The following is a 115,343-nucleotide window of genomic DNA, read 5'->3' as shown; positions in this document are numbered from 1 at the left end:
ACCGCTGGCCGGCCGACGCCCTCGCCGCGCTGGCCCGCACCGCGGGCTTCACGGAGACCGGCCGCATGCTGCGCGAGCCGAAGGAGGGCGAGCGGTTCCGCAGGGGGCACCTGCTGATGCGGCTGCCGTCCTGACGCGGGACGCGCGCGGGCGCCGGGCGGCTCAGGCCCGCAGGCCGCGCAGGGCCAGGTCGAGCACGGCCTCGAAGGCGTCCTCGATGCCGGGGCGCGACCAGTGCGCGGCGTAGGACGGGTCGTGGAAGCGGGAGGTGGCGTCGAAGACGGCGCGGGCGGACGTCGCCGGGTCGGCGGAGGCGAAGTCGCCGCTCGCCACGCCCTGCCGCACGATCGCGGCCAGCTGGCCGGTGAGATCGGCGATGTGGTCGTCCACCACGTCGCTGTTCTCGCCGGTCAACACCGTGTAGGTGGCGAACAGTTCGGGATCGTCGCCCGCCTTGTGCTGCTTGGCGTCGAAGAGGCCCGCGAGCCACTGCCGCAGCTTGGCCGGGGGCGGTTCGGTGCCGGTGACGATCCCGGCGAGCGCCACGGACGTACGGTCGAGCCACCGCTTGGTGACCGCGCCGCGCAGCTCCGCCTTCGTGCGGAAGTGGCGGTAGACGGTGCCGTGGCTCACCCCGAGGGCGCGGGCCACGTCGACGACCGTGGCCTTGGCCGCGCCGTGCCTGCGCAGCACCTCCTCGGTCGCTTCGAGGATGCGCTCGGGGGTCAGGGGAGCCGCGGTTGCCATGGCATAGACCGTACCCGCGGGCGGCTCAGTGCTCGCTGTCGAGGTGTGCCATCTGCGCCTGGGGGTAGCGCGCCCCGGCCGCCGCGCCCGCGGGCACGGCCGCCTCGATCGCCGCGAGGTCCGCGTCGTCGAGCGTCATGTCCAGGGCGCCGAGCGCTTCGTCGAGCCGGTCCCTGCGGCGCGCGCCGACCAGCGGCACGATCGCCGCGCCGTGCCGGGGGCCCTGGGCGAGCACCCAGGCGATGGCGGTCTGGGCGACGCTGACGCCCTTCTGCTCGGCGACCTTGCGCAGCGCGTCGACCAGGTCGAGGTTGCGGTCCAGGTTCTCGCCCTGGAAGCGGGGGCTCATCGCGCGGAAGTCGTTCGCCGCCAGCTTGCGGTCGCGGGTGAAGTGGCCGGAGATCAGGCCGCGCGAGAGCACCCCGTACGCGGTGACGCCGATGCCGAGCTCGGCGACCGTCGGCAGGATCTCCGCCTCGATGCCGCGGGAGAGGAGGGAGTACTCGATCTGCAGGTCGGAGACGGGGGCCGTGGCCGCCGCCCGGCGGATCGTGTCCGCGCCGACCTCGGAGAGGCCGATGTGCCGGACGTACCCCTTCTCGACCAGCTCGGCGATGGCGCCGACGGTCTCCTCGACCGGGACGTCCGGGTCGATGCGGGCGATGCGGTAGACGTCGATGTGGTCGACGCCCAGGCGCTGCAGCGAGTACGCCGCGAAGTTCCTGACGGCGGCGGGGCGCCCGTCGTAACCGGACCAGCCGCCGTCCGGGTCGCGCAGGGCGCCGAACTTGACGCTGGTCAGCGCCTGATCGCGGCGGGCGGCGGGGGCGCCGCGCAGCGCCTCGCCGATCAGCATTTCGTTGTGCCCCATGGCGTAGAAGTCGCCGGTGTCCAGGAGCGTGACGCCCGCTTCGAGGGCGGCGTGGATCGTGGCGATCGACTCCGCGCGGTCCGCGTCCCCGTAGAGCGCGGACATGCCCATGCAGCCGAGGCCGAGGGCGGAGGTGCGGGGGCCGTTGTTTCCGAGGGTGAGAGTACGCATGCCTCCACCATGACATGACAGATGACAGATTTCAATATCTGTCATCTGTCACTCACACCGTCTCCTCCGTCAGCCGCGCCGCGGCCCTGCGCGCCGACTCCTGGGCCCACCGCCCGCTCGTCAGGGCCCCGAGCGCCAGCACCGCGAGACCGCAGCCCGCGATGATCCACCAGGCCGGGCGGGCGGCCGCGACGAAGCCGTCCGCGTACGAGGACGAGGCGACGCCCGAGGCCAGCACCGCGCCGATCACCGCCACGCCGAGGGTCGTGCCGATCTGGCGGCTGGTGGAGGCCACCGCGGCGGCGACGCCCGCCTGGGCGCGGGGCATCCCGGAGACCGCGGTGTTGGTGATCGGCGCGTTCACGAAGCCGAAGCCCAGGCCGAAGAGGAGATAGCCCACCAGGCGCGGCCCGTCGGAGGAGGCCGCGTCGAAGGCGGCGAAGAGCACGCCCGACGCCGTCATCGTGGCGCCCGCGAGCAGCAGCGGGATGCGCGGCCCCCGGCTGCCCACGAGCCGCCCCGACAGCGGCCCGCAGACCAGCGCCATCGCCGCGATGGGCAGCATCCACAGCCCGGCGTGCAGCGCGTCGAGACCGCGCACGTCCTGGAGGAAGAGCGTCGACAGGAACAGGAAGCCGCTGAGCGCGGCGAAGGCGCTGACGGCGATCACCGTCGCCCCGCTGAACGGCGCCGACCGGAAGAAGCGCAGGTCGATCAGAGGCTCCGCGCGCCGCGGCTCGTAGCGAAGGAGCCCGAGGAGGCCGAGCAGCGCGGCGCCCGCGAAGGCGAGGATGAGTGGGGAGGTCCAGCCCGCGCGGGGCGCCTCGATGATCGCGAAGGTCAGCGCGCCGAGCAGCACGATCACGAGCAGCTGCCCGACGGGGTCGACGCGGCGCGGCCTCGGGGCGCGGGACTCGGGGACGTAGCGCAGCGTGAGCAGCAGCGCGGCGAGGCCCACCGGCAGGTTGACCAGGAAGATCGAGCGCCAGCCGACCGTGTCCACGAGGGCGCCGCCGACCAGCGGGCCCGCCGCGAGCGAGATGCCGGCGACGCCGCCCCAGACCCCGATGGCGCGGGCGCGCCCGGCGGGGTCGGTGAACGTATTGGTGATGATCGACATCGCCACCGGGTTGAGCATCGAGCCGCCCACCGCCTGCACCATCCGGAAGGCCACGAGGGACTCCAGATTGGGCGCCAGCGAGCAGAGCGCCGAGCCGAGCGTGAAGATCACCAGGCCGGCCACGAAGATCCGGCGGCGGCCGATCCGGTCGGCGGTCGAGCCCGCCAGCATCAGGAGCGAGGCGAGGACCAGCGTGTACGCGTCGACCGCCCACTGCATGCCCGAGACGCTCGCGTCGAACTCCTTCTGCAGGGTCGGCAGCGCGACGTTCAGGACCGTGTTGTCGAGGGTGACGATCAGCAGGCTCATGCAGCAGATCGCGAGGACGAGCAGCCGTCTGCGGTGGGTGAGTTCATCGGCCATCTTTCGACCGTAGTCCGCCGCCGCCCGCGGACCCCGGAGCGGGGCCCTCCGGGCCGGTCGGGGCGGCCGGGTCCGGGCCGCCCGCGCGTGAGGGACAATGAAGGGTCCCGTCGTCCGTCCCGGAGATCATCGATGCCGTCCCAGCCGCAGCCCCTGTCGATCGGCCCGCACACCGTGCAGCCGCCCGTCGTGCTCGCCCCCATGGCGGGCATCACGAACGCGCCGTTCCGGACCCTGTGCCGGGAGTTCAGCGGCGGCAAGGGCCTCTTCGTCAGCGAAATGATCACCACCCGCGCCCTGGTGGAGCGCAACGAGAAGACGATGCAGCTGATCCACTTCGACGAGACGGAGAAACCCCGCTCGATCCAGCTGTACGGCGTCGACCCGGCGACCGTCGGCAAGGCCGTCCGCATGATCGCGGAAGAGGACCTGGCCGACCACATCGACCTGAACTTCGGCTGCCCCGTCCCCAAGGTCACCCGCAAGGGCGGCGGCTCCGCACTCCCGTACAAGCGCCCCCTGCTGCGCGCGATCCTCAAGGAAGCCGTCAGCGGCGCGGGCGACCTGCCCGTGACCATGAAGATGCGCAAGGGCATCGACGACGACCACATCACCTTCCTGGACGCGGGCCGCATCGCCGTCGAGGAGGGCGTGACGGCCATCGCGCTGCACGGCCGCACCGCCGCCCAGCACTACGGCGGCACCGCCGACTGGGACGCCATCGCGCGCCTCAAGGAGCACGTCCCCGAGATCCCGGTGCTCGGCAACGGCGACATCTGGTCGGCCGCCGACGCGGTCCGCATGATGGCCGAGACCGGCTGCGACGGCGTCGTCGTGGGCCGCGGCTGCCTGGGCCGCCCCTGGCTCTTCGGCGACCTGGTGGCCGCCTTCGAGGGCACGGGCGCCCCGCAGGCCCCCGGCCTGCGCGAGGTCGCGAAGGTCATGCTGCGCCACGCGACGCTGCTCGGCGAGTGGATCGGCGACGAGGCGCGCGGCGTCATCGACTTCCGCAAGCACGTGGCCTGGTACCTCAAGGGCTTCTCGGTCGGCTCCGAGATGCGCAAGCGCCTCGCGATCACCTCCTCGCTCGCCGAGCTGGCGGACGGCCTGGCCGAGCTGGACCTCGACCAGCCGTGGCCGGACGGCGCCGACGGCCCGCGCGGCCGCACCTCCGGCAACAACCGCGTGGTGCTCCCGGACGGCTGGCTGAAGGACCCCTACGACTGCGCGGGCATCAGCGAGGAAGCGGAACTGGACACCTCCGGCGGCTGACCGGCGTCTGCGCGGGCCGCTCAGGCGAGCGTCACCGTCACGGGCAGCTCCTTGATCCCGTTGACGAAGTTGGACCGCACCCGCCGCACCTCGCCGGTGACCCTGATGTCGGCGAGGCGCGGCAGCAGCTCCTCGAACATGATCCGCATCTCCAGGCGGGCGAGGGAGTTGCCGAGGCAGAAGTGCGGGCTGCCCTTGCCGAAGGTGACGTGGTCGTTGTTCTCCCGGGTGACGTCGAAGCGGTACGGGTCGGGGAAGACGTCCTCGTCGCGGTTGCCGGAGGCGAACCACAGCACGACCTTGTCGCCCGCCCTGACGGACTTCCCGCCGAGCTCGACGTCGCGGGTCGCCGTGCGCCGGAAGTGGTAGACCGGCGAGGCCCACCGCAGGCACTCCTCGACGGCCCCCGGTATGAGCGAGGGGTCGCGCACGAGCCGGGCCCGCTGCTCGGGGTGCTCGACGAGGGCGAGCATGGAGTGCGAGATGGCGTGCCGGGTCGTCTCGTTCCCGGCGACGACGAGCAGCAGGAAGTAGTTGTCGAAGTCGGTGGGGGAGAGCGGGACCCCGTCCCGGGGCGAGCTGTTGACCAGCGCGGTGACGAGGTCGTCCCCGCGCCCGCCGCGCCGCCGGGCGGCCAGCTCGCGCCCGTACGCGAAGACTTCCAGCGCGGCGGGGGAGCGGAAGGGGAGATCGCGGTACCGCGCGCTCTCCGCGCTGTCCAGGAGCACGTCGGCGTAGTCGGGGTCTGTGTTGCCGATGATGCGGTTGCCCCAGTCGATGAGCTGCCGGGTGTCCTCGTCGGGGACGTCGAGCATGCGCGCGAGCACGTTGATGGGGAAGTCGGCGGAGATCTCCCGCACGAAGTCGAAGGACCCCTTGGGCAGGGCGGCGTCCAGCGTGCGGGCGGTCAGCCCCCGCAGGAACGTCTCGTACGTCGCCACGGCACGCGGCGTGAACCGCTTCTGCAGGATGAGCCGCAGCGCCCGGTGCCGCAGCCCGTCGGTCTCCAGCAGCGAGCGCCGCTGGGCGATGCAGTCCTCGTCCACCTCCTCCAGATTGGTGAACCGCTCCGAGGTGAAGGTCTCGGGGTCGCGGTCGACCCGCACGATGTCGGCGTGCCGGGTGACCGCCCAGAAACCGGAGTTGGGCGCGGGCTCGGGCTGCCAGTGGACGGGATCCTCGCGCCGCAGCACGTCGAACATCCGCCAGGGCAGCGCCCGGTCGGTGAACCGGTCGTTGTCGGCGAGGTCGACGTCGGCGAGGGAGAGAGGCGGACCGGCCATACGCATGCGACGCACTCCTTGCTTCGTTCACCGGGGCGGTCAGATGAGAAAGGCGTACTCATCGAACTCCCAGTCCGTGACGGCGTGTTGATACCGGTCGATCTCGTCGCGCTTGTACGTCAGGAACGCCCGGACGAACTCCGCGCCGAGCAGCCCGGTCAGCGCCTCGTCGGCCGCCAGGGCGTCCAGGGCCTCGGGCAGGGTGCCGGGCAGCCGGGGCGCGGCGGTCTCGTCGTAGCCGTAGCCCGCCAGCGGGTCGGGCGGTTCGGGCCGGTCGCGCAGCCCGAGCAGCACGGCGGCGAGGGTCCCGGCGATCAGCAGATAGGGGTTGGCGGAGGCGTCGCCGAGGCGCAGCTCCAGGCGGGTGCCCGGGCCGCGCTCGGGCGGTACGCGGACCATGGCGCTGCGGTTGTCCAGGCCCCAGTCGATCAGCCACGGGGCGAGGGTGTCGGGTCCGAAGCGCTTGTAGGAGTTGACGGTCGGGTTGAGCAGCGCGGCGAGCGCGGGCGCGTGCCGGAGCACGCCGCCGATGGCGTGCCGTGCGGTGCCGGAGAGCCCGCCGGTGCCGTCCGGGTCGTCGAACACGTTGCGCCCGGCGGCGTCGACCAGCGACAGGTGCACGTGGAACCCGGACCCGCCGAGTCCGTTGAAGGGCTTGGCCATGAAGGTGGCGAGGCGCCCCTCGTGGCGGGCGGTCTCCTTGACGGCCGCCTTGAAGAGGAAGGCGCGGTCGGCGGCGTCCAGGGCGCCGGAGTGCCCGAGGTTGATCTCGAACTGCCCCCCGTCGAACTCGTGGTTCCCGGCGATGACGCCGATCCCGAGACGGTCCAACTGCCGCAGCGTACGCAGCAGATGACCGTCCGGGTCGCCGCGCCGACCGGCGCTGTACACGTTCCCCGTGGCGCGGCCGTAGGGGGTCCACCCCGAGGGGGTGCCGGGGGCCGCGTCGCAGAGGAAGTACTCCAGCTCGGGCCCGACGACGGCGGAGAGCGCGTCGTCCGTGTACGCGCCGGCCCGGTCGATCACCCGCCGCAGCAGGGCGCGCGGCGACTCCGGGGCGGGCTCGCCGGTGAGCGGGTCGACGCTGTCGCCCAGGCACCAGGCGACGCCCGGCTCCCACGGCAGCGGCTTCAGGGTGTCCAGGTCCGGCTGTACGCAGATGTCCGGCAGCCCCGCGTCGAGCCCGCCCGCGACGGGGACGACGCCGCCCCGGGGCGTGGTGTGGTAGACCGCGCGGCAGAACGACAGCCCGTGCGCGCAGGCCTCCGGCAGGTGTCCGACCAGGACGTCACGGCCCCGGTCCACCCCGATGAGGTCGGGGTAGACGACACGGACGACGTCCGTACCGGTGCTCCGCAGATTCTCGACGGTCTCCGCGACGGCGCCCCCGCGCCGCGGCCCTGAGCTCGCTCCACTCACCCGGGTCCCCCTTCCTGGGGGTACGACACGCCAACTTGTTTGACCTCAAACGGTATTCAGGACACCCCCTCCCCACAACCCCTCACGCGAGGTTCGAAGGCCAAGATCTTCTGGGGTCCACCCCCACCGCCCCGCACCCACAAGCGAGACACGAGGGGACGCACGGGCCCCCGCCGGCCCGCACCCGAGACGGACGCCCCCACCGGGCCGCACCTGCACGCGAGACGCGAGGGGACGTGGGGGTATGTGCGCACGGAGCACCGAGCGCACCATGGCGTCTTTGTTCGTGCAGCGGGGCGCAGGGATAGCGAGTACGCACATACCCCCGCGGCCCCGCCCCACGAACCGAGCCGAGGCGCAGACCCAAGCCGAACCCCACGCCCGACGAGAGGCCGAACCACCCCATGGGCCCAGGGGCCAGAATCCCGTATCGTACGGCCTCAAACGAACCCCGAAAGGCCCAGCCCATGACCGGAGTTCAGGGATTCCTCCCGCCCAGGACCGCCACCGGCAGGTCCGCCATCGTCCCCCCACCCCCCTGGCACTACTCGGGCGACCTCCTCACCATCGAGTACCGCACCGACCCCGCCCACGTCCGCGCCCTCCTCCCCGCCCCCCTGGCCCCCGCCCCCGACGACCCCGGCGCCGTCGCCCTCATCTGGGCCGACTGGCAGTCCTGCGGCGCCGACCGGGCCGAACTCCTCGACCCCGTCCGCGCCCAGTACAAGGAGTGCTTCGCGGTCGTCCGCTGCGCCTACCGCGGCCGCACGTACTCCCGCTGCGCGTACATCTGGGTCGACAAGGACTTCGCCATCGCCCGCGGCAACCACCAGGGCTACTCGAAGAAGCTCGGCTCCATCCACCTCACCCGCCCCCACCCCTACGGCCCCGCCCCCCGCATCGAGCCCGGCGCCGTCTTCGGCGCCACCCTCGCCGCCGCCGACCGCAGGCTCGCCCAGGCCGTCGTGACGCTGCGCGCCCCGTCCGCGACCAACGGGTTCGTCAACGCCCACCCCATGGCCCACCACCGGCAACTCCCGTCCATCGACGGCAAGGGCCTGGCCCTGGACGAGCTGATCGAGTCGGGCGCGGCGGCCTTCGAGGGCGGCCCGGCGTGGTCGGGCGACGCCGACCTGGACCTCTTCGAGGCGCCCACGGAGGAGTTGGCGGCGCTGCGGATCGAGGAGCCGATCGGCGCGTACTACCGCCAGGTGGGCGTCACATGGAACGGCGGCACGCTCCTGGAGCGCGAGCTCTGAGAAAGGCCGCGGGACGGGGGCGCCGGAGCGGTCGACGCCCCCGGCACCTGCCGACCCGTCCGCGGCCTACCCACCCGCGGTCGACCCGGCCGACCCACCCGCGGCCGACCCGGCCGACCCAACCGCGGCCGACCCGCCCGACCCGATGCCCGCGTACGTCGCGGGCCGCGCCCCGCGCAGCCACAGCCCCCACGCCACCCCTGCAGCCCCGGCGGCGAGGATGAGGCCCGGCAGGACCCACCGCAGTGGATTGCCCGCCGAAACCCCCAGCTGCACGCTGAAGTTGGTGAGCGCGAGCCAGAAGACGACGGCGAGCGCGGCGCCGGACAGGAGCGGCGCGACGAGCCGGTGCCACCGGGGCTCGGCGAGCTCGGGCCTGCGCGCGAAATAGGCGACGACGGACGCGGACGTGGCGAACAGGAGCAGGATCACGCCGAGCGCCCCGAGGTTGGTCAGCCAGGTGAAGACGTCCGCGACGGGATCCCGCCCCGCCAGGGCGAAGACGCCGATGACGACGGCGGTGACCCCGGTCTGCAGCAGCGAGCCGCGGTGCGGCGAGGAGTGCCGGGGGTGCAGCGCCCCGAGCCCGCGCGGCAGCACCCCCTCGCGGCCGAGCGAACGCACGTACCGCGCGACGGCGTTGTGGAAGGAGAGCAGCGCCGCCAGCAGGCTGGTGATCAGGAAGAGCTGCGCGACGTCGGAGAAGACCGTGCCGAGTCCGGCGTCGCCGAGGACGAACATCATCCGGGGCCCCTGCTCGGCGGCGACCCGCGTCGCCCGCCCGGTCCCGGCGCCACTGATCATGGCCCACGCCGTGACGGAGTAGAAGACACCGATGAGCCCGACGGCGATGTAGGTGGCCCGCGCCACGGTCCGGCGCGGATCCCGGCACTCCTCGCTGTACAGCGCGGCCGACTCGAAGCCCATGTACGCGGCGAAGACGCAGCACAGCGCGACGCCGAGCGAGCCGTCCGTGGCGGCGCCCCAGGTGAGCGGCGTGGCCGAGATGCCGTCGGGGGCGTGGGCGAACTGGCCGATGTCGAAGACGAGTACGGTGCCGAATTCGAGGACGAGCAGTACGGCGAGCACCCGGACGCCCACGTCGACCCGCCGGTAGCCGAGCGCGCCGACGACGGCGGTGCACGCGAGCACGAGCACCCACCAGGGGATGTCCAGGCCCGTGCGGGCCCCGACGAACTCCGCGGTGGTGGCGCCGAAGAGACCGGCGATGCCGATCTGCATGGCGTTGTACGCGAGGAGCGCGACGAAGGCCGCGCCGACGCCGGGGGTGCGGCCGAGCCCCTGTGCGGTGTACGCGTAGAACGCGCCGGCGCCGGTGATGTGCCGGCTCATCGCCGCGTACCCGGCGCTGAACAGCGCGAGCACGACGGCGATCAGGAGGTAGAGCAGGGGTATCCCCAGCACGCCCGTCACGCCGAGGGACTGCGGGATGCCGCCCGCGGCGACGGTGAGGGGCGCCGACGCGGCGACGACGACGAAGACGATGCCCGCGACACCGATGCGGCGCTCCGGGGAGGCGGGGGCGGGGGCTGCGGAGAGGGAGGGCGCGGGCGGGGCTGACTCGGGGTGCTCGATGGCCATGCCGGGACTCCGGGGAGGAGGAGGGGAGGTCGTTTCCGGCGGAAACGCGTTATCGTTTGAGCCCGTACGATTTTCGAGTGGCGCCGATGGTACGGACGCGGCTGTGCCCCGGCAAGAGGCCTTGGGAGACTGGGGGCGGCCGACCGGAACCACGCGAAGCGCAGGGACCGCCAGGACCACCGGGACCACCGGGACCACCGGGACCACCGGAATCACCGGAACCGTCGGAACGAGGAGACACGCACGTGACGGGCTACCGCTCCATCCGCGAGACCGAGAAGGCGGTCCGGGCCAAGCTCGGCGGCACGCCCGTCAAGTACGAGCAGATGGCCGCCGTGTCGAACATCTACCGCGCGGGGGCGGCGGTGCGCCAGCACTTCGAGAACTCCGTGCTGCGGGGCGCCGAACTGACGTGGACGTCGTTCGTCGTGCTCTATGTCGTCTGGATCTGGGGCGAGATGGAGACGCGGTACGTCGCGGAGGAGGCCGGCATCTCCAAGGGCACGCTCACGGGGGTGGCCCGCACGCTCGCGGGCCGGGGCCTGATCGAGCGCCGCGGTCACCCCGACGACGGCAGGCTGGCGCTGCTCTGCCTCACGGAGGAGGGCGAGGGCCTGATGGGCGAGGTCTTCCCGGCCTTCAACGCGGAGGAGGCCTTCGTCACGGAGGGCCTCACGGACGAGGAGTGCCGGACCCTGGCGGATCTGCTCCGCAAGATCGTCGTCCGCACGGAGGACCGGGGCGAGGAGCGCCGCGCCCACCTCCTGAACGGCGCACCCCCCACCCCTCGCAGAAGCGGCCGCAAACCAAAGCCCCCCACAGCCAAGCCCTGACCCCCACACACCCGCACCCGAATCCCCCCGCCACTCGCCGCCGGGCGATACGCCCACGGCCACGGACCCCAAGGGGCGCGGGGAACTGCGCGACCGGCCCCGACACACCCGCACCCGAATCCCTCACGACTCGCCGCCCAGCGGGAAGCCAACCGCCACGAGTCTCAAGGGGCGCGGGGAACTGCGCGACCGGCCCCCACGCACCCGCACCCGAATCCCCCACCACTCGCCGCCCAACGAGAAGCCAACCGCCACGGGTCCCAAGGGGCGCGGGGAACTGCGCGACCGGCCCCCACGCACCCGCACCCGAATCCCCCGCCACTCGCCGCCCAACGAGAAGCCAACCGCCACGAGTCTCAAGGGGCGCGGGGAACTGCGCAGCCGGCCCCCACACCCCCGCACTCGGCCCCGCAGCCGACCCCACCCCCCGCCTCCCGAACCAGCCCCTCAAACAGCCCCCGCTGCCCCGCGTCGACCCCCGCCGTGTCCTCCGGATGCCACTGCACGGCCACGAACCACCCCTCCCCACCGGGGAGTTCCAGCGCCTCGACCGTCCCGTCCGCCGCCCACGCGGTGGGGACCAGCCCGCGACCCGGCCGCGCCACGCACTGGTGGTGGTAGCAGGACGCCCGCGTCCTCTCCGCCCCCAGCGCCCCCGCCACCGCGGACCCCGCGGCCACCCGCACCGGGTGCACCAGATGCCGGTGCACACCCCCGCCCCCGCCCATGTCCTGCCGCAACGTCCCCCCGAGCGCCACGTTCACCACCTGCATCCCCCGGCACACCGCCAGCGTCGGCAGCCCGCGACCCAGCGCGCACCGGGCGAGAGCGAGGTCGAAGGCGTCCTGCGCGTCGTCGACGTCGTACACCGCGTCGTGGACCTCGCCCCCGCCCCCGTACCGCCACGGCGCGACGTCCCCACCCCCGGGGAGCAGCAACCCGGCGCAGCGCGCGAGCCGTTCGGCGGCCTCGTCCGGCGGGCCGGGGTGCATCATGAACGGCTCCCCGCCCGCGCGGAACACCGCGTCGGCGAGGGCGCGCGCGGTGACGACGGCCGCGTACCGCAGCGCGGAGGTCGAAGCGGCGTACCGCTGCGGGAGCGCGATCAGCGGCCGCGCACCCGCCCCGCGCTCACCAGGAGCCCCGCACACTCCGCCCTCACCGGGCGCCCCGCCCCGCCCACGCGCCTCGGCGGGGGACGAAATGTCGTCGGGCATGGGGGCCTCCCCGAGTGTCCAGGCGTCCAGTTGTCCAGAAGTTCAAGCGTCCCGCCGCACCGGACACGCACCTCGTTTGACTCCAAACGGTAGCCCAACACCCGCCCCCCGGTCAGGGGTTGACCCCACAGCCGTACCGCTCCTATGTTGTTTGGGGTCAAACGAACTGGAGGTCGCGATGGTTCCTCCCGAGTTCCCGCACACGTTCCCGCACACGGCGACCGTCGCGGGCGTGCGCGTCGACACCCGCCACTGGATCGGCGGCACCCGCCTCACGGCAGCCACCGCCCCCGGCCCCACCACCGCCTCCCCGCCCGCCGCCCCCCACCCCGCAGGCCCCGCCGCAGCGACCGCCACCTTCACCGACTTCTCCCCCCTCGACGGCACCCCCCTCGCCGAGATCGCCCGCGGCGGCGCCGCCGAGGCCGGGGCCGCCGTCGCCGCGGCCCGCGCCGCCTTCCCGGGCTGGGCCGCCACCCCGCCCGCCGAGCGCGCCCGGCTGCTGCACGCCGTCGCCGACCGCGTCGAGGCCCGCGCCGAGGAGCTCGCCCGCGTCGAGACCGCCGACAACGGCGCCCTGCTCCGCTCCCACCGCCGCGGCGTCCTGCCCCGCGTCGCCCACAACCTCCGCTACTTCGCCGACCGCCTGCTCGCCCTCGCCCACGACGACTTCACGACCCGCGGCCACACCAACCGCGTCAGCCGGGACCCGGCGGGCCCCACCGTCCTGATCACGCCGTGGAACGCCCCGCTGATGCTCGCCACCTGGAAGATCGCCCCGGCGCTCGCGGCCGGGAACACCGTCGTGCTCAAGCCCGCCGAGTGGACCCCGCTGACCGCGTCCCTGTTCGCCGACCTCACCCACGAGGCCGGCCTGCCGCCGGGCGTCCTCAACGTCGTGCAGGGGTACGGGGACGAGGCCGGCGCCCCGCTCACCGCCCACCCCGACGTGCGCCGCATCAGCTTCACCGGCTCCGTGCCCACCGCCCGCCGCATCGCCGCCTCCGCCGCCGCCCACCTGGTGCCGTGCAGCTTCGAGCTCGGCGGCAAGTCGCCGCTGCTCGTCCTCGCCGACGCCGACTTGGACCTGGCCGCCGACCTCGCCGTGGAGCAGTACGACAACGCGGGGCAGGTCTGCCTCGCGGCCACCCGCATCCTCGTCGAGGAGTCCGTGCGCGACGCCTTCCTCGACCGCTTCCTCGACCGGGTGGCCGAGCTGCGGCTCGGCGATCCGCGCGACGGGGCCACCGACATGGGGCCGAACATCCACCCCCGGCACGTGGACCGCGTCGACGCCTTCGTGCGCCGCGCCCTGGCCGAGGGCGCGCGGGCGGTGACCGGCGGCGGCCGCAACCGGGCGCTCGGCGGCAACCACTACCTGCCCACCCTGCTCACCGACGTCGCGCAGGACTCCGAGATCGTCCAGGAGGAGGTCTTCGGCCCCGTCCTCACCCTGCAGACCTTCCCCGACGGCGACGACGACACCGCCGTACGCCTCGCCAACGGCACCCGCTTCGGCCTCGCCGCCACCCTCGCCACCGGCGACCGCGAGCGCGCGGACCGGATCGCCGCCCGGCTCGTCGCGGGCACGGTCTGGGTCAACTGCTTCTTCGTGCGCGACCTCTCCGCGCCGTTCGGCGGCTCGCGCGACTCCGGCGTCGGACGCGAGGGCGGCGACTGGTCCTTCGACTTCTACTGCGACCTCAAGAACACCGTGACCGCGCCGAAGGGGTGGGCCCACCGTGGGTGAGATCGTCGGGGCGGGCCTGCTCGCCCACGTGCCGACCATCGTGCTCCCCGAGCGCGAGCGCAAGGAGCTCAACGAGGGCCGCGAGATCAGCCTCGTCCCCGGCCTGCGCACGCTGCGCGCCGACGTCTTCGAGCGGCTCGACCACGACACCGTCGTCGTCCTCGACTCGCACTGGGCGACCACCGTCGAGTTCGTCGTCTCCGCACACGCCCGCCGCGCCGGCCTCTTCACCTCCGAGGAGCTGCCGCGCGGCATGTGCCGCATGCCGTACGACTATCCGGGCGACCCCGAACTCGCCCATGCCGTGGCCCGGTCCGCGGACCGGCACGGCACCTGGATCACCCCGGTCGACGACCCCTTCCTGCCCGTCCACTACGCCACCGTCAACCTGTGGAAGTTTCTGGGCGAAGGCCTTCCCGCCAAGAAGTGGGTCTCGATCGGGGTCTGCCAGACCGGCGACACCGAGGACCATCTGCGGCTCGGCCGCGCGCTCGCTGACGGCATCGCCGCGCTGCCCGGCCGCCGGGTCCTGCTCGTCGCGTCCGGCGCCCTCTCGCACACCTTCTGGCCGCTGCGCGAACTGCGCGCCCACGAGTCCAGCGATCCCGCCCACATCCGCACCCCCGGGGCGCGGGCCGCCGACGAGCGGCGCATCGCGTGGCTGGAGCGCGGCGACCACGCCCAAGTCCTGCGCACCATGCCGGAGTTCCTCACCCACAGGCCCGAGGCGCGGTTCGGCCACTACCTGATGATGATCGGCGCCCTCGGCGAGGAGCGCTGCACCGCCGCGGGCCGCGCCTACAGCGCGTACGAGAACTCCGTGGGCACCGGACAGATGCACCTCTGGTTCGACCGGCCGCCGCACGGCTGGACCGCCCCCACGACCGCCACCCCCGGGGCCACCGCCCCCACGACCGCCACCACCGAGGCCACCGTCCCCGTAACTGCCACCCCCGGGGCCACCGCCCCCGTCCCCGCGACCACCGGCCCGGACGCCACCGACCCGAGCGAGGCAGCCGTATGAGGGCCACCACCACCGAGTACCGGCGCGTCCTGCTCGACGGCGCCGCCGTCCAGGTCCGGCGCGAGGGCGACGAGCTGGCCGCCGCCGACGGGCGCCGCGTCAAGGCCGCCGACGCGCACCACCTGCCTCCCGTACGCCCCTCCAAGGTGATCGCCGTCCACCTCAACCACCGCAGCAGGGTGGCGGAGTTCGGGGTCGCGCTGCCGCCCGCGCCCACCTACTTCCACAAGCCCGTCTCCGCCCTCAACAGCCACGGCGGCGCGGTCGTGCGCCCCGAGGGCTGCAAGTACCTCAACTACGAGGGCGAGATCGGCATCGTCATCGGCCGGACCTGCCGCAACATCGCCCCGGCGGAGGCGGGTTCGTACATCGCGGGCTACACCGTCGCCAACGACTACGGCCTGCACGACTTCCGCGACACCGACGCCGGGTCGATGCTCCGCGTCAAGGGCTCCGACACGCTCTGCCCGCTCGGCCCCGGCCTGGTCACCGGGTGGGACTTCCGCGGCAAGCGGCTGCGGACGTACGTCAACGGCGAGCGGGTGCAGGACGGTTCGACGGACGAGATGCGGTGGGACATGCACTACCTCGTCGCCGACATCGCCCGCACGATCACCCTGGAGCCGGGCGACGTGCTGCTCTCCGGCACCCCCGCGGGCTCCCGGCCGGTCCGCCCCGGCGACGTCGTCGAGGTCGAGGCCGAGGGGCTGGGACGCCTCACCAACCACATCGTCACCGGCCCCACCGCGATCCGCACCGACGTCGGCGCCCAGCCCACCGAGTCCGAGGAGGTCCGCTCCACGGCCCTCGGCGGGGACTGGGAACTGCGCGGCGTACGCCCGCCGCGCCGCTAGGGCCCCTACCCGCCTCGTACCCCCCAAGGCCCCCAGGGAGTTCAGATGGCCAACGCCAACGCCAACGCCCACGCCCACGTGACCGCCACCGTCACCGTCACCGTCACCGTCGACATGGATCTCTGCCAGAACCACGGGCAGTGCGTCTTCGCCGCGCCGGACGTCTTCCGGCTCGACGACGACGGCCGCCTCGCGTACGTCGCCGCCCCCGACGCCGCCCTGCGCGACGAGGTCGAGGACGCCGCCGACGTCTGCCCGCTGCAGGCCATCCGGGTCGGGGGCTGAGGCGTGACGGGGGCGGGCATCGCCGTCGTCGGGGCCTCGCTGGGCGGGCTGCGGGCGGCCGAACAGCTGCGGGCCGCGGGCTGGGAGGGCCCCCTCACCCTCTTCGGCGACGAGTCCCATCTCCCGTACAACCGGCCGCCGTTGTCCAAGGAGGTGCTCGCGGGGCGCGCGCCCGCGTCCAGCACCCGGCTGCGCCGCCGCGCCGGTGTCGAGGACGCCGTGTGGCGACTGGGCACCGCCGTCGCGTCCGCCGACCTCGCGGCGCGCACGCTCACGCTGACCGACGGTTCCGTCCATGGGTACGTGGGTCTGGTGGCCGCGACGGGGGTGCGGCCACGCAGGCTCCCGCTGCCCGGGGGCCCGCCCCGGCACGTCCTGCGCACGGTGGAGGACTCGGCGGCGCTGGCCGCCGTGCTGGTGGCGGGCGCCCGGGTCCTGGTGATCGGCGCCGGGTTCATCGGCTGCGAGGTGGCGGCCACCGCGCGCGGCGCGGGCTGCGCGGTCACGGTCGTCGCCCCGGAGGCCGAGCCGATGCTCCTCGCGGTCGGCGAGGACCTCGCCCGGGCGCTCCGGGGCCGCCACGAGGCGCGGGGCGTGCGGTTCCTGACGGGCCGCCTCGTCACCGGACTCACCCCGTGCGGTGCCGTCCTGGACGACGGCACCGAGTTGCGGGCCGATGTGCTCGTGGAGGCCGTCGGCTCGCTGCCCAACACCGAGTGGCTGGCCGCGACGGCCGGTCTCGACCTCACCGACGGCGTGCTCTGCGACGCCCACCTGCGCATCGGCGGCCTCCCGCACGCGGTGGCCGTCGGCGACGTCGCCCGCTTCCCGAACCCGCGCTACGGCCCGGACGCGCACCGCGTCGAACACTGGTCGGTCCCCGGCGACACGGCCCGGCACGCGGCCCGCGCCCTGATCGCGGGCCTGACCGGCGCCGCCCTGCCCGCGGCCCCCTGCGCGCCCCTGCCGTCCTTCTGGAGCGACCAGTTCAGCCTGCGCCTCCAGTCGTTCGGCAGGACCGCGCCCGCCGAGCGGACCCGACTCCTCGAAGGGGACCCGGACGCGACGGACGGCGATCTGCTCTACGGCTACTACCAGGGCGACCGTCTCATCGGGGTGGCCGCGCTCGGCGGCCCGGCGGCTGCCGCCGCGGCGGCCCGCCACCGGCCGGACCTCATGGCGCCGCCCGGACCGGTGCCGCCCGAGCACGCCGGCGCTCACCGCTGAGCGGCCAGCACGGCCGCGAGGCCCTCCCGCAGGTCCGCGACGAAGTACTCCGGGACCTCCAGCGACGGGAAGTGCCCGCCGGCGTCGGGCTCCCGCCACCGGACGATCCGCCGGTACCGCTCCTGCGCCCAGGGGCGGGGGCACTTCTCGATGTCGCGGGGATACATGGTGACGGCCGCCGGGACGTCGACGCGCAGTCCGGGGTCGAGCGAGTCGTGGCTCTCGTGGTAGATGCGGGCCGCCGACGCGCCGGTCCGCGTCAGCCAGTACAGGGTGACGTCGTCGAGGATCCGGTCCCGGGAGATCGTCTCGAACGGGCTGTCGTCGGTGTCCGACCACTCGGCGAACTTGTCGAGGATCCACGCGAGCAGGCCGACCGGTGAGTCGACCAGCGCGTAGCCGATGGTCTGCGGCCGGGTCGCCTGCTGCTTGGCGTAGGCCGCCCGGTGCCGCCAGAAGAGCCGGGTCTCCTCGGTCCACCGGCGCTCGTCCGCCGTCAGCCCGTCCGTCGGCAGGCCGGGCGGCGCCTCCGCGAACAGGGTGTGGATGCCGAGGACGTGCTCGGGGAACCGGCCGCCGAGCACCGTGGTGATGTTGCCTCCCCAGTCGCCGCCGTGGGCCAGGAACCTGGCGTAGCCGAGCCGTCCCATGAGCTCCACCCACGCGGCGGCGATCTTCTCGGTGCCCCATCCGGCGGCGGCAGGGCGGTCGCTGTGGCCGAAGCCGGGCAGCGAGGGCGCCACGACGTGGAAGGCCGGCGCGGCCGGGTCGGCGGGGTCCGCCAGCTCGCCGATCACATCGACGAACTCGGCGACGCTGCCCGGCCATCCGTGCGTCAGGAGCAGGGGAGTGGCGTCCGCGCGCGGGGACCGGCGGTGCAGGAAGTGGATGCCCAGCCCGTCGACGGTCGTCCGGAACTGCCCGATCCGGTCGAGCCGCGCCTCGAAGGCCCGCCAGTCGTACGTGGTGCGCCAGTACTCCACGACGTCGGCGAGGTCGGCGAGCGGGACGCCCTGGTCCCACCGACGGCGCCCGGCCGCGCCGGGCCGGACCGTCTCGGCCTCCGGCAGGCGCGCGGCGGCCAGGCGGGCGCGCAGGTCGTCGAGTTCGGCGTCGGACACGCGGTGGTCGAATGCTCGGACGGCGCTGCCGGGGCCTGCTGGGACGGCGCTGCTGGGACGGGACATGGGACCTCCTGGCCATCGCGGAACGGACTGCGGCTCGCCCCGGGGCGCCCCGGGCGGTCGGGCAGCCGTCGGGCAGCTGTCGGGCCCCGGTCGGTCGCGAACCGTCTATGCCGGTTCTAACAGTTCTCGCGACGGTCCCGCAACCGGCTAAGGTGGTTCCATGAGCGCCGCCTTCCCTGAATTCCGCCTCGGCGCGGTCCTGGCGACCAGCTTCACGGGGACCCTGTCGGAGCGGCAGGGCGAGCCCGTGGAGCGCATCCCCGTGCCGCGGCGCCTCGCCGACTGGCTGGCGGTGAACGGCCTGGCCGTGGCCTCCTGCACCGAGGCCGAGCTCGACCGCGCCCGGGAGCTGCGGGAGGCAATCCATGCCGCGGCGACGGCCGCCGCGCTCCAGGAGGACCTGCCCGCGCCCGCCGTCCGGGTCATCAACGACCACAGCGCCCGGGGCCGGGCGGTGGCGGTCCTGACGTCGGAGGGCGAGCGGGAGTGGCGGCTCGGCCGGGCGTCCGGCGTGGCGGACGCCCTCGGCGTGATCGCCGCCGACGCGATCGCCGTCGTCGCGGGCGAGCGCGACGGCCGGCTGGCCCTGTGCGCGTCCCCGACCTGCCGCGCCGCCTTCTTCGACACGAGCCGCAGCCGCACCCGCAGATGGTGCGAGATGAACACGTGCGGAAACCGCGAGAAGAAGGCCCGCTTCCAGGCGAACCGGCGCAGGAGGACCGATCCGGCGGGCTAGGCCCGGTTCGCGGAGCGGTCGCCTCGGCGCCCGCTCCGGTGTGCTCGCCGGTGCTCAGCGAGGCGCGGTGCCGCCCGGGGCCTCCGTCCCCAGGAGCGCGAGCAGCCCGGGGAACCTCTTCTCGATGTCCGCGCGTCGCAGGCGGACGCCCTTGCGGTTGCCGTAGTCGATCTCGTCGACGAGACCCGCCTCGCGCAGCACGCGGAAGTGGTGGGTCTGGGTCTGCTTCGAGATCGGGAGGTCGAACGAGTTGCAGCCCCGCTCGCCGTCGCCGGCGTCGGCGGCCAACTGCGTCATCACCGAACGGCGGTGCTCGTCGGCGAGGGCCCGGAACACCGCGCCCAGGTCGAGCGCACCGGTCTCCGGGCCGACCAGCTTCTTCCCCGTCACGCGACACCTCCATCAGGTACGACTTGAATCGTACCTGAACGGTGTGCTCCACTGAGGTACGAAATTTTTCGTACCTGGGCCCGGCCGTGCCACCCGTGCCGCCGCGCCCCGAGACCCGGCCTCCAGCACCCGCCGAGGACCTGGTCATCGACACTGCGAGAGGTCATCGTCATGAAGAAGCCCGAGGTGCTGATAGTCGGAGCCGGAATCGCGGGGCCCGCCCTCGCGTACTGGCTCTCCCGGAACGGCTACAGGCCGACGGTCGTCGAACACGCCCGGCAACTGCGCTCCGGCGGCAGCGCGATCGTCGTGAAGGGGCCCGCCGTCCCGGTCGCCCGGCACATGGGCATCCTCCCCGAGCTCCGCGACCTCGCCACCCGCAATCGGTCGCTGACCCTGCTCGACCCCGACGGCAGGCGCGTCCTGAACCTTCCGCTCACCTCGTCCGGGGCGTCGACGGTCGAGGTGACCCGGGCCGACCTGTCCGACGTGCTCCATCGGGCGGCGCAGGCCGAGGCCGAGTTCCTGTTCGACGACACGGTCACCGCGCTCGACCAGGACGCCGGTGGGGTCGACGTCACCTTCCGGCGTGCCGCGCCGCGGCGCTTCGACCTGGTGGTCGGTGCGGACGGGCTGCATTCCACCGTGCGGCGCCTGGTGTTCGGCCCCGAGCGGCAGTTCACGAGCGATCTGGGCCTGTACGGCGCGACGGTCCCGCTGGAACCCGACGCCCTGGAGGACCCCAGCGAGATGACGATGCTGACCGTGCCCGACCGGATGCTGGTCCTCCACCCGTCGCGGACCACTCCGCTCGCGATCTTCACGTTCCGGGCCGCACGGGCGGCGCCCCACGACCGCAAGAACATCGCGCTTCACCAGCAGACCGTGGCCGACGCCTACGCCGACGTGCGGTGGCGGGCACCGGAGTTCGTGGCGGCGTTCCTCGACCACCCGGCCCCGTTCTTCGACCCCCTGACCACCGTCCGGGTGCCCTCGTGGTCCCGCGGCCGGGTCGTCCTGCTCGGGGACGCGGCGGCGGCGACAGCCCTGCTGGGCGACGGATCCAGCCTGGCGATGGCGGGCGCGTACGCCCTCGCGGAGGAACTCGCCGCCCACCCCGGCGACCACACCCGCGCCTACGCCGCCTACGAGTCGCGGCTCCGCCGGGAGGTGGGCCCGCGGCAGCGGCGCACGGGCCTGCTCTCCCGCCTCCTGCTGCCCCGCACCCGACCGGGCCTCGCGACGCGCAACGCGATGGTCCGCACGATCGCCCGCACGAGCCACTTCACACCCCGCGAAACGGCGAACCGCTAGACCCGGTGGTCGGCCGGGGCACGTGACACGCCTCCCCGGACCACGCCGGAAGGGGCAGCACCCCCGCACAGGGTGCTGCCCCTTCATCGTGGGCCGGGACCGTCGCCGCATCGGTACTGAGGGTCGGGGACACGGCGGCGGTCCCGGGGTCCGGTTACCGGTGGTCGCTGCCCGTCGAGTGGGAGGCGGCGCGGCCGGCCTCCAGGCGGGCCACCGGGATGCGGAACGGCGAGCAGGAGACGTAGTCCAGGCCCACCTCGTGGAAGAAGTGCACCGACTCGGGGTCGCCGCCGTGCTCGCCGCAGACGCCGAGCTTCAGGTCGGGGCGCGTGGCGCGGCCCGCGGTGACCGCGTCCTTGACCAGCTTGCCGACGCCGTCCTTGTCGATGGTCTCGAAGGGCGAGACCCCGAAGATGCCCTTCTCCAGGTACGCCGTGAAGAAGCTCGCCTCGACGTCGTCGCGGGAGAAGCCCCAGACGGTCTGCGTGAGGTCGTTCGTGCCGAAGGAGAAGAACTCCGCGGCCTCCGCGATCTGGTCCGCGGTGAGCGCGGCACGCGGCAGCTCGATCATCGTGCCGAGCGCCAGCTTCAGGTCGACGCCGGTGGACTCGACGACCTCCGCGATGACCTGCTCGGCCTCCTCACGGACGATCTCCAGCTCCTGGACGGTGCCGACGAGCGGGATCATGATCTCCGCGCGCGGGTCGCCCTTGGCGGTCTTGCGCTCGGCCGCGGCCTCCGCGATGGCCCGTACCTGCATGGTGAACAGGCCGGGGATGACCAGGCCGAGGCGGACGCCGCGCAGACCCAGCATCGGGTTCTGCTCGTGCAGCCGGTGCACGGCCTGGAGCAGGCGCAGGTCGTTCTCGTTGGCGTCCTTGCGGGACTCGGCGAGCGCCACCCGGACGGAGAGCTCGGTGATGTCGGGCAGGAACTCGTGCAGCGGCGGGTCCAGCAGGCGCACGGTGACGGGCAGGCCGTCCATCGCCTCGAAGAGCTCCACGAAGTCGCGCTTCTGCAGCGGCAGGAGCTCCTTGAGGGCCTCCTCGCGCTCGCCGTCCGCGTCGGCCAGGATCAGCCGCTCGACCATCTCGCGGCGCTCGCCGAGGAACATGTGCTCGGTGCGGCACAGGCCGATGCCCTGCGCGCCGAAGCGGCGGGCGCGCAGCGCGTCCTCCGCGTTGTCCGCGTTGGCGCGCACCCGCAGGCGCCGCACCCGGTCCGCGTACGCCATGATCCGGTGCACGGCGGCGACCAGCTCGTCGGCGTCGTCGGCGCCCGCGTGCATCCGGCCCTCGAAGTACTCGACGACGGGGGAGGGCACGACGGGCACCTCACCGAGGTAGACCTTGCCGGTGGAGCCGTCGATGGAGACGACGTCGCCCTCCTCGACGACGACGTCGCCCACGGTCAGCCGGCGCCGCTTGGTGTCGACCTCCAGGTCCTCGGCGCCGCACACACAGGTCTTGCCCATGCCGCGCGCCACGACGGCGGCGTGCGAGGTCTTGCCGCCGCGCGAGGTCAGGATGCCCTCGGCGGCGATCATGCCGTCCAGGTCGTCGGGGTTGGTCTCGCGGCGGATCAGGATGACCTTCTCGCCGGAGCGCGACCACTTGATCGCGGTGTACGAGTCGAAGACCGCCTTGCCGACCGCGGCACCGGGTGACGCGGCGATGCCACGGCCGAGCTGCTCGACCTTGGCGCCCTCGTCGAAGCGGGGGAACATCAGCTGCGCGAGCTGGGCGCCGTTGACGCGCTGCAGCGCCTCGGCCTCGTCGATCAGGCCCTGGTCCACGAGCTGCGTCGCGATGCGGAAGGCGGCACCGGCGGTGCGCTTGCCGACGCGGGTCTGCAGCATCCACAGCTGGCCGCGCTCGATGGTGAACTCGATGTCGCACAGGTCCTTGTAGTGCGTCTCGAGGGTCTCCATGATCTGCATGAGCTGGTCGTACGACTTCTTGTCGATCTGCTCCAGATCGGCGAGCGGCACGGTGTTGCGGATGCCCGCCACGACGTCCTCGCCCTGCGCGTTCTGCAGGTAGTCGCCGTACACGCCCTGGTGGCCGCTGGCCGGGTCGCGGGTGAACGCGACGCCCGTGCCGGAGTCCGGGCCGAGGTTGCCGAAGACCATCGAGCAGACGTTGACGGCCGTGCCGAGGTCGCCGGGGATGCGCTCCTGGCGGCGGTAGAGCTTGGCGCGGTCGGTGTTCCACGACTCGAAGACCGAGCGGATCGCGAGGTCCATCTGCTCGCGCGGGTCCTGCGGGAAGTCCCGCCCGGCCTCCGTCTTGACGATCTTCTTGAAGCGGGTGACCAGCTTCTTCAGGTCGGCGGCCTCCAGGTCGGTGTCGACCGAGACCTTCTTGGCGTCCTTGGCCTTCTCCAGGGCGTCCTCGAAGAGTTCGCCGTCGACGCCGAGGACGGTCTTGCCGAACATCTGGATGAGCCGGCGGTAGGAGTCCCACGCGAAGCGGTCGTCGCCGGACTGCTTGGCGAGGCCCGTCACGGACTTGTCGGAGAGCCCGATGTTCAGGACCGTGTCCATCATGCCGGGCATCGAGAACTTGGCGCCCGAGCGGACCGAGACGAGCAGCGGGTCGTCGGCCTGGCCGAGCTTCTTGCCCATGTTCTTCTCGAGCGCGTCGAGGTGCGCGCTCACCTCGTCCCGCAGCTCGACGGGCTCCTCGCCGCTGTCGAGGTACGTCTTGCAGGCCTCGGTGGTGATGGTGAAGCCCGGGGGGACGGGCAGCCCGAGGTTCGTCATCTCGGCGAGGTTCGCGCCCTTCCCGCCGAGAAGGTCCTTGAGGTCCTTGTTGCCCTCGGTGAAGTCGTAGACGAACTTCACGCCCTCACTCGTGTGAGCTACGTGGGGATCTTTGTTTTCCGACACGGGTCTCGACTCCTCGAGGACTCGGTGGCTGCCCTGACGGCGAGGAACATACCCAGATCGAAGGCGCCTGGGTACGTCCACTTGTGCGTCATGCGGCCGTAACCACCCGTCCGCCGCTAGATCGAAAGTGACTGAGCGGTAGCCGAGGGCGGCGTCTTGTCTTCAAGTCTTGAAGTCGCTACCCCCGTAGACCCCGTAAAACGCTCAGATGAGCGGAGTGAACTCAGATGTGAGTTCAGCTCATGAATGATCGAGCAGTGGCACTGAGTGCCACCCCTTGGAGAAGTGCAGTCGCCCGGAATGCGCTCATCTGAGCGCGAGGGGTATCAGGGGTGGCGAGAATCACGCCGTTTGAAGGCGCCGGATGTCAGCATCCGGACCCCCTTCGGACACCCGCGACCACCTCGGGGACCGTTCGGCCGATCGCACTACACCCCCAGCGCGGCGAGCCGCTCCTCCACCCGCTCGGGGGCGTACAGGTGCTCCACCACCAGCGTTCCCGCCCCGACGAGCGCGGCACGCGCGCCGAGGCGCGAGGTGACGACCTCCAGGCGGGCCGTGGAGCGGGGCAGCGCCCGCTGGTAGAGCAGCTCCCGGACGCCGGTGAGGAACGGGGTTCCGGCCAGATCTCCGGCGATCATCAGAACGCCCGGGTTCAGCAGCGTCACCACGGTCGCGAGGACCTCCCCGACGTGCCGCCCCGCCTCACGCGCGAACCGCACCGCCTCGGGGTTGCCCGCCTCCAGGAGCGCCCGAACGTCCGACCCCGAGGCCGCGGGGACGCCCGCCTCCGCCAGCCGCCGCGCCACGGCCCGGCCGCTGGCCACGGCGGCCAGGCAGCCGTACGACCCGCACTTGCACAGCGCGTCGGCGCCCTCGGGCACCCGTATGTGCCCGATGTCCCCGGCGCCGCCGTCGATGCCCCGGTAGACGGAGCCGCCCACGACGACACCGGAGCCGATGCCGGTGGACACCTTGACCAGGGCGAAGGCCGCGCAGTCCGGATAGTGGGTGCGCTGTTCGCCGTACGCCATCAGGTTGGCGTCGTTGTCGACGAGAACGGGGAGAGCGGGGGGAGCGGGGAGGGCGGGCGTCCCGGGCGTACGGTCCGCTCCCGTCTGTTCCATGAACGCGCGGCGCAACCGGGACCGTATGTCGTACCCGTCCCAGCCCGGCATGATCGGCGGCTGCACGACACGGCCCGTCGCGCTGTCGACCGGCCCCGGCACGGCGAGTCCGATGCCGCACACCGACGCGGCGGAGCGCCCGCTCTCGCGCAGCAGCTGCCCGAAGCGGACGCCGAGCTCGCCGAGGGTCACGTCCGGGCCGTCCTCGACGGACAGCGGCGCCGCCCGCTCGGCGACGACCTCCCCGCCGAGCGTCAGCAGCGCCGTGCGGGCGTGCCGGGTCTCCAGGTCGGCGGCGAGCACGACGGCATGGGCGTCGTCGAACTCCAGGCGGATCGCGGGCCGCCCGCCGAGCGGTGACTCCACCGGGCCCCCGGCCCCCTCGCGCAGCCACCCCGCCCGGAACAGCCGGTCGAGCCGCTGCCCCACCGTGGCCCGGGACAGCCCCGTGACCTGCTGCAGCGCCCCCCGGGTGGTGGCCCGCCCGCTGCGTACGAGGTGCAGCAGGTCACCGGGTCCGGTGCCCGCCGACACCCCGGCCCCCGCCGCGGCCGGCCGCCGTGTGGTGCCGTCGGCACGCGTCACCCCTCGCCCCTCCCGTTCGATTCCGCCCCCGTGCCGCTCACCGTACGACCGGACCGGGTGCCGGGCGTACCCCGGTCTTCCTTGTGGTTCCCGTCATCGTTTCCCCTTGTGTTCATCAAGTCCGCGTTTCATATTGAGTTTTGCGCGTTGGTTGGGCGTAACTCAAGAGCCGAAGAGACCTAACTGACGGGCCGTCGAGGCCCGCGAGGAGCGGAGACACGCGTGGACCGCAGTACCGCAGCCGTCCGGCCGCACGCCCGCCGAGCCTGCCGGGGGCGGCAGGAGCTGCGGGAGCGGGCCGCCGAGGTGCTGTGGGCGAACTGGACGGGGACGTCCACCGTGCCGTCCCGTGCGCTGTATCCCCACCAGTGGTCCTGGGACTCCGCCTTCATCGCGATCGGGCTGCGCCATCTCTCGCCGCTGCGGGCCCAGTTGGAGCTGGAGACGCTTCTCGCGGCGCAGTGGGGCGACGGGCGCGTCCCGCACATCGTCTTCAACGACGCCGTCCCCCTCGACGCGTACTTCCCCAGCCCCGACTTCTGGCGCTCCACCACGGCGGGCCGCCGCGCCGGGGCGCCCGGCGGCGTGCAGACCTCCGGCATCGTGCAGCCGCCCGTGCACGCGCTGGCCGCCTGGCTGGTGCACCGCGCGGACCCCGGCCTGTCCCGCGCCCGCTCCTTCCTCGCCCGCCTCCACCCGCGGCTCGCCGCCTGGCACCGCTATCTGCTGCACGCCAGGGACGCGGGCGGCGCCGGACTCGCCGCCGTCGTGCACCCCTGGGAGCAGGGCATGGACAACAGCCCCTGCTGGGACGGGCCGTTGAGCCGCGTCGAGCCCGCCCCGCCCGGCACCTTCCGCCGCGCCGACCTCGACCACGGCGCCCGCGACGACCGCCCGACGGACCGGGACTACGGCCGGTACGTGCGGCTCGCGGCGGACTACCGCGACCGGCGGTACGCGGACGGGGCGCCCCCCGCCGGGGACGGCGGCGCGTTCCGCGTCGAGGACCCCGCCTTCAACGCGCTCCTGATCGCCTCGGAGTACGCGCTCGCCCGCATCGAGGACGCGATCGAGGCCGACACCGAAAGCGGCGTCACCGACGGCGGGGCGGTGGCCGGGCCCGCCGCCCGCCGCGCCCGCGCCGACGCGCTGACCCGGACGCTCGTGGACCGGCTGTGGGACCCGGGGCGGCGCCTCTTCCTCTGCCGCGACCTGTCCGCGGGACGGCTCGTCCCCGAGCGCGCCGTCACGGGCCTGATCCCGCTGCTGCTGCCCGCGCTGCCGCCGGACGTCGCCGCGGCCCTGGTCCGCACGGCCCGCGGCCCGCACTTCGGACTCGGCGGCCCGGCGCGCCTCGTGCCGAGCTACGACCTGACGGGCCCCGCCTTCGAGCGGCACCGCTACTGGCGCGGGCCCGCCTGGTTCAACACCAACTGGCTGCTGGCGCACGGCCTCCGGCTGCACGGCGAGCGGGTGCGGGCCGCCCGGTTGCGGGAAGAACTGCTGGACGTGGCGGCCACGTCCGGCTTCGCCGAGTACGTGGATCCGTACACCGGCCGGGGCCGCGGCGCGCGCGGCTTCGGCTGGACGGCCGCGCTCACGCTGGACCTGCTGCTCGACGGGCGGGCCTGGGCGCGGGACGCGGCGGGCGCGCACGGTGAGCGGGGCGGGCTCTCGGAAGGAGAGGTGTGGGCATGAGTGATCGGCATCGACTGCTGGTGCGGGGCCGGACGTTCGCGGCCGTCGGCACGGGCGGCGACATCACCGGGGTCGGCGCGGTGCGCGGCGCCGGGGCGGGCCCCGACGGCCTGTTCGTACGGGACGCGCGGCACCTGAGCCGCTGGCAGCTGACGGTCGACGGGGCCGTCCCCGAGATCCTCCGGCCCGTGGACACCTCCGCCGCCGCGAGCGGCGCGGCACGCTGCGTGCTGGTGCCGCGCGGCGGCCGGCAGGAGCCGCCCGCGTACACGCTCTTCCGCGAACAGGCCGTCGCCGACGGTGCGTTCGTGGAGTCGCTGCGGGTCCTGAGCAACCGCTCGGTGCCGACGCGGGTGCACATCGCGCTGACCGTCGACGCCGACTTCACCGACCAGTTCGAGCTGCGCGCCGACCACCGCACGTATGCGAAGCCCGGCGCGGTCCGGTCCCGGCGGCCGCTCGACGGGGGCGGGCGCGAGGCGGCGGACCGGCGCGAGGCCGCGGACGGGCGGCGGCGCGCGGACGACGGCGACGGCGGTGTCACGGGCATCGAGTTCGCCTACCGGCGCGGTGACTGGTGTTCGCGTACGACGGTCACCGCCGACCCCGCGCCGGACGCCGTCGAGGAGACCGGCGGCGGCGCGCGCCGGCTCGTCTGGGTCCTGGAGCTCGCCGCCCACGGTTCCGCCCAGATGGCACTGCGTGCCGCCGCGCAGCCGCACGGGGAGGCCCTGGCGGACGTGCCCGAGTCGCCCGCCGTGGCCGCGCGCCAACTGGCCGCCATGGAGGAGGACTTCGCGTCCTCCGTGGAGCTGCCCGCCCGGTGGCCCGGTCTCGCGGACGCCTGTCTGCGCGGGCTCACGGACCTCGCCGTCCTCCAGGTGCCCGCGTCGGGCCCCGACGGCGAGGAGCTGAGCGTGCCGGGGGCCGGCGTGCCCTGGTTCCTCACGGTGCTCGGCCGCGACGCCCTGCTGACCTCGCTGTTCGCGCTGCCCTATCTGCCGCGCCTGGCCGCGGCGACGCTGCCCGCGCTGGCCGCCTCGCAGGCCACGGACGCGGTGGCCGGAGCGGTCGCCCAGCCCGGCAAGATCGCCCACGAGGTGCGGGAGGGCGAGCTCGCGCACTTCGGGCAGGTGCCGTTCGGGCGGTACTACGGCTCGGTGGACGCGACACCGCTCTTCCTCGTGCTGCTCGGCGCGTACACGGAACAGACCGGCGACACCGCGACCGCCCGCCGTCTGGAGGCGCACGCGCGGGCCGCCGTCGGCTGGATGCTCGACCACGGCGGGCTCACCTCGCGCGGCTATCTGGTCTACCGCGCGGACGAGGGCGGCCTCGCCAACCAGAACTGGAAGGACTCGCCCGGCGCGATCTGTTCCGCCGACGGCAGCGGGGCGAGCGGGCCCGTCATGGCGGCGGGCGCGCAGGGGTACGCGTACGACGCGCTGACGCGGACCGCCTGGCTGGCGCGGAGCGTCTGGGGCGATGAGGTGTACGCGGATCTGCTCACGCAGACGGCGGGCGACCTGCGGGACCGCTTCCAGCGGGACTTCTGGATGGCGGACCGGGGCTTTCCCGCGCTCGCCCTGGACGGCGGGGGGCGCCAGGTCGACGCGCTCGCCTCGGACGCGGGCCACCTGCTGTGGTCCGGGCTGCTCGACAAGGAGTACGGCGAGACGGTGGGCCGCCGTCTGCTGGAGCCCGACTTCTTCTCCGGCTGGGGCGTGCGGACGGTCGCGGCCGGGCAGCCCGCGTTCCACCCGCTCTCCTACCACCGGGGCTCGGTGTGGCCGCACGACAACGCGCTCATCGCGCTCGGCCTCGCCCGCTACGGCCTGCACGACGAGGCCCGCGCGGTGGCCCGCGGCCTGGTCTCCGCCGCCGCGACGGCGGGCGGCCGCCTCCCCGAGGTGCTGGCCGGCTACGCCAAGGACGCGTATCCGGTGCCGGTCCCGTACCCGCACTCGTGCGAACTGGAATCCCGCTCGGCGGCGGCACCGCTGGCGTTGCTGACGGCGGTGGGCGGGGCGTGACCCTCGTATAACCGCGGAATGCTGGCGGGTCAACAGGAATCAATGGGGAACTTTTGTACGGGAGCCGGGGAAGCGCCCGTTGGTTTTCCTAACCGGCTCGCGCGGGCGTCCGTAGCGGCTCGCGCAGCCATCAATATCGGCTGGCGCGGGCGTCGGTTCGAGCACCGGCCTGTCGTAAGGGCCCTGACTCTGCGCTCGAAATCATGTGCCCGTCATATTTTCATTGCCGGGGATTTCGCCGCCCTGTCAGCCTTTTGGTGTTTCCCGACGTCGCACGAAGGGCCACCCACCATGTCTTCTCCCCGTGAGCCGGGCGTGCCCGGTGGCGAGCCCGCCGTGGCGCCGCCGTTCCCGATGCCGGTCTCCGCCGAACGCCAGACGGCCTGGGTGCAGGCGGTCCTCGCGACCGAAGGGGTCAACGTGCCGCGCGGCGCCCTGGAGAACATCGCGCCGTTCGTCGTCGACCCCGAGGCCATGATGGGCGAGCCGGACGCCGACGGCGTACGGACGCTGAAGGCGGGGTCCGTGCGGCGCGTCCGCACCGACGCGGGGGACATGTATGTCGCCGTGGTCCGCATGCACGGCGTCGGCGGCGTGCAGTGGGGGCACAACGAACGGATCAGCTCGATCTGGCGGTCCGTCGCGGACCCGACGGTCGGCCGCGCCACCGACCGGACGCTCGCCTCGATCCGGCCGTGGAAGGGCGTGGACCGCAACGGCGACGAGACGTACTACGCCGCCCTGGAGAGTTCCGTCGCGAACCGGCGGGCGTTGACGATGAACGCCGAGGACGCGGCGGACGCGCTGAAGCGGCGGGACCGGGTCCGCCCGTACGACCTCGAAGAGGATCTCGTCCTCAACGGACAGCAGGATCCCGGGATGTACGTACCGCAGCAGGTGCGTCTCGACGAGAATCCGGAACGGGACTCCGCCGGGAATCCGCTCTACCCGGACGCCTATTGGGGCTGGATGGCCGTTCGAGGGAACAATCGAACACAGAAAAGGCAGTCGATTTTCCGTTTGACCTCCGGCGAGGTGCTCGCCGGGGTTCCGCTGGAAAAGCTGGAACGGGACGGCGACGGCGTCATCTGCGACCCCCGCGACTGGCTCCCCGAATTCTCCGCCGTGCTCAACAGGGAGTACGCGGAGACGCCCGGCGACCCGCTCGACCCCACCGCCGGGTCGCGGGCGCGCCGGGCCGCCGCCATCGCCGTGGTGGACGCCCACCTGGTGGTGGGCTCCCCGACCCCGCAGCGCCTCTACCGCATCGTGCAGATGAACAACCGCCGCGACCACGTGCACCCGCCCCTGGAGTTCGACGCCCTGGACCGCTCGCGGGCGCTCGGGCGCAGCGTCCTCGGCATGTACGTGGCCCAGCAGGTCATGGACGAGAAGACGGCGGAAGTCCTCGCCGGGCTCGCGCCGATCCGTGAACTGCCGGAGGCCACCCCGGACATGGCCGTCTCCGAGCTCCGCGACCTGCGGTCGATGAGGCTGCTGTCCGAACTCTTCCCGGTCGACCGGGACAAGCGGCTGCTGCTGCGGCGGGCGCTGAGCGAGAACCAGCCGTCCCAGCTCAAGGCCGCCGAGATCAACCAGCGGGCCCGCACCTGGTCCGCGCTGACCTCCGAGAGCTACCCCGAGCCCTGGAACCCCCGGGTGGGGCAGATCTTCTCCACCAGGGTCCGCGACGGCATCGCGCCGTCCGGCCGCAGGCTGCCGGAGCTCCTCGCCGCGGCGGACACCGACGACCTCGCCTTCGAGGAACTGGTCGCCTACCGGGCGGCGCACTGGCTGGCCTCCTCCGGCATCATCGAGGCCGACCGCGGCTCGCTGGACGGCCAGGAGGCGGTCGACGACGCCGGGGCGCCGATCAGGCGCTCGCGCAGGACCGTCACGAACTGCCTCCAGGCCCTGCGGCACGAGAAGAACCGCCCGGCGGCGGTCGGCCTGCTCAGGTCGCTGGCCGCCGCGATGGACGACGGGGACCGCAGGCCCTGGCGGGTCAGCGGTTCGGGGCAGGAGATGCCGGGCCGGGAGATGACGCCGGTGTGGTTCGACGGGGAGTTCCCCAAGGACACCGGGGGGAAGCCGCGCGCCGCCGCCGTCCGGCCGCCGTCGCCGAAGGCGGCCCTTTCCGTACCCGGATCGCTGCCCGCGTCCGCACCCGCGCTGCCGTCCGTCCCGCGGCCGGCCGCCGCGCCCCTCCCGGGCGCGCTGGGAGCGCTCGCGCGGACCGTGGCGGCGGTCGCCCCCGCGGTGAGCGCGGCGATCGGGACCCCGGCCCCCGCGGTCCCGGCTCCCGCGCCCGCCGCCGACGACGAAGGTTCCGTGCCGGACCCCGGGGGGCCTGCGGACCCGCCGTCCGAGCCCGCCGACCTGGTCGCCCGCGTCGAGGAGCGGATCCGCGCGCTGCACACCGCCTCCACCGAGGTCGGCGAGCTCCTCGACGAGCTGGCACGGCGCAGCGGCGCGGGCGGGGGCGCCCGGCCCCTGGCCCGCGACCGGGCCGACGCGGCCGTCCGCACGGTCACGCAGACCCTCGTCCGGCTGCGCAAGCTCCCCGAGGCGATGGAGGACCTCGCCGAACCTGCGTAGACCCGGCCCCGCTCAGTCGTCGATCCCGGACCGCTCCACCCCCGCAACGATCCACCGCTGGAAGAACAGGAACACCACCAGGAGCGGCACGATCGAGACCGCTGCCGCCACGAACAGCTCGTGCAGGCGGATGACCTGGGACGTGGTGAACGTGGCGAGCGCGACCTGGACCGTCCACGCGTCGCGGTCCTGGCCGATCACCAGCGGCCACAGGAAGGAGTTCCAGGCGCCGATGAACACGATCGTGCCGACGGCCGCGAAGACGGGCCGGGAGTTGGGCACGACCACCCGCCAGTACGTGCGCCAGTACCCGAGCCCGTCCACCCGCGCCGCGTCCTCCAGCTCCCGCGGGAAGCCCAGGAAGTACTGCCGGAAGATGAAGCACGCGAAGGCGGAGAAGAGCGTCGGCACGATCAGCCCGCGCAGGGTGGAGACCCAGCCGAGCGAGGAGACCAGGACGAAGCTCGGCACGAAGGTGACGGCGGCCGGGACCATCATCGTGCCGAGGATCGCGTAGAAGACCTGGTTCGCGTACCGGTAGGGGATGCGGGCCAGGCCGTACCCGGCGAGGGAGGCGAGGACGAGCGTGCCGAGGGTCGTCGCGACCGCGATCAGCGTCGAGTTGAGCAGCGCGCGGGCCATCGGCACGGTCGGGTCGTCGAAGAGCTCGGAGAGGTTCGACCAGTGCAGGGTGGACGGGAAGAACGTCCAGTCGGGGGAGGTGATGTCGTCCTCGGACGCGAGGCCGTTGCGCACGAGGAGGTAGAAGGGGACGAGGAAGAGCAGCGCGAGGGCGATGAGCAGGACGACCCGCAGCGCGCGGCCCACCCGGACCAGGGCGTCATCCATGTCAGTCCTCCTTCCTGCCGAGGCCGAACCAGCGCGCCTGGCCGACCGTGACCACCGCGATGATCAGCGCGAGGATCACCGCGCCCGCGCTGCCGAGCCCGAGGTTCTGGCCCTGGCCGAGGGCCGTGTAGTACAGGTAGACGAGCGGTGGCCGGGCGTAGGGCGGGTAACCGCGGGAGTCCGAGAGCAGGTTGTAGAACTCGTCGAAGGCCTGGAAGGCGTTGATGACGAGCAGCAGGGTCACGGCGACCGAGGTCGCCCGCAGCTGCGGCAGCGTGATGTGGCGCAGGACCTGCCAGCCCGGCCGGGCGCCGTCCACCGCCGCCGCCTCGTAGAGGGTCGGCGAGATCCGCTGCAGGCCCGCGAGGAAGAGGATCATGTAGAAGCCGGCCTGGAGCCAGAGCCGCACGGTGACGATGACCAGCCAGTACCAGGGCGGTTCGGTGGTCGAGAGCCACGCGGTCTGGTCGGCGCCGAACCAGCCGAGGACGGTGTTGGCGAGCCCGAACCGCACCCCGTTGAAGATCGACAGCTTCCAGATCAGCGCCGCCACGACGTAACTGCACGCCGCCGGAAGGAAGAAGACCGACCGGAAGAACGCCTGGGCGCGGCGCAGCCGGTTCACCATCAGGGCGAGCGCGAGCGACAGGACGAACGTCGTCGGCACGATGAAGGCGGAGAACACCGCGAAGGTGACGAGGCTGTCGGTGAAGGCGTCGTTGCGCAGCATCGACGTGTAGTTGTCGAGGCCGACGAAGTCGGTGGGCGAGACGGTGTTGTGGGCGTCGAAGAAGCTGAGGTAGACGCTCCACGCGAGCGGCACGTACGTGAAGAGGATCAGGCCGAGCGCGAAGGGCCCGACGAAGACCCAGAACCACAGCGTGCGGTTCTGGCTGCCGAGCAGCCGGGAGCGGACCGTGCCGACCGGCGTCAACTCCCGGCTCACGACTTCTTCTTGACCCGGTCCAGCTCCGCCCGGACCTTCCGTACGACGGATTTCAGCTCGTTCTCCGGGTCGGCGCCGGACTTGATGACGCGGCTCAGCGCGTCCTGGTAGGCGGTGCGGCTCGCGGGCGTCCACAGGAGCGGCTCCGCGTAGCCGTACGCGGTGGAGTAGCGCACGGCGTCGGCGGCCGGGCCCTCCTGCAGCGCGGCGGCCTTCTTCGCCAGCGACAGCCGGGCGGGGATGTGGAAGCCGTAGGAGAGCGCGAAGTCCTTCTGGTACTCCGTCCGGTCGATCCACAGCCACTTCAGGAAGTCCTTCGCCTCCTTGCGGTGGTCGCTGCGCGCGCTCACCGCGGCGCCGTAGGCGCCCACCGGCAGCGCCGGCCTGCCGTCCGGCCCGTCGGCGGGCAGCGCGAGGACGCCGAAGTCGTCGCCCAGCTCCTTCTTGACGGCGGGCAGCGCCCACAGGCCGCACCACTGCATGGCGGTCAGCTCCTGCACGAACGCCGACGGGTCCGACCAGTCGGCGGGCGCGCCGAGCAGCAGCGACTTGTCGGCGTAGAGGCGGCGCAGCTTGCCCAGGGCGCGGGCGGCCGCCGGGTCGTCGAAGCCGACCTCGCCGTCCTCGGTGACCGAGGAGAGGCCCGCCGCGTACAGCGGGGTGATGCCGAGGGCGCCCGCCCCGCCGTCGTTGCCGAGGAAGAGGCCCTTGACCTTCTTCGTGGTGAGCGCCTTCGCCGCGTCCACCAGCTCGTCCAGGCTCTTCGGCGGCCGCACGCCCGCGTCGGCGAGCAGGCTCTTGCGGTAGTAGAGCAGGTGCATGTCGACGACCTGCGGGACCGCCCAGATCTTCCCGTCGTACGTCTTGGGGGCGAGCACCGCCGGGTTGAAGTCGTCCTTGACGCCCTCGAACAGGTCGGTGAGGTCGACGACCTGGCCGCCCCTGATCTGGTCCAGGGAGGGGCCGTTGACCTCGAAGACGTCGGGCCCGGAGTCGGTGAGCAGGGCGGCGGCGGTCTGCTCGTCGTAGTTGCCGGGCCGCCACTGGACGCTCACGGCGGCCTTCTCGTACGCGGCGGCGTACCGCTTCACGGCCTGCTCGGTGCCCGCCTCGCCGTACTGGTGGTACCACTGGGCGAGCTTGGGCCCCTTGCCGTCCGTACCGCCGTCGTCGCGTCCGGTGTTGGACCCGCACGCGGTGAGCAGCCCGAGTGCCGCGCCCGTCCCGAGCAGTGTCCTGCGGCTGATGGTCATGCTGGTCGTCCCCCTGCGTCGTGTCGGACCTGCGCCGCCGGCGGGCGGCGGCGCCGTACGCGTCGGTGTGTGCCCGGCCCAACGATCAACCATGCAGAGGGATTACGACAGGTGTGTTGCGTCCGGGTGTCGCCCTGCCCGGGACGGCCGCCCGCCGGGCCGCGGGAGGCCCCGCGTCAGCGGCCCGTCAAGGTGTGCCCGACGGGTGTCAGCACCACGTCAACGGAGGTGCCGCGGGCCTCCCGGCGTCCTACGGTTCCGCTCATGGGACATCACAGGACGGGACGGCGCGCGGCGCGCCGGGACACGGCGCGGGACGAGGGCCTGACCGGCGACGTGCGGGTCACGGGGGCGCCGGAGCGGAGCACGTCCGACCGCACCTGGGCGGCCGACGTGCGCGCGGCCGTCTTCTGCGCGCTCGGGCTCTTCGCTCTCGTCCTCCTCGTGGACGGGGCCAACGCCACCCTGAGCCCGCCGCGCGCCTGCCTGTGGGCCGCGCTCTCCGGCCTGCTCTACCTGGTGCTGCACCCGGTGCGGGTGACCGCGGGGCCCGGCTGGCTCGCCGTGCGGGGCCTCGGACGGCGGCGGCACGTCTGCACCGGCCTGCTGACCGCCGTCCGGCACAGCGGGGGCGTCGCCGCGCGCCTGGTCCTGTGCGACTCGCTGGGCAACCGGATCGAGCTCGACCCGCAGATCCTCGTCGACAACCCGCTGCTCCTCCACCGCCTCGACACCGGCGCCCGGGCCGCCCGGGAGGCCGGGCTGCTCAGGACGGGCTGCGCCGAGCTGCGGCGGCTGACCGAACGGGCCGACCGGGCGACGGCACGGGCCGTCTTCGAGGCCTCCGACCTGCACTGAGGGGGACCTTCGGCCCTGGGAGCGGCCCGGGCGCGGGCGGACCGTTGAGCCATGGACGCCCCGCACCTTCAGCCCGTTCCGCCCGCCGCACCCGCCCCGCAGACCCCGCCCGCCCCGATCGCCCCGCCCGTCCCGGACCCCGCGCGGCCGGACATCACCTCCCGCGCCGACCTCGACGCCCTGCTGCGCCGCTTCTACACGGCTGCCTTCGCCGACCCGCTGATCGGCCCGTTCTTCACGGAGATCGCCGGAACCGACCTGGAGGTCCACCTGCCGCGCATCACCGACTTCTGGGAGCGCGCGCTGTTCCGCACGGCCGAGTACCGCCGCAACGCCTTCGCCCCGCACGCGGTGCTGCACGAGGCGCGCCCGCTGACCGCCGAGCACTTCGGCCGCTGGGTGCAGTTGTGGCACGCCACCGTCGACGGACCGCACCGGGGCCCGAACGCGGACCGCGCGAAGGCGCAGGGGGAGCGGATCGCGCTCGCCATGCTGCGGCGCCTGGGCGGCAGGGACGCACCGACCGGCGGCACGGGCCCCGGCTTCGTGCCGCTGGCGGCGGTGGAGCTGCGCGCGGCGGCGTGAGGGCGGGACCCGCGCTCCCGGCGGGACGGGGCGGGGGCGCGGAGCCGGGCGGGGGCGCGGAGTCGCGTAGGGGCGCTGCGGGGCCGTCTCAGCCGGCCGGGGACGTGAGCGCGTCGTACCGTACGCCCGTCAGGTCCTGCGAGGCCGCCCACAGGCGTTCGCCCGCCACGTCGTCGCGCGTCCACTTGGCGCGCCAGGACGGTCCCGGCGCGCCGCGGAGCCCGAGGCCGCCGGGGCCCGTGAACCAGTCGGGCCGCACGCCGGGCGCCGTCGCCGCGTACAGCGTGGGCAGCGCGCCCGACTCCGCGGACTGCGCGATGATCCGGTTGCCGAGTTCCATGAGGCGCTCGACGGCCTTGCGGCCCTCCATCCGCGCGCCCGCGCCGTGCAGGTTCGTCGAGGCGTACCCGGGGTGGGCGGCGGCCGCGACGAGGCCGGAGCCGGAGGCGGCCAGGCGGCGCGCCAGCTCGTGGACGAAGAGCAGGTTGGCCGTCTTGGACCGGGCGTAGGCCACCCAGCGCCGGTAGCGGCGCTCGCTGTTGAGGTCGCCGAGGTCGATGTCGGCGAGCGCGTGCAGGCCGGACGACACGGTCACGACACGCGCCCCCGGCGTCCGCAGGAGGCACGGCAGCAGCAGTCCGGTGAGCGCGAAGTGCCCGAGGTGGTTCACGCCGAACTGCGTCTCGAAGCCGTCCGCGGTGCGCCGGTGGGGCAGCGCCATGACGCCCGCGTTGTTGATGAGCAGGTCCAGGCGCGTGCCCTCGTACGCCGTGCCGAACTTCCGTACGGACGCCAGGTCGCCGAGGTCGAGGCGGCCGAACTCGGCGTGCGCGTCCGGCACCTCGGTGCGCAGCCGGGCCACGGCGGCGCTGCCGCGCTCCTCGCTGCGGCAGGCCAGGACCACGCGGGCGCCGCGGCGGGCCAGTTCGCGCGCCGTGACGTAGCCGAGCCCGCTGTTCGCCCCGGTCACCACCGCCGTGCGGCCGCTCTGGTCGGGGATGTCGCTCGCGGTCCAGGCGGGCATGGCGGGGCTCCCTCTCCGTCGACCGCTTGCCGAAGGGCAAGTCGGGAGAGGGAGCCTACGGCAGGGGCCCGGCGCGGGCCGGTCAGGCCGCGGCGCCGCCGTCGATCACCAGGTCGGCGCCGACCACCGAGCCGGACTCGTCGGACGCCAGGTACAGCACGGCCGCGGCGACCTCCTCGGTGCTGGACACCCGGCCCAGCGGCGTGTCCTCCTTCATGCGGGCCGCCCGGTCGGCCTCGGTCTCGCCGGGGCGGAACGACATGGTGGTGTCGGAGGAGCCGGGGCTGACGGTGTTGATGCGCACGCCGTCCCTGATGTGCTCGGCGGCGGCGGCGCGGCCGAGCGCGGACACGGCGGCCTTGGTGGCGCCGTAGGCGGCGGTGCCCGGCACACTGGTGTGCGCCCCCAGGGTCGAGCCTATGTTCACGATGGCGCCGCCCCCGGCCTGCGTGCGCATCTGCCGGACCTCGGCCTGCAGGGCGAGCAGGACGCCGGTGACGTTGATGTCGAGCATGGTGCGCCAGTCCGCCTCGGGCAGTTCGGCGACCGGCTGTCCTGCGCGCAGGATGCCGGCGTTGTTCACGGCCACGTCCAGCGAACCGAAGCGCTCGACGGTGGCGGCCACGAGCGCGCCGAGGTCGGCCGAGCGGGAGACGTCCGCGGTGACGGCGAGGGCGGTGCCGCCCGCCTGCTCGATGAGGTCGACGGTCTCCTTCAGCGGGGCCTCGGTGCGCCCGGCGACGACGACGTTCGCGCCTTCGGCGGCGAGGGCGAGCGCGGTGGCACGGCCGAGTCCGGAGCCGCCGCCGGTGACGAGGGCGGTGCGTCCGGCGAAGCGGGAGCGGGGGGCGGGAGCAGTCATGACAGGGACTCTTTTCTTGACCGATCGGTTCAGTATGAGGGCAGGGTGAGGCCGTGTGCGACGGGCGGCGCGTGGGGCGTACGGGGGTGGGGAGCGGCCGGAGGCGCAGGGGAAGGGGTGGTGCGGGGGAGGCGAACAGGGGTCCGGAGGGCTGACGGGTCAGTCGAGCAGGGTGAGCGCCTGTTCGACCGCGTCCCGTACCCGGGCCGGATCCCTGGAGGCCTTGCCGACCACCCGCAGGCCCTGCATCACCACGAGCAGCATGCGGGCGAGCGTGAGCGGATCGCGGTCCGCGGGCAGCTCGCCCTGGGCCCGGGCCCGGACGAGCGCGGAGTGCAGCAGGGTCTCGATGTGGTCCCAGCTCCGCTCGACGCAGCGCGCCGCCGCCGCGTCGTGCGGCGCCAGCTCGGTCGCCGTATTGGTGATGAAACACCCGGTCAGGCGGCCTTCCTCGGCCGTCGACTCGGCGCCGAAGCGGCGCACCACCGCGCGCACCGCGGGCAGGGCGGGGCCCGGCGCCGCCAGCTCCGCGAGCAGCAGCGGCTTCTGCAGCTCGCCGTACCGCTCCAGCGCCTTCAGGTACAGGTCGTGCTTGTTCCCGAAGGTCGCGTAGATGCTGGCGCGCCCGATGCCGAGCGCCTCGACGAGGTCCGCCATCGACGTCGCCTCGTAGCCGCGGCGCCAGAACAGCTCCAGGGCCGTCTGCAGCGCGGCGTCCGGATCGAATTCCTTGGTCCTGGCCACGAGAGGAACACTACGTCTTTCTGGAACGACTGGTCAAGAGTTTTTTGGAACGATCGGTCAAGAGAGCGGGAGAGTGCCGGTCAGGCGATCCGCACCGGATGCACCGCGACCGACACCTCCTCGTCGTCCAGGCACCGCCCGGTCGCCAGGTCGAACCGCTGCTTCAGGAGCGGCGAGGCGACGAACGGCCGCCCCCGTTCCGTGCCCAGCAGGCCCCGCGAGAGGACCGAGGCGCCGGTGAACGGGTCGCGGTTGTCGATCGCGTACGGGCGGCCCTCCCGGTCGACGAAGAGCGCCGCCTGCCGGCCGTCGGGCAGCAGGGCCGCAAGGCCCCGGCCCGGCAGCAGCTGCGTGCGGTCGCAGACCGCGAACCAGGTGTCGTCCAGGCGCAGGTGGACCCGGGCGGCGGTCGAGTCGCTCATCGTGCGGCTCCTTCCAGGGGGCGGGGGCCGATCGAGAGGAGGGGGAGGTCCGGCTTGATCTGGTCGCGCTCGGGCACGAAGCCGACGGTGGGGTCCGGCACGCCCGGCGCGTTCACGAAGGACACGAAGCGCGCGAGCCGCTCCGGATCGTCCAGCGTCTGCGCCCACTCGTCGCGGTAGTGCGTGACGTGCGCGGCCATCAGCGACTCCAGCTCGGCGCAGATGCCCAGCGAGTCGTGGACGACGACGTCGCGCACGTGGTCGAGGCCGCCGTCGATCCGGTCCAGCCAGGCCGCGGTGCGCTCCAGGCGGTCGGCGGTGCGGATGTAGAACATCAGGAACCGGTCGACGAGGCGCACCAGGCCCGCGTCGTCCAGGTCCTGGGCGAGGAGGTCCGCGTGGCGCGGGGTGGCACCGCCGTTGCCGCCCACGTACAGGTTCCAGCCGCTCGCCGTGGCGATCACGCCGAAGTCCTTGGACTGCGCCTCGGCGCACTCCCGCGCGCAGCCGGACACCGCCGACTTCAGCTTGTGCGGCGCCCGCAGGCCCCGGTAGCGCAGCTCCAGGTCGATGGCCATGCGCACCGAGTCCTGCACGCCGTACCGGCACCAGGTGCGCCCCACGCAGGACTTCACGGTGCGCAGCGCCTTGCCGTACGCGTGCCCCGACTCGAAGCCCGCGTCCACGAGCCGCGTCCAGATCATCGGCAGCTGCTCGACCCGGGCGCCGAACAGGTCGATGCGCTGACCGCCGGTGATCTTCGTGTAGAGCCCGAAGTCCCGGGCCACCTCGCCGATCACGATCAGCTTCTCCGGGGTGATCTCGCCGCCGGGAATGCGCGGCACCACCGAATAGGAGCCGTTCTTCTGGAGGTTGGCGAGGAAGTGGTCGTTGGTGTCCTGCAGCGCGGCCTGTTCGCCGTCCAGGACATAGCCCCCGGCGCCGATCGTCGGCGCGAGCGACGCGATGATCGAGCCGACCGCGGGCTTGCACGCGTCGCAGCCCTCGCCGCCGCGGGCCTCCTCGCGGCCGTGCGCGTCGAGGAGCTCCCGGAAGGAGGTGACCCGCAGCGCGCGGACGATCTCGTACAGCTCCTGGCGGGTCTGCGCGAAGCAGCCGCACAGGCCGCTGTCGCCGCTCTGCGGGAGCAGTTGCCCGATCACTTTGAGGCAACTGCCGCAGCCCGTGCCCGCCTTGGTGCACTTCTTCACCTCGGGCAGCGTCGAGCAGGCGCAGATGGCGTCCTTGGTGACGTTGTGGCAGTTGCAGATCACCGCGGAGCCGGGCAGCGCCTCCGGGCCGAGCGCGACGGGCGCGCCCGCGCCCGCGGGCAGCACCAGCTGCTCGGCGGGCACCGGCGGCACCGACCCGGTGAGCGGCCGCAGCAGCCCGTAGGCCTCCGCGTCGCCGACGAGGATCCCGCCCAGCAGTTCGCCGCCCGGCGCCATCACCAGCTTCTTGTACGTCCCCGAACGCGAGTCGGTGTAGACGACGTCGAGGGACCCCTCCGCCGCGCCGTGCGCGTCGCCGAACGACGCCACGTCGACGCCGAGCAGCTTCAGCTTGGTCGACAGGTCGGCGCCGGTGAAGCTCGCCTCCCGGGCGGCGATGGCGGCGGCGGCCGTCTGCGCCATCTCGTAGCCCGGTGCGACCAGGCCGTACACGCGGCCGTCCGCCGCCAGCGCGCACTCGCCGATGGCGTAGACGTGCGGGTCGCTGGTGCGGCACCGCTCGTCGACGGTGATGCCGCCGCGCTCGCCGACCGCGAGGCCGTGCGCGCGCGCCAGCCGGTCGCGCGGGCGCACCCCCGCCGAGAACACCACCAGATCCGTGCCGAGTTCGCTCCCGTCGGACAGCTTCATGCCGGTCACGGCGCCGTCCCCGCCCGTCACGATCTCCTGCGTGCCGGTGCCGGTGTGCACGGTCAGGCCCATGCCGGTGATGGTCCGAAGGAGTGCCGCGCCACCGCCCTCGTCGACCTGCACGGGCATCAGCCGGGGCGCGAACTCCACGATGTGCGTGGCCAGTCCGAGCCCCTGCAGCGCGCCCGCCGCCTCCAGGCCGAGCAGTCCGCCGCCGACGACCGCGCCCGTCGTGGCGCGCCGCTTCGCGTACTCCTCGATGGCGAGCAGGTCCTCGATGGTGCGGTAGACGAAACAGCCCGTCGCGTCCTTGCCCGGCACCGGCGGGACGAACGGGTAGGAGCCGGTGGCGAGCACGAGCGTGTCGTACGTGAACACGGCACCCGAGCGCGCGGTGACGGTCCGCGCGGCGCGGTCGAGGCGCTCCGCCGCGTCGCCGACGTACAGCTCGATGCCGTGCTCGTCGAGGAAGTCCCGGTCGGTGAGCGAGAGTTCGTCGGGCGTGCTGCCCGTGAAGTACGAGGTGAGCCGCACCCGGTCGTAGGCGGGGCGCGGCTCCTCGCACAGCACCACGACCCGGTGGCTCGCGGTCAGGCCCTGCGCGGCGGCGGCCTCCAGGAACCGCTGGCCGACCATGCCGTGGCCGACGAGCACGAGGGTGGGGCGGGGGAGCGGGGTCGGTGCGGGCGTTGGCATGTCAGCGGCCTCCGATGGGGGTCTCCCCGGGGCGGGCGGAGCCGGGGGCCCGGGGATGGGTGAGCAGGTGCAGCAGCGGGCTGTCGTCGTCGGGCAGCGGGTCGTCGGCCTCCCAGGCGCGGGCCAGCACGCCGACGGCCGCCAGCTCGCCGAGCAGCACCCCGCCGACCAGCCGGCCGTCACGGACGACGACCTTGCGGTAGGTGCCGCGGGTGGCGTCGGCGAGCTGGACGACGTCGTCGTCGGGCCGCGCCCGCACGTCGCCGAAGGCCGCGAGGTCCAGCGGTCCCGGTCCCGGCAGGGTCAGCCGGGTGAGGGTGCGGGAACCGGTGTACGGGCGCGCGGCGGTGCGGGCTCCCGCACCTTTCGCACCGGCGCCGGGTGCGAGGGCGTCCGCGAGGGCGTCGGCCTGCTCGACGGCGGGCGTCGCGAGGCCGTAGACCAGGCCCGCGTGCTCCGCGCAGTCGCCCACGGCCCGGATGTGCGGGTCCGACGTGCGCAGCAGGTCGTCCACGACGACGCCCCGGCGCACCGCGAGCCCGGCCGCCCGCGCAAGACCGGTGCGGGGCCGCACGCCGCAGGCCAGGACGGTCAGCTCGGTGTCCAGGCGGTAGCCGTCGGCGAGCTCGACGCGGCGCACCGCCCCGCCGCGCACGCCGACCCCGCGCACCCGGCACTCGGTGTGCACCTCGACGCCGAGCCCGGCCAGGTGGCGGCGCACCAAGTCCGATGCTGCCGGGTCGAGTTGGCGTTCCATGAGCCGCTCGGCCTGCTGGGTCAGGACGACCTGGGCGCCGCGCCGGGCCAGCGCGCGGGCCGCCGACACGCCGAGCAGCCCGCCACCGATGACGACGGCCCGCGTCCCGGGCGTCACCGCCGCGGACAGGGCGAGGCAGTCGTCCAGGGTCCGGAAGGCGTGCACCCCGCCGGGGAGTTCCCGGGCGCCGGGGGCGAACAGGCCGCGCAGCGGCGGCAGCACGGGGTTCGAGCCGGTCGCGAGGACGAGCGTGCGGTACGGGACGACGGTGCCGTCCGCGCAGTGCACCCGCCGCTCGCCGGGGTCGACGCGGACCACGCGGGTGCGCAGCACCGGACCCGGCGGGCGCGGCAGGGCGATCACGTCGGGTCCGTACCGGCCCGCGAGGACCTCGGCGAGCAGCACCCGGTTGTACGGGGCGTGTTCCTCCTCGCCGATCAGCACGGTCCCGGCGCCGAGCCGCTGCGCGACGCGGGCGCCGGCCAGACCCGTGCCGATCACCACCACACCGTCGGCCGGTGCGGCGCCGGTGGCGGTCGGCTGCGCTGAGGAGGTCATGTCCCGCAGCGTGCGGGGCCGGTGTTACCCGGCAGGATCGCCGCTGTTTCCCGCGCGGAACGCTGCCCTCAGCGGGGGCGCGGCCCGGCTGTGAGGGCCCGTTGCTTAACCCTCGTTGAGCCGATCCTCAAGAGCGCCTTAAAGAACGGCCCGACGCCGCTGACCAGCGACTTCCAGCCCCTCACGGCGCCTAGTGTGCGGCCGTGACCACCGAGGCAGCCGACCCCCGACTCGACGCGTACCCCGCCCTGTCCGCGTACCTGCGGCAGACGGATCCCGCGGCGAGAGCGCCCACCGGGCCGACCGCGCGGACACCGGACGCACCGGTCCCGCCGGTGCCCGCCGAGCCGCCGCGGATACCGGCGCCGCCCGACGGCCATCCCCGGCGCGGGACGGGCGTCCGCCGCCCGGCCCGCACGGCACGGGCGGCCCGCGGCGCCACCCCCGTCCCCCCGGTCCGCGTCTCCCCGCGGGCCCTGCACGGGGGAGTGCTCGGCGGCGGCCTCGCCGTCGGCGCGCTGTGGGCCGTCCAGGCCGAGCCGTCCGCCCGGCTCGACGTGCTGTTCGCCACCGGGGCGCACCTCACGGGGCTGCTCGCCGGGTACGGCATCCTCGTCATGCTGTTCCTGATGGCCCGCGTCCCCGCCGTCGAACACGGCGTCGGCGCCGACCTGCTCGCCCGGCGGCACGCGCTCGGCGGGCGGTACGTCCTGACGCTGTGCGCCGCCCACGCCCTGCTCGCCCTGTGCGGATACGCCGCCCACGCCGACACCGACCTGCTGCACGCCGGGCTCGACCTGCTCGGCTACCCCGGCCTCGCCGCCGCGACCGCGGGCACCGCCCTGCTCGCCGCCGTCGGCGTCACCTCCGCGCGCACCCTGCGCCGCCGCGTCCCGCACGAGACCTGGCGGGCCGTGCACCTGCTCACCTACCTCGGCGCCGCCCTCGCCTTCGTCCACCAGCTCGCGGGCCCGGACGTCGCGGGCGGCCTGCCGAGCCTGTGGCTCTGGTCGCTGCTGCACGCCACCGTCGCCGTCCTGCTGGTCTGGTACCGCCTCGTCGTCCCCGTACGGCAGGCGCTGCGGCACAGCCTGCGCGTGACCGACGTGCGCGACGAGGGGCCCGGTGTGGTCTCCGTGGTGGTGCAGGGCATCGGCGTGGCCGACCTGCGCGCCGAACCCGGGCAGTTCTTCCGGTGGCGGTTCCTGCAGCGCAGGCTCTGGCACACCGCGCTGCCGTTCTCGCTGTCCGCGCCCGTGCGCGACGACACCCTGCGCATCACCGTCAAGGCGGCCGGGGACCACACCCGGCGGATGCGGCGGCTGCGCCCCGGCACGCGCGTCCTGGCCACCGGCCCGTTCGGCGCCCTCACCGCGCACCGGCGCACCCGGCGCAAGGTGCTGCTCCTCGCGGGCGGCGTCGGCATCACCCCGATGCGGGCGCTGTTCGAGACGCTGCCGGGCGGTCCCGGCGACGTCACCCTGCTCTACCGCGCGGGCAGCGCCGACCAGCTCGTCCTGCGGGAGGAACTGGAGGCCATCGCGGAGCGCCGGCAGGCCGGGCTGCACTACCTGCTGGGCCGCTCGGACGCGGCGTTCGACCCGCTCGCCCCGCAGGCCCTGCGCAATCTGATCCCCGACCTCGCCGAGCACGACGTCTACCTGTGCGGCCCGCCCGGCATGTCCGCGGCCGCGGAGGCGGCGCTCGTCCGCGCGGGCGTCCCTGCGGAGCGCATCCACGCGGAGTGCTTCACGTTCTGACACCGCACCCTCCGCCCCCCTCCGCCTCCTTCCGCCCCCCTCCGCACCCCCCTTCGAGTCCGAGAAAGCTGGTCAGCAGGTCCATGGGACGCCACCGCAAACCCGTCGCCCCCGCCCCGGGCCCCACCCTCCAGGCCCGCCGCAGGCTCGCCGCGGGCCTGGCCGGGGCGAGCGCGCTCGTCGCCACGGCCCTCGCCCTGGCCGTCGACCCGGCGGCACCCCCGGCCCCCGACCGCGTACCGGCGGGCGTCCCCGCCCCCCAGGCCGCCCCCTGAACCACCGCCGACCTGCCCCGACCTCAGAAGACGCTCAACTCTCCGGGATTCCGTGGACGCCATGATCACCCGGTCCCTAAGGTCGCGATCATGCCTGACATATCCCTCACCGCGGTCGTCGTCCTGTGCCTCGCCGCCCTCGCGGCCGGCTGGATCGACGCCGTGGTCGGCGGCGGCGGACTGCTGCTGCTTCCCGCCCTGCTGCTCGGCCTGCCCGGCTCCACCCCGGCCGCGCACGCCCTCGGCACGAACAAGGCCGTGGCGATCGTGGGGACGACGGGCGCCGCCGTGACGTACGTCAGGAAGACCCCCGTCGACGTGCCGACCGCCGTACGGATCGGCCTGGCCGCGCTCGCCGGGTCGATGGGCGGCGCCTTCTTCGCCGCCGGGATGAGCACCGAGGTGCTCAAGCCCGTGATCATGGTGGTGCTGCTCGCCGTGGCCGCCTTCGTGATCCTGCGGCCCGCCTTCGGCACCGTGCCCCCGGCTGCCCCCGCCTCCCCGAAGCGCATCCTGGCGGCGATCGCCCTCGCGGGCCTCGGCATCGGCTTCTACGACGGGCTCATCGGACCCGGCACCGGCACCTTCCTCGTCCTCGCCCTGACCGCCGTGCTCCACCTCGACCTGGTCTCCGCCTCCGCCACCGCGAAGATCGTCAACTGCTGCACCAACGCGGGCGCCCTCGCGATGTTCGCCTGGCAGGGCGCGGTCCTGTGGCAGCTGGCCGCGCTCATGGCCGTCTTCAACCTCGCGGGCGGCATGTTCGGCGCCCGCACCGCCCTGAAGAAGGGCAGCGGCTTCGTCCGGGTCGTGCTCCTGACCACCGTCCTCGCCCTCGTGGTGAAGATGGCCTACGAGCAGTGGCTGGCGTGAGGGTCGCTCCCTGGAGAGGGCGCCCCTGAGAGGGTGCCCCTGCGATCTCCCTAGCGCACCGCCGTGAGGTGGGCGAAGACCACCACGTTGCCCTGGTAGCCCGTCTGACGGGAGTACCTGCCGCCGCAGGTGATCACCCGCAGCTCCGGCCGGGGCGCGGCGCCGTAGACCTTCTCGTCGGGGAAGCCCTTGGCGTCGTACACCTCGTTCGCGTCGACGGTGAAGACGGCCACGCTGCCGTCCCTGCGCTCGACCTCGATCGTGCGGCCCTTCTGCAGCGCGCCCAGCTCGTAGAAGACGGCCGGGCCCTCCTTGTTGTCGACGTGGCCCGCCACGATGGCCGTGCCGCGCTCACCGGGCGTGGTGCCCGCCTCGTACCAGCCCGCCAGGTTCTTCCGCTCCGGGGGCGGCACGTCGAGGCTGCCCTGCGCGGTCAGGCCGAGGCCCATCAGGGGCGTGTCGACGCCGATGGACGGGATGCGCACGCGGTCGGGCGGGGAGGGCGGGAGCGGCGCGGTGCCGGTGCCCGGCGGGTGGTGGGCGCCGGCCGGCGCGGGGGCGCGGGGGGCGGCCGAGGCGGCCTGCGCGGCCGAGGGCTGCGGCGGCGGGTGCGGCGCGGTGCCGCCGGCCAGCAGCCACGCCCCGGTGCAGAGCGCGCCCGCGGTGACGGCCGCTATGACGGTGTTGCCGGTCTTCCTGCGTGCGCGGGGTGCACGGCGCATACGGCGTCCCCCTCGGGGTCGGGCGGGCAGGAGCCTCGTCCCCCTCCCCGCCCGCGAGGGGACACGGGCCGGGAGGGGGCAGGGGTGGCGGTACCGGTGGACAGCGGAGGGTGTCCGTCAGATCCTGTCGCCTCTCGCCCGGCGGTGCAGGAGCCAGGTACCGCCCGCGGCGGCGACGGCAAGCGCCGCCACTCCCGCCGCGGTCTGCACGGGGTCGGGACCGAGCGCGCCGCCGACCCCCGTCTTCACATGTCCCCTCGGATGCTGCGGCTGCCGGTCGCCGGCCGCCGCGGTGGACGTGATGGTGACCATGAGATCGCCCGCGAGCTGCTTGTCCTTCGCTCCCGAGCCGCCGGACCCGGAGCACTTGGCGACGATCTCGTAGGTCCCGGGCTGCGCGGACGGCGGCACCTCGAACCGGCCGGTCGCGGCCTCGCCGGTCTCCTGCTGGGTGCCGGGCGCCAGCGCGAAGGTGCCCGCGCCCACCGCGCTCGCGTCGCCCGCCGCGGTCCCGCCGGGGCCGCAGGCGGTCGTGTAGACGGTGACGGCCGAACCGGGGGTGACGGTCGCGGGCCGGATCTCCAGGTGCCCGGCGGGCGCGCCGGGGGCGACGGAGGCGGCGGCCGCGGGGACGGCCGCCAGGGCGCCCGCCGCCACGGCGAGGGCGGTAGCGGTCAGCAGGCGGGCGTTGCGCATGTGGTCGTTCCTCCGAGGGCCTTCGCACGGGTACGGCCCGCGGCACCCCCAAGTGCCGCTGCGTCGGTCGAACCCCGCTCCTCCGAGGTAAGTGGCACTCGGCGGCCCACGCCTGCTGATGAACCATCAGAAAGGCCGTGCGCGGCGCTCGCCGACCCGGCGGGAGGCGCGTTCCAGCAGGTCACCGGCGTATCGGCGGAAAGTCTCCGAAGGCTCGGCGCGGCGCCTGTGAATGGGTGACCCCGGGCGCCGCGCGCCCCCCGCGCGGACGCGTGCCGCGGCTCAGACCGTGTCCCAGGGCACCTCGTCGTAGGCCGCGGAGACCCGCTCCATCAGCTCCTCGTCGATCCCGTACGCGAGGTCGTCGATGCGCCGCACGGGCCGCACCCCCCACGCGTTGGTGACGAAGGCCGCCGAGTAGGAGGGCAGGTCGGCGAGGGTGACCGGGGCGTGCCGGGTGGGCAGGCCCGCGGCGGGCAGGCGCGGCTCGACCAGCTGCATCGTGATGCCGCTCAGGTGGGGCGCGTCCGGCCACACGACGTCCGTGCCGTCGAAGAAGGCGATGTTCGTGATCGCGCCCTCGCTGATCGCCCCGTCCGGGCCGGTGAGCAGCGCCTCGTCGTAGCCCGCCCGCCGCACGAGCTCGATGTGGTGGGCCTGCGCGAACCCGCCCAGGTGCTTGATGTGCGGGAAGGGCCGCTGGTAGGGCACCGACTTCAGGGACTGCGCGCGCTCCGCGGGCGCGGCGGGCAGCTCCGTCGGCGGCCGGACGGTGAGCATCAGGGACGGCTCCCCGTCGGGGGCGTGCACATAGACGCGTACGGTCGCCGCGGGGAAGTCGTCGCGGAGGATCTGCCGGATGAGCGCACGCACCCGCTCGCCGTCCAGGCCCTGCCCGAAGAGCTCGCGGGTGGCCGCGTCCAGTCGCGCCAGATGACGGTCCAGGCCGCGCACCCTGCCGCCCCTGACCTGCATGGCGGTGAAGTGGCCGGTCTGCACGAGGGCCGGCCACAGCAGGCTCGCCGCGGTGGCGGGCTGTCCGTCGATCTCAATGCGCTGAACGAGTCCGGTGCTTGTCATGCCGACACGCTACGAGACGCTCCGCGCGGGGACGGCGCCGAGGCACCCCGGACCCTCGGCGCCCGCTCCCCGGCACAGGTCGCCGGCGCCCTCGTCCCCCTGCCCGTCCGCCGCCTCCGCCGCAGCCGCAGCCTCCGCCGGGTCCGTGCCGTCCGTCCCGCCGGGGCCCTCCGTGCTCGGGATGCGGCGCTCCACCAGGCGGCGCGGGCCGGGGCCGCGCGTGCCCAGCGCGTCCCAGGTGTTGGAGAGCGCGCAGCGGGAGAGGGAGAGGCAGCCGCAGCCGATGCAGTCGGTGAGGTTGTCGCGCAGCCGCTGGAGGGTGCGTATCCGGGTGTCGAGGTCCTCGCGCCAGCACTCCGAGATCCTGGCCCAGTCCGCGCGGTTGGGCGTGCGGTCCTCGGGGAGCAGGGCGAGCACCTCGCGGATCGTGGCCAGCGGCATGCCGAGCTGCTGCGAGGTGCGGATGAACGCGACCCGGCGCAGCGTGTCGCGGCTGTACCGGCGCTGGTTCCCCGAGGTGCGGCGGGACGTGATGAGCCCTTCGCTCTCGTAGAACCGCAGAGCGGAGGGGGCCACTCCGCTGCGCTCGGCGAGTTCGCCGATGGTGGCTTCCTTGGCTTGCGGTGCGAGGCGCTGGGTCATACGGCCAGCGTAGCCACCCAAGTCACCCCGGCCGTAGTGGGTTTGACCAGGTCAGGCCCGCGGCAGCCGCACCACCGCCAGCGCCCCGCCGTCCGCCGCGTTGGCCAGCTCCACCTCGGCGCCGATCACCTGGGCCTGGCCGAGCGCGATGGTCAGGCCGAGACCGGTGCCCTGGCCGCGTTCGCGCGCACCGGTCTGGAAGCGCTGCGGACCGTCCTCCAGCAGGTGCGCGGGGTAGCCCGGCCCGTGGTCGCGGACCGTGATCTCGACGCCGTCGACCCGCACCTCGACCGGGCCGCCGCCGTGCTTGTGGGCGTTGGTCACGAGGTTGGTGAGGATCCGCTCCAGGCGCCGCGCGTCGGTCCGCACGAACGTCTCGTACGCCTCCCGCGCGCCCCGCGCCGTGAAACCGGCCGCCGACCCGCGCGCGTGCTCGGCGATCCCCTCGACGAGCTGCCCCAGCGGATGCACGTCGAGATCCGGCTTCTCCACCTCCGCGTCCAGCCGCGCCACTTCGAGCAGGTCCTCGGTGAGGGTGCGCAGCGCGCCGACCCGGTCGCGCACGAGCTCGGTGGGGCGGCTCGGCGGCAGCAGCTCGGCCGCCGTGTGCAGCCCGGTCAGCGGGGTGCGCAGCTCGTGGGCGACGTCCGCGGTGAAGCGCTGCTCGGCCTCCAGGCGCTGCTGCAGGGAGGCGGCCATCGTGTCGACGGCGGTGGCCAGCTCGGCGACCTCGTCCCTGCCGTGCCGCAGCCCGGGCGGGCGCGGGTGGTCGATGCGGGCGTCGAGGTCGCCCTGGCTGATCCGGCGCGCGATGGCGGCGGCGGTGCGCAGCTCGCGGCTGAGCCTGCTGGACAGGCCCGCGCCGCCGAGCGCGGCGAGGCCGACGACGACGGCACCGGAGACCAGCAGCTGCCGGTCGAAGTCGGCCATCTCGTCGGCCTGTCCGCGCAGCGACTCGCGGATGGACAGCACGTGGTGCGGGTTGTCGCCGACCGGCCGGGCCGCCCAGACGCACGGGTCGCCCGACGCCATGTCCAGGTAGGTGGTGCGCTGCCCGGCCAGCGCCGCCCTGCGCAGCGCCGCGGGCAGCCCGGGCGCGTCGATGGCGGCGTCCGTGTCGGCCTGGTCGACCTGCCCCGTCAGCTCGTACAGCTGACGCACCCGGACGAGCTGCGCGGTCGCCCCCGACCTGGCGTTCTCGGCGACCTGGTCGAGCCGGGCGTGGTGGACCAGGAAGCCGATGGCGACGGCCACCACCGCACAGCCCACGGCGAGCAGCGCGGCGATCTTCCAGCGCAGCCCGAGGCTGTTGAGCGCGGCGCGGAGCCCGCCGACGGCTCCGGAGCGGCGCGCGGCTCCGGTCCGGGCCGCGGACCGACGCGGCATCAAGGGCTCCCCGGGGAGGGGGACGCGGGGGAGGAGGGCCTGGCCCGCGCGTTCCCGGGCGGATTCGCCGCGCCGGAGGGCTGGGGCGTGCGCCGGTAGCTCTTGATGTCGCTGACCGTGGACATCCGCGCGCCGTCCCAGTGGAAGCGCACGGCCTGCTCGCCGCCCTCCGAGCACGGGGTGCGCACCAGCAGGTCGGGGCCGATGGTCTCCACGCTCAGGCTCCGGCCGGAGGTGAAGAGGATCGGATACACCTTGCCGTCGCGCTCGGTGTAGACGGTCAGCACGGACCGGCCGCTCTCGGTGTCGGCGGCCACCAGCATCTCGGGCTTCTTGTCGCCGGTCAGGTCGAGGAACATCGGCGGGCGCAGCCCGGCCTGCCCCGGCCGGTCGATCGAGCTCCGGTCGGCGAGCGGCCGGGTGCGCGGATCGGCCCGCAGGATCGTGTGGGGGTCCATCGCGGCAAGTCCTCCCTTGCCGACCTTCACGCCCTTCAGCGGCTCCGGCGGCGGCTGGCGCGTGGAGGCCTCCGCGCCCGGGGACCACGACGTCTTGCCCGCCCACGCGGGCCAGACCGCCTCGGGGCGGGGCTGCATGGAGACGGACGGCGCGGCGTCGCCCTGGCCGAGGCCGTTCGGGCCGGAGCAACCGGAGGCCGCGAGCGCCGCCAGCAGGGCGACGAGGGGGACGACGCCCAGCAGGAGCAGGCGGCGGAGGTTCGGATTCATGGCTGCTGACCGTCGAGGGGGAGGCAGGACAGGACTGGGGGCCTTCGCGGGCGGGGAACGGGGGCGGTGAACTGGTGGTGGCCGGCCCAGGGGCTGCACCGGGGATTCGGCAGAGGACCGGCCACCGCTGTCGACCGTAGGAACCGACCATCACGGAAAACCGGAGGTTGTGTAACAGCTGCGACCAATCGGGGCGAAAGCGCGAGGTTCGGGACCTTCGGCAGGGGCGGTCGCCTCTTGCCGCCGCCGCGCGCGACCGCCCTGTGCACAATCGGCGTATGCGGCACACGGACGACGACGGACCGAAGGCGCGGGTGCTGACCGTGCTGACCACGACGGACACCGAGGACAAGGCGCGGGACCTCGCGCGGGGAGCGGTACGGGCACGGGTGGCGGCCTGCGCGCAGATCGCCGGCCCCGTGACGTCCGTCTACCGGTGGGAGGGGGCGCTGGAGTCCGCCCGCGAGTGGCAGGTGCTGTTCAAGACGGCCACCGACCGCTACCCCGCCCTGGAGGCGTGGCTGACCGGGGCGCACGACTACGACACCCCGGAGATCATCGCGACCCCGGTCGTGCGGGGGAGCGCCACTTACGTGGAGTGGGTGGAGAGGGAGACCGCGGCGGACGGGGACATGGACCTGGATTCGGACGGGGGCAGGGACGGGGGCGGGGGCGCGGACGAGGGCGAGGGCGCAGACCTGGGTGAGGGCGAGGGCGAGGGCGCGGATCAGGGTGAGGGCGGGGGCGCCGACAGGGGCGTGAAGGCGCGCGCGGACGGGGAGGGCGGCGCGTGAGCGGACGCGGCACGGCCCGGCTGTCGTTGCCGTTCTTCGTCTACGGCACGCTGCGCCCCGGAGAGCACCACCACGGCCGCTGTCTCCACGGCCGCACCTCCGCGGAGGAGCCCGCCCTGCTGCCGGACGCCGTCCTCCACGACGGGCCCGGCTACCCGTACGTCGTCGAGGAGCCCGGGGGAGGCCCGGTGCACGGCGAACTGATCACCGCGCTGCCCGACGCCTACGACCGGCTCCTGGTCGCCCTGGACCTCCTGGAGGAGTACGTCCCGGGCGACCCCCGCAACCTCTACGAGCGCATCGCCCGCCGCGTCGTCCGCCCGGACCGCACGGAGGCCACCGCCTGGGTCTACGTCGCGGCACCCCGCGTCGCCGCTCGACTGCGCGCCTCCGGAAAGGTCATCGAGAGCGGCGACTGGTGCTCGCGCCGGCTCGGGACGGGATCCGGCACCGGAAACAGCGCCGGAAACAGCGCCGGAGACGGCACCGGAGACAGCGCCGGAGACAGCGCCGGAGCCGATACGGAAGGTAACTCCCGCCCCGCTGGTCGCTGACCGCCCCAGGCGTTCGTTCGCGCAGCTCAAACGCCCACGCCCTCGATCCGGTGATCTCAACCACTCGTGCGAGCGACTTCACGTGACTACGGATAGTGAGCGACTGGATGCTCTCCGTGTGCACCTGCAGGTGTGCAAGACGGTGCGCGAGCACCCCGTCCAGAAGGAGTCGCTTATGCGAGTTCGCCGTTCCCTGCCGGCCCTCATCGGCGCACTGACCATCGGCCTCGGCATGACGCTGGCGTCCTCGGCCTCCGCCGAGCCGTCGGTGCAAAACCCCTGCGGGTTCTACGAGACCGCGAGCGACGCGTACTACAACCACTGCACGAGCGACGGCTCGCACATCGTCATCGAGATCGACGACTGGGGCCCCAACTCCACGATGTGTGTGGGCCCGGGGGTCACCTGGATCGGCGAGGCCGGAGACATCGACGGCGCCTGGTACGTCGGGCGCACCTGCTGACCCCCGCGGTCACCGGCCGGACGCCGGCCCCCTGATCGGCGGGCCCGGGGCCTGACCCCCCGGGCCCGCTCCCTCCCCCCGTGGGGAGCCTCATGACCGTTCCACCGGCCGGACTTCCTCCACCGGTTCCAGCCGCACCGCGCACACCTTGAACTCCGGCATCCGGGACACGGGATCCAGCGCCGGATGCGTCAGGGTGTTCGCCCGCCCCTCACCCGGCCAGTGGAACGGCATGAAGACCGTGTCGGCGCGGATCGCCGACGTGACCCGCGCCGGAGCCACCGCGCGGCCGCGCCGCGAGACGACGGCGACCGGATCGTCCTCACCGACCCCCAGACGCGCGGCGAGCCGCGGATGCAGCTCCACGAAGGGCCCGGGAGCCGCCGAGTTGAGCTCGTCGACGCGCCGCGTCTGGGCCCCGGACTGGTACTGCGCGAGCACCCGCCCGGTGGTGAGCAGCACGGGATACTCCGCGTCGGGCTCCTCCGCGGCGGCCCGGTGCACCACCGGCACGAACCGCGCCCGCCCGTCCTCGGTGGCGAATCGGTCGAGGAACAGCCGCGGCGTGCCCCGCGGCGCCCCCTCCGCCGCCCCCTCGCGCCGGCCCCCGTCCCCGACGGCGCCCCCCGCACCCGCCCCCTCGCGCCGGCCCCCGTCCTCCACGGCGCCCCCCGCACCCGCCCCCTCCGCCGGGCACGGCCAGAACAGCCCCGCCCCGTCGTCCTCCCGCAGCCGCCCGTAGCTGATCCCCGAGTAGTCCGCGGGCCCGCCCGCGCTCGCCCGGCGCAACTCCTCGAAGACCTCCTCCGGATCCGTCGGGAACCCCTTCCCGTGGCCGAGCCGCGCCGCGAGCCCGTGCAGCACGTCCAGGTCGCTGCGCACCCCGGGCGGGGCGGACACGGCCCGGCGCCGCAGCAGCACCCTCCCCTCCAGGTTCGTCACCGTCCCGGTCTCCTCCGCCCACTGCGTCACCGGCAGCACCACATCGGCCAGCCGGGCCGTCTCGGACAGCACCACGTCCGCCACCGCCAGGAAGTCGAGCGAGCGCAGCCGCTCCTCCACGTGCCCGGCCCGTGGCGCCGAGACGACCGGGTTGGAGCCCATCAGGAGCAGCGTCCGGACGTCCCCGCCCAGCGCGTCGAGCAGCTCGTACGCCGACCTGCCCGGACCCGGCAGCGACCCGGGGTCCACCCCCCAGACCGCCGCCACGTGCGCCCGCGCCGCCGGGTCGGTCAGCTTGCGGTACCCGGGCAACTGGTCCGCCTTCTGGCCGTGTTCGCGCCCGCCCTGGCCGTTGCCCTGGCCCGTCAGGCAGCCGTACCCGGACAGCGGCCGCCCGGCCCGCCCCGTGGCGAGGCACAGGTTGATCCACGCCCCGACCGTGTCCGTGCCCTTGGCCTGCTGCTCGGGCCCGCGCGCGGTGAGCACCATCGCGGCGTCGGCGTCGCAGAACATCCCTGCGGCCTCGCGCAGTTCCGGCACGGACACGCCGGTGATCCGCTCCACATGCTCGGGCCAGTGCGCCATCGCCGCCGCCCGTGCCTCCTCCCATCCGCTGGTCCGCTCCTCGATGTACCTCTCGTCCGTGCGGCCGTCCGCCACGACCAGGTGCAGCAGGCCCAGCGCCAGGGCGAGGTCGGTGCCGGGCCGCGGCGCCAGGTGCAGGTCCGCCTGCTCGGCGGTGCGGGTCCGCCGGGGGTCCACGACGATCAACGTGCCGCCGTTCTCCCGCAGTTCCGTCAGGTAGCGCAGCGCGGGCGGCATCGTCTCGGCGAGGTTCGACCCGACGAGGATCACGCAGCCGGTGCGCGGGATGTCCGCCAGCGGGAACGGCAGCCCCCGGTCGAGGCCGAACGCCCGCTGTCCGGCCGCCGCCGCCGACGACATGCAGAACCGTCCGTTGTAGTCGATCTGCGACGTGCCGAGCGCCACCCGGGCGAACTTGCCCAGCGCGTACGCCTTCTCGTTGGTCAGGCCGCCCCCGCCGAACACCCCGCACGCGTCCGCGCCGTGCTCCGCCCGAGCCCGCGACAGGGCGTCCCCGACCAGGTCGAGGGCCTCCTCCCAGGGCGCGGGCGTGAGCCGTCCCGTGGCGGGCGACCGGACGAGCGGTTCCGTCAGGCGCACCCGGGAGGAGAGCACGGCGGGGGCCGTGCGTCCCTTGCCGCACAGGGCTCCTCGGTTGACGGGGAACCCCGGCCGCTCCACGACCTCCACGCCGTGCGGGCCTCCCTCGGCGAGGTTCATCCCGCATTGCAGGGCGCAGTACGGGCAGTGGGTCGGCGTCGCGGTGGAGTGCATGCGGGCAGCGTGCGCCGGGCTTGTTACGGGGTGCCGCGCTCGGCGTTACCGCCGCGGTACGCGGGCCTCAGCGCGGGGTCCGCGGGGCCGTGAGGCTGCTCTTCGGCTCTCCCTTCGCGGGATGGTCGCTGTTCCCGGGATGGTCGCTGTTCCCGGGCGGGGCTCGTCCGCGGCGCGGGCCCACGTGTCCTCGTGGGTCCGGTCGTCGTCGCGGGTCCCGCTCGTCCTCGTAGGCCCGCTCGTCCTCGTGGGCCCGCACCGGGGCGGTCAGCGGGGTGCCGTCAGGGCCCGGTCCACGCCCCGCTCCCGTTCGCCCAGGAAGTGCGGGTCCGGGTGGAACGTCGCGTCCAGGGCCGCCTTGCCCGCCGCGAAGATCTCGCGGGCGCCGCCGTAGTACCAGGTCGCGTCGTGCACGGCGTCCACCCCGACCCCGTACGACGACACGCCCGCCGCGTCGCAGAGGGCCACCGCCCTGCGTATGTGGAAGCCCTGACTGATCAGCACCGCACGGTGCACGCCGAAGATCTTCTTGGCGCGCACGCAGGAGTCCCATGTGTCGAACCCGGCGTAGTCGCTCACGATGTGCCGCCCCGGCACGCCGTGCTTCTTCAGGTAGGCGCGCATGGCGTCCGGCTCGTCGTAGTCCTCGCGGCTGTTGTCGCCCGTGACGAGCACGACCTCTATCCGGCCCGTGCGGTACAACTCGGCCGCCGCGTCCAGGCGGTGGGCCAGATAGGGCGACGGCTCGCCCTTCCACAGCCCGGCGCCGAACACCATCGCCACCCGGGTGCGTGGCGCGTCCGCGACCGTGCCCACCTTGTCGTCCGTCGACACGAACAGCCAGGTCGCGGGCAGCAGCGCGAGCACGCACAGCCCCATCACCGCCTGCACCGCCCGCCGCCGTCCCGTCCGCGTGCGCGGCACGCGCAGCCAGGCGGGCCGCCGCAAGCGCCCCGAGCGCCACGCCCGAGCGGGCATCCGCAACCACCCGGCCCACCCCGTGCGTTCCGCACGCTCCGCGCGATCCGTGTGTTCCGCGCCGTCCGTACGCTCCGCGCCGTCCGTACGCTCCGCGCCGTCCGTACGCTGCGTACGCTCCGCGCCGTCCGTATGCTCCGTGCGTTCCCCGTGTCGTTCCATCCGCGATCCGCCCCCGTACTCCCCGGATCTCCCCAGACCCGACCCGATCACTGCCACAACCGTAAACGGCCGCGCCCGCGACCGCGGCGACCCGTGCCCCCGAAACACCCCGGACACCACCCCCGACCCGGCCCGGAGCACCCACCCCGACGACACCCTGACACCGCGCCGAGAACCGCCGTGAGCCCGGCGAAAAGAGCCGTCACGGCCGCGCAACGCCCCCGCAACGTGTCCCGGCCATCCTCGGTCCATGACGCCGTCGAACCCACTCCGTGACGACTCCGGCATCACCCACCTCGACAGTACGGCGCACCTCATGGACCGCATCACCAGCCAGCTCGGCACCCAGCTCCGGCTCGTCTCGCCCGACGGCAGACGCCGTCCCGACCCGCGCCCCACCCTCGTCCTGGTCGCCCACGGCAGCCGCGACCCGCGCGCCCTCGCCACCGTCACGGCGCTCGCGGAGCGGATCCGCGCACAGCGCCCCGGCCTCGCCGTGCGGCTCGGCCACATCGAGCTGAACCCCCCGCTGCTGACCGCCACCCTCGACGACCTCGCCGCCCACGCCGCCGCCCACGCCGCCCACGACGCCCACGCCGCCCACGCCGTCCTCGTGCCCTTGCTCCTGAGCCGGGGTCAGCACGTCAAACGCGACATCCCCGCGGCCCTCGACGCCACACCCGGCCTCGACGCCCGCATCGCCGCCCCGCTCGGCCCGCACCCGCTGCTCGCCGAGGCGCTGCAGGACCGGCTCGTGCGGGCGGGCTGGCCCGACCGGCTCCTGGACGCGCGGGCACGGCGGCGGCACGCGGTGGTCCTCGCCGCGGCGGGCTCCCGCGACCCGGAGTCGGCCACCGGCACCGAGACCGCGGCCCGGCTGCTCGCCGACCGGCTCGGCGTGCCCGTCCTCCCCGCCTACGCAGCGCCCACCGCGGCCTGCCCGCGCACCGTCCCGCAGGCCCTGGCCACCCTGGCCGCGCAGGGGCGCACGCACACCGCCGTCGCCGCCTACTTCACCGCGCCCGGCCGCTTCGCCGCGCGGAGCACCGCCGCCGCCCCCTGGATCTCCACGCCCCCGCTCGGCGCCCACCCGGCGCTCGTCCGGCTCGTCCTGCACCGCTACGACCAGGCGTGCGAAACCCCGGCACCGGCCCGCCCGCGTCGCCTGACCAGCGTCTGACAGCGGCCGAATCCCAGGGGCCAGATCCCTGTTTGTCACTGCTTGCGTCTACTGTCGGTGCATGGAAGGCACAGCACCGCACGCGCGACCCGAGGCCTGCACCGCCCACTCCGCCTATGACGAGGCGGCCGGCGAGCGGTGGGCCGCCGAGCCGGACAAGAGGCCGGGACGCACGGCCTTCCAGCGCGACCGCGCGCGCGTGCTGCACTCCGCGGCGCTGCGCCGCCTCGCGGGCAAGACCCAAGTCGTCACGCCCGGCACCAGGAGCCATGCGTGGGACGCCAGCGCCCGCACCCGGCTGACGCACTCCCTGGAGTGCGCCCAGGTGGGCCGCGAGCTCGGCGCCGCCCTGGGCTGCGACCCCGACCTGGTCGAGACGGCCTGCCTCTCGCACGACCTCGGCCACCCCCCGTTCGGGCACAACGGCGAACAGGCGCTGAACGAAGTGGCGGCCGACTGCGGCGGCTTCGAGGGCAACGCCCAGTCGCTCAGACTCCTCACCCGCATCGAACCGAAGCGCTTCGTCCGCTCCACCGACACCGACGAGCTCGTCAGCGTCGGCCTCAACCTCACCCGGGCCGCCCTCGACGCCGCCACCAAGTACCCCTGGCCGCGCGGCGCCCACCCCGCCGACCCGGCATCCCCCAAGTTCGGTGTCTACGAGGACGACCGGCCGGTCTTCGACTGGATCCGCAAGGAGGCCCCGGGACAGCGCACCTGCTTCGAGGCACAGGTCATGGACTGGTCCGACGACGTGGCGTACTCGGTCCACGACGTCGAGGACGGCCTGCACGCCGGACACATCGATCCGAACGCGCTGCAGGCCGAGCCCGAGCGGCAGGACATCTACGCCGTGGCGATCGGACGCTACGTCCCCGAGGACACCGACCCCGAAGAGCTCGCCCAGGCGCTCGACCGCCTCCTCGACCAGGAGTGGTGGCCGCACGGGTACGACGGATCGGCCGTCGCCCAGGCCCGGTTGAAGGACGCCACCAGCCAGCTCATCGGCCGCTTCTGTCTGGCCGCGGAGACCGCCACGCGCGCGCGGTACGGGCAGGGGCCCCTCACGCGGTACGCGGCCGAGCTCGTCGTGCCGCGCGCGGCACGCCACGAGTGCGCGGTGCTCAAGGCGGTCGCCGACCGGTACGTGATGCAGCGCCCCGCGCAGGAGCGGCTCCGCGCGGACCAGCGCATCATCGTCGCCGAGCTCGCCGAGGCGCTCACCGCCCGCGCCCCCGAAGGCCTCGACCCGCAGTTCCGCGCGCTGTACGACGCGGCGCTGGACGACCGCGCCGCCCGGCGTGTCGTGATCGACCAGATCGCGTCCCTGACCGACGCGGCGGCCCGCGCGCTGCACACCCGGCTGACGGCGAGGCCCCGGTGACGCGACGGTAGGTGACCATGGAGTGACCACAGGGCGTGACGAGATGTGGCCGGTCGGGGCCCTGCCCCCTTCCCCCATCACGCTGCGTGCGGGACGCTCCCTGTGGCGGCAGGACCCAGTGGCAAGTCTGTGTTGTTCCGGGGGACATCCCCGGTCCCCCCCGGCAAGGAGGCATCAAGTGGTCGACGCGGATCAGACGTTCGTCATCGTCGGAGGAGGTCTGGCCGGCGCCAAGGCGGCCGAGACGCTCCGCTCCGAAGGATTCACCGGCCGGGTGATCCTCATCGGCGACGAGCGTGACCACCCCTATGAGCGCCCGCCCCTGTCCAAGGGCTACCTCCTGGGCAAGGAGGACCGCGACAGCGTGTTCGTCCACGAACCGGGCTGGTACGCGCAGGCCGACGTCGAACTGCACCTGGGCCAGACCGTCGTCGCCGTCGACCGCGACGCGAAGTCCGTGCGCCTGGGCGACGGCACGGTCATCCGCTACGACAAGCTGCTGCTCGTCACCGGCGCCGAGCCCCGCCGCCTGGAGGTGCCGGGCACCGACCTCGCGGGCGTCCACCACCTGCGCCGCCTCGCGCACGCGGACCGGCTGCGGCACGTCCTGGCCTCCCTGGGCAGGGACAACGGCCACCTGGTGATCGCGGGCGCCGGCTGGATCGGCCTGGAGATCGCGGCGGCCGCCCGGGAGTACGGCGCGGAGGTCACCGTCGTCGAGCCCGAGCAGACCCCGCTGCACGCCGTCCTCGGCCCCGAGATCGGCCAGATGTTCGCCGACCTGCACGCCGAGCACGGCGTCCGCTTCCACTTCGGCGCGCGCCTCACCGAGATCGCCGGCCAGGACGGCATGGTCCTCGCCGCCCGCACCGACGACGGCGAGGAGCACCCGGCGCACGACGTCCTCGCGGCGATCGGCGCGGCCCCCCGCACGGCCCTCGCCGAGTCCGCGGGCCTGGACCTCGCCGACCGCTCGGCGGGCGGCGGCATCGCCGTCGACGCGTCCCTGCGCACCTCCGACCCCGACATCTACGCCGCGGGCGACGTGGCGGCCGTCCGCCACCCGCTCTTCGACACGAGCCTGCGCGTGGAGCACTGGGCGAACGCGCTGAACGGCGGCCCGGCCGCGGCCCGCGCGATGCTCGGCCAGGACGTCACCTACGACCGCGTGCCCTACTTCTTCTCCGACCAGTACGACGTCGGCCTGGAGTACTCGGGCTGGGCGCCCCCGGGGGCGTACGACCAGGTGGTGGTCCGCGGCGACGCGGGCAAGCGCGAGTTCATCGCCTTCTGGCTGCGCGACGGCCAGGTCCTCGCGGGGATGAACGTGAATGTGTGGGACGTCACGGAGCCGATCCAGCAGCTGATCCGGCGGGGCACCCGCCCCGACCCGGACGCCCTCGCGGACCCGTCGACCCCCCTGACGTCGCTCCTGACGTGACCACCCGGGCAGGAGTGTCACAGGCGAGCCGTAGTATTCCTACGTGGCAGGCAGGATCAATGACGAAGACGTGAAGGCGGTTCGGGACGCGGTCCCGATCGACGCCGTGGTCTCCGACTACCTCCAGCTGCGGAACGCGGGGGGTGGAAACCTCAAGGGCCTGTGCCCCTTCCACGACGAGAAGTCCCCGTCCTTCCAGGTCAGCCCGAGCAAGGGTCTCTTCCACTGCTTCGGCTGCCAGGAAGGCGGCGACACGATCGCCTTCGTGATGAAGATCGACCACCTCACCTTCTCGGAGACGGTCGAGCGCCTCGCCGCCCAGGCGGGCATCACGCTGCGCTACGAGGAGGGCGGGTACAACCCCGCGCACCAGCGCGGCGAGCGCATCCGCCTGGTCGAGGCCCACAAGATCGCCGCCCAGTTCTACGTGGACCAGCTGGAGAGCCCCGAGGCCGAGATCGGCCGCAAGTTCCTCGCCGAGCGCGGCTTCGACCAGGCCGCGGCGGCGCACTTCGGCGTGGGCTACAGCCCCGCGGGCTGGGACCACCTCACCCGCTTCCTGCGCGGCAAGGGCTTCACCGACAAGGAGCTGACCCTCTCCGGCATCTCCCAGGAGGGCCGCCGCGGCCCCATCGACCGCTTCCGCGGCCGCCTGATGTGGCCCATCCGCGACATCGGCGGCGACGTGGTCGGCTTCGGCGCCCGCAAGCTCCGCGACGACGACAACGGCCCGAAGTACCTCAACACGCCCGAGACGGCGATCTACAAGAAGTCCCAGGTCCTGTACGGCATCGATCTCGCCAAGAAGGAGATCGCCAAGTCCAGCCGCGCCGTCGTCGTCGAGGGCTACACCGACGTGATGGCCTGCCACCTCGCGGGCATCACCACCGCCATCGCGACCTGCGGCACCGCCTTCGGCGGCGACCACATCAAGATCCTCCGCCGCCTCCTGATGGACAACGGCTCGGCCCGGGTGATCTTCACCTTCGACGGCGACGCGGCGGGCCAGAAGGCCGCCCTGCGCGCCTTCGAGGACGACCAGAAGTTCGCCGCCGAGACGTACATCGCCATCGCCCCGGACGGCATGGACCCCTGTGAGCTGCGGCTGGCCAAGGGCGACACGGCCGTCGCCGACCTGGTCGAACCCCGCACCCCGCTCTTCGAGTTCGCGCTGCGCCAGATCGTCGCCCGCTACGACCTGGAGACCCCCGCGGGCCGCGCCGCCGCCCTGGACGAGGCCGCGCCCGTGGTCGCCCGCATCAAGAACAGCGGCGCGCAGCACGAGGTCGCCGTCCAGCTCGCCGGCATGCTCGGCATCCTCGACACCCAGTTCGTCGTCAAGCGCGTCGCCCAGCTCGCCCGCTGGGCCCGCGACCGCGGCGGCCGCGGCCCCGCCCCGGCCCCCCAGCGCGGCTCCCCGGCGTACGAGGCGGCCCCGCAGGGCTTCAGCGGCCCCGCGCTGAACCTGCGCAGCCCCGCCCACCGCACCGAGCGCGAGCTGATCAAACTGGCCCTGCAGTACCCCCAGTTGGTCTCCCCGGCCTTCGACGCGTACGGCCTGGACGAATTCACCGCCCCGCCCTACGCCGCGGTGCGCCGCGCCATCGAGGAGGCCGGCGGCGCGGAATACGGCGCACAGGACCCCCAGGAGTACCTCGTCCGCGTCCGCGACGCCGCACCCGACGACGCGGTCCGCTCGATGGTCACCGAGCTCGCCGTCGAGGCGATCCTGCGCAAGACCGTCGACGAGATGTACGCGGGCATCCAGCTCGTGCAGGTCCGGCTGCGCGCCGTGGACCGCCGCATCCGGGACGTCCAGGGCAGCCTCGCCCGCCTCGGCGCGGGCGGCGACCCCCAGCACCTGGCCGCCGTGCAGAACGAGTTGTGGGTCCTCCAGCAGTACGGCCAGGCGCTGCGCGAGCGGGGCTCCGACGCGCTCTGAGGGCCCGCTGCGACGGCACGGCCGGGTGGGGCGCGCGGACACATCACGGGGCGCGTGGTTACCCGGCGAGTAACCACTCGGTCACGGACCGGACTCAAAAAGTCACCGCACGCCCCTCGTGGCGGCCGTGTGTCGTACCCCACACTGGGTTCCGGTGCCTGAGTCCTCGGAGCGCGGCCGACCCGCACACAGCGGGTCCGACACCCCCGCGGTTCCACACATCGTGTCCGGGACGGACAGCGGCGAGGCCGTCGTCCCTCTCCCGTTGCCGCACGCCTCAGCAGCGATCACCCTGGAGGTCGCCCCCGTGCAGACCCAGACCCTCACCCAGACCGACACCGCCGCCCGCGCGGACGCGGACGTCCTGGAGTCGGTCCCACCGCAGAGCCGAGCCACCCGGCACCCGGAGGCCTCGGAGCACCCGGAGGCGCAGGAAGCGGCCCGGGACGCGGTGCGGACACCGGAAACGGCGCAGCACCCAGGCCAGGACCCCGAGCCCGCACAGGACCCCGAGCCCGCACAGGACGCCGACGCGCCCTCCGAAGCGCGGGGCGAGGCCCCCGAGGCCCTGGAGCCGGAGATCCTCGACGTCCCCGTGCCGCGCGGCCGCGCCGACACCGGCGGCCCCTCGTCCGACCTGTTCCGCCAGTACCTGCGCGAGATCGGGCGCATCCCGCTGCTCACCGCCGCCGAGGAGGTGGAGCTCGCCCGCGCCGTCGAGGCGGGCCTCTTCGCCGAGGAGAAGCTGGGCAACACCCCCGACCTCGACTCCCAGCTCGGCCTGGACCTCGACAAGCTGGTCGTGCTCGGCCGGATGGCCAAGCGCCGCCTCATCGAGGCCAACCTCCGCCTGGTCGTCTCCGTCGCCAAGCGGTACGTGGGCCGCGGGCTGACCATGCTCGACCTGGTCCAGGAGGGCAACCTCGGGCTGATCAGGGCCGTCGAGAAGTTCGACTACGCCCGCGGCTACAAGTTCTCCACGTACGCGACCTGGTGGATCCGCCAGGCCATGTCCCGCGCCCTCGCCGACCAGGCCCGCACGATCCGGGTGCCCGTGCACGTCGTGGAGCTCATCAACCGCGTCGTACGCGTCCAGCGCCGCATGCTCCAGGAGCGGGGCTACGAACCCACGCCCGAAGAGGTCGCCGCCCACCTGGACCTGCCGCACGAGCGCGTCAGCGAGGTGCTGCGCCTGGCCCAGGAGCCCGTCTCCCTGCACGCCCCCGTCGGCGAGGAGGACGACGTCGCGCTCGGCGACCTGATCGAGGACGGCGACGCCACCAGCCCCGTGGAGTCGGCGGCCTTCCTGCTGCTCCGCGAGCACCTGGAGGCCGTCCTCTCCACCCTCGGCGAGCGCGAGCGCAAGGTCGTCCAGTTGCGCTACGGCCTGGCGGACGGCCGGCCCCGCACCCTGGAGGAGATAGGCCGCATCTTCGGCGTGACCCGCGAGCGCATCCGCCAGATCGAGTCCAAGACCCTCAACAAACTCCGCGACCACGCCTTCGCGGACCAGCTGAGGGGCTATCTGGACTGAGGAGGTCTGAGGCGGGGCGCCCTGCGGGGCCCACCCGTGAGGGGCGCGGGGAGCTGCGCGACCAGCCACGACGGACCGGCCCACGCGGCATCCCCGAGCCCCGACGGCGCTAGTCGACCTCGGCCACGGCCTGGGCGAACTGCGCGGCGTACAACCGCGCGTACGCCCCGTCGGCGGCCAGCAGCGCGTCATGCGTGCCCTGCTCGACGATGGCGCCGTTCTCCATCACCAGGATGGTGTCCGCGTCGCGAATCGTGGACAGCCGGTGCGCGATGACGAAACTCGTCCGCCCGTGCGCGAGTCGGGCCATCGCCTTCTGGATGAGCACCTCGGTCCGGGTGTCGACGGAGCTCGTCGCCTCGTCGAGCACCAGGATCACCGGGTCGGACAGGAACGCCCGGGCGATCGTGATCAGCTGCTTCTCGCCCGCGCTCACGCCCGTGCCGTCGTCGTCGATCACCGTGTCGTAGCCGTCGGGGAGCGTGCGCACGAAGCGGTCCGCGTGGGCGGCGCGCGCCGCTTCCTCGATCTGTTCGCGCGTGACGTCCTTCGGCGCGCCGTACGCGATGTTCTCCGCGATGGTGCCGCCGAACAGCCAGGTGTCCTGCAGCACCATGCCGATGCCGGACCGCAGCTCGTCGCGGGACATCGCGGCGATGTCGACCCCGTCCAGGGCGATCCGGCCGCCCGTGACCTCGTAGAACCGCATCAGCAGGTTCACCAGCGTCGTCTTGCCCGCGCCGGTCGGCCCCACGATGGCGACCGTGTGGCCGGGATCCACGACGAGGGAGAGGTCCTCGATGAGCGGCTTGTCCTTCTCGTAGCGGAAGGACACGTGCTCCATCTCGACCCGCCCGCGCAGCGTCGCGGGGCGCTCGGCCGGCACCGGGTCGGGTTCCTGCTCCTCCGCGTCGAGGATCTCGAAGATCCGCTCGGCGGAGGCGACGCCCGACTGCACCAGGTTCGCCATCGAGGCGACCTGGGTGAGCGGCATCGAGAACTGCCGCGAGTACTGGACGAAGGCCTGCACGTCACCGATGGACAGCGAGCCCGACGCGACCCGCAGACCGCCGACCACGGCCACCAGGACGTAGTTCAGGTTCGAGATGAACAGCATCAGCGGCTGCATGACCCCGCTGTTGAACTGCGCCTTGAAGGACGCCTCGTACAGCTTCTCGTTCTGCTCGGCGAACGCGGCGGCCGACTGCTCCTGGCGGCCGAACACCTTCACCAGGGTGTGGCCGGTGTACATCTCCTCGACGTGCGCGTTGAGCTTGCCGGTGCTCTTCCACTGCTGCACGAACTGCGGCTGCGACCGCTTGCCGATCCTCGTCGCCACGACGAACGACAGCGGCACGGTGACCAGCGCCACCAGCGCGAGCAGCGGCGACACCCAGAACATCATCACCAGCACACCGATGATCGTCAGCAGCGAGTTGATGAGCTGGCCCATCGTCTGCTGCAGCGTCTGGTTGATGTTGTCGATGTCGTTCGTCGCGCGGCTCAGGACCTCGCCGCGCTGCCGCTTGTCGAAGTACGACAACGGCAGCCGGGACAGCTTCGCCTGCACGTCGCCGCGCATCCGGAAGACGGTCTTGTTGATGGCGATGTTCGACAGCCGGGTCGCCACCGTCATCATCAGGCCCGCCACCAGGAACGTGCCGAGCGCCAGCAGGAGGACCCGGCCCACCGCGTCGAAGTCGATGCCCTGACCGGGCGTGAAGTCGACGCCGGAGAGCATGTCGGCCATGCCGTCGTCGCCCTTGGCCCGCAGCCCCTCGATGGCCTGCGCCTTCGTCGCCCCGTCGGGCATGCTGCGGCCGACGATGCCCGCGAAGAGCAGGTCGGTCGCGCGGCCCAGGATCTTCGGGCCGACCACGGACAGCGCGACGCTCAGCACGCCGGCCACGAGCATCGCGCACATGGTGGTGCGCTCGGGCCTGAACTGCGCGAGCAGCCGCTTGCCGGAGCCCTTGAAGTCCATCGACCGCGAGTCGGGGCCCATCATGGGCCCACCCATACCGCCTGGGGGCATTACGCGGCCTCCGCTTCCGTCAGCTGGGAGAGCACGATCTCCCGGTAGGTCTCATTGCTCTCCATCAGCTCGTGATGGCGGCCCGTGCCCACGACGCGGCCCTCGTCGAGGACCACGATGCGGTCGGCGTCCCGGATGGTCGACACGCGCTGGGCGACGATGACCACGGTCGCGCCGGCCGTCTCGCGGCCGAGCGCGGCCCGCAGCGCCGCGTCCGTGGCGTAGTCGAGCGCGGAGAACGAGTCGTCGAAGAGGTAGATCTCCGGGCGCTGGACGAGGGTGCGCGCGATGGACAGGCGCTGGCGCTGCCCGCCCGACACGTTCGTACCGCCCTGCGAGATGGGCGCGTCCAGGCCCTCCTCCAGGCCCTGCACGAACTCCTTGGCCTGGGCGACCTCCAGCGCGTGCCAGAGCTCCGCGTCGGTGGCGTCCGGGTTGCCGTAGCGCAGGTTGCCGGCGACGGTCCCGGCGAACAGGTACGGCTTCTGCGGGACCAGGCTGACGGACTTCGCGAGCAGCGCGGGCTCGATGGTGCCCACGTCCACGCCGCCGACCAGGACCTCGCCCTCGGTCGCGTCGATCAGCCGCGGTACGAGGCTCAGCAGCGTCGACTTTCCGCTGCCGGTCGACCCGATCACGGCGGTCGTCTCGCCGGGCCGCGCCACCAGGTGGATGGCCCGCAGCACGGGCTCCTCGGCACCGGGATAGCGGAAGCCCACGTCCCGTATCTCCAGGTGGCCGTGGCTGCGCAGCTCGCGGACCGGGTCGGCCGGCGGCACCACGCTGCTCGCGGTGTCCAGGACCTCCTCGATGCGCTCGGCGCAGACCTCCGCGCGCGGCACCATCATGAACATGAAGGTGGCCATCATCACGGACATGACGATCTGCATCAGATAGGCGAGGAACGCGGTGAGCGCGCCGATCTGCATGTCGCCGCCGTCGATGCGCTGCGCGCCGAACCACACCACCGCGATCGAGGAGACGTTCACGACCGTCATGACGATCGGGAACATCAGGGCGAGCAGCTTGCCGGTGCCGAGCGAGACGTCGGTCAGCGCGGCGTTGGCCTTGCGGAAGCGCTCCTTCTCGTACGCGTCGCGCACGAAGGCGCGGATGACGCGGTTGCCGGTGATCTGCTCGCGCAGCACGCGGTTCACCGTGTCCAGGCGCTCCTGCATGGCCCGGAACAGCGGCCGCAGCCGCCGCACGATGAGGCTCACGCTGATGCCGAGGACGGGCACGACGGCGACGAGCACGCCGGAGAGCGGGACGTCCTGGCCGAGCGCCATCACGATGCCGCCGACGCACATGATGGGCGCCGACACCATCAGCGTGAACGACATCAGGACCAGCATCTGCACCTGCTGGACGTCATTGGTGGTCCGCGTGATCAGCGACGGGGCGCCGAACTCGCCCACCTCGCGCGCGGAGAAGGACTGCACCCGGTCGAAGACGGCGGCCCGGACGTCGCGGCCGAGGGCGGCGGCGGTGCGCGCGCCGTAGAAGACGGCGCCGATGTTGCAGACCATCTGCACGATGGTGACGGCGATCATGATGCCGCCGAAGGACAGGATGTAGCCCGTGTCCCCCTCGACGACACCGTTGTCGATGATGTCGGCGTTCAGGGTGGGCAGGTAGAGCGCCGCGCAGGTCTGCAGGAACTGCAGCAGCACCAGCAGGGCGATGGGTTTCTGGTACGGACGCAGATACGTCCGCAGAAGTCGTATGAGCACGCTCGGTCTCTCGAGGAGTCGGGTGTCGGCCGGTGGGCGAGGTCGGACCCCATCCTCCGACACCCCACCCGCCGCCGTGCAACCGATTAACCCATGACCGGGTCAAATTTCAGCCCGGGTAAAGAAGTGGGCCGACTCAAGGATCTGGCTCCGCGCGGGCGGTGGCCGGCGGGCGAGCTTCGGCGGGCGGTCGCCGACGGGCGGTGGCCGGCGGGCGATCGTCAGCGGGGGTCGCCCGCGGTGATCGCCAGCGGTGGTCGTCCGCGGTAGTCGTCGGCGGGGGGTCGCCCGCGGCGGCCGTCAGGACGCGGGCGTCGCCGAGAACGCCCCCGGGTGGGACTGCTCGCGCACCGTCGCGTACTGCTGGCGCACCGCCTGCCCCACCGTGTGCTCCTCGCCCGGCTCGAAGACCTGCGCCGCGGCCCCCTGCCAGAGCGGCAGCCGGCCCGTCAGCGCCCAGGCGGCCTGGCGTGCGGCACCGATCGCCGCGTAGTCCGCGGGCTGCGGCACCACGACCTGCGTACCGAACAGCATCGGCGCCGCCGCCTGCACGGCCGGCAGCTCGGCGGCGGCCCCGAGCAGGAACACCCGCCGGACCTCCACGCCCCGCCCGCGCAGTACGTCGAGCGCGTCGCCGAGCCCGCACAGCATGCCCTCGAAGGCGGCCCGCGCCAGGTGCTCGGGCTTCATCGACTCGCGCCGCAGCCCGGTCAGCGTGCCCGCCGCGTGCGGCAGGTTCGGCGTCTTCTCGCCCTCCAGATAGGGGAGGAGCACCAGCCCGTGCGCGCCGGGCGTCGACTTCATGGCCAGCTCGGACAGCTCCTGCAGGTCGGCGACCCCGAGCATCTCGGCGGTGCCGCGCAGCACCCGTACGGCGTTCGTCGTGTGGACCACCGGCAGGTGCATCCCGGTGGCGTCGGCGAGGGAGGTGACGATCCCGCCCGCGTCGGCCAGCGCCTCGTGGTGCACGGCCATCACCGAACCCGAGGCGCCGAGCGACACCACGGCGTCGCCCTGCCGCACCCCGAGCCCGAAGGCCGCGGCCATCGTCTCGCCGGTCCCCGCGGAGATCAGCAGCCCCTCGGGCGTGGTCCCCGCGGCCTCGGCGGGTCCGATGACCTCGGGCAGCATCGCCTGGTGGCCCAGGGCCAGTTCGACCAGGTCGGGGCGGTACGTGCCGGTCGCAGCCGACCAGTAGCCGGTGCCGGAGGCGCCGCCGCGGTCGGTCGTGCGCCGCGCGGGCCGGCCGAGGAGCTGCCACACCAGCCAGTCCGGGGCCTGTACGAGGGAGGCGACGCGGCGCGCTGCGTCCGGCTCGTTCTTCGCCAGCCAGCGCAGCTTCGTCACGGGCTGCGCGGACTGCGGCACGCAGCCCACGGCCTGCGCCCAGGCCTCCCGGCCGCCGAGCCGGTCGACGAGGTCGACGGCGGCGACCTGCGCCCGCCGGTCGTTGCCGACGAGCGCGGGCCGGACGGTGTTGCCGTGCTGGTCGAGCGGTATCAGCGCGTTCTGCTGGGCGGACACGCCGATGGCCTGCACGCCTTCGAGCAGCCCGCCGCCCGCCGCCTCGCCGAGGGAGAGCAGCCACGCCTGCGGATCGACGTCCGAGGGCCGGCCGCCGCCCTCGGCGTTCTCCACCGGATGCGGGGCATATCCCTGCTTGAGTACGGCGCCCGTGTCCGTGTCACAGACCACGATGCGCGTGAAATCGGGCGAACTGTCCAACCCTGCGACTATCCCCATGCCGGGAATTCTGCCGCACGGAGGGGCGGGTCCGTACCTGTGTTCGCTCCCCGTGATCGCGGAGAGCGCGATCACGGGCCCACGGAGATCGCGGAGGCGCCCGCCTAGGTGTTGCTGGTGCCCCAGTCGTCCTCGACGCCGCCCTGCCCGCGCTCGCGCAGGGAGCGGACCCGGTCGGCCACCGAGTCGGGCATCTTGTCCCCGACCTTCTCCGAGACGGAGTGGAGGGCCTTGCCCGCCACCTCGCGGCCCTGCTGGGTCGCCGACTCGACGGTGTTGCGCACGGCCGGGTTCTGCGAGATCTCCCGGGCGGACTTCTTCAACTGCTCGTAGCGCTCGCGTCCGGCCCGGGTCCCGAGGACGTACCCGAGGGCCAGCCCCGCCACGAATGTGAGCTTGTACCTCATGGCTGCCACCCTTCCCTTGCGTCGGCTTCGCACGCCTGTCAGTCGTCTGTCGCTCGCCTGCTGATCGCCCGAGGGATACCGATTGGCGGAGCACCCCCCTGCTTGCGCTAATGTATGTGTCGCAGCGAACGCCCGCCGCCCGGAGAGTTCCCAGGTAGGTACGTTCGATGCAACGAGACGATCCCCTGTAGCTCAATTGGCAGAGCAGCCGGCTGTTAACCGGCAGGTTACTGGTTCGAGTCCAGTCGGGGGAGCTCGGTCTCCTGTAGCTCAATTGGCAGAGCAGCCGGCTGTTAACCGGCAGGTTACTGGTTCGAGTCCAGTCGGGAGAGCTGTACGGAAGGACCCCTGAGGACCCCCTCAGGGGTCCTTTTTCGTGCCCCGTGGAACCATGCGGGCAGCCCTGCGGTCCTCATGGTCGAGCGATGCCGACCATCCGAAGCAGGAGATCGTATGAGCGGCTATGCTGCGGCAGACGGCGCGCACAAATGTGCGCGACGCGCCGTTAGGGGCGGTAGCTCAGCCGGTTAGAGCAGCGGACTCATAATCCGTCGGCCGTGGGTTCGAGTCCCACCCGCCCCACTCTGGCTTGTCGGTGCAGAAACGATCTGGCCTGCCGAAACGTAACAGCGAGGGTCGCCGCGTAAACCGTGGCGGCCCTCGTTTCACTCTCCCGGCAACAGTGAACCGCTCTTTGGCGGCGTCCGTGCCTCTCTTCCCTCCTGCGGGTCCGGTGTTCGATCCCGGAGGCCTCTCTCGCCCATGACCCGCTCCGGGCCCGGTCGAAAGGTGCCCGTCGGCTCGCAGGCCGTCTTTCGGCCAACCGCAGTCCGACTGGTGGGCCATGTCCAGCGATGAGGCGCGCCCTCCCCTTTGCGGGCATCGCATATCCGAGGGGGGCGAGGGTCCCGTGAGCGCTGCCTGCCGTAAGCCCTGCTGGCTTCCGTGTTTGCTTTTGGTATGCAGCCATGCACGAAGGGTGATGGGGTGCGAATCTCGCCAGTCGGAGTCGATGGCGTGCAGGGCGCGCATTGACGGCCTCGGTTCGACCTTGTTGCCTCAGCTCACTTGTGAGGATCCTGTGACTCTGGGGTGGGGACTGTGGGGTTGGGGCGGAGTGTGCCTACGTGCGCACGGGCGTTCGGTGTGGGGATGGGAGCGGTGCTCATCGCAGCCGCGGGGACGTTCACGTCGGGGGTGTCTCCGGCGGCTGCCGCCGGGTGCACGGCGGGCACCGAGTCGGACTTCAACGGCGACGGAGTGCGGGACATGGCGATAGCCGACCCCCAAGCGACCGTGGACGGCAACGCGGGCGCCGGCCTGGTACGCGTCGTGATGGGCGGCGACAGGGGAACGTTCGAGATCTCGCAGGCCCTGAGCCAGATGAGCGCCGACCCGGAGGCCGGGGATCAGTTCGGCCACTCGATCGCCGTGTACGACGCCGACTCCGACGGGTGCTCGGACCTGGTGGTGGGCGCTCCGTACGAGGACGTCACCACGACCGAGGGTGCGCAGCAGGACGCCGGTTCGGTCTACGTCATCCATGGCACACCGACGGGTATCGGTACCGGATCGCCTGTGGACAGCTACACCCAGGCGGGCCTCGACGGATCGACGACGACCGAGGCGGGTGACCTGTTCGGCTTCTCGCTGGCGGCCACCAAGGTTTCGGGCGACAAGCCCACCCTGGCGATCGGAGTGCCGGGAGAGGCGATCGGCTCGCTCAAGGACGCCGGGTGCATCCACTACGTCCAGGGCACCAAGAAGGCCACGGTCAACCAGGACGATCCCGGGATGCCCGGGGCCGCCGAGGCGAACGACCGCTTCGGGTACTCGCTCGCGGCACGCTTCAGGTATCTCGTGGTGGGCGCACCTGGTGAGGCGATCGGCTCGGAGTCCTTCGCCGGTGGGGTAACGGTCTTCAGCCACACCCTGACCGACGGCCGACCGACGTCGCTGGGCGCCGTCGACGAGAACCAGCCCGAGTTGACCTCGGGGACGGCGGAGAAGGACGACCGGTTCGGTACGTCGTTGGCTGTCGTGCCCTACCGCCCGCAGGGCGCGTCATCGGAGACGGACGCCCTGGTGGCCATCGGCACGCCGAACGAGGACGTGGGCAACGTCGCCGACGCGGGCGCCGTCACCGTGCTGCACGTCAAGCCGTCGGGCGCCGTGAAGGAGGTCAACCTCATCGACCGCCTGTCTCCGGATGTCGACGGCGACCCCGTGGTGGGCGACTTCTTCGGGCAGCGGGTGGTGATGTCCAACACGGAGCCGGAAGAGGTCGGCACTGCGGCGAACATGCGCCTCGCGGTGAGCGTGCCCAACCAGGAGGTCGGGGCGGCGGAGAACGCCGGGGCGGTGCAGGTGTTCCACGGCCTCGGGGCGCCGGGAAACAAGGACGTGCTGCTCACCAGGGGAGCGGGGCTGCCGGACACGGCCGCGGCGCGGGACTTCGCGGGCCTCGGTCTGTGGGCGACAGGTACACGGCTGTACGTGGGCGTGCCGTACAGCAAGACACCCGGTGCGCAGAAGGGTGTCGTGTACTCGCTGCCGTGGGCGGTGGCCGGTGGTGGCGCCGGCACGGTGACCACGGTGAAGCCCGGCGCAGACGGCATTCCGGACGTGGGCAAGGCGTTCGGCTCGGCCATCCGCTGACGGCCGGACGGCACGACGGCACCGCGGCGCGGCGTACACGACAGGGGTGGGGAGCATGAAGAGCCGGACATACAGACGTAGAGGGTGGGATGTCGGGCGCCGGGCGGCAATGGCGGTCGGTGCGCTGGCCGCGACCTTTGCCGTCGCCGCCACCGGGGTCTCACCCGTGGTGGCGGCGGACACCGCACCGGTCGTCGCGGCGGAGGGCGACGCCGGGACGGGAAAGCAGGCTTCGAAGCCGGCGATGTCCCGGGCGGTGGCGGCCGAAGCCGCGGCCGAGGCGGGCCGCCGGGTGGAGGTCGCCACGCTGCGCGACGAGCGCAGCCAGACCTTCGCGAATCCGGACGGGACCTTCACGATCAAGGAGTTCGCGCGGCCGGTGCGTACCCGCAAGGACGGCGAGTGGGTCGACATCGACACCACGCTGGTGAAACAGGCGAGTGGGCGCCTGGTGCCGCGGGCAGCGAGTGCGGGGATGAGTATCTCCGGCGGCGGGGACAGCACGTTCGCCACGCTGGTGCGGGACGGCAGGACGATGTCGTTCTCCTGGCCCACGAAGCTGCCCGCACCGGAGGTCGCCGGCAGCACGGCGACGTACAAGTCGGTGCTGCCCGACGTCGACCTTGTGGTGACGGCGCAGAGTGATGGCTTCTCGCACGTCCTGGCGGTCAAGACAGCCGAAGGCGCCGCCAACCCGAAGCTCGCCGAGATCACTCTGCCCGTCGCCACGCGAGGCGTCACGGTGAGCGAAGACGACGGCGGTGGCCTGGTCGCCGAGGACACGACGTCCGGTGGCCGGGTCTTCGAGGCTCCACAGCCGGTGATGTGGGACTCGGGCGGCACGGCGAAGGGCAGGGCCGAGCATCCGATGCAGGCCGGCCCGGGCCCGCCCGAGGGCGCTCAAGTCGCTGATGTCGGGCTCGGTCTGCGGCGCGGCACGATGGTGCTGACACCGGACCGTACGCTGCTGCGCGGCAAGCACACTCGCTACCCGGTCTACATCGACCCGGTCGCCAAGACCACCTCGCGTACCGGCTGGACCTGGGTCTCCTCCGGCAACCCGGGTCTGGAGGGCTGGAAGTTCTCCAACTCCGCCGACGGCATCGAGTCCGGTAAGGGCGTGGGCCGTTGCCCCGCCGACATGTCGGTGCGCTGTACCGGCACCAATGACGTGCAGCGCCAGTACTACGCGTTGCCCACCGGCGGTCTTGAGGGGAAGACGATCCTCAAGGCGGAGTTCAGCATCACGTTGGTGCACACGTACAACAGTGAGGCGCGCTCGGTGCAGCTGCACCGGATGAACAGTTCAGGCGGCAGCGCCATCAACTCCGGGACGAACTGGTCCAACCGTCCCTCCAGCAAGGACCACATCACCTCCGAGTCCCCGACGCACCCGACCGGCTCGTGCACGGCCACGAACCAGAACGTGCGTTTCGGCGTGACGGGGACGGTACAGAAGGCCGCGAACAGCGGCTGGGACACCACCACGTTCGGGTTGCAGGCAGCCACCGAGGACTCGTACGCGTCGTGGAAGCGGTTCTGCAACAACGCCGCACTCGAGGTGACTTACAACCGGCTGCCGTACCAGCCCGCCATGAACGAGCTGACGATGAACCCGGGCGGCAAGTGTGTTTACGGTGAGGCGACCAAGCACTACACGAAGAAGCCCCCGACCCTGTCGGCGATCATCTGGGACCCGGACCACGGGGACGCGGGTGGCAACACCGAGAAGCTGAAGGCCCAGTTCAAGATCTTCTGGGCGACGACGGACGGCAGTACCAAGAGCTACACGGTGACCACCGACTACAAGCAGTCCAACAGCGACCCCGACCGCGCCAGTGGATGGGAACGCTTCAAGTACACGGTCGGTGACGACATCGAGGGTGACGGCACCGGAGCCTTCACCCCGCCGCAGAACCGGGTGATCGGCTGGGAGTCGCGGGGCAGCGACGGCACGAAAGACGGAGACGGCGACCTGCTCTGGGGGCCCTGGAGCAGCGAGGGAGACGCCACCCGCTGCGAGTTCATCCTGGACTCGACCAAACCGGCGGCGCCCACCGTCACCTCCACCGCGTACCCGGATGATGACCTCTGGCATGCGGGCGTGGGCGACTACGGGACCTTTTCCCTGTACTCGCCGGGCACTGATGTGACCAAGTACACCTACCAGTTCACCGGCGAGGCCGAGAAGACGGTCGTGCCCGACGAGCCGGGTCGCCCGGCGGTCGTGCGCTGGATGCCGGGCCGTGAAGGGCCCAAGGCTCTGATCGTCCAGGCCGTCGACCAGGCAGGCAACGCCAAGCAGGCCACCTCCAGTTACGAGTTCCGGGTCGCCAAGGGGCGGTCGCCCAAGGGCTCCTGGGCGCTGGCCGACCCGGCAGGCTCCACCGAGGCGGCCGGCGGCGACAACGCACCCGCTGCTGCGGCAGGCCCGGGCGTCTCGTTCGGCGCGAAGGGCCCGCACGGATCGGCCCGTACCGCGGCATCGCTGGACGGTTCGCCGAACGCGTACTTGAACGCCGGGCAGCACGTCGTGGACACCGACAGGACGTTCTCCGTGGCGGCCTGGGTGATGCTGCCGCAACTGCCGACCACGTCGATGAGCGTGATCAGCCAGGACGGCTCAGCGCGCTCCGGGTTCTCGCTCGGCTACGACGCGAACTCGAAGAAGTGGACCTTCCTCGCGCCGGACAGCGAGATCGATTCGATGCTCTCCTGGCAGGTCCTCGGCCCCAAGCCGGTACCGGGGGAGTGGACCCACCTCGTCGGCGTCTACGACATGAACGACGGCGGGGCGCCCGGCAAGATGCGCATGTACGTCAACGGCACTCTGATCTCCGGCGACATCCAGGAGCGCGCGACCACCTGGAACGCCACCGGCTCGCTGCAGATCGGACGTGCCCTGGAACCCGCCGGCTACACGGCGAACCTGAAGGGCACGGTCGCCGACGTTCAGGTCTTCGACCGGGTGATCGCCGCCGGGGAGAGCGCCAGACTGGGCGGTGTGCCGCCGCTGCAGCTCGCGTACTGGGACATGGACGAGACCGTTGACGGCAAGGTCCCCGACCGGGCGAAGGGTGCCGGACTGACCCCGCACGGCAGGGCGTCCGTCTACCAGCCGAAGGACACCTGCGATCCGAGCACCGACCCGGACTGCGTCCCTGCGGAGCAACCGGTCTGGGGTGATGGGCACTTGGCGCTGGGTGGTACGGACGGCTATGCGAACCGGCCGGCCGGACTGCTCAAGGCGAAAGCCAGCTTCACCGTGACCGCACGCGCCCGGCTCGCCACACCGAATCCGACCGCGGACGAGACGGTGCTGTCCCTGCCCGGCACGTTGAAATCGGCTGCCACCGTGCGTTACGACAAGGACAGCCGCCGCTGGCAGCTCGCGCTGAGCGAGAAGGACGCCGACGGTGCGGCGCTCACCGAATCCGTGGCGGTCGGATTCGCGCCGCGCAGTGAAGGCGACGGCGACCACTTGGCACTCGCGTACAACGCCTTGTTCGGTGAGGTGCGGCTGTACGTCAACGGCCAGTGGACCGGGCAGATCATCTCCTGGCCCAACGCCTGGGACCTGTCCAAGGCCGGTCTGCAGGTCGGCCGTTCCGGCGTAGGGGCCGGCGGTACGCAGTACTTCTCCGGCGCGATCGACGAGGTCCGCGTCTTCGAGGGCGCGCTGGACGAACAGCTCGCCGCGACGGTGGCGGGCCTGGAGTCCGGTACCAGCATCGGCGGCACCACGTAACTCCCGCCCCGTGGTCGGGAGCGGGCCCACCGGGCCTGCCCCCGACCACGGCACTCCGGCGCCTTGCACGGTCCGGTCACCTTTCCTCTCATGTCTTCCTGTCACGGAGAAACCTGTCATGGCTTCAGTCCGCCCGTTTCGAACGCCGTCCCGTATGTACCGACGCGGTCTGCGCCGCGGCATCGTTGCCACCGTGGCAGTCGCGCTCACGGCGGTCATGTTGCCGCAGTACGTACCTGAGGCTCAGGCGGTCGAGAAGGGCGGCACGCGTCCGGGTGTGCAGCAGGATCTGGGCGACCCGGTCGAGGGCACGGCGCTGAAGTCCAAACGTCACCGGGAGAACCCAGCGGAGAAGGCCAGGGTCACCTCCCCGGCCAAGGTGACCTGGCCGGCCCCGGGCAGCAGCAAGGTAAGCCTGGACGGAGCGAGAACCGTCGCGGCGAAGAGCTTGCCCGTCGAAGTCGGGCCACCCGACAGACAGACCAGATCCAGACCGCCCGCCGAGGCGGTCCGCGTCACGGTCGTCGACCGTGAGCAGACCGAGGCGGCGGGCGTCGACGGTGTTCTGCTGACCGTGGCATCCGCCGGCAGCACGGATGAGGCCGGTGCCGCCCGCCTCACCGTGGACTACGCGGGCTTCGCGGACGCCTATGGGGCCGGCTACGGCACTCGGCTGCGCCTGGTCCAGTATCCGGCCTGTGTGCTGACCACCCCGGAGAAGACCCGCTGCACCATGGGGAAACCGCTGCCGACCACCAATGACACGGCAGGCCGGACGGTGAGCGCGGACGTTCCCGTGCCCACCGCCGCGGCTCACCGGGAGACCGGTGGCCTGACGGTGCTGGCCGCCGAGGCCGGTGCATCGGGGGACCAGGGCAGCTTCGGCGCGACCCCGCTGGCCCCCTCCGCGGACTGGAACGTGTCGTATTCCTCGGGCGCGTTCAACTGGTCGTACCCCATGCGCACTCCCCCCGCACCGGGCGGTCTGGGACCGCAGGTCACATTGGGGTACAACTCGCAGTCGGTCGACGGTTCCACGGCCGTGACGAACAACCAAGGCTCGTGGATCGGCCAGGGGTTCAACTACGAGCCTGGCTTCATCGAGCGCCGCTACAAGCCGTGTGCGGACGACGGGCAGGCCGACAGCAACGGTGATGAGTGCTGGGCGTACGACAACGCGACCCTGCAAATGGCGGGCGGCAGTTCCGGCGAGCTGATCAAGGACGACAAGTCCGGCGAGTGGCGGGTCGAGGCGGACGACAATCTCAAGGTCGAGAAGCTCACCGGCGCCGCGAACGGCGATGACAACGGCGAACACTGGCTGGTGACGACCACCGACGGGACCCAGTACTACTTCGGCCTGGACAACTTGCCCGGCTACACCTCCGGCAAGGAGCAGACCGGCTCCACGTGGACCGTTCCCGTCTACGGCGACGACTCCGACGAGCCCTGCCACAAGTCCACGCTCGCCGACTCCCACTGCACCCAGGCCTGGCGTTGGAACCTGGACTACGTCGTGGATCCGCACGGCAACGCCATGTCGTACTTCTACGCCAAGGAGACCAACTACTACACCCAGGGCCTGAAGACGGGCGAGAACGGCAAGTCCTACATTCGCGGCGGCTACCTCAAGCGCATCGACTACGGCCAGCGTGACGGCAAGGTCTACACCACACCGGCCTCCGCACGCGTGGTCTTCACCACGGATGAGCGCTGTCTGGCCGCGGCCGCCGACTGTGAAGTCGGCGATCTGACGGACGCGACCGCGGCCCGCTGGCCGGACGTGCCATGGGACCGGAACTGCAAGGCGGGTACCAAGTGCAAGGGCCAGAACTCTCCGACGTTCTGGACCCGCAAGAAGCTGTCCAAGGTCACCACGCAGATCCGCGACGACACCGGCTACGCGGACGTCGACTCCTGGACCCTGGGACATCTGTTCACGGACAACGGGGACAGTTCCAAGTCCCTGTGGCTGAACACGATCACGCAGACCGGGCATGCGGGCTCGGGGACCGTCGCAATGCCACCGGTCGAACTGTTGGGCCAGCAACTGCCCAACCGGGTCGACAAACCGGGCGACAACATCCAGGCGATGAATCGCTACCGCCTCGCCGGTGTGGACAGCGACACCGGCGGCCTGCTCGATATCATCTACCGCGACGCAGAGTGCACCGCCGGTAATCTGCCCGCCCCGGACGCCTCCACCAAGGCCTGCTACCCGGTGAAGTGGAATCCACCCGGCGTCACCGAACCGATCAACGACTGGTTCCACAAGTACCTGGTCCGCAAGGTCGTCCAGAGCGACCTGACCGGTGGCGCCCCCGACGCGGTCACCGAGTACGAGTACCTGGGCGATCCGGGCTGGAAGAAGGCACGCGCCGACGGCATCACCAAGGACGAATACCGCACCCACAGCGACTGGCGCGGCTACGGCAAGACCCGGGTCACCAAGTCCGGCGGCACGGTCAGCGCGACCAACCAGCGGAGCGAGCACACCTTCCTCCGCGGCCTGGGCGGTGAGGTCACCGACTCGACGGGCGCCAAGCACGCCGACGATGACGACCTGTCCGGGTTCGAGCTGGAGACCACCAGCTACAACGGCGCGTTCGCCAACGACAAGGTCGTCTCCAAGAGCATCAGCACCGCTTGGCAGCACACCACTGCCACCCGGAAGCACACCTGGGGCACACGTACCGCCTCCTACGTGCGTCCGGCCACGACTTCCTCCTACACGGCGCTGGCCGCCGGCGGCTGGCGGGAGACGAAGTCGACGCTCCGCTACGACGACGCCAACGGCCGCGTCACCGAGACCGATGACTACGGCGTCAACGGCGACGGTACCGACAACCAATGCACCCGTACCTGGTATGCCGACAACGCCGCCAAGCACATGCTCAACATGGTCTCCCGCGTCGAGACCGTGGCCGTCACCTGCGGCGACACCGCCGACCGCAAGACCCAGCTGGTCAAGGACGACCTGACGTTCTACGACGGCAAGAGTCTCGGAGCGTCGCCGGTCAAGGGCGACACCACCAAGGTGCAGCGCCTGGCCTCGCACGACGGCACCAAGGCCACCTACGAGACGGTCAGCTCATCCGCGGTCGCCGACTTCGACCAGTACGGTCGACCGCTCGAGGTCAGCGATGCCGCCGGCACGAGCACCAAGACGGCGTACACCGAGACCGACGGCCTCACCACGAAGAAGATCGAGACCAACCCGCTGGGCTGGACCGCGACCACGGAGTACGTCCGCTCCTGGGGCACTCCTGCAGCACAGACCGACATGAACGGCAAGCTCAGCACACTCGGCTACGACGCGCTGGGCAGGCTCATCTCGGTGTGGCTGCCGGACCGGCCCAAGGCCAACGACTTCTCCCCGTCCATCAAGTACACCTACCAGATCCGCAAGAAGGCCCCTGTCGCCGTCAAGACGGAGAAGATCGAGAAGGACGGAACCTCCTACGGCACCGAGTACCAGCTCTATGACGGCCTGTTGCGGCCTCGGCAGAAGCAGACGGAGGGGCCGGACGGCGGCCGTCTTGTCGCCGACAGCTTCTACGACAGTGTCGGCAACCTGACCCAGACCAACACCGACTACTACGCGAAGGGCGCTCCCACCAACACCGTCTTCACGCCCACCGGCGAGGTGGACGGTCAGAGCGTCACCGAATACGACGGCGCGGGTCGCAAAACCGCCGAGATCTTCAAGGTGGCCGATGAGGAGAAGTGGCGCACCTCCTATTCCTACGGCGGCGACCGGGTCCATACCGACCCGCCGGCCGGAACCACTCCGACCACGGTCATCACCGACGGTCACGACCGTACCAAGGAGATCCGTCGCTACAAGGGCGACAAGCCTCTCCCGACCGGCACCGCCGGGGACTACGAGTCCACCGTCTACAAGTACCTGCCGACCGGCCAGCTGAAGTCCTCCGAAGACCCGGCGGGCAACGTCTGGTCGTTCGGCTACGACCAGCGCGGCCGCAAGACGTCGGCGACCGACCCGGACACCGGCACGTCCCGCTACACCTACGACGCGCTGGACCGCCTCAGTTCCACCACCGATTTCCGGGGCAAGAAGACATCGACCAAGTACGACGTGCTCGGCCGGCCCGTGTCCACCTGGGAGGGCGTACCGGACACCGGCACCAAGCTCACCGCCACCACCTACGACCGAGTCGCCAAGGGCCAGGTGTTCGGCACCTACCGGTACGCGGGCGGCCAGGTGCAGTCCTCCACCCTCAACACTCAGCTGGACGAGATGTACCAGCCCACCGTCACGGAGGTGACGCTGGCCGGCACGGAGGCAGCTGAGCTCAAGGGCACCTACGAGTTCGGCACCCAGTACAACCAGGACGGCACCGTCCAGTCCGTGCGCATGCCTGCCGCCGGAGGGCTGCCCTCGGAAACGCTGACCTACAGCTACGACTCACTGCAGCGCCCGAAGACGATGACGTCGTCGCTGGGCGGTTCCTACGTCGGGGAAGCGGCCTATGCGCCCACCTCTCAGCTGCAGCAACTCGCCCTGGGCGCCATCGGTTCGGAGGGCAAGCAGGCCTGGCTCACCTACGGTTACGAGCAGGGGACCGACCGGCTGACCAGCTCCCGCGTCGACGTCGAAGACGTTTCGGCCGTCACCTACGACGCCGACTACACCTACGACCCTTCCGGCAACGTCACCTCCATCGCCGACACTCCCACCGGCGGCAAGAGCGACGTGCAGTGCTTCAGCTACGACTGGCAGCAGCGCTTGACGTCGGCCTGGTCGACCTCCAACTCCGGTGATGGAGCCGCTGGGTCGGGCAAGCAGAACGGGGCCTGCGTCGGCGGTCCCACCACCGACGCCATCGGCGGAGCGGCCCCGTACTGGCAGACCTTCGACTACGACACCGCCGGCAACCGCAAGAGCCAGGTCCTGCACGGCGTCAACGGCGATGCCGACACGACCCGCACCTACAGCTACGGCGAGGACGCATCCGGCAACGGAGGGCCGCACACCCTGACCAAGGTCGTCCAGAACAGTCCGGCCTCCGGCTCGGCTCCGGCGGTGACCCGTCAGGACAGCTTCACCTACGACGAGGCGGGCAACACCAGGCAGCGGATCCTCAACGGCGAGACACAGGGCCTGAGCTGGAACAGCGAAGGCAAGCTCGCCACGGCTGGCGCGGACACCTCCTACGCCTACGATGCCGCCGGTGGCCGACTGCTGCGCAAGGAGGACAAGAAGCAGACGCTCTACCTGCCCGGCATGGAGATCAGCCTGAACACCGCCACCCGGGCGGTCGAAGGCACCCGCTACTACTCTTTCGCAGGCCAAAGCGTGGCCTTGCGCACCACCAAGGGCGTCCAGTTCCTGGCGGGCGACCACCACGGCACCATGTCCGCCGCCGTCGACGCCAAGACCGGCGAGGTCACCCGACGCCGTATGGACCCCTTCGGTGTCGAGCGTGGCGCCGCGACCACGGGCTGGGTGGACGACAAGGGATTCCTCAACAAACCCGTCGACACCTCCACCGGCCTCACTCACATCGGAGCGCGCGAGTACGAGGCGGAGAACGGCCGTTTCATCACCGCCGATCCCGTCCTGGACCTGACCAGCTCCCAGCAGATCAACGGCTACGCGTACGCCAACAACAATCCTGTCACCCAGTCCGACCCGACCGGACTGTGCGCCGAGCCCGGCTGCCCGACGATCGACGCGGCCGGCATCAACCACACTCCGCTGCCGCGGAACTCGCCACATCGCACCCCGTGGCACAGTTCGACATCGAAGGCCGCCAAGCAGCACCACGCCGTTCAGGTCAGGGCTCAGTCGAACGGTGCGAAGGACACCGCGATCTCCGCCGCCAAGGAACTGGCCGGCATCCTCGCCGATGAACTCGGCATCACGGACGCCCTTGACTGCTTCACCACCGGCAACATCGGTGCCTGCGGCGCCACCATGGTGAACGTGGCGAGCAGCCTGGCCGGCGGCGTTCTCGGCAAACTCGCCAAGAAGTACGGTCTGCCCTGGAAGTGGAAGAAGGCCGTCGCTCTGGGCAAACGCATCGTGGGCCTGATCGACGACGTCATCGACAACTTCAAGGCCTGGCGCAAGTTCGACAAGGCCGCCGACAAGCTTGAGAGCATCGCCAAGAAGGCGGATCCCGACGAAGGAGTGAGCTGTCTAGCCAACAGCTTCACCCCTGATACGAAAGTCCTGATGGCCGACGGCACCGCCCGAGCCATCAAGGACGTCAAGATCGGCGACAAGGTCACCGCCACCGACCCCAAGACCGGCAAGACCGCCGCGAAGACGGTCACGGCCAAGATCAAGGGCACCGGAGTCAAGCGGCTCGTCAAGATCACGATCAATGTGCGTGACCAGAAAGCAGCCGGATTGGCCGGGGCGACCGGGAAGGTGGAAGAGGCCAGGGCTGCGAAGGCCGACAGGTCCGACAGGTCCGACAGAGCCGTCAGGTCCGACAAGGGGCAGCCGGCATCGGCCACCGCGACCGCAGGCCACCCCTTCTGGGTCCCGGAACTGAGGGAATGGATCGACGCCACCGACCTGCGGGCGGGCCAGTGGCTGCGCACCAGCGCCGGTACACAGGTGCAGATCGGCGCCGTGAGGCGATGGACGGTCTCGCAGGCCACTGTCCACAACCTCAGCGTGGCCGACCTTCGTACGTACTATGTGCTGGCGGGGGCCACGCCGGTCCTTGTTCACAACTGCAACACGACGGTATATCGACTGCAGACGGACCACCCAGATAGCCAGCGTCTTTCGGTCGATGGCGATGGGGGCGTCTCGATCAATGGTGACGGAATGCTGCATCTGAACATGAGCGGGAACATCGCGCACACAGAGCAATACCGCGGCTCGGGTGGTCAAATAGTCGCTTTCGATGTTCCGAGTTCGTATGTGGCTCGGGTTCGCTCAGGTGCAATCGACCAGCGTCGCCCGCCGGGTATGAGTAGGCGGCAGTGGAATATCTCCTCTTCGGGGCGCGCGCAGATTGATGATCCAGGTAGGGGGAAAGATTTGTACGGGATTCCATCGGAGATGTTCCCTGGACTCTTGGCTGCGATAATTCCAGGATCGGGGAGAGTGCTGTGATCGACCTTTGGTTCGGATCGCAGGTGATGGAGAGATGACAGAAACCTCCGAGGAAGAGCTTGGCCGGCTGTGGGTTCGCCCCACGGCGTCACCAGTGGGGCCGCTGGCTGTGTTTCATGTGGAAGTCGGGCGATGGGAAGAAGCGGAAGGCTTTGCCCGTCGTGTTCGAGGGCTCGTCGCTGCCGGGGTAGAAGTTTCCCGGCACGGAGACTTCGAACTGGATCAACTTCCAGAAGATGCCCTTCCGGCGTGGGCTAGAGGTGGTGATTTCTCTGAGGTGCACAGGGATGCCCGCCTTCGGTATTCTCTGCATCGTGGAGAAGAGGAGTGGACGGCGCAGGATCTTCTGTTCTCATTCGATCCGAAGCAGAGGCGTTGGAAATGGTGGGATGTGACTCTGCTTGGTGGGAATTTACTCCAGGCGTGGGTGGATTCCCTGGGAGAGCCAGTTTTCGCCTGCGACGAGTTGAGATGGATTCTCTATCTCAGCGGTGCTCATGCCGTCGTTGGGCCGTCGCTACTGTCGCCTGATCTTTGGGGGCATGAGCGGTCGGCTGGCATCGACGTGGAGTCCGCGAGCTCGGGCTGATCTGACTCGGCATCCCTCATGCAGATCTGAAGCCCCGCCAGGTGCGTCCTGGCGGGGCTTCAGCGTGGCCTGACGGCAGTAGTTGACGGCAACGTCAGCGGACGTGGACCGCGCAGAGCGGTAGGTCACCGCCGCCATCGGGCTGGCCAGTGGTCTCCTCGGGGCTGCGGAGGGCGTAGCCGAGGAGGTCGATGGCGTCGCGCTGGAGGCGGAGTCTGACGTGGGCGTCGACGGTGGCGGTGACGCCGATGTGGGCGTGGCCGAGGAGTTCTTTGATCACGACGAGTTCGACGCCTTGCTCCAGGAGGAGGGTGGCGGTGGAGTGCCGTAGGTCGTGGAAGCGAACCATGTGCTGGCCGGGGCGGCGCTGGTCCTCGTGCACAACTGTGGTGGGACTGATGTCACGACGGTTTATCGGAAGCAGGACACGTCAATTTCGGCAACCCAGAGATTGTCCGTTGATGTAGATGGAAATGTCTCACATCGGGATCTGGAGCCCTGTTCCTGAACATGAATTTAAGGGTGATCAGCTAAACGGGAGCGGTACTTCCTCGGCGCATACCTCCCGGCCGGGCGGGGATCAAGCGTGAATGGAACTTTGTCCGCAAGGTGGCCCCGGATGGATCTGACGGTGCTGGTCTTTTGAGGTTACGTGATCACTATATTCCTGGACTGATGGTGCAATAATCCCTGGGTCGGGTCTAATTGTTGGATAGGGGTGCTTGGTGAGTCGTTACGACCTTCCCTTCGAAGGGTAAGCTTGAAGCGGCGCCCCTCGGAGGATTCTAGGCGTAGGTATCTGGGGGTGAGGGAGGATCCCCCTCGGGATGCAGAGGAGTGGCTTTACTGCTTCGACCCGGATCTTCGCGCTTGGTTGTGGTGGGATGGATGTCACCCTTGGCGGCCACGAATCCGTTTGCGTCTGGATCGACACGAAGGTGAGGCTCGCATTCCGTGCGAGGAGCTTTGGTGGGCAATTTTCGTTGCAGGGGCAGAAGGTGTCGAGCCGCTAACTCTGGGAGCGTCCACGGTGCGGAGTAGCCAGTCAAGTATTGGCCTATGAAATAGGTCAGCTCATAGCTTGGGAGTCCCGGATTGTTTCCGGCGGGGCGTTTTGGCTGATTGACGGCAAGGGCAAGGGCAAGGGCAAGGGCAAGGGCAACGGACTACGGTTGCGGTGGGTGGGGCGTCAGGGCATCGTCGCCACGGCCGAGGGCGTTGCTGAGGGTGTCGATGCCCTGTTCGCAGGAGCAGGGCGGCGGTCGAGTGGTGGAGGGCGTGGAAGCGGATGCGGCAGGGAGGCCGACCCTGGCGAAGGGGTGGGGTGAGGATGCGAGTGAGGTGGTCGGCCCGATCAGTCCGCCTGGCGTGGCGGCCGGCATCGGCGGTGCGCCATTGGTGCGGACGCGGTGGGGAGGGTGACGTCGTGACCCTCGGGGATTTAGAGGTTCCTCCAGAGCGCGGGGTTCCGGGGCGCATCTGCGATGGAGATCCCGCCCAAGTTTTCCAAATGCGAGCCGATCGGCCGTATCTTGTCGCACATGCAGTCCTACACAATTGGGCAGGCCGCGCGTCTGCTCGGGGTCAGTCCCGATACCGCTCGGCGGTGGGCGGATGCCGGACGGGTCGCCACTCATCGGGACGAGGGCGGCCGGCGGCTCATCGACGGGCGGGATCTCGCCGCGTTCTCCGTCGAGGTCGCCCAGAGCGGTGGCGCGGGCGAGGAAGACGTCTCGTACACCACCGCCCGTAACGCCTTTCCCGGCATCGTCACCGCCGTGAAGCTCGGCGACGTGGCCGCCCAGGTGGAGATCCAGGCGGGCCCGCACCGTCTGGTCTCGCTGCTGACCAGGGAGGCGGTGGAGGAGCTCGGCCTGGAGGTCGGGATGCAGGCCACCGCCCGGGTGAAGTCCACCAGCGTGCACATCGACCGCGCCTGACGTCCGTATCGACGCGTCCGACAGCCGTAGTACGTCCACGGTGACGTGTCCGGTGGCTGTCGCGCGTCCGTGACGCGGTCGCGTCGCCTCCCTTTCGCCCTTCACTAGGAGTCCGTGCCATGTCCCCGAAGTTCACCGCCCGCCACGCCCGTCGCACCGCCGCCGCGGTCGTCACCGCCGCGCTGCTCGTCCCGCTCGCCGCCTGCGGCAACGACGACGACGGCGACAGCAAGAAGGACGACGGCGGCAAGAAGGACGTCAGCCTCACCGTCCTCGCCGCCTCCTCGCTCACCGACGCCTTCGCCACCGCCGAGAAGGTGTACGAGAAGGAGCACCCGGGCACGAAGATCACGGTCTCCGCGGCCGGGTCGCAGGAGCTCGCCGCGCAGGTCAAGCAGGGCTCGCCCGCCGACGTGCTCGTCACCGCCGACACCAAGACGATGGACGGGCTCAAGGGGGAGACCGGCGCGCCCACCGTCATCGCCAAGAACCGCCTCGTCATCGCCACCCGCGAGGGCAACCCCGGCAAGGTCAAGGCGCTCAAGGACCTCGCCGACCCCAAGCTGAAGGTCGTCCTCGCCGACGACACCGTGCCCGTCGGGCGCTACAGCAAGCAGGTCCTCGACGCCCAGAAGGTCACCGTCAAGCCGGTCTCCAAGGAGGCCAACGTGCGGTCCGTGCTCAGCAAGGTCGAGCTCGGCGAGGCCGACGCCGGCATCGTCTACAAGACCGACGCCGCCACCGCGACCGACAAGGTCGACGCCGTCGAGATCCCCGACGACCAGAACGCCGTCGCCTCCTACCCGGCCGCGACCCTCAAGGAGTCGAAGAACGGCGACGCCGCCGCCGCGTTCGTGAAGTGGCTCAGCACCCCCGAGGCGCAGAAGATCCTCCGGGACGCGGGCTTCCAGAAGCCGTAACGTCCACCGCCATGCTCCGCTCACGTTCCCGCGCCCGTACCAGGCCGCCGCTCACGCTCGCCGTCCCCGCCCTGCTCGCCGTCGCGTTCCTGCTGATGCCGCTCGTCGGCATCCTCGCGCGCACCGAGTGGGGCGAGCTCGGCACGCACCTGACCACCCCCGGCGTCACCCAGGCGCTCAAGCTGTCGCTGGTGGTGTCCTTCTGGGCGCTCGGGCTCTCCCTGCTCCTGGGGGTGCCCCTGGCGTGGCTGCTCGCGCGCGTGGACTTCCGCGGGAAGGCGCTCCTGCGCTCGCTCGTCCTGCTGCCGATGGTGCTGCCGCCCACCGTCGGCGGTGTCGCGCTGCTCCTCGGGTTCGGGCGGCGCGGGCTGCTCGGGCCCTGGCTGGAGGACACCTTCGGGATCGTGCTGCCCTTCCACACCTCCGGTGCGGTGGTCGCGGCGACGTTCGTGGCGATGCCGTTCCTCGTCATCAGCCTGGAGGGGGCGCTCGGCGGGCTGCGGCCCGGCTTCGAGGAGACGGCCGCGTCGCTGGGGGCCTCGCCGGTACGGGTGTTCCTCACCGTCACCCTGCCGATGGTCGCCCCCGGGCTCGTCGCCGGGGCCGCGCTGACCTGGGCGCGGGCGCTGGGCGAGTTCGGCGCGACGATCACCTTCGCGGGCAACCTGCCCGGCACCACGCAGACCCTGCCGCTCCAGGTGTATCTCCTCCTCCAGGACTCGCCGGAGGCCGCCACCTCGCTGTCCCTGCTGCTGCTCGCCATCGCGATGGCCGTGCTGGCCGGGCTGCGCGGGCGGTGGACGACCGGCGGGTCCGGGTCCGTGCGGGTGCGGGAGCCGCTCGCGGACCGGGACGAGGACGACGGTCGCCGGGCCGCGGACGGGGGTGCGACCGTGCCCGGCGCTACGGGCGCGGTCGGCGGCGACCCCGACGGACACGCCGTCCACGCCGTCAAGGAACCTGCGCCCCACGAGACATGGGGCCTGCACGCCGACGTCACCGGCTACAACGAGCTCACCCTCGACGCCGAACCCGGCACCACCATCGCCGTCGTCGGACCCAACGGCGCCGGCAAGACCACGCTCCTGCGTGCCCTGCTCGGGCTCACCCCGCGCGCCCACGCCCGCCTGCGGCTCGGCGAGCGCGACGTCACCGGCCTGCCGCCGCACCGGCGCGGGGTCGCCTGGGTGCCCCAGGAGGGCGCCCTCTTCCCGCATCTGAACGCGCTCGGCAACACCGCGTACGGGCTGCGCGCGCAGGGCGTACGACGTGCCGAGGCCCGCCGTGACGCGCAGGCCTGGCTCGACCGGCTCGGCGTCGGACACCTCGCGCACCGCAGGCCCGCCCAGCTGTCCGGCGGGCAGGCCCAGCGGGTCGCGCTCGCCCGCGCGTTGGCAGCGCGGCCCCGGCTGCTGCTCCTCGACGAGCCGCTCGCCGCCCTCGACCAGACCACCCGCGCCCACGTCCGGCACACCCTGCGCCGCCACCTCGACGGGTTCGGCGGCGTCTGCCTGATCGTCACGCACGACCCCGTCGAGGCGGTCTCGCTGGCCGACCGGGTCCTCGTACTCGACGAAGGCCGTACGTTGCAGGACGCGCCGCCCGCCGACGTGACCCGGCACCCCCGCTCGCCGTGGGTCGCCCGCATGCTCGGCCGCAACGCCTGGCCCGGCACCGCGGGCGAGGACGGCACGCTGACGCTGGCGGGGGAGGGGCGGCTCGTCGTCGCCGATCCCCTGGAGGCGGGGACGCGGGCGCTCGCCGTCATCACGCCGGAGGCCGTGTCCGTGCACCGCGAGAAGCCCGGGGGCAGCCCGCGCAACGTGTGGCCGGGAACCGTACGGGAGATCACCACCGCGGGCTCCCGCCTGCGCGTCCTGATCACGTCGGGCGAGGCGCCCGACCTCGTCGCCGAGATCACCCCGCAGGCGGCGCTCGACCTCGGGCTCGCCGACGGGGTCGCGGTCTGGACGAGCGTCAAGGCCACGGAGGTCTCCGTGGTGGCGCTGTGACGGGGGCGCGCCTGCCAGGGGCCGGGGCATCCGTGCTCGTCGCGTGACTACGTGACTACGTGACCACGTGACCAGGTGACCACCAGAGGCACGCGGGCCCGCGTGACGGGAGCGGTGCGTGTCCGCGTGGCTCGTGACGGGAGCCGTGCCTGCCCGCGCCGCTAGAGCGGTGCCTGCCACGTGGCCGTCGTGCCCGCCTCCACGCCGTCCGTGACCCCGTCGTCGTACACCGTCAGGCGCACCCCCTCGCGGCCGTCCGGCAGCGTCGCCCGCGCGTCCACCGTCACGTCGACGCGGGTCACGCCGGTCCGGCGCGACGTCGCGGCCAGGGCGCGGCGCAGCGCGGCCAGCAGGTGACCGTCCGCCGGTTCCGTGACGAGGTGGTCCACGGCCCCGCCGAAGTGCACGGACGGCTGGATGCCCAGCACCGCCGCCGCGCCCGCCGTCTCGCGCAGGACCTTGCCGCGGAAGGTGGCGGGCGCGTCGGCGGGCGGCTGCTGGAGGGCGAAGATGGCGGTGCGGACCTCCTGGATGGTCGACTCCAGCTCGTCCACGGCGTGGTCCAGGGTCGACTCGACCTTCGTCGACCGCGCCCTGCGGCGCGTCGACTCCAGCATCATGCCGGTGGCGAAGAGCCTCTGTACGACGAGGTCGTGCAGGTCGCGGGCGATGCGGTCGCGGTCCTCGAACACCGCGAGGCGCCTGCGGCTCTGCTGGGCGTCGGCGAGGACCAGGGCCAGCGCGGCCTGCGAGGCGAACTGCGTGGCGAGCAGGCGTTCCGCCGAGGTGTACGCGGGGGCGCCGCGGCGGCGGGGCAGCGCGAGCGTGCCGATGAGCCGGCCGCCGGCCTGCAGGGGCAGCATCATGCTCGGTCCGAAGCGGGCGCGCACGTGCGTCGTCATACGGGGGTCGGTCGCCGAGTCGTCGATGAAGACGGGTTCCCCGCCGAGCAGTTGGGTCAGGACGGCGCTGCCGGGCACGATCGTGGTGCCGATGAGGTCGTTGTGGTGGGAGTGGCGGGAGTGGTGGGCGTCGGGGGAGGGGGACGGGAGCGGGGGCGGGGAGGCGGGTGCGGGTTCCTCGTCCGGGGGGCCGGGCGGGGTCCGGCGGCCGGGCGCGGCCGTATCCGTCGTACCCGCCGCAGCCGCTGTACCTGCAGGACCTGCCGGACCCGCTGTACCTGCCGTGTCCGTCGTACTCGCTGTACCCGCCGCGTGCGCCGGACCTGCCGGACCCGCTGTACCTGCCGTGCCCGCCGGACCCGCTGTGCCCGCTGCGCCCGCCGGACCCGCTGTGCCCGCCGGACCTGCCGTGCCCGCTGTACCCGCTGTACCCGCTGTACCCGCCGTACCCGCCGTACCCGCCGTACCCGCTGTACCCGCTGTACCCGCTGTACCCGCTGTACCCGCCGTACCCGCCGTACCCGCCGTACCCGCCGTACCCGCCGTGTCCGTCATACCCGCCGTACCCGCCGCACCGCCCCCCGCCGAAGCCCCCCACCCGTGCGGAGCGCCGTCCGTGGCCGCTGCCACGATGCGCATGCCGCCTGCCTCCGTGGGCTGGAGGATCACGCCCGCCGCCGCGCCCGCGAGGTTGCGGGCCCGGTCCGCGACCGTCATCAGCGCGTCGGCCGCCGCCTCGCCCGTGAGCAGGGCCGTGGTCACCGCCGCCGCGCCCTCGATCCAGCGCTCCCGCTGCCGGGCCGCCTCGAACAGGCGGGCGTTGCCGATCGCGATGCCCGCCTGGCTCGCCAGGACCTTCAGGAGCTGCTGGTCCTCGTCGGTGAAGGGGGCGCCCCGCTCCTTGCGCGCCAGGAGCAGGTCGCCGAACGGCTCGTCGTGGACCTGGATCGGCACGCGGACGACCGTGCCGTCCGCCGTCGGGCGCACGGCCGGCACGCCGTCCGGGTGGCGGCCGGGACCGCCCGCCACGAACAGTTCGGCCGGACCCTCACCGCCCGGCGTGCCGACCTCGAGCGTGCCGAGGCCCGCCCCGGTCAGCCGGGCCGCGCTGTCCACGATGTGCTGGAGGGTGGCGCGGAGGTCGAGGTCCGTGCCGACGCTGAGGACCGCTTCCAGGATCGGCTGCATCGAGGGCGGTCGCGGGTCCGCGGGTCCGGGCGTCTCGGTCACGTACGACGTACTCCGTGGTCGGTGGAGGTGGCGGCAGGCGACTGGTCAGCCGGACAGCGGGTCCAGGACCAGCGGTTGGATCTTGCCCTCCAGCATCGCACCCAGTCCGAGGACGGCGCACACATCAGGCCGTTCCGCGATATGTACGGGCATTCCGGTCGCGTCCCGCAGCATCTGGTCGAGGCCGGGGAGCAGCGCGCTGCCGCCGACCATCATGATCCCGCGGTCCGCGAGGTCGGCCACCAGATCGGGCGGGCAGTCCCGCAGCACCTTGCCGATGCCGTCGAGGACGGCGGTGAGCGGGGTGTGGATGGCGTCGCGGACGGCGGCCGTGTCCACCTGGACCGAGCGGGCCAGGCCGGTGGCGACGTCCCTGCCGTGGATCTCCGTCGACTCGGGGCCGTGCGGGGTGAGGCCGTTGCCGCTGAGGGCGAGCTGCAGGGGGCGTACGGACTGGGAGGGCAGCATCAGTTCGTGCTGGTGGCGCAGGTGCTGGACGATCGCGTGGTCGATCGCCTCGCCGCCGACCGGAATGCGCTCGGCGGTCACGATCGAGCCCAGCGACAGGACGGCGACCTGCGTCGTCGCGGCGCCGCAGACCAGGATCATCGTCGCCTCGGGGCGCTCCACGGGCAGGCCGCAGCCGACGGCCGCCGCGATGAGGGTGTCGACCAGCTCGACGCGCCGGGCCCCGAGGCCGACCATCGTCTCGACGGCGGCGCGCTGCGCCAGCGGGTCGGCGTCGTGCGGGGTGCAGGCGGCGGCGCGCAGCCGGGGCTTGCGGCGCAGGGTGCGGCGGAGCTTCTCGCCGAGCAGGTGGCGCAGCATCCGCTGGGCCATCTCGATGTCGACGACGGTGCCGCCGGAGACCGGGCGGACCACCCGGATGTAGCCGGGCGTACGTCCCGTCATCTGCTCGGCGAACTGGCCCACCGCGATGAGCGCGCCCGTGCGCGTGTTGACGGCGGCGGCGCTCGGCTCGTCGACGACCAGGCCCGAGCCCTTCACGAACACGCGGGTCCTCGCGGCTCCCAGGTCGACGGCGATGTGGCAGCGGCGCAACTGCTCCAGACTGACGGTCATGGCAGATCCTCCCGAGAGCGCAGACCGTACGGACCGTCGGACGGCGGTCCTGTCTCGCATCGTGCGGCGGGCGCGGACGGCTCGCGCGCTGAGCTGAGCCGGGCGGGGTGCCGCCGCACGGGTGGTGTTCGCGCCGGTGCGGGCAGCGCGGTGGTTCCGTGCCGGACACAGGTGGTTTCCAGTGGACCCGGAGGGCCCGCCACCCAAAAGGCGCGTACCGGCCGATCTGACGCGTTTTCATATGCCGTACGAGCCGACGTCCGCCCCGGCGCACGCGTGCCGGGGCGCACGTCATCGGTCCCGCCTGCGGGCCTGCCGGGGGGAGAGGGAGGGAGGGTGCCGGTGAATGCGCGCCCGGAACCGGCGACGTGCCGGGTGCCGACCACCTGCCGGGTGCCGATCACGTGCCGGCGTCATGCCGAGCGTCGGCGTCGTGCAGGAATCCGCCGCCCCGGCGCATGCCGGGGGCCGGGCGTCAGGCTGCGGTCAGGGCGGGCGCCGAGCGCGTCGCTCCCGCGGGCGGCCCCCTGGCGGGTAGATGCCCTGGCGGCTTCCCGCCAGCACCCGTCAACTCCCCTGCAACAAAAGGACCCTGACACTCTTCGCAGCACTCGGGCACCACCCCCGCCCGGGTCCGACGAAGAGAGGCAGCCCCATGACCAGAGCCCCCGCGCGGCGAAGAGCCGCGCTCGTGGCCGCCGCCGGTCTCGCGTTCGCCCTGCTTCCCGCCGGGCAGGGCGCCGTCGCCGAAAGCGCCGCGGACGCCGCCCCCGCCGCATCGGCCGCCCCCGCCGCGCGCTCGGCCGACACCGGCACCGTCACCGGCACGGACACCGTCACCGGCACGGACACCGTCACCCTGATCACCGGCGACCGGGTCACCGTCACCCGGCTCCCCGGCGGCCGCCAGACCGTCACCGTGGACCGGCCCGCCGGGGCGGGCGGCGCGGTGCGCACGCAGCGCTCGGGCGGACACGTCACCGTCGTACCGGACGAGGCACGGCCGTATCTGCGCTCCGGCGTCCTGGACGAGCGGCTCTTCGACGTGACCGGGCTGATCCGGCAGGGGCTCGGGGAGCGGGGGAGCGCGGCGCGGTCCGGGCTGCCCCTCATCGTCACCTACGGCAAGAAGGCGGCCCGCGACGCCCGCGAACTGCCGCGCGGGGTCGAGGAGGTGCGCGCGCTGGGCAGCGTCGACGGCGTCGCCGTGGCGGCCGAGCGGCCCGCCGCCCTGTGGCGTGCGGTGCGGGGCGGGGCGTCCGGCATCGCGAAGGTGTGGCTCGACGGCCGCGTCGAGGCGGATCTCGCGCGCAGCAACGAGCAGATCGGCACCCCGAAGGCCTGGGAGGCGGGGCTCACCGGCAAGGGCGTGAAGGTCGCCGTCCTCGACACCGGCGTCGACGCGGACCACCCGGACCTCAAGGGGCGGGTCGCCGCGAGCAAGAGCTTCATCGCGGGCGAGGACGTCGCCGACCGCAACGGCCACGGCACCCATGTCGCCTCGACGGTGGGCGGCAGCGGCGCCGCCTCCGAGGGGAACAAGGAGAAGGGCGTCGCCCCCGGCGCCTCGCTCGCCGTCGGCAAGGTGCTGAGCGACGAGGGCTTCGGCAGCGAGTCGGAGATCATCGCGGGCATGGAGTGGGCGGCGAGGGACGTCGACGCCAAGGTCGTCTCGATGAGCCTGGGTTCGCAGGAGGCGTCCGACGGCACCGACCCGATGGCGGCCGCCGTGAACTCCCTCTCGAAGGAGACCGGCGCCCTCTTCGTCGTCGCGGCGGGCAACACCGGCGCGCCCTCCTCCATCGGCTCGCCCGGCGCCGCCGACGCCGCCCTGACCATCGGCGCCGTCGACGCGGCCGACGAGGCCGCGTACTTCACCAGCCAGGGCCCCCGCGCCGGGGACCACGGGCTCAAGCCCGACCTGTCCGCGCCCGGCGTCGACATCCTCGCGGCCCGCTCCCAACTCGTGGACGGCGAAGGCTTCTACACCGGGATGAGCGGTACGTCGATGGCGACCCCGCACGTCGCGGGCGTCGCCGCCCTGCTCGCCGAAGCGCACCCGGACTGGACCGGCGCGCGGCTCAAGGACGCCCTGATGTCCAGCTCGAAGCAACTGGACTCCTCCGTCTACGAGCTGGGTGCGGGCCGGGTCAGCGTGCCCGACGCCGTCGACGCGCGGGTCACCGCGACCGGCAGCGTCGACCTCGGCTTCCACGGCTGGCCCTACGAGGACGACAAGCCGGTCACCAAGCAGCTGACGTACACCAACTCCGCCGCTCAACCCGTCGAGTTGACCCTCGCCGCGCGGGGCGCCGCGGGCGGCGTCGTCAGGCTCGCCGACACCACGCTCACCGTCCCCGCGCGCGGCACCGCCTCGACCACCGTCACCGGGGACGCGGCGAAGGCGTCCGTCGGCAACACCAGTGGCGCGGTCGTCGCCAGCGCGGGCGGCAAGACGGTCGCGCACACCGCCTTCGGCCTGGTCAAGGAGGAGGAGCGGTACACGCTCACGGTCCATGTGAAGGACCGGGACGGCGCCGCGTCCCCGGCGGACCTCGTGGTGCAGCGACTGGCCCGGGGCACCGAGCCGTTCCCGGCCGCCGTCGGCGACTCCGGCACCCTGCGACTGCGCCTGGCCCCGGGCACGTACGCCCTGTCGACCTTCCTCGACGTGCGCGGCGCGCGCGGCAAGGACTCGCTGGGCCTCGGCTTCCTCGCCGACCCGCAGATCCGCCTCGACCGCGACCGCGAGATCACCCTGGACGGGCGCAGGCTGCGTGAGATCAGGGCCGAGGTGGACCGTCGCACCGAGACGCGTCAGCTCCTCATGGAGTACGACCGCGCGGCGGGCGGCGCCGATCTGATGGGCGCCGCCCAGGTGCCCGTGAAGTACGACAGCATCTTCGCGGCGCCCACCGCGAAGGTGACCGAGGGCACCTTCGAGTACCGGACCGTCTGGCGCCTCGGCAAGCCGCTCGTGGCCGTGCGGGGCCTGCGCGAGGCCGTCGCCCAGCCCGGCGGCACCCTCGCCGAGGGGGACCGGACGTGGGCGCTGGCCGACGCGGGGGACGGCACTCCGGCCGCGTACGAGGGCCGGGACGTGCGCGGCAAGGCCGTCGTCGTGCGCCGCACGGAGGCGGTCACTCCGGAGCAGCTCGGGCAGGCCGCGCAGGACGCGGGGGTCGCGGCCCTGTTCGTGACGGACGACCGGCCGGGGCGGCTCAACGCCTGGTTCGGCACGGACGGCAACGCCGACCGGCCGCTGCAGATCGCCACGGTCGACGCGGCGGACGGCGCCCGGCTCATCGCGGCGGCGGGGGCGGGCAGGCGGGTCGAGAGCACCGGCACGCTCCGCACGCCCTACGTGTACGACCTCTCCGAAGGGCACCGGGGGGCCGTCCCCGGCGACCTCGTCTACCGTCCCGGCAAGCGCGAACTCGCCGTCGTCGCATCCGCGTTCCACGCGGTGAAGCCGGCCGCGGGCGGCGAGTTCCGCTACTCGGTCACCGACGCCTTCCCGGTCGGCATCGGCTTCCAGGAGCAGATCGACTTCCCGGCCGAGCGCACCGAGTACGTCTCCACCGGCCGCGGCCAGCTGTGGCACGAGTCGGTGTCCACCGGCCCCGGCGCGCTGGAGGAGCGCAGCGGCCTGGTCTCCTACCCGGGCGGCAGGCGCACCGGCCTCGACTGGTTCAAGCCGGTCCTGCACCCCTGGCTCGGCACCGGCCTCGGCTGGGGCCAGACCCGCAGGGGCAACGACCTGGAGTTCAACGTCCCGGGCTGGGGCGACTCGGGCCCCGACCACACCGGCTTCGGCGACGTGTGGAACGAGGACTCGATGACGCAGGTCAGCGAGGTCTTCGTGGACGGCGTGAGCGCCGACCGGCGCAAGAGCTCGGGCGTCTACGTGTGGGACGCGGGCCCCGCCGAACACACGTACAAGGTCGTGACGGACACGACGCTGGACGCGCGGCGGTGGCGGCTCGGCACCAGGGGCCATGCCGAATGGACCTTCAGGTCGAAGGAGACCCCGGCGGACCGGAAGACCTACCTGCCCCTGCTGAACCTCGGCTTCGACGTGGACACCTCCCTCGCGGGCGAGGTGCGCGGCGGCCGGACCCTGCCGGTCGGGATCTTCGCCGCGTACGTGAAGGGCGCCCCGGACACGGGCACCATCGGCGGCGGCAAGCTCTCCGTCTCCTTCGACGAGGGCACGACATGGCAGGACGTGCGCCTGACCCGGGACGGCAGAAAGGCGTCCTGGCAGGGCAAGGTGAAGGTCCCCCGCACCGCGGACTCCCTCTCCCTGCGGGCCTCGGCCGACGACGACCGGGGCGGACTCGTCTCGCAGGAGGTCATACGGGGGGTGGGGGTGCGGTAGCCCCGTGGGACGGCCGGCCCGGCCGACGCCCGGGCCGGCCTCCGGCGAATGACGTCAGCGGCAGGCGCTCACGATCGGCGCCGCAGCCTGGGGAAGGACGTACGCGTCTGCCGCTCGAACCCCTCCTGTACCGCTCGCCACCGCCGCTGGACCAGGGATGCCGACCCTTCGGCGGGCCTGACCCCGTGCCCGAATGCCGCGCTCAGGAGGACCAGCGCGGTGCCGTACAGGCTCACGCTCGGCAGGAAACCGTGGATGAGGTAGGTCGTCCCCACCGAGGCCAGGCCCGCCGTGGCGGCTCCGACGAAGAACTGCTCCGGAGCGCCGAAGAACCACATGACCACCAGGGCGGCACAGATGATGGCCAGGAACACGGGGATCACGTCGAATGCGTAGTAGCCCCCGTTCTCGTCCGGAACGACGACACCGGCGAATGCGACGACCGCCCCCGCGAGAAGGGGTGAGTCGTGCCGTTTCTCCGACAGGGCCGCTATGCAGAGGAACATCATCGAGCTCTGCAGCAGACCCTGCTCCGGGGAATTCAGTCCCAGCTGGACCACGGAGTAGAACCAGAGGGCACCCAGTGCCAGACCGTTCAGGAAACGGAGATTCCGCGCGCGGCGGGACCAGTTCGAATCGGGTGGTGCCAAGGGGCCGGGGAGGCAGCTCAGTGCGGATACCGCTGCCAGAATTCCGCAGAGCAGGAAGAAGAGCTCCGTATCCCTGGAGTATGCGGCAGAGAAGCCTTCGGCCACGTGGTCCATCCACGCCCGCCAGGCATAGAAGGAGATCAGCCCCAACAAGCCGCTGGAGAGAAGGAAGACGCGCCAGGCCGCCAGATCCCCGACCGAGGGGTCGGCGCGTCGCGCACCCGCACCGGCGAATCCCATGCCGCGCAACCAGGCCGGAGGACCGGCAGGCGCCGCCTGTTCCCACGGCCCGGCCTGCGGTGGCGCGACACCGGGCGCCGCCGTGGCTTCCTCGCCCTGGCGTGACCGGCCGAACCGTTTCGCGATCGTCGCGTCCCCCGCCCCGTTGACGCGGCGTTGGGGGCTCGGAAGCTCCTTCGGCAGCGCCTTGACGGCGTAGTCGTACACGTCGTCCACGGAGAGCGTCACCTCGCCGGAGTGCCGCGGCTCGGCGTTGCGCAGCGCCTCCACCAAGGCGTGGGTGAACGGACTGGGGCTGCCGGCCCTCTCCGCGTCCGCCGCTCTCTGAGCGGCGCCGGACGCCGTCATGACGAAGCGGCCCTTGCCTGCGAGAGGGGCCGGGGAGATCTGCGGCGGGTCCCCCTTGAAGGCACCGGCATGGCAGCAGTCCAGGATGACGATGATGCTCTGGGCGCAACTCGTCTCCATATAGCTCTTGAGCTCATTGCCGGACACGGAGGTCGAGGCCAGCAGGACGATGTCGGTGTCCCGCGTGCAGAGATGGAGGTTGGGTCTTCCCGGCTTGCCGTGACCGCTGTAGTAGAAAAGCAGTACGTCGTCCGGTTCGCATTCCTGAAAGAACCGGTTGGCCGTGCGCAGCACTTCGTCCTTCTCGCGCTCGAAGAGAACCTCTACGTTCTCCGGCGCGAAGAGGCCGCCCCGTTCGCTGTCGGTCAGAGCGGACCACAAGGCCAGGCCGTCCTGCACCGGTCCCAGCAACTGCGGCAGGTGCGACGGTGCCAACGGATAGACCGAGTTGCAGATCAGCAGAGCCCGATACATCACACCCCCCACGGCCTATGATCGGCGTCAGGTTACTCGCTTCGCCAGGGGGACGAGGGACATCCATGCAGAGAACGGAAGTTGCTGTGCAGCTCGACGTGGCGGGCGTCGATGCCGACCACCCGCTGGCGCAGCACGCGTACGAGGAGTTCCGGGAAGAGGCCGACGCGGTGGCGGGCCTGATCACCGAAGAACGCGCCACCCCGGTCGCCGGACAGAAAGGCGCATGGACCGAACTCGTCCTCGCCTTCGGCTCACTTGGCGCCGGGCACGGCGTGGTCAACCTGATCCGCCTCTGGCTCGAGCGTGATCAGAAGCGCTCCGTGGAGGTGACCGTCACGAAGCCGGGGGAGGAGCCCTTCACCGTCCGTGGCTCCGGCGAGAAGGTCTCGCTCGGCCTCCTGGAACAGGCGGTGAAGGCCGCCGTCGAGGGCGCGACCGCCCCGAAGCCCACCACCGAGGACGAGGACGGGCAACCCGCAGACTGAGGCCACGGGCGGCGTCGCCCCCCCCTGCCGTGCGAGGGGGAGGCGACGGCACCTGAATCCCGGCTGCGCAAGACCCGCAGGCCCCAGGCAGGCGCAGGGGACGGCTCACTCGCCCGCGGTCGTCTCCGGCAGGGCTCGTTTCATGATCTTGCCCATGTCGTTGCGGGGGAGGGCCTCCAGGTAGCGGACGATCCGGGGGCGCTTGTGCGGGGCCAGGCGGGTGGCCACGTGGTCCGCCAAGGTCTCGGCCTTCGGGGGGTGGTGGGGGTCGGCGGGGACGATCCACGCCACGACGCGCTCGCCGAGGTCGGGGTCCGGCTCGCCGGTCACCGCCGCTTCCCGCACCCCCTCGTGTTCGAGCAGCGCGTTCTCGATCTCGCCCGCGCCGATCTTGTAACCGCCGCTCTTGATGAGGTCGGTGGCCTTGCGGCCGACGATGCGCACATAGCCGTCGGGGTCGCGCACCGCCACGTCGCCGGTGCGGAACCAGCCGCCGGGCGCGAAGGCGGCGGCCGTCGCGTCCGGGCGGTTCAGGTACTCCGTGAAGAGGTTCGGGCCGCGCACCTGGATCTCGCCGACCGCCTCGGGTCCGTCCGTCGTGATCTCCTCGCCCGTCTCGTCGACCAGGCGCAGCGCCACGCCGGGCAGCGGGACGCCGACCGTGCCCGCGCGGGGCTCCCCGTCGGCCCGCACGCTGGTGTTCATCAGCGTCTCCGTCATGCCGTACCGCTCGATGACCCGGCGCCCCGTGGCGGCCGCGACGCGCTCGTGGTCGTGGACCGGCAGCGCCGCGGAGCCCGACACCAGCAGGCGCGCCCCGGCCAGCGCCTTCGCCAGCTCCGGGGCGTCGGGCAGGGCCTCGGCGATCCGGTGGTACATCGTCGGCACCCCGAACAGCATGGTCGCGCCCGCGCCGAGCTCGCGCGCCACGCCCTCGGTGCTGAACCGGCCGAGGTGGCGCACCGAGCCGCCGCGGCGCAGCGGGCCGAGCGTGCCGAGGATCAGGCCGTGCACGTGGAAGAGCGGCAGGCCGTGCACGAGGACGTCGTCGGCGGTCCACTGCCAGGCATCCTCCAGCGCGTCCAGCGTCGAGGCGATGGCGCGGCGGGGCAGGACGGCGCCCTTGGGCGGGCCCGTGGTGCCGGAGGTGTAGACGATCAGGGCGGCGGACTCGGGGTCCGGCTCGGCGGGGGTGTCCGACGGGCGGTCCGTGCGGCCTTCCCGCGCGTCGAGGTCGTGTGCGTCGAGGTCGTGTACGTCGATGTCGTGTACGCCGATGTCGTGTACGTCGACGTCGTGCCGCGGCACGTCCCGCAGGGCCGGTGGCAGGTGCGTGCCGGGTTCGGCGAGTACCAGCGAGGGGGCGCTGTCGCCGAGGATGTGCGCGAGCTCGGCGTCGCCCGACTTCGGGTTGAGCGGCACCGCGGGCACCCCGGCGAGCAGCGCGGCGACCACGCCGACAGCCGTCTCCAGGGTGGGCGTCGCCCACACGGCCACCCGGCCCGCGTCGCGCAGCCGTACCGCCAACGCGCCCGCCACCGCGGAGAGTTCGGGATAGGTCAGCGAGCGGTCACCGAACCGGAGCGCCTCGCCGCGCGCGTCGTCCAGGGCCGGGAAGAGGGGATCCACGTGTCGTACTCCCTTTGTCGTCTGCTCGGTGCTCACGTGCTCAGGTGCTCACACGTTCACGTGCTCAAGCACTCGGTGCCGGGTGCCCGGTTCCCGCCGGTGCCGTCTCCGCGCCGGCGTGCAAGGAGAGTGTGACACCGGGCGCACGAACGGCGACGCCGCCTCCCGTGGGACCAGGGAGGCGGCGCCGCGACGACTGCGGGGGTGGCGTCAGACCAGCCAGCCCAGGAAGTGGGCGAGACCGGCGACGACGTCAGTGATGAGGTTCATGGTGGTGCTTCTCCTTGTGGGACGTTCAGGATTCTTGCGGACTTTCGGTACCGCCGGGACCCGTGGCTTCGGGCCCGACTCCCCGGCCTCGTGAGGGACATGGACCGGGTGCGCGGTCACGGTCTGCAGCCCGTCGCTCGCGCACCGTAAGCATCGTCAATCACGGGCGCCGCGCGCAATTCCTGCCGGGACGATCACCTGTTCCAGGGAACAACTGCCCGGCCGTTCCCATCCGTTGTTCGTATCCCCTCACGACGTCAGCATCACGCCCGCGTACGAGATGCCGGCGATCACGCCCCACGAGATCAGTCCGAGTGCCGCGACCCGGCCCCCGGTGCGGGTCAGGGACGGCAGGTCGACGGCGCTGCCGAGGCCGAACAGGGCGGCGGCCAGGAGCAGTTCCTGGGCGGTCTGGGCCACGTCCACGGCGGCGCCGGGCAGCAGGCCGGTGGTGCGCAGGGCGACCATGGCGAGGAAGCCGAGGACGAAGAGCGGCACCAGCGGCGGCCGCTTGGTGCCCGCCGCCGATCCGCCCGATGCGCCCGTGCGGCGCCGGGCCCGCACCGAGAGGGCCACCGCCGCGACGAGCGGCGCGAGCAGTGCGACCCGCATCAGCTTGACCAGGACCGCGTCGCCGAGCGCGCCCGCGCCGGCCGTCTGCGCGGTCGCCACGACCTGGCCCACGTCGTGCACGCTCGCCCCGACCCACCGCCCGAACTCCGCGTCGCTGAGCCCCAACGGGTGCTGCAGCAGCGGCAGTACGGCGATGGCGAGGGTGCCGCAGAGGGTGACGAGCGCCACCGAGGTGGCCGTGTCCCGCTCGTCGCTCTCGGACACCTCGCTGACCGCGCCGATCGCGGACGCGCCGCAGATCGAGTAGCCGGTGGCGATCAGCAGCGGCTGGTCGCCGCGCAGCCCCATCCGGCGGCCGAGCCACCAGGTGCCGAGGAAGGTGACCGCGACCACGCACAGCACCATGGCGACCGAGGCCCAGCCGAGGCCGAGCACGTCGTCCAGGCTCAGCTTCAGGCCGAGCAGCACCACGCCGACCCGCATCAGCCGTTTGCCCGCGAAGGTCAGACCGGCCTTGCCGGGACCGCGTACGAAGGACCGGGCGCGGCCCGGCAGATGGGCCGCCACGATGCCGAGGACCACGGCGACGGTCAGCATCGGCACCCCGGGCAGCACCTGGTGCACGCCCAGGGCGACGGCGACGCCCAGCACGGCCAGGGCCAGGCCGGGCACCTTGCCGGGCGGCCGGGCGGACAGCGGTGCGAGCGGGGTCGTACGGGACCGGGCGCGCTCCCCGAGCAGCGCCATTACCGGTCGGCCGGGAGCTCGTACACCCGGCGGACGCTGCTGCCGAGCCGGGCGATGTCCGCGCCGTAGACGTGGATCGATATCGCCTGCGTGCCGCACGCGTTCCACACCCGGTGGATGTCGCCGGGCGGCGCGAAGCCGCAGACCGAGCCCTGCGGGTTGACGACGTCCTCGGTGGCGACGAGACGGGCGGTGCCGCCCGTCTCCGCGGCCGGCACCAGGCGGTAGCGGCGCTCCTGCTCCTCGCCCTCGTGCACGCCCGTCACGCACCACGACACGTGGTCGTGGACGGAGGTCCGCTGCCCCGGCAGCCAGACCAGCGCGACGATCGAGAAGCTGCCGTCCTGCTCGGCGTGCAGGACGTGCTGGCGGTAGCGGTCGGGGTCGCCCGCGCGCTGCTCCTCGGTGAGCAGGTCGGCGGCGCCGAGGTGGGGGGCGAGCCGTTCGCCCACCAGGTAGGCGGTCAGGTCGGGGGGCAGGCCGCGCCCCACGGCCTCGCGCACGTCGGCGACGAGGGTGTCGAGGCGCTCTGTGGTCCGGGCGGGCCGGAACGCGGTCGGAGTGCTCATACCGGCAGCGTCGCGCCGCCCGATCCATCACGTCCAACGACAGTCTTTTGGCCACCCCCCAAATTCCGCTTATGGAAGCGGCGGACGATCAGGGGCGGACGGCCCGGACGGCCCGGACGGGCGGCGGCGGGCCGCCCCGGCGATCAGCAGCCGACGCGGTTCGCCGCCACCGTCTTCAGCTCGTCCAGGACCAGCGCGGTGGCCGGAATGCGCAGATGGTCCTTGAGGACGTACGCCGACACCTGGCGCCGCGACGCCGGGTCGAGCGCGCGGCCCGTCACCTTGCCGTGGCACAGGAAGTTCAGCACGAGCCCCGGCATCATCGCGACGCCGAGGCCCTCGGCGACCAGGCTCTGCACCACCAGGTTGTCGTCGGTGGTGAAGGCGATGTCGGGCGCGAAGCCGAGCTCGGCGCACTCGTGCAGGAAGTTGGCGCGGCAGCGCGGACAGCCCGCGATCCACCGCTCCTCCGCCAGCTCGGCGAGCTTGACCGACCGCTGGCGCGCCATCCGGTGCCCGGTGGGCAGCAGCACCGTCAGCTGGTCCTCCATCAGCGGGATCTCCGCCAGCTCCGCGGGCACCTCGTCGTGCAGGCCGGGATAGGTGAAGGCCAGCGTGATGTCGCACTCGCCGCGCACCACGCGCCGCAGCGACTCGGGCGGCTCGTCCTCCAGGAGCTCGACCCGCACCCCCGGGTGGCCCGAGGCGAGCCGCGCCAGGGCCTCGGGGATGAGGGTGGCGTTGGCGCTGGGGAACGCGCAGACCCGCACCCGGCCCGAGCGCAGCCGCGTGATCGCGTTCATCTGCTGCTGGGCGGCGGAGAGGTCGTCCAGGATGATCCCCGCGTGCCGGGACAGCGCCTCGCCCGCCTCCGTCAGCCGCATGCGGCGGCCGACGCGGGTGAACAGCGGCATGCCGACGGACCGTTCGAGGGCCTTCATCTGCTGGGTGATCGCGGGCTGCGTATAGCCGAGCGACCGGGCGGCCGCCGAGTACGAACCCGCCCGGACCACCTCGTGGAACGTCTTGATGTGCCGTGAATCGAACACCGCCGAATCATAAGCAGATGTTGGAGGGCACGAACAAGGGCGGGGTCCGGCTTTGATCTCCGTGGCAGCGCCGCCACCGCCCCGGCGGCTGCCCGCCGCGCCCTCACGCCTCGGGGAAGCCCACCCGCTGCAGCAGCCCCCAGGTGAATTCCGCCACGCACCGGCGCCGCTCCCCGGCCGCGTCCGGCGCCGTGAACGCCAGGCCCCACCGGGTCGGCGCCGTGCCCTCCAGCGGCCGCGCCGGGGCGAAGGCGCGCGCCGCCTCGTCCACCGTGCACGACCACGGGGTGAGGTCGTCGAGCGTGCGCAACCCGGGCCCCGGCGCCCCGGCGGCCCGCACCAGCCACTCGTTCCACACCGCCCCGTTCGGCGCCCGCAGCACCTCGAAGCGCAGGTCGGGCCAGAGCGGCACCGGCCACAGCAGGGCCTCGCACTCCAGGTCGCCGATCCGCCGGGTGGCCGTGGACTCGGGTGGGCCGAGGACCGAGCGGTAGCGGGCGGCGGCGCCCCGCGACCGCGCGGAGCGGGCCATCGCCTGCCAGCGGCGGTTGGCCTCGCGCATGTCGGCGACGGACACGCCCAGTTCGTGCCGGGCGCGCTCCACCAGGTCGGCGTTGTGGTCGGCCATCCGGCGCAGCAGGACGAGCTGGAAGTCCAGCGGGGTGAAGGGGCCGGAGGCGGCGGAGGGGCTAGCGGGCATGCACCCCATCGTCGCGCACCGCGGGCGCTCCCGGGCGCCGGCCGTCGGGCAGGAAGAGGACCGAGTTGACGTACCGGGGGTGCCGCGGTGTCAGGACCCGGCGCAGCAGGCCCTGGGAGACGACGTACGACGTGCCGGCCTGGTGCTCCTCCAGGTCGAAGGCGGCCAGCGGCACCCAGGTGGAGTGCGGCAGGACCCAGCCGCGGTAGCCGTGCGTGCGGGTCAGCAGCTCCACGATCGGCGCGATCGGCTGGATGCGGGACTCCAGCTCGATGAAGAGCGCGGGCCGGTCGCGGTGCAGGAGCTCCCGCGCGCCGCGCAGGACCTGCAGTTCGTTGCCGTCCACGTCGATCTTGACGAAGTGGACGTCCCGCAGGCCCAGGCCGTCGAGGGTCAGGCACGGCACGTCCACGGCGGTGGCGTGGATGTCGCGGCGTACCAGCGAGGACACGCCCCGCTCGCCGCGGTCGCCGTGCGGCAGCCAGAGCCGGGCGGTGCCGGGGCGGTCGGTCGCCGCCGCCTGGATCACCCGGACGTTGTCGGGCGTGCTGGCGGCGAGCAGCCGGGCCAGGTGCGGCACCGGCTCGACGGTCACCACGCGCCGCGCGCGCGAGGCCAGCCGGCGCGACCAGGGGCCGTACCAGCCGCCGACGTCCACGGCGGTGCCGCAGCCGGGCGGGCAGAGGTCGCCGAGCCTGGCGAGCTCCGGCTCGAAGCGCGGGTAGACGAGCCGGGCCAGGGCGGCGATCAGACGGTCGGGGACGTAGGGCGCCAGGCGCGCGGCGAGCGTCATGCGCGGCCCCCCGTCACGGGGACATCCGCTTGAGGAGCTGCTCGTGCTCCTCCTCGGGCACCTGCTCGCCGGAGGACGGCAGGAGCTGCGGGATGCCGTCGACGACCGGGTAGCGGCGGCGCAGCCGCGGGTTGTACAGCGACTCCTCCGGCACGAGGGGCTCCTGCGCGGCCAGCAGGTGCAGGGGGCCCTTGTCGAGGGGGCAGGCGAGGATCTTCAGCAGCGGGTCGTCGTGGTTCATCCGCTGGTCAACTCCTTGGGGGTGGTCGCGGGCGGGGGAGCGGTCTCGTCGTGTTTCGGCATGGCGAGGAGCACGGACACGGCGAGCACCGTGCCCGCGATCCGCAGTGCGAGGCGCACCGGCTCGTGCGGCAGCGCCTCGCCGAACGCCAGCGTGCCGAGCACCGCGGTGAACAGCGACGTCACCGTCGTGCACACCGGGACGATCAGCGACGCCCGGCAGCGCTGCAGCGCGGCCTGCGACATGACCAGGCCGAACGCGCCGGTGAAGAGCAGCAGATACGGGTAGGGCGAGCGCAGCAGGTCGCCGAGGGCGCCGCCGATGTCCCGGGTGGTCAGATAGCTGGAGACGCCCTTGATGGCCAGCGAGCTCACCCCGTACAGCAGGCCCACCGCGACGCCGTACTCGACGCCCGCCGTCGGCATGCGGTGCCGGTGCTTGGCGCGGCGCTCCGCGGAGCCGTACAGCCAGACGCCCGCCGCGAGGGAGGGCAGGCACACCGTGAGGATCAGCGGCACGGGCGCGCCGTGGCCCACGGTGTCGCTCTCCTCGCTGAGCGAGAGGACCACCATGAGCAGCGCGAGCAGGATCGCGGCGACCGCGTACCGCTCGCGGCCCGAGGTGCGCTCGCCGAGCAGCACCGAGGAGAGCAGCAGCAGGAGGACCAGACCGGACACGAAGATGCCCTGGGCGGCGGCGATCGGCAGCGTGCGGTACACGGCGAGCTGCGCGCCGAAGCCCGCGGCGAGGGACAGCGAGCCGCCGATCCACAGCGGGCTGCCGAGCACCTGGCGCAGCAGCCGCGCCGGCTTGCGCACGCTGACCTCGGGCATCGACGTCAACGCCCGTTTCTCCAGGACGAATCCGGTGCTGTAGAGCAGGTTCGCGAGCAGCGCCGCGGCCACGCCCCACCACATGTCAGGCCTTTCGGGCGTGCAGCAGGAGGATCGAGGCGGCGCTGGGCACGGCGCAGGCCAGCCGGTCCAGGGCGCGCAGCGGGCGCGGCACGCCGTGGAAGGGCGCCCCGGACAGGCCCACGACCTCGAAGCCGCTCGCGGCCACGAACTCCCGCAGCGCGCGGGCGGTGTAGAGCCGCAGGTGTCCGACGACCTCCTTGCCGGGGCGGCCGTGGATGCCGCGCAGGCTCACCTCGGAGAAGACGGGCTGCACCCCGGCCAGCAGCAGGCCGCGGTTGTACCAGGCCGCCAGGTTGGGCGTGGACAGCATGAGGTGGCCGCCCGGCGCGAGCACCCTCCGCAGCTCGTCCAGGGCGCTGTCCGGGTCGACGAGGTGCTCGACGACCTCGCTGAACAGCACGGCGTCGGCCGCTCCGTCGGCGAACGGCAGCCCGCCGCCGGTCAGTTCGCCCCGCACGACGTACGGCAGGCGGGCGTGCGCCCGCTTGAGGGCGTCCTGCGACCAGTCCACGCCGATGACGCGGTGGCCGGCGAGCAGCGGGGCCGCGGTCGCCGCCGCCGTGCCGTCGCCGCAGCCGATGTCCAGGACGGTGGCGGTGCGGGCGGTGGCCGGGCCGAGGGCGGCGGCCAGCACACGGGCCTGCCGGATGCTGCGGGCGTCGCCGGACGCGACGGGCACGGCGGGATTCTCGTAGAAGTCCCGCAGTTCCCGGGGGCGCCGGGCGGTCGCCTTGGTCGCGGTGGTCACGTGGACCCCCCGTGGGTGTCGGTGTGTTCCGTCGCGTGCAGGTAGTGCTCGAAGAGGTCGCGCAGGTGGGCGCCGTCGCCGTGGCTGAGCAGCGTCTTCGACCAGCGCAGCGCCAGGTGCAGCCGGCCCGCCGTCGACGCGGTGGTCACCGTGAGGCCGCGGGGCAGCCGGGCCGGTGCGGAGAACCAGACGGCGTGCGCGCGGCCCGCGTCGCCGAAGTCCAGGGCGTACGGTATGCGGCCGATGTTGGACAGGAGCGTGGTCGACGTCCAGGGCGCGGCGGCCCTGCGCAGGCCGCGGGTGACGGCGGCGCGCAGCGTGACCGGCAGCACCGGCGCGGTCAGGAGGGCCGCGCCGCGGCCCAGTTGGGGGCGGGGCAGGGCCTTGAGGGCGCGGGTGCGGTCGGAGGTGCGGCGCAACAGGTCGTGGATCGCCGTCGGCGTCCACTCGCGCGGCGCCAACTCGGCTGCGCTGAACGGTACTTCGACCAGGCGGGTGCCGTTGCCGATGGGCATGGTGGCGTCCCGCGGCCGGTCGTCGACGGGCATCGTGATGCGGAACGGGCGCGGGCGGGCCCCGTGTTCGCGGTTCCAGTGCGCGATCATCAGCGCGGTCGCCACCATCAGCTGGTCGTTGACGGTGAACGGCGACCCCTTGGGCCTGCGCGGCACCGGCAGGTCGGCGACGAGCATGCCGTTGCCGGGGGACGGCTCGGGGGAGCCCTTGGCGACCCGGGCCGGGGCCGCCAGGCCCGAGGGCGCGTCGGACGGCGGTTCGGGGGCCGCCCCGTCGCCGCCGGGTGCGCGGGACGGGGGCGCGGCGGGGGAGTTGTCCCGGCCGCCGTAGAGCTCGGCGGCCGTCGCGAGGACCCGCAGGCAGGCCGGGCCGTCCAGCGCCGTGTGGTTGATGGTGAGGAAGAGGACGGCGCCGTGGTCCGGGGCGGGCGCCGGGCCGGAGCCGGGCGGCGCGGTGGTGCCATGCGTCGCCGGTGGCGGCGCCGCCACCACCTCCAGGCGGATCGGCGGCGAGGAGGTGAGCGGCGGGGCCTGGGCCAGCGCCCGTTCCCTGGCGCGCTTGAGGGCGTCCCGCTCCGGACGCGGGAAGGTGACCACCTCCAGGTCGGGCCCCCCGGTCAGCTCCCACTCGTAGCGGCGCCGGTACCAGGGCCCGCGCGCCTCCCGCATCAGGATCCGCGGGTGGCGGCGCAGCGCCTCGTGGAACGCGGTCCGCAGGCGGTCCGGGTCCGGGGTGCGGGGCAGGTGGACCTCGATGTGCACGGTCTCCGGCTCCTCCTCCTGGAGGCAGTGCCGGGAGACCTCGTCGACGACGGGGAACGGCACGCGCGCGGGCGGCCGTCCGGGCCCGTCCGCTCGCCGTGCCGGGTGGTCCAGTGCGGTCATCGCTGGGTGCCTTCTCCTGTCGTGGGCGTACGCCTGCGCCGCGCGAAGCGCACCGTCCGGCCCGCCGGGGGCGCGGGCTCCGGCTGGGCGGACGCGGGGCCGCGCGCCGAGACGGTGTGGCCCGTCCCGGGGTGGCCGCCGTCGTCGTGCTCCGCGCCGGGGGCGCCGTCCCGCTCGTCCTCGCCGCGCCTGCGCCGGGGCAGCGGGGGCGCGGCCGGGTCGTGGTCCGGGACCACCGGCAGCTTCGTCGTCGCCGTGGCGTCCGGGCCGGGTGCGGGCGCGTACGGCGGCGGACCCGCCGGGTCGTACCGGCCGTGCCGGGGGGCCGCCGCGCGCGGCCGGGCCTCGCGGACCGTGACCAGCGCGGCGAACAGCGCGATGAGCGCGAGGAGTTGGGCCGGTCTGCCGAACGCGCCCTCGTCGGCCGCGATCGAGTCGCCCGCGCCCGTCGCCGCCGCGATGCCCGCGCCGGCCATCGCCAGGAACGCGATCGGCACCAGCAGCGCGTGCCGCCACCAGGCGAGCAGCGCGAGCGCCGGGACCAGCAGGGCGAACGGGCCGGCGATCACCGCGGCGACCAGGGTGAGCGCGACCGTGCCGAGCACGATGCCCGGGGCGGGCGGTGCGGGGGCCGGGGCGTCCGGGTTGGGCTCGCGGCGCCGCACCACGACCAGGGCGATCAGGGCGAGCACGCCGATCCCGGCCAGGATCAGGCCGATCTCGTAGACCTGCGACGGCTCGTAGCTCAGCTTGACGGTGCCGCCCTCGCCCTGCGGGATCAGCCAGCCCTGCTGCCAGCCGTCGAGCCGCACCGAGGTGAGCTCCTTGCCGTCGAGGGTCGCCTTCCAGCCGTCGTTCACGTTCTCGTACGTCGTGAGGTACGAGGCCGCGCCCGAGCCGACCGTCAGCTCGCGGCGGTCGCCCAGCCAGTCCTTGACCTTCAGCTCGCGGGCGGCGGTGTCGACCGCGCCGGGCGTGCCGCGGGTCAGCGACGCGTCCATGACGGCCAGCGGGCCCGCGTCGCCGGTCTCCACGCTGTGCGCCCCGGCGCCGAGTTCGACCCGGGCGTCGTCCTTGCCCTGCTGGCAGAGCGTGACCTCGACGGGGCGCCGGTCGGTCAGGTCACGGACCGTGCCCTTGGCGCTGGTCTGGAACAGCTCGCCGTCCACGGACATGGTCGGGCCCTCGCCGCACGGCAGCGAGAAGGTGGCCGAGGCCTTGGGCTGCGGGGTGCGGTACTTGTCCAGCGCGGGGACGTACACCTCGGTGAGGCCCACCGGCAGTTGCAGGTCGGTGTCCGCGACCGGGTTGTGGACCGTCAGCGGGGCGGTCTCGGTGATGGTGATGTCCAGCTGGTCGGTGGTGATCGGGGCGAAGCGGGCGTTGCCGTTCTCGTCGACGCCCGCGGTCGCCGCGCCGTCCGGCGAACTGATCTCGATCTTCAGCGGGCGGGTGGAGATGCCGCCCGCCGCGGGCAGCACGATCTCGCCGACCGGCTGCTTGTCCGGCCACTTGAGGTGGATCACCGGGTCGTCCGCGGAGCCCGCGATCCAGCCCGTCGTCAGATCGCCGTCGGTGAGGTTGCGCGGCGACAGGCCGTTGCCCAGCTTCGCCGTGGAGTCGGCCGTGGCGATGATCTGCTGTTCCTGCTCCGGCGCCACCTTGTAGAGCAGCTGGTCCAGTTCGGCGCCCGGCACGGCGACCGCGCTGGCCTTCATCTCGTACGTGCCGTCGCCCGACGTCGTGAAGCGCCGGTGCAGGCCCGCCTCGGAGTTCACCGGGGACAGGGCGCTCGGGTCGGAGGAGCGGTGCATCGAGTACGTCGTCGCCTTGGCGTCCGTGGACTTCTCGGCGTCCGTGGGGAGCTGGAGGAGCTTGGTGACGCGCACGTCGGGGATGCTGATCTCGGAGAAGCCCGCGCCGGTCAGGCCGGGCCGCGCCTCCTGGGTGTCCAGGATCGTCAGCTTGATCCAGCCCGTGGAGCCCGCGGGGGCCTTGATCCGCTGGACGGTGCCGTCGGGCTGCAGGGGGCTGGTGGCGCTGCCCCGCTCCGTCTCCACGCGCACCCGGGTGGGCGCGGACCGCACGCCGTCCTGCGGCAGCGGCGTGACGCGGAAGGAGGCGGGGACGTCCACCTTCGCGTTGAACTCGGCCTTGATCCACTCGCCGTCGGCGGCACCGGCGTTGCCCTCGGCCCACGCCGTCGCCGGGTTCCCGTCGAAGGCGTTCACCGGGTCGTACTGCGGCAGGTGGAAGAGCCAGTTGCCGTAGCTGGAGGCGGTGACCGCCCTGGCGCCGCGCAGCTCGGCGGTCGTCTGGTGCTCGACGCCCGTGGTCGGCAGGATCTGGTGCGGCTTCTTGCCGGGGTCCTGGGAGGCGTCGACGGCGTTCTTCTCGTCGCGGGTGTACGTGTATGAGGTGTTGGTGTTGACCAGGCCGAAGCGGGTGTCGGCGCGGCGCAGTCCGTCACCGACCGCCTGCAGCGCGGGGGCGCCGACGCCCGGGTGGTTGTCGCCGGTCAGGACGGCGGGGCGGTCCCGCATCGAGGGGTCGGCGGAGAGCGGCAGCAGGGACTCCGGGCCGCCGCTGACCACCGCGGTGTTGGACACCGGCTTCAGGCCCGCCTGGCCGGGGCGCTCGGCGTCCTTGCCCGGGGCGTAGATCTCCACGGCGCGCTGGCGCGGGTAGAGGCCCTCGACCTGGATCGGGGTGTCGTTCGCCAGCTTCCCGTCGGTCGTCGTCGGGCCGAGGCCGGTGACCCGGCTGAAGCCGGACTCCTCCAGGGTGCGCTTGACGGTGGCGCTCGGGACGTGGCCGACCTGGTCGGGGTCGAGGTCGTTGCGCACGACGACGTAGTAGAGGCCGGCGCGGGTCAGGTAGTCGCGCAGGCCCGGCACGGCGCCGCCGGTCATCAGCGCCTGCTCGACCGCGTCCATCGCGCGGCGGTTGCCCGGCGTGCCGAACGGCACGTAGTCGCGCTGCGCCCAGCGGGAGTCGGCGAGCACGTCCAGGGGCTGGTCGATGGGCGAGCCCCAGGTGTAGATGCCGTGCGCGGTGGCGGGGACGACCAGCGCGCGGGAGTCGGGGGAGTACTTCTCCAGCCAGTCGGCCGTCGCCTGCCAGTACGTGGGCAGCTTCTGGAACGAACCGGGCTGCAGGATCGAGCCGTTGAGGTAGGGCCAGGCCAGGCCGGGCAGCACGAGGACCGCCGCGATCAGCGGCGCGAAGCCGCGGCCGCGCACCCGGCGTGCCCCGCGCGCCTGCGCGGCCACGCCCACCAGGTGCATCAGGCCGAGGACCAGGGCGAGGGCCAGGCCCGTCTGGAACTTGTAGATGTTGCGGAACGGCACGAGCCCGCCGTTCAGCCACGACTGCACGGTCTCGTGGAAGGGCGCCCCGAACGCGCCGCCGTACCCGGCGAGCGTGATCAGGACGACGGAGAGCACCGTCAGGACCAGCCAGCGCCGTTCCGGCAGGTCGCGGCGGGCCAGGCCCGCCAGGCCCAGGGCGGCGGCGAGCGCCGAGCAGACGATGGTCACGACGGCCGTCGCCACCGTCCAGCCGGCCGGCAGCCAGGCCTCGCCGAAGTGCAGGTACGCGACCCAGTTCCCGGCGCCGCGCAGCGTCTCGGTGGCCGACATGGTGTCCGTCGTGGTCGCCGACGTCTCCACGTAGGGCAGGAAGTTCTCGCCGTAGATGCCGAGCATCAGGAGCGGTACGACCCACCAGGCGGTGGCCAGGACGACGCCCGGCACCCACCAGGTGATCAGCTTCCGTTTGCGCGGGCCGTTCGGTCTGGACAGCAGGTACAGGCCCACGGGCAGCAGCGAGGCGAGCGTCGCCGCCGCGTTCACGCCGCCCATGAAGGGGATGATCAGCGCCGAGCGGCAGGCGGCCAGGCGCGCGCTGAGCCGCTCGTCGGTCAGCGGCAGCAGCACCCACGGCAGCACCGCGCCGGGCAGCGCGGCCGCCGACGTGGAGCCGACGACCACGGTGAAGGTCGGCCACAGCGCGTACACCACCGCGCCGAGCAGCCGGCTGTGGCGGCTGCCGACGCCGAGGCGCTCGGCGAGGCGCAGCGCGCCCCAGAACGCCGCCGCGACGATCAGCGAGAGCCACAGCCGCTCGGCCAGCCACACCGGCAGCTGCACCAGCTTGGCCAGGCCGTAGAACGGCAGCATCGGGAACGCGTATCCGACGTACTGGTCCTGGATCCCGCCGAAGCCGCCCCGGTCGTGCCACAGCTGGCCCAGGTCGGAGAGGAACTGCCAGGGGTCGACGGCGACACCGAGCTTGGTGTCGAACGTCATCCGCCCCGGTTTCACCGCGAGGAAGAGCACGAACACCACGGCCCAGAACCCCAGCAGCCAGCGCCGCGAGCGCGGCCCCCGCGAGGGTTCAGGGGCATCGGTCGTGGGCCGTACGGCCGCCGGGGGTGGGGCCTGGACCGTGGTCATGGACACCGCCTGAGGATGAGGAGGAGATTCCAGGTCGCGATCTCGCGCACACCCGGCACCTTGGTGATCGCCCCGGCCAGGAACGGCCAGTAGCGGGAGCGCGCCGACACGATCGCCACGTCGTCGCGGCCCCGCACCTGGCGCAGGGTCGAGCCGACGTGGTGGACGAAGAGGTTCTCGCCGAGCGTGTGCTTCGCGGCCTTGCCGGTACGTCGTTCGTAGCGGGCCCGGGCCCGGTCGGCGCCCAGGTAGTGCCAGGGCGCCCACTCGTGACCGCCCCACGGGGACAGCCAGTTGGTGAACGAGACGTAGATCAGTCCGCCGGGCCTGGTGACCCGGACCATCTCGCTCAGGAACGTCTGCGGGTCGTCGACGTGCTCCAGGACGTTCGAGGAGAACGTGACGTCGGCGACGCCGTCGGCCAGCGGCAGCAGATAGCCGTCGGCCACCACCGCGCCCTCGGGGGGCTTGGTCCCCAGCTCGGCCGGGTCGGGCTCGAAGAGGAAGGACTGCGCGCCGCGCCGCCGGAACTCCTCGGTGAAGTAGCCGCCCCCGCCGCCGATGTCGACGACGACGCGGCCGCGCACCGGACCGTACGCCTCGACCTGGTCGGCGGCGTCGCGGGCGAGGAGCGTGTAGCAGCGCTCGGGCTCCTGCTGTTCGCGCAGGAAGGCCCGGAAGAGGGTGACGGAGCGGCGCAGCGACGGGTCCTTCACACAGACCCCTGTGGTGACGGGGGTGCCGCGGACACCTGGTGGGCGGCGAACGCCTCGGCCGCCACCGCCTGGAACTGGCGGACCGTGTTGCCCCAGCGGAACCGGGTGGCGCGCTCACCGGCGGCCTTGCCGAGGGCTCTGCGGCGCTCGGCGCTCAGGGCCAGCGTGCACCAGGCCGCGGCGAAGGAGCTCTCGCCCCGCGCGAGCAGGCCGGTCACGCCGTCCTCGACGGAGTCGCGCACCCCCGGGACGTCGAAGCCGATCGAGGGGGTGGATCGGGTCGCCGCCTCGGTGATGACCAGGCCCCAGCCCTCCACGGCCGAGGGGTGGAGCAGCATCCAGGCCTCGCACAGCAGCCGGTGCTTCTCCGCCTCGCTCACATGGCCCCGGAACTCCACGCCGGGACCGGCGAGCCGTTCCAGGCGCTGCCGTTCGGGGCCGTCGCCCACGATCACGAGCCTGCCGCCCGTGACGGGTCTGACGCGCTCCCACAGCCGCAGCAGCAGGTCGATGCGCTTGTACTCGACGAGCCGGCCCATCGCGAGGAACAGCGGCTCGTCGGAGCGGGCGTGCAGCGGGCCCGGCTCCTCGACGCCGTTGTGCACGATGCGGATGCGCTCCCGCTCGACGCCGATCCCGCGCAGCGCGGTGGCCGTCGACGGCGAGACGGCCACCAGCAGGTTGCCGCGCTGCGCGCCGGTGAGCGCCCAGTGCTCCAGGCGTCTGCCGAGCCGCGCCGCGGGCGCGAGGGCACCCTGGAAGCGCATCCCCCACAGGTCCGTGTGGACGTGGTTGACCAGGCACAGGGTGGGCCCGCGGTGCCACAGCGGCGCCAGGTACGGCATGCCGTTGCAGACCTCGACGAGCAGGTCGCAGTCGCCCACCTGGCGGGTGAACGCGGAGCGCGCCCGCAGGTAGTGGCCCAGGTCGCCGCCCGCGGACACGACGCGGTAGTCGCGGTACGCGGCGGGTCCGCCGCACAGCAGGGTGACCTGGTGGCCCAGCTTGCTGAGCCCGTCGGCCAGGCGGTCGACGAGGAGTTCGGAGCCGCCCGCGGCCCGGTTGCCGAGGTCGCGGTGGGCGAGGAAGACGATCCGGCGCGGGTGTGGGGGAGGCGCCGGAGGGCGCTCCGCGCGGCGTGGGGCGGCCGCGCGCAGCGAGGACGGTACGTGCTGGGGCATGCGTGCTCCAACTCGTCTCAGGGTGCGGAACTGTGGGGGGTCCGGTCGGCGGAACGGTCCTGCGGGGTTCTGCGGTCCTGCTGGGGTGGAGCGGGCCGGGCGGGAGACCGTGGGGGCCTCACGCGCAGGTGCGGTGCCCGGCCGGTGCGGGTGACGCGGGGCGGTGCGGGGTGGTGCGGGGTGGTGCGGGTGACGCGGGGTGGTGCGGGTGACGCGGGGTGGTGCGAGGCGGTGCGGAGTGGTGCCGGGTGGTGCGGGGCGGTGCGAAAGAGGTGGTGCGCGGGTCCTGCGGGGCGGTGCCGGGGTGGTGCGGGGACTGTGCGCGGGTGGGGGTGGACAGTTTTCGCCGCCCCGTACCGCGCGGCTACTCACCGAAGTGACAATTTCCCCGCCATTTTTGGCTGACGCGTCATCACATCGTGCTGGACTGCAGGGCGGTCGGCGACGTCCCGCTATTCGGACCGTCCGGCTCCGCGGATTCACCGCGACGTCCCGGGCCGTTCGCGC

82 protein-coding genes, 3 tRNA genes and 4 pseudogenes (2 of these 89 running past the window's edge) are annotated in these 115,343 nt (G+C 72.9%); 39 read left to right on the top strand and 50 right to left on the bottom strand.

Annotation, left to right across the window (positions count from 1 at the left end):
* On the top strand, positions 1–134 hold the 3' portion of the coding sequence (locus tag ACFYXE_RS14050; RefSeq protein WP_389312191.1) for a class I SAM-dependent DNA methyltransferase. The gene continues 508 nt to the left of window position 1, outside the view; only the last 134 of its 642 coding nucleotides appear in the window; its start codon lies beyond the left edge, outside the window; it ends in the stop codon at positions 132–134.
* Positions 135–162: 28 nt separating this feature from the next.
* Here the strand turns inward: ACFYXE_RS14050 and ACFYXE_RS14045 are convergent, their stop codons facing one another.
* The 3 genes from ACFYXE_RS14045 to ACFYXE_RS14035 are packed head-to-tail and all read right to left on the bottom strand — an operon-like array spanning position 163 to position 3,272.
* Positions 163–747 carry a TetR family transcriptional regulator gene (locus ACFYXE_RS14045; protein ID WP_389312189.1) on the bottom strand — a complete coding sequence of 195 codons (585 nt, stop codon included), beginning with the start codon at positions 745–747 and terminating at the stop codon, positions 163–165.
* Between the two features lie 25 nt (positions 748–772).
* Entirely contained in the window at positions 773–1,789 is a 1,017-nt protein-coding gene (locus ACFYXE_RS14040) for an aldo/keto reductase (protein ID WP_389312187.1), read from the bottom strand.
* Positions 1,790–1,841: 52 nt separating this feature from the next.
* Complete coding sequence (locus ACFYXE_RS14035; RefSeq protein WP_389312185.1) at positions 1,842–3,272, bottom strand: MFS transporter; 1,431 nt, start codon at positions 3,270–3,272, stop codon at positions 1,842–1,844.
* A gap of 132 nt (positions 3,273–3,404) precedes the next feature.
* Between ACFYXE_RS14035 and dusB the strand changes: the two genes are divergently transcribed.
* Positions 3,405–4,544 (top strand): tRNA dihydrouridine synthase DusB, encoded by a 1,140-nt coding sequence (dusB, locus tag ACFYXE_RS14030; protein WP_361169278.1) that lies wholly within the window; start codon positions 3,405–3,407, stop codon positions 4,542–4,544.
* A gap of 20 nt (positions 4,545–4,564) precedes the next feature.
* Here the strand turns inward: dusB and ACFYXE_RS14025 are convergent, their stop codons facing one another.
* Together ACFYXE_RS14025 and ACFYXE_RS14020 are read right to left on the bottom strand one after the other, a co-directional pair.
* The gene (locus ACFYXE_RS14025; RefSeq protein WP_389312183.1) at positions 4,565–5,833 is read right to left on the bottom strand and encodes a cytochrome P450; all 1,269 of its coding nucleotides are present in this window, start codon (positions 5,831–5,833) and stop codon (positions 4,565–4,567) included.
* A 33-nt stretch (positions 5,834–5,866) separates the two neighbouring features.
* On the bottom strand, positions 5,867–7,246 hold the full coding sequence (locus ACFYXE_RS14020; protein WP_389312181.1) for a glutamine synthetase family protein: 1,380 nt from the start codon (positions 7,244–7,246) through the stop codon (positions 5,867–5,869).
* A 467-nt stretch (positions 7,247–7,713) separates the two neighbouring features.
* Between ACFYXE_RS14020 and ACFYXE_RS14015 the strand changes: the two genes are divergently transcribed.
* Positions 7,714–8,505, top strand: a complete 792-nt coding sequence (locus tag ACFYXE_RS14015; RefSeq protein ID WP_389312179.1) for an acetoacetate decarboxylase family protein — start codon at positions 7,714–7,716, stop codon at positions 8,503–8,505.
* A gap of 66 nt (positions 8,506–8,571) precedes the next feature.
* On the opposite strand, the gene ACFYXE_RS14010 is transcribed toward ACFYXE_RS14015, so the two are convergent.
* Positions 8,572–10,107 (bottom strand): APC family permease, encoded by a 1,536-nt coding sequence (locus ACFYXE_RS14010; protein WP_389312177.1) that lies wholly within the window; start codon positions 10,105–10,107, stop codon positions 8,572–8,574.
* Positions 10,108–10,352: 245 nt separating this feature from the next.
* On the opposite strand from ACFYXE_RS14010, the gene ACFYXE_RS14005 reads away from it, so the two are divergent.
* Positions 10,353–10,940 carry a MarR family winged helix-turn-helix transcriptional regulator gene (locus tag ACFYXE_RS14005; protein ID WP_361169263.1) on the top strand — a complete coding sequence of 196 codons (588 nt, stop codon included), beginning with the start codon at positions 10,353–10,355 and terminating at the stop codon, positions 10,938–10,940.
* Positions 10,941–11,296: 356 nt separating this feature from the next.
* Here the strand turns inward: ACFYXE_RS14005 and ACFYXE_RS14000 are convergent, their stop codons facing one another.
* Positions 11,297–12,157 (bottom strand): gamma-glutamyl-gamma-aminobutyrate hydrolase family protein, encoded by an 861-nt coding sequence (locus ACFYXE_RS14000; RefSeq protein ID WP_389312174.1) that lies wholly within the window; start codon positions 12,155–12,157, stop codon positions 11,297–11,299.
* Between the two features lie 178 nt (positions 12,158–12,335).
* Between ACFYXE_RS14000 and ACFYXE_RS13995 the strand changes: the two genes are divergently transcribed.
* From ACFYXE_RS13995 to ACFYXE_RS13975, 5 genes are all read left to right on the top strand, one after another.
* Positions 12,336–13,907, top strand: coding sequence for an aldehyde dehydrogenase family protein (locus ACFYXE_RS13995; protein WP_389312172.1), 1,572 nt, complete (start codon positions 12,336–12,338; stop codon positions 13,905–13,907).
* The gene (locus tag ACFYXE_RS13990; RefSeq protein WP_389312170.1) at positions 13,900–14,931 is read left to right on the top strand and encodes a catechol 1,2-dioxygenase; all 1,032 of its coding nucleotides are present in this window, start codon (positions 13,900–13,902) and stop codon (positions 14,929–14,931) included. Before ACFYXE_RS13995 ends, ACFYXE_RS13990 begins: the two co-directional genes overlap by 8 nt.
* On the top strand, positions 14,928–15,785 hold the full coding sequence (locus ACFYXE_RS13985) for a fumarylacetoacetate hydrolase family protein (RefSeq protein WP_389312168.1): 858 nt from the start codon (positions 14,928–14,930) through the stop codon (positions 15,783–15,785). The genes ACFYXE_RS13990 and ACFYXE_RS13985 overlap by 4 nt, the downstream gene beginning before the upstream one ends.
* Before the next feature lie 78 nt (positions 15,786–15,863).
* Positions 15,864–16,070 (top strand): ferredoxin, encoded by a 207-nt coding sequence (locus ACFYXE_RS13980; RefSeq protein WP_389312567.1) that lies wholly within the window; start codon positions 15,864–15,866, stop codon positions 16,068–16,070.
* Between the two features lie 3 nt (positions 16,071–16,073).
* Positions 16,074–17,297 (top strand): NAD(P)/FAD-dependent oxidoreductase, encoded by a 1,224-nt coding sequence (locus ACFYXE_RS13975; RefSeq protein ID WP_389312166.1) that lies wholly within the window; start codon positions 16,074–16,076, stop codon positions 17,295–17,297.
* Here ACFYXE_RS13975 and ACFYXE_RS13970 read toward each other — a convergent pair.
* Positions 17,288–18,484: an epoxide hydrolase gene (locus ACFYXE_RS13970; RefSeq protein WP_389312164.1), complete on the bottom strand. Its 1,197-nt coding sequence runs from the start codon at positions 18,482–18,484 to the stop codon at positions 17,288–17,290. The genes ACFYXE_RS13975 and ACFYXE_RS13970 overlap by 10 nt on opposite strands.
* A 160-nt stretch (positions 18,485–18,644) precedes the next feature.
* Between ACFYXE_RS13970 and ACFYXE_RS13965 the strand changes: the two genes are divergently transcribed.
* Positions 18,645–19,220: a CGNR zinc finger domain-containing protein gene (locus ACFYXE_RS13965; protein ID WP_389312162.1), complete on the top strand. Its 576-nt coding sequence runs from the start codon at positions 18,645–18,647 to the stop codon at positions 19,218–19,220.
* 54 nt (positions 19,221–19,274) lie between these two features.
* On the opposite strand, the gene ACFYXE_RS13960 is transcribed toward ACFYXE_RS13965, so the two are convergent.
* The gene (locus ACFYXE_RS13960) at positions 19,275–19,610 is read right to left on the bottom strand and encodes an ArsR/SmtB family transcription factor (protein ID WP_389312160.1); all 336 of its coding nucleotides are present in this window, start codon (positions 19,608–19,610) and stop codon (positions 19,275–19,277) included.
* Between the two features lie 171 nt (positions 19,611–19,781).
* On the opposite strand from ACFYXE_RS13960, the gene ACFYXE_RS13955 reads away from it, so the two are divergent.
* Positions 19,782–20,924: an FAD-dependent monooxygenase gene (locus ACFYXE_RS13955; protein WP_389312158.1), complete on the top strand. Its 1,143-nt coding sequence runs from the start codon at positions 19,782–19,784 to the stop codon at positions 20,922–20,924.
* Between the two features lie 154 nt (positions 20,925–21,078).
* Here the strand turns inward: ACFYXE_RS13955 and ppdK are convergent, their stop codons facing one another.
* Both ppdK and ACFYXE_RS13945 read right to left on the bottom strand, forming a co-directional pair.
* The gene (ppdK, locus tag ACFYXE_RS13950) at positions 21,079–23,814 is read right to left on the bottom strand and encodes a pyruvate, phosphate dikinase (RefSeq protein WP_361169238.1); all 2,736 of its coding nucleotides are present in this window, start codon (positions 23,812–23,814) and stop codon (positions 21,079–21,081) included.
* A 428-nt stretch (positions 23,815–24,242) separates the two neighbouring features.
* Positions 24,243–25,475, bottom strand: coding sequence for an ROK family protein (locus ACFYXE_RS13945; RefSeq protein ID WP_389312565.1), 1,233 nt, complete (start codon positions 25,473–25,475; stop codon positions 24,243–24,245).
* 273 nt (positions 25,476–25,748) lie between these two features.
* Here ACFYXE_RS13945 and ACFYXE_RS13940 point away from each other — a divergent pair, with 273 nt between their 5' ends.
* The 3 genes from ACFYXE_RS13940 (at position 25,749) to ACFYXE_RS13930 (ending at position 31,855) form a co-directional block, all read left to right on the top strand.
* Positions 25,749–27,224, top strand: coding sequence for a hypothetical protein (locus tag ACFYXE_RS13940; protein WP_389312155.1), 1,476 nt, complete (start codon positions 25,749–25,751; stop codon positions 27,222–27,224).
* Positions 27,221–29,257, top strand: a complete 2,037-nt coding sequence (locus tag ACFYXE_RS13935) for a glycogen debranching N-terminal domain-containing protein (RefSeq protein ID WP_389312153.1) — start codon at positions 27,221–27,223, stop codon at positions 29,255–29,257. The genes ACFYXE_RS13940 and ACFYXE_RS13935 overlap by 4 nt, the downstream gene beginning before the upstream one ends.
* A gap of 291 nt (positions 29,258–29,548) precedes the next feature.
* Entirely contained in the window at positions 29,549–31,855 is a 2,307-nt protein-coding gene (locus tag ACFYXE_RS13930) for a hypothetical protein (RefSeq protein WP_389312151.1), read from the top strand.
* 12 nt (positions 31,856–31,867) lie between these two features.
* On the opposite strand, the gene ACFYXE_RS13925 is transcribed toward ACFYXE_RS13930, so the two are convergent.
* The 3 genes from ACFYXE_RS13925 to ACFYXE_RS13915 are packed head-to-tail and all read right to left on the bottom strand — an operon-like array spanning position 31,868 to position 34,903.
* Entirely contained in the window at positions 31,868–32,704 is an 837-nt protein-coding gene (locus ACFYXE_RS13925; protein WP_389312149.1) for a carbohydrate ABC transporter permease, read from the bottom strand.
* 1 nt (position 32,705) lies between these two features.
* Positions 32,706–33,638 (bottom strand): carbohydrate ABC transporter permease, encoded by a 933-nt coding sequence (locus ACFYXE_RS13920; protein WP_389312563.1) that lies wholly within the window; start codon positions 33,636–33,638, stop codon positions 32,706–32,708.
* 8 nt (positions 33,639–33,646) lie between these two features.
* The gene (locus ACFYXE_RS13915) at positions 33,647–34,903 is read right to left on the bottom strand and encodes an ABC transporter substrate-binding protein (RefSeq protein WP_389312147.1); all 1,257 of its coding nucleotides are present in this window, start codon (positions 34,901–34,903) and stop codon (positions 33,647–33,649) included.
* A 264-nt stretch (positions 34,904–35,167) separates the two neighbouring features.
* Between ACFYXE_RS13915 and ACFYXE_RS13910 the strand changes: the two genes are divergently transcribed.
* Together ACFYXE_RS13910 and ACFYXE_RS13905 are read left to right on the top strand one after the other, a co-directional pair.
* Positions 35,168–35,761, top strand: a complete 594-nt coding sequence (locus tag ACFYXE_RS13910; protein ID WP_389312145.1) for a hypothetical protein — start codon at positions 35,168–35,170, stop codon at positions 35,759–35,761.
* A 51-nt stretch (positions 35,762–35,812) separates the two neighbouring features.
* A complete protein-coding gene (locus ACFYXE_RS13905) occupies positions 35,813–36,346 on the top strand; it encodes a group III truncated hemoglobin (RefSeq protein ID WP_389312143.1) in 534 nt (177 codons plus the stop codon).
* Positions 36,347–36,434: 88 nt separating this feature from the next.
* On the opposite strand, the gene ACFYXE_RS13900 is transcribed toward ACFYXE_RS13905, so the two are convergent.
* The 6 genes from ACFYXE_RS13900 to ACFYXE_RS13875 all read right to left on the bottom strand — a co-directional run bounded on the left by ACFYXE_RS13900 (position 36,435) and on the right by ACFYXE_RS13875 (position 43,271).
* Complete coding sequence (locus ACFYXE_RS13900; RefSeq protein ID WP_389312141.1) at positions 36,435–37,370, bottom strand: oxidoreductase; 936 nt, start codon at positions 37,368–37,370, stop codon at positions 36,435–36,437.
* An 82-nt stretch (positions 37,371–37,452) separates the two neighbouring features.
* Positions 37,453–38,232 carry an SDR family oxidoreductase gene (locus ACFYXE_RS13895; RefSeq protein ID WP_361169217.1) on the bottom strand — a complete coding sequence of 260 codons (780 nt, stop codon included), beginning with the start codon at positions 38,230–38,232 and terminating at the stop codon, positions 37,453–37,455.
* Positions 38,233–38,391: 159 nt separating this feature from the next.
* A complete protein-coding gene (locus tag ACFYXE_RS13890; RefSeq protein WP_389312138.1) occupies positions 38,392–38,976 on the bottom strand; it encodes a TetR/AcrR family transcriptional regulator in 585 nt (194 codons plus the stop codon).
* An 80-nt stretch (positions 38,977–39,056) separates the two neighbouring features.
* The gene (nirD, locus tag ACFYXE_RS13885; protein WP_361169211.1) at positions 39,057–39,398 is read right to left on the bottom strand and encodes a nitrite reductase small subunit NirD; all 342 of its coding nucleotides are present in this window, start codon (positions 39,396–39,398) and stop codon (positions 39,057–39,059) included.
* Positions 39,395–41,956, bottom strand: a complete 2,562-nt coding sequence (gene nirB, locus ACFYXE_RS13880) for a nitrite reductase large subunit NirB (RefSeq protein WP_389312135.1) — start codon at positions 41,954–41,956, stop codon at positions 39,395–39,397. The genes nirD and nirB overlap by 4 nt, the downstream gene beginning before the upstream one ends.
* A 1-nt stretch (position 41,957) precedes the next feature.
* Entirely contained in the window at positions 41,958–43,271 is a 1,314-nt protein-coding gene (locus ACFYXE_RS13875) for an NAD(P)/FAD-dependent oxidoreductase (RefSeq protein ID WP_389312133.1), read from the bottom strand.
* A gap of 203 nt (positions 43,272–43,474) precedes the next feature.
* Here ACFYXE_RS13875 and ACFYXE_RS13870 point away from each other — a divergent pair, with 203 nt between their 5' ends.
* The 3 genes from ACFYXE_RS13870 to ACFYXE_RS13860 all read left to right on the top strand — a co-directional run bounded on the left by ACFYXE_RS13870 (position 43,475) and on the right by ACFYXE_RS13860 (position 46,179).
* Entirely contained in the window at positions 43,475–45,031 is a 1,557-nt protein-coding gene (locus tag ACFYXE_RS13870) for a ferric reductase-like transmembrane domain-containing protein (protein ID WP_389312131.1), read from the top strand.
* Between the two features lie 83 nt (positions 45,032–45,114).
* On the top strand, positions 45,115–45,306 hold the full coding sequence (locus ACFYXE_RS13865; protein ID WP_361169199.1) for a hypothetical protein: 192 nt from the start codon (positions 45,115–45,117) through the stop codon (positions 45,304–45,306).
* A gap of 90 nt (positions 45,307–45,396) precedes the next feature.
* Positions 45,397–46,179 (top strand): sulfite exporter TauE/SafE family protein, encoded by a 783-nt coding sequence (locus ACFYXE_RS13860; RefSeq protein WP_389312128.1) that lies wholly within the window; start codon positions 45,397–45,399, stop codon positions 46,177–46,179.
* Positions 46,180–46,229: 50 nt separating this feature from the next.
* Here ACFYXE_RS13860 and ACFYXE_RS13855 read toward each other — a convergent pair whose 3' ends face one another.
* From ACFYXE_RS13855 to ACFYXE_RS13830, 6 genes and pseudogenes are all read right to left on the bottom strand, one after another.
* Positions 46,230–46,901, bottom strand: a complete 672-nt coding sequence (locus ACFYXE_RS13855; protein WP_389312126.1) for a class F sortase — start codon at positions 46,899–46,901, stop codon at positions 46,230–46,232.
* A 117-nt stretch (positions 46,902–47,018) separates the two neighbouring features.
* On the bottom strand, positions 47,019–47,597 hold the full coding sequence (locus ACFYXE_RS13850) for a hypothetical protein (RefSeq protein WP_389312124.1): 579 nt from the start codon (positions 47,595–47,597) through the stop codon (positions 47,019–47,021).
* A gap of 282 nt (positions 47,598–47,879) precedes the next feature.
* Positions 47,880–48,677, bottom strand: a complete 798-nt coding sequence (locus ACFYXE_RS13845; RefSeq protein ID WP_389312122.1) for an aminotransferase class IV — start codon at positions 48,675–48,677, stop codon at positions 47,880–47,882.
* A 189-nt stretch (positions 48,678–48,866) separates the two neighbouring features.
* A pseudogene (gene soxR / locus ACFYXE_RS13840) lies at positions 48,867–49,319 on the bottom strand (redox-sensitive transcriptional activator SoxR); the annotation flags it as partial.
* Between the two features lie 51 nt (positions 49,320–49,370).
* Positions 49,371–50,705, bottom strand: coding sequence for an ATP-binding protein (locus ACFYXE_RS13835; RefSeq protein ID WP_389312120.1), 1,335 nt, complete (start codon positions 50,703–50,705; stop codon positions 49,371–49,373).
* A complete protein-coding gene (locus tag ACFYXE_RS13830; RefSeq protein WP_389312118.1) occupies positions 50,705–51,433 on the bottom strand; it encodes a hypothetical protein in 729 nt (242 codons plus the stop codon). The genes ACFYXE_RS13835 and ACFYXE_RS13830 overlap by 1 nt, the downstream gene beginning before the upstream one ends.
* 278 nt (positions 51,434–51,711) lie before the next feature.
* Here ACFYXE_RS13830 and cutA point away from each other — a divergent pair.
* The 3 genes and pseudogenes from cutA to ACFYXE_RS13815 all read left to right on the top strand — a co-directional run.
* A pseudogene (gene cutA, locus ACFYXE_RS13825) lies at positions 51,712–52,053 on the top strand (divalent-cation tolerance protein CutA); the annotation flags it as partial.
* Positions 52,054–52,247: 194 nt separating this feature from the next.
* Positions 52,248–52,655: pseudogene (locus ACFYXE_RS13820) on the top strand (gamma-glutamylcyclotransferase family protein); the annotation flags it as partial.
* Between the two features lie 301 nt (positions 52,656–52,956).
* A complete protein-coding gene (locus tag ACFYXE_RS13815; protein WP_361175341.1) occupies positions 52,957–53,244 on the top strand; it encodes a DUF6355 family natural product biosynthesis protein in 288 nt (95 codons plus the stop codon).
* A 90-nt stretch (positions 53,245–53,334) separates the two neighbouring features.
* Here the strand turns inward: ACFYXE_RS13815 and ACFYXE_RS13810 are convergent, their stop codons facing one another.
* Both ACFYXE_RS13810 and ACFYXE_RS13805 read right to left on the bottom strand, forming a co-directional pair.
* Positions 53,335–55,545, bottom strand: coding sequence for a molybdopterin oxidoreductase family protein (locus tag ACFYXE_RS13810; RefSeq protein ID WP_389312116.1), 2,211 nt, complete (start codon positions 55,543–55,545; stop codon positions 53,335–53,337).
* 267 nt (positions 55,546–55,812) lie between these two features.
* Positions 55,813–56,523: a vancomycin high temperature exclusion protein gene (locus ACFYXE_RS13805; RefSeq protein WP_389312114.1), complete on the bottom strand. Its 711-nt coding sequence runs from the start codon at positions 56,521–56,523 to the stop codon at positions 55,813–55,815.
* A gap of 412 nt (positions 56,524–56,935) precedes the next feature.
* Here ACFYXE_RS13805 and ACFYXE_RS13800 point away from each other — a divergent pair, with 412 nt between their 5' ends.
* The 5 genes from ACFYXE_RS13800 to ACFYXE_RS13780 all read left to right on the top strand — a co-directional run bounded on the left by ACFYXE_RS13800 (position 56,936) and on the right by ACFYXE_RS13780 (position 64,166).
* A complete protein-coding gene (locus ACFYXE_RS13800; protein WP_389312112.1) occupies positions 56,936–57,865 on the top strand; it encodes a sirohydrochlorin chelatase in 930 nt (309 codons plus the stop codon).
* Positions 57,866–57,926: 61 nt separating this feature from the next.
* The gene (locus tag ACFYXE_RS13795) at positions 57,927–59,249 is read left to right on the top strand and encodes a deoxyguanosinetriphosphate triphosphohydrolase (protein WP_389312110.1); all 1,323 of its coding nucleotides are present in this window, start codon (positions 57,927–57,929) and stop codon (positions 59,247–59,249) included.
* 178 nt (positions 59,250–59,427) lie between these two features.
* Positions 59,428–60,690 (top strand): FAD-dependent oxidoreductase, encoded by a 1,263-nt coding sequence (locus ACFYXE_RS13790; protein ID WP_361175356.1) that lies wholly within the window; start codon positions 59,428–59,430, stop codon positions 60,688–60,690.
* A 43-nt stretch (positions 60,691–60,733) separates the two neighbouring features.
* On the top strand, positions 60,734–62,632 hold the full coding sequence (gene dnaG, locus ACFYXE_RS13785) for a DNA primase (RefSeq protein WP_389312107.1): 1,899 nt from the start codon (positions 60,734–60,736) through the stop codon (positions 62,630–62,632).
* A 154-nt stretch (positions 62,633–62,786) separates the two neighbouring features.
* Positions 62,787–64,166: a sigma-70 family RNA polymerase sigma factor gene (locus ACFYXE_RS13780; RefSeq protein ID WP_389312105.1), complete on the top strand. Its 1,380-nt coding sequence runs from the start codon at positions 62,787–62,789 to the stop codon at positions 64,164–64,166.
* A 109-nt stretch (positions 64,167–64,275) separates the two neighbouring features.
* Here ACFYXE_RS13780 and ACFYXE_RS13775 read toward each other — a convergent pair whose 3' ends face one another.
* The 4 genes from ACFYXE_RS13775 to ACFYXE_RS13760 form a co-directional block, all read right to left on the bottom strand.
* On the bottom strand, positions 64,276–66,174 hold the full coding sequence (locus tag ACFYXE_RS13775) for an ABC transporter ATP-binding protein (protein ID WP_361175365.1): 1,899 nt from the start codon (positions 66,172–66,174) through the stop codon (positions 64,276–64,278).
* 26 nt (positions 66,175–66,200) lie between these two features.
* Positions 66,201–67,934 carry an ABC transporter ATP-binding protein gene (locus tag ACFYXE_RS13770; RefSeq protein ID WP_389312103.1) on the bottom strand — a complete coding sequence of 578 codons (1,734 nt, stop codon included), beginning with the start codon at positions 67,932–67,934 and terminating at the stop codon, positions 66,201–66,203.
* Between the two features lie 300 nt (positions 67,935–68,234).
* Positions 68,235–69,677, bottom strand: coding sequence for an FGGY-family carbohydrate kinase (locus tag ACFYXE_RS13765; RefSeq protein ID WP_389312101.1), 1,443 nt, complete (start codon positions 69,675–69,677; stop codon positions 68,235–68,237).
* A gap of 104 nt (positions 69,678–69,781) precedes the next feature.
* Positions 69,782–70,084 (bottom strand): YtxH domain-containing protein, encoded by a 303-nt coding sequence (locus ACFYXE_RS13760; protein ID WP_361175374.1) that lies wholly within the window; start codon positions 70,082–70,084, stop codon positions 69,782–69,784.
* Positions 70,085–70,265: 181 nt separating this feature from the next.
* Here ACFYXE_RS13760 and ACFYXE_RS13755 point away from each other — a divergent pair.
* The 7 genes from ACFYXE_RS13755 (at position 70,266) to ACFYXE_RS13725 (ending at position 84,178) form a co-directional block, all read left to right on the top strand.
* Positions 70,266–70,338 (top strand) — tRNA-Asn (locus ACFYXE_RS13755).
* 5 nt (positions 70,339–70,343) lie between these two features.
* Positions 70,344–70,416: transfer RNA gene (locus tag ACFYXE_RS13750), tRNA-Asn, on the top strand.
* Positions 70,417–70,592: 176 nt separating this feature from the next.
* A tRNA-Ile gene (locus tag ACFYXE_RS13745) sits at positions 70,593–70,666 on the top strand.
* Between the two features lie 570 nt (positions 70,667–71,236).
* Positions 71,237–72,742 carry an integrin alpha gene (locus tag ACFYXE_RS13740; RefSeq protein ID WP_389312098.1) on the top strand — a complete coding sequence of 502 codons (1,506 nt, stop codon included), beginning with the start codon at positions 71,237–71,239 and terminating at the stop codon, positions 72,740–72,742.
* Positions 72,743–72,851: 109 nt separating this feature from the next.
* Positions 72,852–76,490 (top strand): LamG-like jellyroll fold domain-containing protein, encoded by a 3,639-nt coding sequence (locus ACFYXE_RS13735; RefSeq protein WP_389312096.1) that lies wholly within the window; start codon positions 72,852–72,854, stop codon positions 76,488–76,490.
* Between the two features lie 193 nt (positions 76,491–76,683).
* Positions 76,684–83,589 (top strand): RHS repeat-associated core domain-containing protein, encoded by a 6,906-nt coding sequence (locus tag ACFYXE_RS13730; RefSeq protein ID WP_389312094.1) that lies wholly within the window; start codon positions 76,684–76,686, stop codon positions 83,587–83,589.
* 34 nt (positions 83,590–83,623) lie between these two features.
* Complete coding sequence (locus ACFYXE_RS13725) at positions 83,624–84,178, top strand: hypothetical protein (RefSeq protein ID WP_389312092.1); 555 nt, start codon at positions 83,624–83,626, stop codon at positions 84,176–84,178.
* Positions 84,179–84,272: 94 nt separating this feature from the next.
* Here the strand turns inward: ACFYXE_RS13725 and ACFYXE_RS13720 are convergent.
* Positions 84,273–84,542: pseudogene (locus ACFYXE_RS13720) on the bottom strand (tyrosine-type recombinase/integrase); the annotation flags it as partial.
* A gap of 1,177 nt (positions 84,543–85,719) precedes the next feature.
* Between ACFYXE_RS13720 and ACFYXE_RS13715 the strand changes: the two are divergent.
* From ACFYXE_RS13715 to ACFYXE_RS13705, 3 genes are all read left to right on the top strand, one after another.
* Positions 85,720–86,118, top strand: a complete 399-nt coding sequence (locus tag ACFYXE_RS13715) for a helix-turn-helix transcriptional regulator (protein ID WP_361175393.1) — start codon at positions 85,720–85,722, stop codon at positions 86,116–86,118.
* A 119-nt stretch (positions 86,119–86,237) separates the two neighbouring features.
* Complete coding sequence (gene modA / locus ACFYXE_RS13710; RefSeq protein ID WP_389312090.1) at positions 86,238–87,038, top strand: molybdate ABC transporter substrate-binding protein; 801 nt, start codon at positions 86,238–86,240, stop codon at positions 87,036–87,038.
* An 11-nt stretch (positions 87,039–87,049) separates the two neighbouring features.
* Entirely contained in the window at positions 87,050–89,050 is a 2,001-nt protein-coding gene (locus ACFYXE_RS13705) for an ABC transporter permease (RefSeq protein ID WP_389312088.1), read from the top strand.
* A gap of 161 nt (positions 89,051–89,211) precedes the next feature.
* Here the strand turns inward: ACFYXE_RS13705 and ACFYXE_RS13700 are convergent, their stop codons facing one another.
* A complete protein-coding gene (locus ACFYXE_RS13700) occupies positions 89,212–91,182 on the bottom strand; it encodes a GAF domain-containing protein (protein WP_389312086.1) in 1,971 nt (656 codons plus the stop codon).
* 45 nt (positions 91,183–91,227) lie between these two features.
* Entirely contained in the window at positions 91,228–92,265 is a 1,038-nt protein-coding gene (locus ACFYXE_RS13695; RefSeq protein WP_361176696.1) for a rod shape-determining protein, read from the bottom strand.
* Between the two features lie 655 nt (positions 92,266–92,920).
* Between ACFYXE_RS13695 and ACFYXE_RS13690 the strand changes: the two genes are divergently transcribed.
* A complete protein-coding gene (locus ACFYXE_RS13690; protein ID WP_389312084.1) occupies positions 92,921–96,646 on the top strand; it encodes a S8 family serine peptidase in 3,726 nt (1,241 codons plus the stop codon).
* 68 nt (positions 96,647–96,714) lie between these two features.
* On the opposite strand, the gene ACFYXE_RS13685 is transcribed toward ACFYXE_RS13690, so the two are convergent.
* A complete protein-coding gene (locus ACFYXE_RS13685) occupies positions 96,715–98,358 on the bottom strand; it encodes a caspase domain-containing protein (RefSeq protein WP_389312082.1) in 1,644 nt (547 codons plus the stop codon).
* Positions 98,359–98,444: 86 nt separating this feature from the next.
* Between ACFYXE_RS13685 and ACFYXE_RS13680 the strand changes: the two genes are divergently transcribed.
* Entirely contained in the window at positions 98,445–98,846 is a 402-nt protein-coding gene (locus ACFYXE_RS13680) for a hypothetical protein (protein ID WP_389312080.1), read from the top strand.
* Positions 98,847–98,951: 105 nt separating this feature from the next.
* On the opposite strand, the gene ACFYXE_RS13675 is transcribed toward ACFYXE_RS13680, so the two are convergent.
* From ACFYXE_RS13675 to ACFYXE_RS13610, 14 genes are all read right to left on the bottom strand, one after another.
* Entirely contained in the window at positions 98,952–100,475 is a 1,524-nt protein-coding gene (locus ACFYXE_RS13675) for an acyl-CoA synthetase (protein WP_389312078.1), read from the bottom strand.
* A gap of 519 nt (positions 100,476–100,994) precedes the next feature.
* A complete protein-coding gene (locus ACFYXE_RS13670) occupies positions 100,995–102,065 on the bottom strand; it encodes a YeiH family protein (protein ID WP_389312076.1) in 1,071 nt (356 codons plus the stop codon).
* The gene (locus ACFYXE_RS13665) at positions 102,065–102,634 is read right to left on the bottom strand and encodes a cysteine dioxygenase family protein (protein ID WP_361176688.1); all 570 of its coding nucleotides are present in this window, start codon (positions 102,632–102,634) and stop codon (positions 102,065–102,067) included. The genes ACFYXE_RS13670 and ACFYXE_RS13665 overlap by 1 nt, the downstream gene beginning before the upstream one ends.
* Positions 102,635–102,777: 143 nt before the next feature.
* The gene (locus ACFYXE_RS13660; protein ID WP_361176686.1) at positions 102,778–103,683 is read right to left on the bottom strand and encodes a LysR family transcriptional regulator; all 906 of its coding nucleotides are present in this window, start codon (positions 103,681–103,683) and stop codon (positions 102,778–102,780) included.
* A 103-nt stretch (positions 103,684–103,786) separates the two neighbouring features.
* Positions 103,787–104,392, bottom strand: a complete 606-nt coding sequence (locus ACFYXE_RS13655) for a hypothetical protein (protein WP_361176684.1) — start codon at positions 104,390–104,392, stop codon at positions 103,787–103,789.
* Positions 104,373–105,176, bottom strand: a complete 804-nt coding sequence (locus ACFYXE_RS13650) for an FkbM family methyltransferase (RefSeq protein ID WP_389312073.1) — start codon at positions 105,174–105,176, stop codon at positions 104,373–104,375. Before ACFYXE_RS13650 ends, ACFYXE_RS13655 begins: the two co-directional genes overlap by 20 nt.
* A 13-nt stretch (positions 105,177–105,189) precedes the next feature.
* On the bottom strand, positions 105,190–105,417 hold the full coding sequence (locus tag ACFYXE_RS13645; RefSeq protein WP_361176681.1) for a Trm112 family protein: 228 nt from the start codon (positions 105,415–105,417) through the stop codon (positions 105,190–105,192).
* Positions 105,414–106,322, bottom strand: coding sequence for a hypothetical protein (locus tag ACFYXE_RS13640; RefSeq protein WP_361176679.1), 909 nt, complete (start codon positions 106,320–106,322; stop codon positions 105,414–105,416). The genes ACFYXE_RS13645 and ACFYXE_RS13640 overlap by 4 nt, the downstream gene beginning before the upstream one ends.
* A 13-nt stretch (positions 106,323–106,335) precedes the next feature.
* A complete protein-coding gene (locus tag ACFYXE_RS13635) occupies positions 106,336–107,082 on the bottom strand; it encodes a class I SAM-dependent methyltransferase (RefSeq protein WP_389312070.1) in 747 nt (248 codons plus the stop codon).
* The gene (locus ACFYXE_RS13630; RefSeq protein WP_389312068.1) at positions 107,079–108,482 is read right to left on the bottom strand and encodes a condensation protein; all 1,404 of its coding nucleotides are present in this window, start codon (positions 108,480–108,482) and stop codon (positions 107,079–107,081) included. The genes ACFYXE_RS13635 and ACFYXE_RS13630 overlap by 4 nt, the downstream gene beginning before the upstream one ends.
* Positions 108,479–112,939 (bottom strand): alpha-(1->3)-arabinofuranosyltransferase family protein, encoded by a 4,461-nt coding sequence (locus ACFYXE_RS13625; RefSeq protein ID WP_389312561.1) that lies wholly within the window; start codon positions 112,937–112,939, stop codon positions 108,479–108,481. The genes ACFYXE_RS13630 and ACFYXE_RS13625 overlap by 4 nt, the downstream gene beginning before the upstream one ends.
* Complete coding sequence (locus ACFYXE_RS13620; RefSeq protein WP_361176671.1) at positions 112,936–113,655, bottom strand: class I SAM-dependent methyltransferase; 720 nt, start codon at positions 113,653–113,655, stop codon at positions 112,936–112,938. The genes ACFYXE_RS13625 and ACFYXE_RS13620 overlap by 4 nt, the downstream gene beginning before the upstream one ends.
* The gene (locus tag ACFYXE_RS13615) at positions 113,652–114,836 is read right to left on the bottom strand and encodes a glycosyltransferase family 4 protein (RefSeq protein ID WP_389312066.1); all 1,185 of its coding nucleotides are present in this window, start codon (positions 114,834–114,836) and stop codon (positions 113,652–113,654) included. Before ACFYXE_RS13615 ends, ACFYXE_RS13620 begins: the two co-directional genes overlap by 4 nt.
* Positions 114,837–115,248: 412 nt before the next feature.
* Positions 115,249–115,343, bottom strand: partial view of a DUF3068 domain-containing protein gene (locus ACFYXE_RS13610; RefSeq protein WP_389312064.1) — the end only. It continues 940 nt past the right edge of the window; 95 of the gene's 1,035 nt are visible here — the last part of the coding sequence; the start codon falls outside the window, past its right edge; the stop codon is at positions 115,249–115,251.

It is taken from the genome of Streptomyces sp. NPDC002564, assembly GCF_042889645.1.
Classification (GTDB): domain Bacteria; phylum Actinomycetota; class Actinomycetes; order Streptomycetales; family Streptomycetaceae; genus Streptomyces.
The sequence above is the reverse complement of the archived record's forward strand: the minus strand, read 5'-3'. Positions and strand labels throughout refer to the sequence as shown.

Coding starts and splice junctions, on each gene's coding strand:
- ACFYXE_RS14045 (WP_389312189.1), bottom strand. CDS start 747: ATGGCAACCGCGGCTCCCCTGACCCCCGAGCGCATCCTCGAAGCGACC.
- ACFYXE_RS14040 (WP_389312187.1), bottom strand. CDS start 1,789: ATGCGTACTCTCACCCTCGGAAACAACGGCCCCCGCACCTCCGCCCTC.
- ACFYXE_RS14035 (WP_389312185.1), bottom strand. CDS start 3,272: ATGGCCGATGAACTCACCCACCGCAGACGGCTGCTCGTCCTCGCGATC.
- dusB (WP_361169278.1), top strand. CDS start 3,405: ATGCCGTCCCAGCCGCAGCCCCTGTCGATCGGCCCGCACACCGTGCAG.
- ACFYXE_RS14025 (WP_389312183.1), bottom strand. CDS start 5,833: ATGCGTATGGCCGGTCCGCCTCTCTCCCTCGCCGACGTCGACCTCGCC.
- ACFYXE_RS14015 (WP_389312179.1), top strand. CDS start 7,714: ATGACCGGAGTTCAGGGATTCCTCCCGCCCAGGACCGCCACCGGCAGG.
- ACFYXE_RS14010 (WP_389312177.1), bottom strand. CDS start 10,107: ATGGCCATCGAGCACCCCGAGTCAGCCCCGCCCGCGCCCTCCCTCTCC.
- ACFYXE_RS14000 (WP_389312174.1), bottom strand. CDS start 12,157: ATGCCCGACGACATTTCGTCCCCCGCCGAGGCGCGTGGGCGGGGCGGG.
- ACFYXE_RS13995 (WP_389312172.1), top strand. CDS start 12,336: ATGGTTCCTCCCGAGTTCCCGCACACGTTCCCGCACACGGCGACCGTC.
- ACFYXE_RS13985 (WP_389312168.1), top strand. CDS start 14,928: ATGAGGGCCACCACCACCGAGTACCGGCGCGTCCTGCTCGACGGCGCC.
- ACFYXE_RS13970 (WP_389312164.1), bottom strand. CDS start 18,484: ATGTCCCGTCCCAGCAGCGCCGTCCCAGCAGGCCCCGGCAGCGCCGTC.
- ACFYXE_RS13965 (WP_389312162.1), top strand. CDS start 18,645: ATGAGCGCCGCCTTCCCTGAATTCCGCCTCGGCGCGGTCCTGGCGACC.
- ACFYXE_RS13955 (WP_389312158.1), top strand. CDS start 19,782: ATGAAGAAGCCCGAGGTGCTGATAGTCGGAGCCGGAATCGCGGGGCCC.
- ACFYXE_RS13935 (WP_389312153.1), top strand. CDS start 27,221: ATGAGTGATCGGCATCGACTGCTGGTGCGGGGCCGGACGTTCGCGGCC.
- ACFYXE_RS13930 (WP_389312151.1), top strand. CDS start 29,549: ATGTCTTCTCCCCGTGAGCCGGGCGTGCCCGGTGGCGAGCCCGCCGTG.
- ACFYXE_RS13925 (WP_389312149.1), bottom strand. CDS start 32,704: ATGGATGACGCCCTGGTCCGGGTGGGCCGCGCGCTGCGGGTCGTCCTG.
- ACFYXE_RS13915 (WP_389312147.1), bottom strand. CDS start 34,903: ATGACCATCAGCCGCAGGACACTGCTCGGGACGGGCGCGGCACTCGGG.
- ACFYXE_RS13910 (WP_389312145.1), top strand. CDS start 35,168: ATGGGACATCACAGGACGGGACGGCGCGCGGCGCGCCGGGACACGGCG.
- ACFYXE_RS13905 (WP_389312143.1), top strand. CDS start 35,813: ATGGACGCCCCGCACCTTCAGCCCGTTCCGCCCGCCGCACCCGCCCCG.
- ACFYXE_RS13900 (WP_389312141.1), bottom strand. CDS start 37,370: ATGCCCGCCTGGACCGCGAGCGACATCCCCGACCAGAGCGGCCGCACG.
- ACFYXE_RS13895 (WP_361169217.1), bottom strand. CDS start 38,232: ATGACTGCTCCCGCCCCCCGCTCCCGCTTCGCCGGACGCACCGCCCTC.
- nirD (WP_361169211.1), bottom strand. CDS start 39,398: ATGAGCGACTCGACCGCCGCCCGGGTCCACCTGCGCCTGGACGACACC.
- nirB (WP_389312135.1), bottom strand. CDS start 41,956: ATGCCAACGCCCGCACCGACCCCGCTCCCCCGCCCCACCCTCGTGCTC.
- ACFYXE_RS13875 (WP_389312133.1), bottom strand. CDS start 43,271: ATGACCTCCTCAGCGCAGCCGACCGCCACCGGCGCCGCACCGGCCGAC.
- ACFYXE_RS13865 (WP_361169199.1), top strand. CDS start 45,115: ATGGGACGCCACCGCAAACCCGTCGCCCCCGCCCCGGGCCCCACCCTC.
- ACFYXE_RS13860 (WP_389312128.1), top strand. CDS start 45,397: ATGCCTGACATATCCCTCACCGCGGTCGTCGTCCTGTGCCTCGCCGCC.
- ACFYXE_RS13855 (WP_389312126.1), bottom strand. CDS start 46,901: ATGCGCCGTGCACCCCGCGCACGCAGGAAGACCGGCAACACCGTCATA.
- ACFYXE_RS13850 (WP_389312124.1), bottom strand. CDS start 47,597: ATGCGCAACGCCCGCCTGCTGACCGCTACCGCCCTCGCCGTGGCGGCG.
- ACFYXE_RS13845 (WP_389312122.1), bottom strand. CDS start 48,677: ATGACAAGCACCGGACTCGTTCAGCGCATTGAGATCGACGGACAGCCC.
- ACFYXE_RS13835 (WP_389312120.1), bottom strand. CDS start 50,705: ATGCCGCGTCGGTCCGCGGCCCGGACCGGAGCCGCGCGCCGCTCCGGA.
- ACFYXE_RS13830 (WP_389312118.1), bottom strand. CDS start 51,433: ATGAATCCGAACCTCCGCCGCCTGCTCCTGCTGGGCGTCGTCCCCCTC.
- ACFYXE_RS13815 (WP_361175341.1), top strand. CDS start 52,957: ATGCGAGTTCGCCGTTCCCTGCCGGCCCTCATCGGCGCACTGACCATC.
- ACFYXE_RS13810 (WP_389312116.1), bottom strand. CDS start 55,545: ATGCACTCCACCGCGACGCCGACCCACTGCCCGTACTGCGCCCTGCAA.
- ACFYXE_RS13805 (WP_389312114.1), bottom strand. CDS start 56,523: ATGCCCGCTCGGGCGTGGCGCTCGGGGCGCTTGCGGCGGCCCGCCTGG.
- ACFYXE_RS13800 (WP_389312112.1), top strand. CDS start 56,936: ATGACGCCGTCGAACCCACTCCGTGACGACTCCGGCATCACCCACCTC.
- ACFYXE_RS13795 (WP_389312110.1), top strand. CDS start 57,927: ATGGAAGGCACAGCACCGCACGCGCGACCCGAGGCCTGCACCGCCCAC.
- ACFYXE_RS13775 (WP_361175365.1), bottom strand. CDS start 66,174: ATGATGGGCCCCGACTCGCGGTCGATGGACTTCAAGGGCTCCGGCAAG.
- ACFYXE_RS13765 (WP_389312101.1), bottom strand. CDS start 69,677: ATGGGGATAGTCGCAGGGTTGGACAGTTCGCCCGATTTCACGCGCATC.
- ACFYXE_RS13760 (WP_361175374.1), bottom strand. CDS start 70,084: ATGAGGTACAAGCTCACATTCGTGGCGGGGCTGGCCCTCGGGTACGTC.
- ACFYXE_RS13740 (WP_389312098.1), top strand. CDS start 71,237: ATGGGAGCGGTGCTCATCGCAGCCGCGGGGACGTTCACGTCGGGGGTG.
- ACFYXE_RS13735 (WP_389312096.1), top strand. CDS start 72,852: ATGGCGGTCGGTGCGCTGGCCGCGACCTTTGCCGTCGCCGCCACCGGG.
- ACFYXE_RS13725 (WP_389312092.1), top strand. CDS start 83,624: ATGACAGAAACCTCCGAGGAAGAGCTTGGCCGGCTGTGGGTTCGCCCC.
- ACFYXE_RS13715 (WP_361175393.1), top strand. CDS start 85,720: ATGCAGTCCTACACAATTGGGCAGGCCGCGCGTCTGCTCGGGGTCAGT.
- modA (WP_389312090.1), top strand. CDS start 86,238: ATGTCCCCGAAGTTCACCGCCCGCCACGCCCGTCGCACCGCCGCCGCG.
- ACFYXE_RS13705 (WP_389312088.1), top strand. CDS start 87,050: ATGCTCCGCTCACGTTCCCGCGCCCGTACCAGGCCGCCGCTCACGCTC.
- ACFYXE_RS13695 (WP_361176696.1), bottom strand. CDS start 92,265: ATGACCGTCAGTCTGGAGCAGTTGCGCCGCTGCCACATCGCCGTCGAC.
- ACFYXE_RS13690 (WP_389312084.1), top strand. CDS start 92,921: ATGACCAGAGCCCCCGCGCGGCGAAGAGCCGCGCTCGTGGCCGCCGCC.
- ACFYXE_RS13685 (WP_389312082.1), bottom strand. CDS start 98,358: ATGTATCGGGCTCTGCTGATCTGCAACTCGGTCTATCCGTTGGCACCG.
- ACFYXE_RS13670 (WP_389312076.1), bottom strand. CDS start 102,065: ATGGCGCTGCTCGGGGAGCGCGCCCGGTCCCGTACGACCCCGCTCGCA.
- ACFYXE_RS13665 (WP_361176688.1), bottom strand. CDS start 102,634: ATGAGCACTCCGACCGCGTTCCGGCCCGCCCGGACCACAGAGCGCCTC.
- ACFYXE_RS13655 (WP_361176684.1), bottom strand. CDS start 104,392: ATGGGGTGCATGCCCGCTAGCCCCTCCGCCGCCTCCGGCCCCTTCACC.
- ACFYXE_RS13650 (WP_389312073.1), bottom strand. CDS start 105,176: ATGACGCTCGCCGCGCGCCTGGCGCCCTACGTCCCCGACCGTCTGATC.
- ACFYXE_RS13645 (WP_361176681.1), bottom strand. CDS start 105,417: ATGAACCACGACGACCCGCTGCTGAAGATCCTCGCCTGCCCCCTCGAC.
- ACFYXE_RS13630 (WP_389312068.1), bottom strand. CDS start 108,482: ATGACCGCACTGGACCACCCGGCACGGCGAGCGGACGGGCCCGGACGG.
- ACFYXE_RS13625 (WP_389312561.1), bottom strand. CDS start 112,939: ATGACCACGGTCCAGGCCCCACCCCCGGCGGCCGTACGGCCCACGACC.
- ACFYXE_RS13615 (WP_389312066.1), bottom strand. CDS start 114,836: ATGCCCCAGCACGTACCGTCCTCGCTGCGCGCGGCCGCCCCACGCCGC.